The organism is Streptomyces sp. NPDC021100 (genome assembly GCF_044333095.1).
Lineage (GTDB): Bacteria > Actinomycetota > Actinomycetes > Streptomycetales > Streptomycetaceae > Streptomyces.
In genome coordinates, this window is sequence record NZ_JBIRQH010000007.1 from 1 (window position 1) to 105089 (window position 105089).

Annotated in this window: 105 protein-coding genes, 2 pseudogenes and 1 riboswitch; of the genes and pseudogenes, 50 read left to right on the plus strand and 57 right to left on the minus strand. The window is 73.3% G+C overall.

Annotated elements, in window-relative coordinates; translation table 11 throughout:
• Nucleotides 1-155: 155 nt before the first annotated feature.
• Nucleotides 156-2324: an MMPL family transporter gene (locus ACH4PU_RS15345; protein WP_398271572.1), complete on the minus strand. Its 2169-nt coding sequence runs from the start codon at nucleotides 2322-2324 to the stop codon at nucleotides 156-158.
• Between the two features lie 279 nt (nucleotides 2325-2603).
• Between ACH4PU_RS15345 and ACH4PU_RS15350 the strand changes: the two genes are divergently transcribed.
• Nucleotides 2604-3740, plus strand: a complete 1137-nt coding sequence (locus tag ACH4PU_RS15350; protein WP_398271574.1) for an aminopeptidase P family protein — start codon at nucleotides 2604-2606, stop codon at nucleotides 3738-3740.
• An 8-nt stretch (nucleotides 3741-3748) separates the two neighbouring features.
• Here ACH4PU_RS15350 and ACH4PU_RS15355 read toward each other — a convergent pair whose 3' ends face one another.
• The 3 genes from ACH4PU_RS15355 to ACH4PU_RS15365 form a co-directional block, all read right to left on the minus strand.
• Nucleotides 3749-5305 (minus strand): MFS transporter, encoded by a 1557-nt coding sequence (locus tag ACH4PU_RS15355; protein WP_398271576.1) that lies wholly within the window; start codon nucleotides 5303-5305, stop codon nucleotides 3749-3751.
• Nucleotides 5306-5518: 213 nt separating this feature from the next.
• On the minus strand, nucleotides 5519-6016 hold the full coding sequence (locus tag ACH4PU_RS15360) for a hypothetical protein (RefSeq protein ID WP_004944011.1): 498 nt from the start codon (nucleotides 6014-6016) through the stop codon (nucleotides 5519-5521).
• Nucleotides 6017-6106: 90 nt separating this feature from the next.
• Nucleotides 6107-7660, minus strand: coding sequence for a M4 family metallopeptidase (locus ACH4PU_RS15365; protein ID WP_398272143.1), 1554 nt, complete (start codon nucleotides 7658-7660; stop codon nucleotides 6107-6109).
• A gap of 413 nt (nucleotides 7661-8073) precedes the next feature.
• On the opposite strand from ACH4PU_RS15365, the gene ACH4PU_RS15370 reads away from it, so the two are divergent.
• On the plus strand, nucleotides 8074-8631 hold the full coding sequence (locus tag ACH4PU_RS15370) for a GNAT family N-acetyltransferase (protein WP_398271578.1): 558 nt from the start codon (nucleotides 8074-8076) through the stop codon (nucleotides 8629-8631).
• 308 nt (nucleotides 8632-8939) lie between these two features.
• Here ACH4PU_RS15370 and ACH4PU_RS15375 read toward each other — a convergent pair whose 3' ends face one another.
• The 3 genes from ACH4PU_RS15375 to ACH4PU_RS15385 all read right to left on the minus strand — a co-directional run bounded on the left by ACH4PU_RS15375 (nucleotide 8940) and on the right by ACH4PU_RS15385 (nucleotide 11205).
• Complete coding sequence (locus ACH4PU_RS15375) at nucleotides 8940-9128, minus strand: antitoxin (protein WP_398271580.1); 189 nt, start codon at nucleotides 9126-9128, stop codon at nucleotides 8940-8942.
• A 90-nt stretch (nucleotides 9129-9218) separates the two neighbouring features.
• On the minus strand, nucleotides 9219-9503 hold the full coding sequence (locus ACH4PU_RS15380) for a hypothetical protein (RefSeq protein ID WP_398271582.1): 285 nt from the start codon (nucleotides 9501-9503) through the stop codon (nucleotides 9219-9221).
• 970 nt (nucleotides 9504-10473) lie between these two features.
• Nucleotides 10474-11205, minus strand: a complete 732-nt coding sequence (locus tag ACH4PU_RS15385; protein WP_398272144.1) for an XRE family transcriptional regulator — start codon at nucleotides 11203-11205, stop codon at nucleotides 10474-10476.
• Nucleotides 11206-11430: 225 nt separating this feature from the next.
• On the opposite strand from ACH4PU_RS15385, the gene ACH4PU_RS15390 reads away from it, so the two are divergent.
• Both ACH4PU_RS15390 and ACH4PU_RS15395 read left to right on the plus strand, forming a co-directional pair.
• A complete protein-coding gene (locus tag ACH4PU_RS15390; protein WP_398271584.1) occupies nucleotides 11431-11877 on the plus strand; it encodes a glycine-rich domain-containing protein in 447 nt (148 codons plus the stop codon).
• Between the two features lie 62 nt (nucleotides 11878-11939).
• Complete coding sequence (locus ACH4PU_RS15395) at nucleotides 11940-12584, plus strand: class I SAM-dependent methyltransferase (RefSeq protein WP_398271586.1); 645 nt, start codon at nucleotides 11940-11942, stop codon at nucleotides 12582-12584.
• A 232-nt stretch (nucleotides 12585-12816) separates the two neighbouring features.
• Here ACH4PU_RS15395 and ACH4PU_RS15400 read toward each other — a convergent pair whose 3' ends face one another.
• Complete coding sequence (locus tag ACH4PU_RS15400; protein WP_398271588.1) at nucleotides 12817-13392, minus strand: TerD family protein; 576 nt, start codon at nucleotides 13390-13392, stop codon at nucleotides 12817-12819.
• A gap of 209 nt (nucleotides 13393-13601) precedes the next feature.
• Between ACH4PU_RS15400 and arfB the strand changes: the two genes are divergently transcribed.
• The gene (gene arfB, locus ACH4PU_RS15405; RefSeq protein WP_398271590.1) at nucleotides 13602-14039 is read left to right on the plus strand and encodes an alternative ribosome rescue aminoacyl-tRNA hydrolase ArfB; all 438 of its coding nucleotides are present in this window, start codon (nucleotides 13602-13604) and stop codon (nucleotides 14037-14039) included.
• A gap of 30 nt (nucleotides 14040-14069) precedes the next feature.
• On the opposite strand, the gene ACH4PU_RS15410 is transcribed toward arfB, so the two are convergent.
• Nucleotides 14070-14621: a flavin reductase family protein gene (locus ACH4PU_RS15410; RefSeq protein ID WP_398271592.1), complete on the minus strand. Its 552-nt coding sequence runs from the start codon at nucleotides 14619-14621 to the stop codon at nucleotides 14070-14072.
• 411 nt (nucleotides 14622-15032) lie between these two features.
• Here ACH4PU_RS15410 and cdgB point away from each other — a divergent pair.
• From cdgB to ACH4PU_RS15425, 3 genes and pseudogenes are all read left to right on the plus strand, one after another.
• Nucleotides 15033-16151: pseudogene (cdgB, locus tag ACH4PU_RS15415) on the plus strand (diguanylate cyclase CdgB); the annotation flags it as partial.
• Between the two features lie 135 nt (nucleotides 16152-16286).
• Nucleotides 16287-16916 (plus strand): annotated as a pseudogene (locus ACH4PU_RS15420) (GGDEF domain-containing protein); the annotation flags it as partial.
• Nucleotides 16917-17082: 166 nt separating this feature from the next.
• Entirely contained in the window at nucleotides 17083-18006 is a 924-nt protein-coding gene (locus tag ACH4PU_RS15425; RefSeq protein ID WP_398271594.1) for a carbohydrate-binding protein, read from the plus strand.
• A 45-nt stretch (nucleotides 18007-18051) separates the two neighbouring features.
• Here the strand turns inward: ACH4PU_RS15425 and ACH4PU_RS15430 are convergent, their stop codons facing one another.
• Nucleotides 18052-18897: a helix-turn-helix domain-containing protein gene (locus ACH4PU_RS15430; RefSeq protein ID WP_398272147.1), complete on the minus strand. Its 846-nt coding sequence runs from the start codon at nucleotides 18895-18897 to the stop codon at nucleotides 18052-18054.
• A 155-nt stretch (nucleotides 18898-19052) separates the two neighbouring features.
• Between ACH4PU_RS15430 and ACH4PU_RS15435 the strand changes: the two genes are divergently transcribed.
• Nucleotides 19053-19400, plus strand: coding sequence for a hypothetical protein (locus ACH4PU_RS15435; protein WP_398271596.1), 348 nt, complete (start codon nucleotides 19053-19055; stop codon nucleotides 19398-19400).
• A gap of 17 nt (nucleotides 19401-19417) precedes the next feature.
• A complete protein-coding gene (locus ACH4PU_RS15440) occupies nucleotides 19418-19669 on the plus strand; it encodes a DUF6255 family natural product biosynthesis protein (protein WP_398271598.1) in 252 nt (83 codons plus the stop codon).
• Between the two features lie 36 nt (nucleotides 19670-19705).
• Here ACH4PU_RS15440 and ACH4PU_RS15445 read toward each other — a convergent pair whose 3' ends face one another.
• Nucleotides 19706-19993 carry a hypothetical protein gene (locus tag ACH4PU_RS15445; protein WP_398271600.1) on the minus strand — a complete coding sequence of 96 codons (288 nt, stop codon included), beginning with the start codon at nucleotides 19991-19993 and terminating at the stop codon, nucleotides 19706-19708.
• Nucleotides 19994-20126: 133 nt separating this feature from the next.
• Here ACH4PU_RS15445 and ACH4PU_RS15450 point away from each other — a divergent pair, with 133 nt between their 5' ends.
• Nucleotides 20127-20420, plus strand: a complete 294-nt coding sequence (locus ACH4PU_RS15450; RefSeq protein ID WP_398271602.1) for a hypothetical protein — start codon at nucleotides 20127-20129, stop codon at nucleotides 20418-20420.
• 71 nt (nucleotides 20421-20491) lie between these two features.
• Here ACH4PU_RS15450 and ACH4PU_RS15455 read toward each other — a convergent pair whose 3' ends face one another.
• The gene (locus tag ACH4PU_RS15455; protein WP_398271603.1) at nucleotides 20492-20818 is read right to left on the minus strand and encodes a winged helix-turn-helix transcriptional regulator; all 327 of its coding nucleotides are present in this window, start codon (nucleotides 20816-20818) and stop codon (nucleotides 20492-20494) included.
• A 162-nt stretch (nucleotides 20819-20980) separates the two neighbouring features.
• Between ACH4PU_RS15455 and ACH4PU_RS15460 the strand changes: the two genes are divergently transcribed.
• A complete protein-coding gene (locus ACH4PU_RS15460) occupies nucleotides 20981-21838 on the plus strand; it encodes an MBL fold metallo-hydrolase (protein WP_398271605.1) in 858 nt (285 codons plus the stop codon).
• Between the two features lie 15 nt (nucleotides 21839-21853).
• Here the strand turns inward: ACH4PU_RS15460 and ACH4PU_RS15465 are convergent.
• Nucleotides 21854-22733, minus strand: a protein-coding gene (locus tag ACH4PU_RS15465) for an IS5 family transposase (protein WP_398271607.1) whose coding sequence is annotated in 2 segments (ribosomal slippage) — nucleotides 21854-22027 and nucleotides 22029-22733 — 879 coding nt in all. Because the reading frame shifts where the segments join, the coding sequence is not laid out codon by codon here.
• 66 nt (nucleotides 22734-22799) lie between these two features.
• Between ACH4PU_RS15465 and ACH4PU_RS15470 the strand changes: the two genes are divergently transcribed.
• Nucleotides 22800-23039 carry a hypothetical protein gene (locus tag ACH4PU_RS15470; RefSeq protein ID WP_398271609.1) on the plus strand — a complete coding sequence of 80 codons (240 nt, stop codon included), beginning with the start codon at nucleotides 22800-22802 and terminating at the stop codon, nucleotides 23037-23039.
• A gap of 346 nt (nucleotides 23040-23385) precedes the next feature.
• On the opposite strand, the gene ACH4PU_RS15475 is transcribed toward ACH4PU_RS15470, so the two are convergent.
• The 6 genes from ACH4PU_RS15475 to ACH4PU_RS15500 all read right to left on the minus strand — a co-directional run bounded on the left by ACH4PU_RS15475 (nucleotide 23386) and on the right by ACH4PU_RS15500 (nucleotide 29286).
• Nucleotides 23386-23844, minus strand: a complete 459-nt coding sequence (locus tag ACH4PU_RS15475; protein ID WP_398271610.1) for a DUF4279 domain-containing protein — start codon at nucleotides 23842-23844, stop codon at nucleotides 23386-23388.
• Nucleotides 23845-23886: 42 nt separating this feature from the next.
• The gene (locus tag ACH4PU_RS15480; RefSeq protein WP_398271612.1) at nucleotides 23887-24732 is read right to left on the minus strand and encodes a ketose-bisphosphate aldolase; all 846 of its coding nucleotides are present in this window, start codon (nucleotides 24730-24732) and stop codon (nucleotides 23887-23889) included.
• A 171-nt stretch (nucleotides 24733-24903) separates the two neighbouring features.
• Complete coding sequence (locus ACH4PU_RS15485) at nucleotides 24904-25836, minus strand: 1-phosphofructokinase family hexose kinase (protein WP_398271614.1); 933 nt, start codon at nucleotides 25834-25836, stop codon at nucleotides 24904-24906.
• A gap of 124 nt (nucleotides 25837-25960) precedes the next feature.
• Entirely contained in the window at nucleotides 25961-27115 is a 1155-nt protein-coding gene (nagA, locus tag ACH4PU_RS15490; RefSeq protein ID WP_398271616.1) for an N-acetylglucosamine-6-phosphate deacetylase, read from the minus strand.
• Nucleotides 27115-28092: an ROK family protein gene (locus ACH4PU_RS15495; protein ID WP_398271618.1), complete on the minus strand. Its 978-nt coding sequence runs from the start codon at nucleotides 28090-28092 to the stop codon at nucleotides 27115-27117. The genes nagA and ACH4PU_RS15495 overlap by 1 nt, the downstream gene beginning before the upstream one ends.
• Nucleotides 28093-28374: 282 nt before the next feature.
• Complete coding sequence (locus ACH4PU_RS15500) at nucleotides 28375-29286, minus strand: SIS domain-containing protein (protein WP_398271620.1); 912 nt, start codon at nucleotides 29284-29286, stop codon at nucleotides 28375-28377.
• Between the two features lie 296 nt (nucleotides 29287-29582).
• On the opposite strand from ACH4PU_RS15500, the gene ACH4PU_RS15505 reads away from it, so the two are divergent.
• The 3 genes from ACH4PU_RS15505 (at nucleotide 29583) to otsB (ending at nucleotide 32338) form a co-directional block, all read left to right on the plus strand.
• The gene (locus ACH4PU_RS15505; protein ID WP_398271622.1) at nucleotides 29583-30866 is read left to right on the plus strand and encodes an extracellular solute-binding protein; all 1284 of its coding nucleotides are present in this window, start codon (nucleotides 29583-29585) and stop codon (nucleotides 30864-30866) included.
• 152 nt (nucleotides 30867-31018) lie between these two features.
• Nucleotides 31019-31273, plus strand: a complete 255-nt coding sequence (locus ACH4PU_RS15510) for a DUF3263 domain-containing protein (RefSeq protein ID WP_398271624.1) — start codon at nucleotides 31019-31021, stop codon at nucleotides 31271-31273.
• Nucleotides 31274-31477: 204 nt separating this feature from the next.
• Nucleotides 31478-32338 (plus strand): trehalose-phosphatase, encoded by an 861-nt coding sequence (otsB, locus tag ACH4PU_RS15515; protein ID WP_398271626.1) that lies wholly within the window; start codon nucleotides 31478-31480, stop codon nucleotides 32336-32338.
• Nucleotides 32339-32481: 143 nt separating this feature from the next.
• On the opposite strand, the gene ACH4PU_RS15520 is transcribed toward otsB, so the two are convergent.
• From ACH4PU_RS15520 to ACH4PU_RS15530, 3 genes are all read right to left on the minus strand, one after another.
• A complete protein-coding gene (locus tag ACH4PU_RS15520) occupies nucleotides 32482-33255 on the minus strand; it encodes a hypothetical protein (RefSeq protein WP_398271628.1) in 774 nt (257 codons plus the stop codon).
• Nucleotides 33256-33407: 152 nt separating this feature from the next.
• Nucleotides 33408-34874 carry a trehalose-6-phosphate synthase gene (locus ACH4PU_RS15525; RefSeq protein WP_398271630.1) on the minus strand — a complete coding sequence of 489 codons (1467 nt, stop codon included), beginning with the start codon at nucleotides 34872-34874 and terminating at the stop codon, nucleotides 33408-33410.
• A 66-nt stretch (nucleotides 34875-34940) separates the two neighbouring features.
• On the minus strand, nucleotides 34941-35888 hold the full coding sequence (locus ACH4PU_RS15530) for a glucosyl-3-phosphoglycerate synthase (protein ID WP_398271632.1): 948 nt from the start codon (nucleotides 35886-35888) through the stop codon (nucleotides 34941-34943).
• A 164-nt stretch (nucleotides 35889-36052) separates the two neighbouring features.
• A riboswitch (SAM riboswitch) is annotated at nucleotides 36053-36187 on the plus strand.
• A 17-nt stretch (nucleotides 36188-36204) separates the two neighbouring features.
• Here ACH4PU_RS15530 and thrC point away from each other — a divergent pair.
• From thrC to groL, 4 genes are all read left to right on the plus strand, one after another.
• Nucleotides 36205-37485: a threonine synthase gene (gene thrC, locus ACH4PU_RS15535; RefSeq protein WP_398271634.1), complete on the plus strand. Its 1281-nt coding sequence runs from the start codon at nucleotides 36205-36207 to the stop codon at nucleotides 37483-37485.
• A gap of 307 nt (nucleotides 37486-37792) precedes the next feature.
• On the plus strand, nucleotides 37793-38068 hold the full coding sequence (locus tag ACH4PU_RS15540; protein WP_185941515.1) for a MoaD/ThiS family protein: 276 nt from the start codon (nucleotides 37793-37795) through the stop codon (nucleotides 38066-38068).
• A 479-nt stretch (nucleotides 38069-38547) separates the two neighbouring features.
• Complete coding sequence (locus ACH4PU_RS15545) at nucleotides 38548-38751, plus strand: cold-shock protein (RefSeq protein ID WP_004986573.1); 204 nt, start codon at nucleotides 38548-38550, stop codon at nucleotides 38749-38751.
• 435 nt (nucleotides 38752-39186) lie between these two features.
• Nucleotides 39187-40809, plus strand: a complete 1623-nt coding sequence (gene groL, locus ACH4PU_RS15550; RefSeq protein ID WP_004954155.1) for a chaperonin GroEL — start codon at nucleotides 39187-39189, stop codon at nucleotides 40807-40809.
• Nucleotides 40810-40857: 48 nt separating this feature from the next.
• Here the strand turns inward: groL and ACH4PU_RS15555 are convergent, their stop codons facing one another.
• From ACH4PU_RS15555 to ACH4PU_RS15565, 3 genes are all read right to left on the minus strand, one after another.
• Entirely contained in the window at nucleotides 40858-42192 is a 1335-nt protein-coding gene (locus ACH4PU_RS15555) for a PTS transporter subunit EIIC (RefSeq protein ID WP_398271636.1), read from the minus strand.
• A 183-nt stretch (nucleotides 42193-42375) separates the two neighbouring features.
• Nucleotides 42376-43314, minus strand: coding sequence for an N-acetylmuramic acid 6-phosphate etherase (murQ, locus tag ACH4PU_RS15560; protein ID WP_398271638.1), 939 nt, complete (start codon nucleotides 43312-43314; stop codon nucleotides 42376-42378).
• A 35-nt stretch (nucleotides 43315-43349) separates the two neighbouring features.
• Nucleotides 43350-44297: a MurR/RpiR family transcriptional regulator gene (locus tag ACH4PU_RS15565; RefSeq protein WP_398271640.1), complete on the minus strand. Its 948-nt coding sequence runs from the start codon at nucleotides 44295-44297 to the stop codon at nucleotides 43350-43352.
• Between the two features lie 62 nt (nucleotides 44298-44359).
• Between ACH4PU_RS15565 and ACH4PU_RS15570 the strand changes: the two genes are divergently transcribed.
• Nucleotides 44360-44722, plus strand: a complete 363-nt coding sequence (locus ACH4PU_RS15570; RefSeq protein WP_398271642.1) for a hypothetical protein — start codon at nucleotides 44360-44362, stop codon at nucleotides 44720-44722.
• 49 nt (nucleotides 44723-44771) lie between these two features.
• Nucleotides 44772-45047, plus strand: coding sequence for a DUF4031 domain-containing protein (locus ACH4PU_RS15575; RefSeq protein WP_398271644.1), 276 nt, complete (start codon nucleotides 44772-44774; stop codon nucleotides 45045-45047).
• A 27-nt stretch (nucleotides 45048-45074) separates the two neighbouring features.
• Here the strand turns inward: ACH4PU_RS15575 and ACH4PU_RS15580 are convergent, their stop codons facing one another.
• Nucleotides 45075-45785: a hypothetical protein gene (locus tag ACH4PU_RS15580; protein ID WP_398271646.1), complete on the minus strand. Its 711-nt coding sequence runs from the start codon at nucleotides 45783-45785 to the stop codon at nucleotides 45075-45077.
• A gap of 66 nt (nucleotides 45786-45851) precedes the next feature.
• On the opposite strand from ACH4PU_RS15580, the gene ACH4PU_RS15585 reads away from it, so the two are divergent.
• Nucleotides 45852-46550 (plus strand): copper homeostasis protein CutC, encoded by a 699-nt coding sequence (locus ACH4PU_RS15585; protein WP_398271648.1) that lies wholly within the window; start codon nucleotides 45852-45854, stop codon nucleotides 46548-46550.
• A gap of 110 nt (nucleotides 46551-46660) precedes the next feature.
• Here ACH4PU_RS15585 and ACH4PU_RS15590 read toward each other — a convergent pair whose 3' ends face one another.
• Nucleotides 46661-47869 carry an MFS transporter gene (locus tag ACH4PU_RS15590; protein ID WP_398271650.1) on the minus strand — a complete coding sequence of 403 codons (1209 nt, stop codon included), beginning with the start codon at nucleotides 47867-47869 and terminating at the stop codon, nucleotides 46661-46663.
• Between the two features lie 145 nt (nucleotides 47870-48014).
• Between ACH4PU_RS15590 and ACH4PU_RS15595 the strand changes: the two genes are divergently transcribed.
• Complete coding sequence (locus ACH4PU_RS15595; protein WP_398271652.1) at nucleotides 48015-48395, plus strand: ArsR/SmtB family transcription factor; 381 nt, start codon at nucleotides 48015-48017, stop codon at nucleotides 48393-48395.
• Between the two features lie 288 nt (nucleotides 48396-48683).
• Here ACH4PU_RS15595 and ACH4PU_RS15600 read toward each other — a convergent pair whose 3' ends face one another.
• Together ACH4PU_RS15600 and ACH4PU_RS15605 are read right to left on the minus strand one after the other, a co-directional pair.
• Complete coding sequence (locus tag ACH4PU_RS15600; protein ID WP_398271654.1) at nucleotides 48684-49811, minus strand: FAD-dependent oxidoreductase; 1128 nt, start codon at nucleotides 49809-49811, stop codon at nucleotides 48684-48686.
• Nucleotides 49812-50047: 236 nt separating this feature from the next.
• Nucleotides 50048-52123, minus strand: a complete 2076-nt coding sequence (locus tag ACH4PU_RS15605; RefSeq protein WP_398271657.1) for a HelD family protein — start codon at nucleotides 52121-52123, stop codon at nucleotides 50048-50050.
• A gap of 307 nt (nucleotides 52124-52430) precedes the next feature.
• Between ACH4PU_RS15605 and ACH4PU_RS15610 the strand changes: the two genes are divergently transcribed.
• Nucleotides 52431-52592, plus strand: coding sequence for a hypothetical protein (locus ACH4PU_RS15610; RefSeq protein ID WP_398271659.1), 162 nt, complete (start codon nucleotides 52431-52433; stop codon nucleotides 52590-52592).
• Here ACH4PU_RS15610 and ACH4PU_RS15615 read toward each other — a convergent pair.
• Entirely contained in the window at nucleotides 52582-52839 is a 258-nt protein-coding gene (locus tag ACH4PU_RS15615) for a hypothetical protein (protein WP_398271661.1), read from the minus strand. The genes ACH4PU_RS15610 and ACH4PU_RS15615 overlap by 11 nt on opposite strands.
• A gap of 195 nt (nucleotides 52840-53034) precedes the next feature.
• On the opposite strand from ACH4PU_RS15615, the gene ACH4PU_RS15620 reads away from it, so the two are divergent.
• Nucleotides 53035-53415, plus strand: a complete 381-nt coding sequence (locus ACH4PU_RS15620) for a hypothetical protein (RefSeq protein ID WP_398271664.1) — start codon at nucleotides 53035-53037, stop codon at nucleotides 53413-53415.
• Nucleotides 53416-53433: 18 nt separating this feature from the next.
• On the opposite strand, the gene ACH4PU_RS15625 is transcribed toward ACH4PU_RS15620, so the two are convergent.
• The gene (locus ACH4PU_RS15625; protein WP_398271666.1) at nucleotides 53434-55083 is read right to left on the minus strand and encodes a DNA repair helicase XPB; all 1650 of its coding nucleotides are present in this window, start codon (nucleotides 55081-55083) and stop codon (nucleotides 53434-53436) included.
• Nucleotides 55084-55416: 333 nt separating this feature from the next.
• On the opposite strand from ACH4PU_RS15625, the gene ACH4PU_RS15630 reads away from it, so the two are divergent.
• Together ACH4PU_RS15630 and ACH4PU_RS15635 are read left to right on the plus strand one after the other, a co-directional pair.
• Nucleotides 55417-55602: a ribbon-helix-helix protein, CopG family gene (locus ACH4PU_RS15630; RefSeq protein WP_398271669.1), complete on the plus strand. Its 186-nt coding sequence runs from the start codon at nucleotides 55417-55419 to the stop codon at nucleotides 55600-55602.
• Between the two features lie 355 nt (nucleotides 55603-55957).
• Nucleotides 55958-56815, plus strand: coding sequence for a class I SAM-dependent methyltransferase (locus ACH4PU_RS15635; RefSeq protein ID WP_398272149.1), 858 nt, complete (start codon nucleotides 55958-55960; stop codon nucleotides 56813-56815).
• Nucleotides 56816-56839: 24 nt separating this feature from the next.
• Here ACH4PU_RS15635 and ACH4PU_RS15640 read toward each other — a convergent pair whose 3' ends face one another.
• The gene (locus tag ACH4PU_RS15640) at nucleotides 56840-59476 is read right to left on the minus strand and encodes a helicase-associated domain-containing protein (RefSeq protein WP_398271671.1); all 2637 of its coding nucleotides are present in this window, start codon (nucleotides 59474-59476) and stop codon (nucleotides 56840-56842) included.
• 290 nt (nucleotides 59477-59766) lie between these two features.
• Here ACH4PU_RS15640 and ACH4PU_RS15645 point away from each other — a divergent pair, with 290 nt between their 5' ends.
• A complete protein-coding gene (locus ACH4PU_RS15645) occupies nucleotides 59767-60879 on the plus strand; it encodes a hypothetical protein (protein ID WP_398271673.1) in 1113 nt (370 codons plus the stop codon).
• A 73-nt stretch (nucleotides 60880-60952) separates the two neighbouring features.
• On the opposite strand, the gene ACH4PU_RS15650 is transcribed toward ACH4PU_RS15645, so the two are convergent.
• Nucleotides 60953-61390, minus strand: a complete 438-nt coding sequence (locus ACH4PU_RS15650; protein ID WP_398271675.1) for a MarR family winged helix-turn-helix transcriptional regulator — start codon at nucleotides 61388-61390, stop codon at nucleotides 60953-60955.
• A gap of 91 nt (nucleotides 61391-61481) precedes the next feature.
• On the opposite strand from ACH4PU_RS15650, the gene ACH4PU_RS15655 reads away from it, so the two are divergent.
• Complete coding sequence (locus tag ACH4PU_RS15655; RefSeq protein ID WP_398271678.1) at nucleotides 61482-62378, plus strand: alpha/beta hydrolase; 897 nt, start codon at nucleotides 61482-61484, stop codon at nucleotides 62376-62378.
• A 408-nt stretch (nucleotides 62379-62786) separates the two neighbouring features.
• Nucleotides 62787-63173, plus strand: a complete 387-nt coding sequence (locus ACH4PU_RS15660) for a hypothetical protein (RefSeq protein WP_398271681.1) — start codon at nucleotides 62787-62789, stop codon at nucleotides 63171-63173.
• Nucleotides 63174-63187: 14 nt separating this feature from the next.
• On the opposite strand, the gene ACH4PU_RS15665 is transcribed toward ACH4PU_RS15660, so the two are convergent.
• Both ACH4PU_RS15665 and ACH4PU_RS15670 read right to left on the minus strand, forming a co-directional pair.
• Nucleotides 63188-64126, minus strand: coding sequence for a helix-turn-helix domain-containing protein (locus tag ACH4PU_RS15665; protein WP_398271683.1), 939 nt, complete (start codon nucleotides 64124-64126; stop codon nucleotides 63188-63190).
• 369 nt (nucleotides 64127-64495) lie between these two features.
• Nucleotides 64496-65344 (minus strand): SDR family NAD(P)-dependent oxidoreductase, encoded by an 849-nt coding sequence (locus tag ACH4PU_RS15670; protein ID WP_398271686.1) that lies wholly within the window; start codon nucleotides 65342-65344, stop codon nucleotides 64496-64498.
• A 104-nt stretch (nucleotides 65345-65448) separates the two neighbouring features.
• Between ACH4PU_RS15670 and ACH4PU_RS15675 the strand changes: the two genes are divergently transcribed.
• On the plus strand, nucleotides 65449-65925 hold the full coding sequence (locus ACH4PU_RS15675; RefSeq protein WP_398271688.1) for a MarR family winged helix-turn-helix transcriptional regulator: 477 nt from the start codon (nucleotides 65449-65451) through the stop codon (nucleotides 65923-65925).
• Nucleotides 65926-66080: 155 nt separating this feature from the next.
• Nucleotides 66081-66896 carry a class I SAM-dependent methyltransferase gene (locus tag ACH4PU_RS15680; RefSeq protein WP_398271691.1) on the plus strand — a complete coding sequence of 272 codons (816 nt, stop codon included), beginning with the start codon at nucleotides 66081-66083 and terminating at the stop codon, nucleotides 66894-66896.
• Between the two features lie 11 nt (nucleotides 66897-66907).
• Here the strand turns inward: ACH4PU_RS15680 and ACH4PU_RS15685 are convergent, their stop codons facing one another.
• The 3 genes from ACH4PU_RS15685 to ACH4PU_RS15695 are packed head-to-tail and all read right to left on the minus strand — an operon-like array spanning nucleotide 66908 to nucleotide 69908.
• A complete protein-coding gene (locus ACH4PU_RS15685; protein ID WP_398272151.1) occupies nucleotides 66908-67750 on the minus strand; it encodes an ABC transporter ATP-binding protein in 843 nt (280 codons plus the stop codon).
• Between the two features lie 14 nt (nucleotides 67751-67764).
• On the minus strand, nucleotides 67765-68850 hold the full coding sequence (locus tag ACH4PU_RS15690; RefSeq protein ID WP_398271694.1) for a FecCD family ABC transporter permease: 1086 nt from the start codon (nucleotides 68848-68850) through the stop codon (nucleotides 67765-67767).
• Nucleotides 68847-69908, minus strand: a complete 1062-nt coding sequence (locus ACH4PU_RS15695; RefSeq protein WP_398271696.1) for a FecCD family ABC transporter permease — start codon at nucleotides 69906-69908, stop codon at nucleotides 68847-68849. The genes ACH4PU_RS15690 and ACH4PU_RS15695 overlap by 4 nt, the downstream gene beginning before the upstream one ends.
• Before the next feature lie 496 nt (nucleotides 69909-70404).
• Here ACH4PU_RS15695 and ACH4PU_RS15700 point away from each other — a divergent pair, with 496 nt between their 5' ends.
• Entirely contained in the window at nucleotides 70405-71082 is a 678-nt protein-coding gene (locus ACH4PU_RS15700; RefSeq protein WP_398271699.1) for an HAD family hydrolase, read from the plus strand.
• A 62-nt stretch (nucleotides 71083-71144) separates the two neighbouring features.
• Here ACH4PU_RS15700 and ACH4PU_RS15705 read toward each other — a convergent pair whose 3' ends face one another.
• Nucleotides 71145-71390, minus strand: coding sequence for a hypothetical protein (locus tag ACH4PU_RS15705; protein WP_185941480.1), 246 nt, complete (start codon nucleotides 71388-71390; stop codon nucleotides 71145-71147).
• A 345-nt stretch (nucleotides 71391-71735) separates the two neighbouring features.
• Between ACH4PU_RS15705 and ACH4PU_RS15710 the strand changes: the two genes are divergently transcribed.
• On the plus strand, nucleotides 71736-72119 hold the full coding sequence (locus ACH4PU_RS15710) for a cold-shock protein (RefSeq protein ID WP_185941479.1): 384 nt from the start codon (nucleotides 71736-71738) through the stop codon (nucleotides 72117-72119).
• 63 nt (nucleotides 72120-72182) lie between these two features.
• Here ACH4PU_RS15710 and ACH4PU_RS15715 read toward each other — a convergent pair whose 3' ends face one another.
• The 4 genes from ACH4PU_RS15715 to ACH4PU_RS15730 form a co-directional block, all read right to left on the minus strand.
• On the minus strand, nucleotides 72183-73052 hold the full coding sequence (locus tag ACH4PU_RS15715; RefSeq protein WP_398271704.1) for a 1,4-dihydroxy-6-naphthoate synthase: 870 nt from the start codon (nucleotides 73050-73052) through the stop codon (nucleotides 72183-72185).
• Nucleotides 73052-73888, minus strand: a complete 837-nt coding sequence (locus tag ACH4PU_RS15720) for a futalosine hydrolase (RefSeq protein WP_398271706.1) — start codon at nucleotides 73886-73888, stop codon at nucleotides 73052-73054. The genes ACH4PU_RS15715 and ACH4PU_RS15720 overlap by 1 nt, the downstream gene beginning before the upstream one ends.
• 2 nt (nucleotides 73889-73890) lie before the next feature.
• Nucleotides 73891-74346 (minus strand): DUF2771 domain-containing protein, encoded by a 456-nt coding sequence (locus tag ACH4PU_RS15725; protein WP_398271708.1) that lies wholly within the window; start codon nucleotides 74344-74346, stop codon nucleotides 73891-73893.
• A gap of 273 nt (nucleotides 74347-74619) precedes the next feature.
• Nucleotides 74620-76092, minus strand: a complete 1473-nt coding sequence (locus tag ACH4PU_RS15730; RefSeq protein WP_398271711.1) for an MFS transporter — start codon at nucleotides 76090-76092, stop codon at nucleotides 74620-74622.
• Between the two features lie 344 nt (nucleotides 76093-76436).
• Between ACH4PU_RS15730 and ACH4PU_RS15735 the strand changes: the two genes are divergently transcribed.
• Nucleotides 76437-77345 carry a DUF3027 domain-containing protein gene (locus ACH4PU_RS15735; RefSeq protein ID WP_398271713.1) on the plus strand — a complete coding sequence of 303 codons (909 nt, stop codon included), beginning with the start codon at nucleotides 76437-76439 and terminating at the stop codon, nucleotides 77343-77345.
• 217 nt (nucleotides 77346-77562) lie between these two features.
• On the opposite strand, the gene ACH4PU_RS15740 is transcribed toward ACH4PU_RS15735, so the two are convergent.
• Together ACH4PU_RS15740 and ACH4PU_RS15745 are read right to left on the minus strand one after the other, a co-directional pair.
• Nucleotides 77563-77817, minus strand: coding sequence for a hypothetical protein (locus ACH4PU_RS15740; RefSeq protein WP_398271715.1), 255 nt, complete (start codon nucleotides 77815-77817; stop codon nucleotides 77563-77565).
• 63 nt (nucleotides 77818-77880) lie between these two features.
• Nucleotides 77881-78126 carry a plastocyanin/azurin family copper-binding protein gene (locus ACH4PU_RS15745; RefSeq protein ID WP_398271718.1) on the minus strand — a complete coding sequence of 82 codons (246 nt, stop codon included), beginning with the start codon at nucleotides 78124-78126 and terminating at the stop codon, nucleotides 77881-77883.
• A 270-nt stretch (nucleotides 78127-78396) separates the two neighbouring features.
• On the opposite strand from ACH4PU_RS15745, the gene ACH4PU_RS15750 reads away from it, so the two are divergent.
• From ACH4PU_RS15750 to ACH4PU_RS15760, 3 genes are all read left to right on the plus strand, one after another.
• Nucleotides 78397-81513: a sacsin N-terminal ATP-binding-like domain-containing protein gene (locus ACH4PU_RS15750; protein ID WP_398271720.1), complete on the plus strand. Its 3117-nt coding sequence runs from the start codon at nucleotides 78397-78399 to the stop codon at nucleotides 81511-81513.
• 238 nt (nucleotides 81514-81751) lie between these two features.
• Nucleotides 81752-82432, plus strand: a complete 681-nt coding sequence (locus ACH4PU_RS15755; RefSeq protein WP_398271722.1) for a DUF6585 family protein — start codon at nucleotides 81752-81754, stop codon at nucleotides 82430-82432.
• Nucleotides 82433-82551: 119 nt separating this feature from the next.
• Nucleotides 82552-83466: a trypsin-like serine peptidase gene (locus ACH4PU_RS15760; RefSeq protein ID WP_398271725.1), complete on the plus strand. Its 915-nt coding sequence runs from the start codon at nucleotides 82552-82554 to the stop codon at nucleotides 83464-83466.
• Nucleotides 83467-83618: 152 nt separating this feature from the next.
• Here ACH4PU_RS15760 and ACH4PU_RS15765 read toward each other — a convergent pair whose 3' ends face one another.
• Nucleotides 83619-84497, minus strand: coding sequence for an ergot alkaloid biosynthesis protein (locus ACH4PU_RS15765; RefSeq protein WP_398271726.1), 879 nt, complete (start codon nucleotides 84495-84497; stop codon nucleotides 83619-83621).
• Nucleotides 84494-84946, minus strand: a complete 453-nt coding sequence (locus ACH4PU_RS15770) for a nuclear transport factor 2 family protein (protein ID WP_398271728.1) — start codon at nucleotides 84944-84946, stop codon at nucleotides 84494-84496. The genes ACH4PU_RS15765 and ACH4PU_RS15770 overlap by 4 nt, the downstream gene beginning before the upstream one ends.
• A 126-nt stretch (nucleotides 84947-85072) precedes the next feature.
• Between ACH4PU_RS15770 and ACH4PU_RS15775 the strand changes: the two genes are divergently transcribed.
• Both ACH4PU_RS15775 and ACH4PU_RS15780 read left to right on the plus strand, forming a co-directional pair.
• On the plus strand, nucleotides 85073-85675 hold the full coding sequence (locus ACH4PU_RS15775; RefSeq protein ID WP_398271730.1) for a TetR/AcrR family transcriptional regulator: 603 nt from the start codon (nucleotides 85073-85075) through the stop codon (nucleotides 85673-85675).
• Between the two features lie 68 nt (nucleotides 85676-85743).
• Nucleotides 85744-85935 (plus strand): DUF1059 domain-containing protein, encoded by a 192-nt coding sequence (locus ACH4PU_RS15780; RefSeq protein ID WP_185941468.1) that lies wholly within the window; start codon nucleotides 85744-85746, stop codon nucleotides 85933-85935.
• A gap of 113 nt (nucleotides 85936-86048) precedes the next feature.
• Here the strand turns inward: ACH4PU_RS15780 and ACH4PU_RS15785 are convergent, their stop codons facing one another.
• Both ACH4PU_RS15785 and ACH4PU_RS15790 read right to left on the minus strand, forming a co-directional pair.
• Nucleotides 86049-88499 carry an HAD-IC family P-type ATPase gene (locus tag ACH4PU_RS15785; RefSeq protein ID WP_398271732.1) on the minus strand — a complete coding sequence of 817 codons (2451 nt, stop codon included), beginning with the start codon at nucleotides 88497-88499 and terminating at the stop codon, nucleotides 86049-86051.
• A gap of 20 nt (nucleotides 88500-88519) precedes the next feature.
• Nucleotides 88520-88822, minus strand: coding sequence for a DUF2530 domain-containing protein (locus tag ACH4PU_RS15790; protein ID WP_398271734.1), 303 nt, complete (start codon nucleotides 88820-88822; stop codon nucleotides 88520-88522).
• Between the two features lie 223 nt (nucleotides 88823-89045).
• Here ACH4PU_RS15790 and ACH4PU_RS15795 point away from each other — a divergent pair, with 223 nt between their 5' ends.
• The 3 genes from ACH4PU_RS15795 (at nucleotide 89046) to ACH4PU_RS15805 (ending at nucleotide 92660) form a co-directional block, all read left to right on the plus strand.
• The gene (locus ACH4PU_RS15795; RefSeq protein ID WP_398272154.1) at nucleotides 89046-90512 is read left to right on the plus strand and encodes an NCS2 family permease; all 1467 of its coding nucleotides are present in this window, start codon (nucleotides 89046-89048) and stop codon (nucleotides 90510-90512) included.
• A gap of 233 nt (nucleotides 90513-90745) precedes the next feature.
• Complete coding sequence (locus ACH4PU_RS15800) at nucleotides 90746-91249, plus strand: MarR family winged helix-turn-helix transcriptional regulator (protein WP_398271736.1); 504 nt, start codon at nucleotides 90746-90748, stop codon at nucleotides 91247-91249.
• A gap of 25 nt (nucleotides 91250-91274) precedes the next feature.
• Entirely contained in the window at nucleotides 91275-92660 is a 1386-nt protein-coding gene (locus ACH4PU_RS15805) for an MFS transporter (RefSeq protein ID WP_398271738.1), read from the plus strand.
• A 36-nt stretch (nucleotides 92661-92696) separates the two neighbouring features.
• Here the strand turns inward: ACH4PU_RS15805 and ACH4PU_RS15810 are convergent, their stop codons facing one another.
• Nucleotides 92697-93251, minus strand: a complete 555-nt coding sequence (locus ACH4PU_RS15810; protein WP_398271740.1) for a GNAT family N-acetyltransferase — start codon at nucleotides 93249-93251, stop codon at nucleotides 92697-92699.
• On the opposite strand from ACH4PU_RS15810, the gene thpR reads away from it, so the two are divergent.
• Nucleotides 93250-93813 (plus strand): RNA 2',3'-cyclic phosphodiesterase, encoded by a 564-nt coding sequence (gene thpR / locus ACH4PU_RS15815; RefSeq protein ID WP_398271742.1) that lies wholly within the window; start codon nucleotides 93250-93252, stop codon nucleotides 93811-93813. The two genes, ACH4PU_RS15810 and thpR, sit on opposite strands and share 2 nt — an antisense overlap.
• Before the next feature lie 342 nt (nucleotides 93814-94155).
• Here the strand turns inward: thpR and ACH4PU_RS15820 are convergent, their stop codons facing one another.
• A complete protein-coding gene (locus ACH4PU_RS15820) occupies nucleotides 94156-95133 on the minus strand; it encodes an aldo/keto reductase (protein ID WP_398271744.1) in 978 nt (325 codons plus the stop codon).
• Nucleotides 95134-95198: 65 nt separating this feature from the next.
• On the minus strand, nucleotides 95199-96887 hold the full coding sequence (locus ACH4PU_RS15825; RefSeq protein ID WP_398271746.1) for an isocitrate lyase/phosphoenolpyruvate mutase family protein: 1689 nt from the start codon (nucleotides 96885-96887) through the stop codon (nucleotides 95199-95201).
• Nucleotides 96888-96951: 64 nt separating this feature from the next.
• Between ACH4PU_RS15825 and ACH4PU_RS15830 the strand changes: the two genes are divergently transcribed.
• On the plus strand, nucleotides 96952-97626 hold the full coding sequence (locus ACH4PU_RS15830) for an ArsR/SmtB family transcription factor (RefSeq protein ID WP_398271748.1): 675 nt from the start codon (nucleotides 96952-96954) through the stop codon (nucleotides 97624-97626).
• A gap of 57 nt (nucleotides 97627-97683) precedes the next feature.
• Here the strand turns inward: ACH4PU_RS15830 and ACH4PU_RS15835 are convergent, their stop codons facing one another.
• On the minus strand, nucleotides 97684-98376 hold the full coding sequence (locus ACH4PU_RS15835) for a hypothetical protein (RefSeq protein ID WP_398271750.1): 693 nt from the start codon (nucleotides 98374-98376) through the stop codon (nucleotides 97684-97686).
• Nucleotides 98377-98883: 507 nt separating this feature from the next.
• Between ACH4PU_RS15835 and ACH4PU_RS15840 the strand changes: the two genes are divergently transcribed.
• Nucleotides 98884-99900 carry a winged helix-turn-helix domain-containing protein gene (locus ACH4PU_RS15840; protein ID WP_398271752.1) on the plus strand — a complete coding sequence of 339 codons (1017 nt, stop codon included), beginning with the start codon at nucleotides 98884-98886 and terminating at the stop codon, nucleotides 99898-99900.
• Between the two features lie 70 nt (nucleotides 99901-99970).
• Here the strand turns inward: ACH4PU_RS15840 and ACH4PU_RS15845 are convergent, their stop codons facing one another.
• The 4 genes from ACH4PU_RS15845 to ACH4PU_RS15860 all read right to left on the minus strand — a co-directional run bounded on the left by ACH4PU_RS15845 (nucleotide 99971) and on the right by ACH4PU_RS15860 (nucleotide 102506).
• Nucleotides 99971-100294, minus strand: a complete 324-nt coding sequence (locus ACH4PU_RS15845; protein ID WP_398271754.1) for a cupin domain-containing protein — start codon at nucleotides 100292-100294, stop codon at nucleotides 99971-99973.
• 58 nt (nucleotides 100295-100352) lie between these two features.
• Nucleotides 100353-101234, minus strand: a complete 882-nt coding sequence (locus ACH4PU_RS15850; RefSeq protein WP_398271756.1) for a putative protein N(5)-glutamine methyltransferase — start codon at nucleotides 101232-101234, stop codon at nucleotides 100353-100355.
• Between the two features lie 229 nt (nucleotides 101235-101463).
• Nucleotides 101464-101802 carry a deoxyxylulose-5-phosphate synthase gene (locus ACH4PU_RS15855; RefSeq protein WP_398271757.1) on the minus strand — a complete coding sequence of 113 codons (339 nt, stop codon included), beginning with the start codon at nucleotides 101800-101802 and terminating at the stop codon, nucleotides 101464-101466.
• A gap of 77 nt (nucleotides 101803-101879) precedes the next feature.
• A complete protein-coding gene (locus tag ACH4PU_RS15860; protein WP_398271758.1) occupies nucleotides 101880-102506 on the minus strand; it encodes a MarR family winged helix-turn-helix transcriptional regulator in 627 nt (208 codons plus the stop codon).
• Nucleotides 102507-102588: 82 nt separating this feature from the next.
• Here ACH4PU_RS15860 and ACH4PU_RS15865 point away from each other — a divergent pair, with 82 nt between their 5' ends.
• From ACH4PU_RS15865 to ACH4PU_RS15875, 3 genes are all read left to right on the plus strand, one after another.
• Nucleotides 102589-102999, plus strand: a complete 411-nt coding sequence (locus tag ACH4PU_RS15865; protein ID WP_398271759.1) for a DMT family transporter — start codon at nucleotides 102589-102591, stop codon at nucleotides 102997-102999.
• Nucleotides 103000-103052: 53 nt separating this feature from the next.
• Nucleotides 103053-103373 carry a DMT family transporter gene (locus ACH4PU_RS15870; protein ID WP_398271760.1) on the plus strand — a complete coding sequence of 107 codons (321 nt, stop codon included), beginning with the start codon at nucleotides 103053-103055 and terminating at the stop codon, nucleotides 103371-103373.
• A 157-nt stretch (nucleotides 103374-103530) separates the two neighbouring features.
• The gene (locus ACH4PU_RS15875; protein WP_398271761.1) at nucleotides 103531-105024 is read left to right on the plus strand and encodes an amino acid permease; all 1494 of its coding nucleotides are present in this window, start codon (nucleotides 103531-103533) and stop codon (nucleotides 105022-105024) included.
• Nucleotides 105025-105089 lie beyond the last annotated feature (65 nt).

Genomic DNA, 105089 nt, shown 5'->3' on the forward strand with positions numbered 1-105089 from the left:
AAGCGCCCTGCGGGCGCTGTCCTCAAGCGCCGGACGGGCTGATTCAGCCCGTCCGGCGCTTGAGGACAAGGGGGTCTGGGGCGCAGCCCCAGGAATCGGCGAAGGGGCGGGACCGGGGCGCCCCCACCGCCGTAGGCGGCAGGGGCGTCACCTGCCTACCGCCGGCCGGAGTACGAGGCGTGGTCCTCGTACGAGTCCGTGCCGGCGTACGGGGCCGGATCCGCCTGGCGCGGAGCGTCCTGGTGGCCTGGCCACCACGCCTTGTGGCCCAGCAGCGACGTGACCGTCGGCACGAGCAGCATGGCCATCACGAACGCGGTGAGCAGGATGCCGAAGGCGACCGCGAAGCCCATCTGCTGGAGCATGGAGTTCTCGGCGAGCAGCAGCACACCGAACGTACCGGCGAGGATGATCGCCGCGGAGGCGACCGTCGGGGCCGACTGGGCGACCGCGGTGCGGATGGCCTCGCGTGGGGCCACGCCCTTGCGGACCTCCTCGCGGAGACGGGCGACCATGAGGATGTTGTAGTCCGTGCCGATCGCCACCACGAAGAGGTAGATGATGATCGGCAGCATGAACAGCATGCCGTCCTCGCCCTTGAGGTCCTGGAAGAGCCAGACCGTGGAGCCGAGGGTGGCGCCGAAGCCGAGGGCGACGGCGATCATCAGGTAGAGCGGGGCGACCAGGCTGCGCAGCAGCAGGCCGAGGATCAGCATGATCGCGAGGCCGGCGACCGGGAAGACGACCTTGTAGTCGTGCTGGACGGCGTTCTCGATGTCGGTGAGGACCGCCGAGGTGCCGCCCACCAGTGCCTCGCTGCCCTTGGGGGCCGCCTGGTGCGCCGTGTCGCGCAGTTCGCCGCCGACGAGCTTGATGGCCTCGTCGTGGTTGGGCTTGGCCTTGGTGACCACGCTGAACTGGGCGACGGATCCGTCCTTGCTGGGGAGGGCCGGGCTGACCGTGGCCACGCCCTTGACGGCCGCGAGCTTGCCGCGGAACGCGTCCAGTTCGCCCTTGTCGAGCCGCGCCCCGTCCTTGGCCTTGACGAACACCATGGCCGGGTCGGCCTGGCCGGCGGAGAAGCCCTTCTGGAGGTCCTTCATCGCCTGGACGGACTCCAGCTTGTCGGGCAGCTGGCTGTCCATGTCCCACTGCGACTTGAAGCCGAAGGCGCCGATCGCCAGGACGGCGAGCACCACGGTGGACAGCGCCGCCACGATGCCGGGGCGCCGGGAGACCAGGCCGCCGACCGCGTTGGCCGTGCGGTTCTTCGGGGTCTTCTTCCAGGCCTTGGAGGGCCAGAACGCCTTGGTGCCGAGCAGCGAGAAGACGGCGGGGACCAGCGTCAGGGCGGCGATCAGGGTCACGCCGACGGCGATCGCCAGGGACGGGCCCAGGGCCTTCATCATGCCCATCGTGGACAGCAGCAGGGCCAGGAAGGAGGCGATGACCGCGCCGGCGGCGGAGGCGATGGTCTCGCCCACCCGCGCGACGGCCTCGGCCAGGGCCGCCTTGGGCTCCTCACCCTTGCGCAGCAGCTCGCGGTAGCGGAACAGCAGGAAGAGGATGTAGTCGGTGCCCACGCCGAAGAGCACCACGATGAGGATCGGGGTGACGCTGGCGTCGGCCTTCAGCCCGCCGACGTCGGCCGCGGTGCCGATGAGGCCGTTGGCCACCGAGGTGACGAGCAGGATGATGAGGACCGGCAGGACGGCGATGAGCGGGCTGCGGAAGATGGCCAACAGCAGCACGATGATGAGGACCAGCGTGGCCATCATGATCATGCCGTCGGTGTCGCCGGACTGCTCCTTGGAGTCGAGGTTGGACGCCGCCGAGCCGGTGACGCCCAGCTGCAACTGGGTGCCCTTCAGCAGGGGTTTGGCGTCCTTGCGGAGGGACTTGACCGACTGCATGACGGTGTCGTCCGACCAGTTCTTCTCGCCGGAGTAGATGTTGGCCAGGGCTATCTCGCCGTTGGGCGAGACCGCTTCCGGCCCCGTCGTCACCTTGGTTATCTTCTTGTAGTGCTTGTCCTGGAGGGCGGCGGCGACCTTCGCCACGTCCCGCTTGTCCTGGGCGGTGAGCTTCCCCCCGTCGGACCGCTTGAAGACGCCTACGGCCGCGGCCTGTTCGTCCTGGGGGAACGCCTTCTCCTGGATCTTGCCCGCCTGCACGGACTCGTAGTGGGACGGAAGGAACTCCGCCTGGTCCGTGGTGGACTTCAGGCCCGGCGCCAGGACACCGAGGGCCACGGCTGCCACGACCCAGGCCAGGATCGTGAGCCAGGGCCGGTGGACGGCGAACCGTCCGACTCGTCGGAACATGGTGTGGAGCTCCCCCTTGGAATTACGTGGATCTACGGCAACACTGAGTGGATACTGAGTGGGCGGTGCAAGGATTCGGCGCGGCCCGGCGGAGGGTACAGATGTCCGAACGGGCATCCCTACGCTAGAGACGCTCTTTATCCGGGTCCAACGATTACTCGAGGATTAGGGGAAAATCGGTCCTGGGGTGGGGGCATCTCCTCCCCTCGGAGGAGAGACGTCTCAACCCTGGGGTAGAGATCACCTGCCGAACGTCTCCACCCGGATTACGCTGCACCCATGGCGATCACGTCGATGGAAGCGTCCTCCGGCCCGCTGGGACCGGAGCACTACGCGGCCCGGATGGAGCGCGCGGCCCGCTCCGCCGCCCAGGCCGGCATGGCCGGACTGATCATCGCGCCCGGCCCCGACCTGGCCTGGCTCTGCGGCTACCGGCCGCCCGTCACCGAACGCCTCACCGCGCTGATGGTGACCCCGGGCCGCAGGCCGCTGCTGCTCGTCCCCGAGCTGGAGCGGCCCGACGCCGAAAGGGCGCCCGGCGCCCAGGCATTGACCGTCGCCGGCTGGCGGGACGCCGAGAATCCGTACGACGCGCTCGCCGGGCACCTCGAACCGCAGGGCCGCTACGGGGTGTCCGACAACACCTGGGCGCTGCACCTGCTGGCCTTCCAGCGGCTGCGCCCCGGCGGGGCGCACGCCGCGCTGACCGAGGCGCTGCCGATGCTGCGCGCGGTCAAGGACGCGTACGAGGTCGAGCGGCTCGCGGCGGCGGGCGCGGCGGCCGACGCCACGTACGAGGAGATCGTCCGGCTGCCGTTCGCCGGGCGACGGGAGCGCGAGGTGGCCGCCGACCTGGACCGGCTGCTGCGCGAGCACGGCCATCAGCAGGTGGACTTCACCATCGTCGGCTCGGGGCCCAACGGCGCCAACCCGCACCACGAGGCGGGGGACCGGACGATCCGGGACGGCGACATGGTCGTCATGGACTTCGGCGGCCTGATGGACGGTTACGGCTCCGACACCACCCGTACGGTGCACGTCGGGGAGCCGGGCGCCGAGGAGCGCAAGGTCCACGACCTGGTCCGGGAGGCGCAGCAGGCCGCGTTCGAGGCCGTCCGGCCGGGGGCCGCCTGCCAGGACGTCGACCGGGCCGCCCGCCAGGTGATCGCGCGCAACGGGTACGGCGAGTACTTCGTCCACCGTACGGGTCACGGGATCGGCGTCACCACGCACGAGCCGCCGTACATGGTCGAGGGCGAGCACCTGACGCTGGTGCCGGGGATGTGCTTCTCGATCGAGCCCGGAATCTATCTGCCGGGCCGGTTCGGGGTGCGGATCGAGGACATCGTGGTCTGCACGGAGGACGGCGGGCGGCGGCTGAACACGACGGGCCGGGAGCTGCTCGTCGTGTCGTGACGGCGGTCCTACGGGCGGGTCCGGCGCGGCTCCCGTGCCGTCCGGGGCCCGCCGGGCTCGCCCTCCGACGTCCGGTCGCCGTGGCGCGGCGCCGGGGCCGTGATCACCACCCAGGCCACCGCCGAGGCGGCCAGCATGATCACCGAGGCCACGGCCAGCCCGACGTGGAAGCCGTGCACCACCCCGTCCTTGACGATCGCCGAGCGCGCCACCGGAGTCACCGGCCCGGTGGCCGCCGCCGACTTCAGATGCGCGGCGATGTACGTGCCGGCGGTGGAGGTGGCGATGGTGTTGAGCAGCGCGGTGCCGATCGAACCGCCCACCTGCTGACAGGTGTTGACGGTGGCGGAGGTGACGCCGGAGTCGTTCGGGTCGACGCCCTTCGTCGCGGTGTCCATCACCGCCACGAAGATCAGGCCCATGCCCAGGCCGAACAGGATCGTCGACGGCAGGACGTGCACCGCGTAGTCCGCCTTCACCGGCAGGAACGTCAGCAGGAACAGGGCGACGGCCGCCAGCAGCGTCCCCGGCGCGATCAGCAGCCGCGGCGGCAGCCGGTGCAGCAGCCGGGACGCGATCTGGGTGCTGGTGACGATGATCGTGGCGGACATCGGCAGGAACGCCAGACCGGCCTGGACCGGCCGGTAGCCGAGGACCAGCTGGAAGTAGTACGTCATGTACAGGAACATCCCGAACATGGCGATCACGGCCAGGCCCAGCGTCAGGAACGCGCCCGCCCGGTTGCGGTCGCGGACGATGCGCGGCGGCAGCAGCGGGCTGCCGGCCCGGGTCTGCCACCAGCCGAACAGCGCCAGCAGTGCCACGCCGACGACGAGCAGGGTGAGCACCCGGGGGCTGTCCCAGCCGCGCGGTTCGGCCTCGCTGCATCCGTAGACGACGGCGACCAGGCCCGTACAGGCCAGGACGACGCCGGGCAGGTCCAGCCGGGTGCGCCGCTCGGGGCGGTGGTCGTGCAGGGCCCACAGGCCGCCGGCGAAGGCGATGAGGGCGATCGGGGCGTTGACGTACATGCACCAGCGCCAGTCCAGGTACTCGGTGAGCAGACCGCCCGCGAGCAGTCCGACGGCCGAGCCCGCGCCCGCGATGCCGCTGTACACGCCGAACGCCTTGCCGCGCTCGCGCGGGTCCGTGAACGTCGTCGTCAGCAGGGAGAGTGCGGAGGGCGCCAGCAGGGCGGCGAACACGCCCTGCAGCGCCCGCGCGCCGAAGAGCTGCCAGTCCGTCCGCGCGGCGCCGCCCAGCGCCGAGGCGACGGCGAAGCCGATCAGGCCCGCGAGGAAGGTCCGCTTCCGGCCGACCAGGTCCGCGATCCGGCCGCCGAGCAGCAGCAGCCCGCCGAACGCCAGGGTGTACGCGGTGATCACCCACTGCCGGTTGGTGTCCGACATCGACAGGTCGCGCTGGGCGGACGGCAGGGCGATGTTCACGATCGTCGCGTCGAGGACGACCATCAGCTGGGCGAGGCCGATGAACACCAGTCCCCACCAGCGGCGGGGGTCGGCGGTGGTGGCGGTGGCGGGGGTCGGATCGGACGTGGGGCTCATCGCGGAACCTCGCAGCCATGGGGTGCAGAAGCTCTCGGATCAGCCTAGGCGTGATGGGTGACGGCCGCCTCTTGGGTCACATGAGCCCCAAGGGCTCCGGCGGTCGTCGGCTTCCCGGCGGTCGTCGGTCTCCGTCCGCCGTCGGGTTTCCGCTCGCCGTCGGGTTTCCGTCCGCCGTCGGGGCCCCGGCGGCAGTCGGCTCCACGGCGGTCCTCACACACGTGGGAAGCGGCTCTGCAGGGTCCAGACGACCGGGTTGTCCGCCAGGCCCTCGTGCATGTCGGAGAGGTCGGCGATCAGGTCGTGCAGGAAGTCCCGGGCCTCCCGGCGGAGCGCCCGGTGGTCGAGGACGAGCGGGGGTTCGTCGGCGGGGACCCAGTCCGCGGTGACCTCCACCCAGCCGAAGCGGCGCTCGAAGAGCAGGCGGTCGCTGGACTCGGTGAAGTCCAGCTCGGCGTACTGCGGGGCGGCCGACCGGGAGCCGCGCGGGTCGCGGTCCAGTTCCTCGACGATGTCGCACAGCGCCCAGGCGAAGTCCAGCACCGGCACCCATCCCCAGGCTGTGGACAGCTCCCGGTCTTCCTTGGTGTCGGCGAGGTAGACGTCGCCGCAGAAGAGGTCGTGCCGCAGGGCCCGGACGTCGGCGGTGCGGTAGTCCGTCTGCGGCGGGTCCGGGAAGCGGCGGGAGAGCGAGTAGCCGAGGTCGATCACGTCCCCGATGGTGTCACGACGCCCGTGCCCCCGGCGCGGCGGCCGGGGGCACGGGCTGCGGTCCCTGGGAGACCCTGCGAAGGGGCGGGGCTACTTGACGTTGATGGCGGACCAGGCCGCCGCCACCGCCTTGTACTCCGCGCTGTTGTTGCCGTAGAGCGACGCGGCGGCGTTCAGGGTGCCGGTGCGCGCCTTGGCGTAGTTGGTGTTCGAGGTGAACTGCGTGGTCAGCGCCTTGTACCAGATCTTCTGGGCCTTGTCCCGGCCGATGCCGGTGACCTTGGACCCGTCGGCGGTCGGGCTGTCGTAGTTCACGCCGTTGATCGTCTTCTTCCCGCTGCCCTCGGAGAGCAGGTAGAAGAAGTGGTTGGCCGGGCCGGACGAGTAGTGGACGTCCACGCCGCCGATGCCGGAGTACCAGCTGTCCTTGGACCGGCCGTCCTTGCTCGGCTTGTCCATGTAGCGCAGCGGCTTGCCGTCGCCGTTGATGTTGATCTTCTCGCCGATGAGGTAGTCGCCCACGTCGGTCTTGTTGTTGGCGTAGAACTCGACGGCGGTGCCGAAGATGTCGCTGGTCGCCTCGTTGAGGCCGCCGGACTCGCCGCTGTACACGAGCTTGGCCGTGGCGGCGGTGACGCCGTGGCTCATCTCGTGGGCCGCCACGTCGAGGGCGGTGAGCGGGTTCTTGTTGTTCTGGCCGTCGCCGTAGGTCATGCAGAAGCAGGAGTCGGACCAGAAGGCGTTCACATAGCTGTTGCCGTAGTGGACGCGGGAGTAGGCGGCCTTGCCGTCGTTGCGGATGCCGTTGCGGCCGAAGACGTTCTTGTAGAAGTCCCAGGTCACGGCCGCGCCGTAGTGCGCGTCGACGCCGGCCGTCTGCCGGCCGCCGCCCCAGGTGTCGGTGCTGTTGGTGAACAGCGAACCGGTGCCGGACGTCCCCTGGTTGAGGTCGTACGTCTTGTGGCCGCCGCGCGCGCCGTCGACGAGCTGGTACTGCGAGCCCGACTTGGTGGTGGTCAGCGGGACGGTGCCGCTGTAGGTGCTGGTGCCGGTGCCGGTCTCGATGGCCTCGTACTGGTACAGCTTCTTGCCGGACGCCGCGTCGGTGATCACGTGCAGCTCGCTCGGAGTGCCGTCCTTCTGCACGCCCGTGACCACGGTCTCGTACGCCAGGACCGGCTTGCCCTGCGCGGCCCAGACGACCTTGCGCGGGGCCTGGCCGGCCGTCTTGGCGGTCTTCTGGTCGGCGGCGGCGCTCAGCGCCGACTTCTTCGCCTCGGCCGGGGCCAGGGAGGGGCTGGTCGAGGGCACGGCTATGGCCGCGTCGTTCGCCTTGGTGACCTCGCGCCCGCCCTTCGCGCCCTTTCCTTCGTGGACGATCAAGTCCCCGCCGAGCACGGGCAGCCCGTCGTAGGTGCGCTCGTAGCGCGTGTGGACGGTGCCGTCGGCGTCCTTGACGACGTCGCGGACGATCAGTTTCTCCTTGCCGCCCAGGCCGATCTTGGCGGCGGTCGCCGACGCGCCGCTCTGGGCCTCCTGGAGGGCGGCGGTGCGCTGGCTCGCGGAGAGCGTCAGTGGCAGCCCTCCGCTGTCACGGTCACCCGAGGCGCTCGCGCTGCCCGTCTGCACGCCGACGACGACCATCGCCGCGGAGGCGACGAGGGCGGCGGCACGCAGGGCCGTGGTGCGGGGGGTGGCGGTGAGTCTCAACTCTGTCTCCTCTGAGGGGGGTTACGGGCGGCCCGGGGTCTGAGCGGCCCGCTGGTGATGAGAGGTGCAGGAGCGAATGGAGGAGAGCGTGCCAGCAACTGACCGTTTTTGACAGGGGCGCAACAAGGATGTGATCTGCTGTTATCTAAAAGGGGTCAGTTCCGGTCGGAGTTGAGGTTTCAGGTTTAGGAAAGCAGAGTTGGGGCTGTAGTGACGCGTGTGACAGTTGGGACGCGTAGCGAAGCCCTGTCAGGGCAGGGGAGTTCGAGGGGATTCGTCCCCCGGGGCGGACGGCGTCGCCGGGACGCCTCGCGCGGCGCCCGGGCATGCCGGACCGAGGAGGCGGAGTGCAGGTCAGGACCTACGCGGAGGGGTGTGTTCCGGCGGAGTTGGCCGCCCGGGCGGACGCGTTGCGCGCCCAGGTGTGGGCCGGCGGCGGCCCGCCCGACCCCGCGCTGCGCCCGGTCGCGATGCTCCTCGTCTCACCGGAGGGCGAGGTGGCGGCGGCGCTGGACGTGCTGACGAAGGAGATCGAGCACGCGGGCGCGCGCTACCGCGCCGCCGGGCTGAGCGCGGTCGTCACCGACCGGGCCCGGCGGGGCCGCGGCCACGGGCGGCGGCTGGTGGCCGCCGCGCGGGAGTGGATCGCCGCGGACGGGGCGGACGTCGGCCTGTTCACCTGCGACCGGCCCCTGCGGCCCTTCTACGAGAGCGCGGGCTGGGAGGCACTGGAGGGCACCGTCCTCGTCGGCGGGACACCGGGTGATCCGCTCCCGAGCGACGGTCCGGGATTCGACAAAGTCACCATGGCCGGATTCTTCTCCGCCCGGGCGCGACGGGCGGCGGGGTCGTTCCGGGGGTGCCGCGTCGGGCTCTACCCCGGGGAGATCGACCGGCTGTGGTGAGGGGTGCGCGGAGCGTGGCGCGGGGGCGTGCGCGGCGCCGGACGGGCCGGCACCGCCCGCCCGGCGCGACGGGACCCCGCGCGGCGGCGACGCCACGCGGGGTCTGAGGACGAGGGGCCGGGGATCGGGGGCCGGAGTACCGCTGGCGGCCGGCCGCCGGTGCCGCTTACGGCCGTAGGCCGTTCCCTGGACGATGCCGGTGGTCGGCGTCGTCCACGTCGGCCGGCCGGCGCGGCGTCACGGCTGCCGCCCGTGGCGCGTCACGGCCACGGGACGACGCCGCGGTACGGCCACGGGCCGACGCCGCGTCAGGGCTGCCCGTCAGTGGGCGGCCGGTTGCCGAGCTGCTCGTCGATCTTCCGCTGGGCGGCGTCGACCTGGCTCTGGTACTTGTTCCCGGTCCGTTCGTCGAAGGCGTCACCGGCCTTCTCGACACCCTGCCGGGCGGTGTCCTCGTGGCCCTTGAGCAGGCCCTTGAGCTTGTCGAGCATGGACATGGGCGTCCTCCTTACGCATGCCTGACCCACCCAGCATCACCGCATTCGTCCCGGTCCGCACTCCGGCGGCGGAGGTGTGTGCCGTACCGGTCAGCGCCCGCCCCAGGGCACGTCACCCGCCCGGTCCTCGGGTCCGATCGTCGGGTCGAGGAGCGAGTCGTACGACCCCGTCCCCCGGCAGTGCCGGCACTGGCCCGTGCGGTGCACGGTGTCGGCCGGGCCGCGGAACGGGTCGGGGCCGGGGTTGTGGGCCAGCACGCGGGGTACGAAGCCGGAGCCCTGGCACCAGTGGCAGACGGGGTGCGGACGGTGTTCGTCCGCGTCGCCGTCGCCGGGCTCGGGGGCGGGCTCCTGGGGTTCGTCGCTGTCGGCCATCGCTGACGATGATGCCGCCCGGCGGCCCGGCCGTCCCCGGAAAGGGACGGGCTTCATCCGTACGGGGCCGGGCCTTCCCGCGGGCTCTGGCCCCTTGTCGTCGTCCCGCCATCGGTGCGGACGGGACCGGCCGCAGTCGACCGCCCGGCACGCGAAGTGACGGAGTGTGTGCCGAACTCGCCCTCCCCGCAGCCCCATTGCTCCCCCAGGAGTACACCCCTCCGACGTGCGTCCCCGGGGAGTACGGCCGGTCGGCCCTGCGGCGGACGCGTCCGTCCGTGCGGCGCGGAAGTCTGATCGTGGCGGTGACCGGCACCGCGCGAGGCGCCCGGGCCGGGGCGGAAGGGGCGGGACGTGAGGGGACCGAAAGGGAGGAGCGGCGGGGACGGTGTGGAGCGGACGGGCGGGCGGAGGAAGTGGCTGCCCTGGGCCGTGATCGCCCTGTGGGCCGCGCTGCTCGCCGTCGCCGCGCCGTTCGAGGGGCGGCTGGGCGGGGTGACGCGGGACGCCGTCGTCGACTACCTGCCCGCCGGCGCGGAGGCGACGCGGGTGGAGGAGCCGGCCCGGCACCTGCCCCGGCGGCGGCACCGCCGACGCCCTCCTCGTCCTGTGCTGGGACGGCGGACTCACCTAGGCGGACGGGCGGTTCGAGCGCGAGCGGGTGCGGCGGATCGCCGAGCGGCGCCCGCTGCGGGACGCCCGTCCGCCGCGCGGCGAGTCCGAGGACCGCGCCACGTCCCTGACCGCCTTGGCGCTCACCGGACTGCCGGACACCGCCGAACAGGCCGACGCCGTCGACGACCTGCTGCGGACGGTGCGCGGGGCGCCCGCGGGCCTTGGCGCGCTGTCACCCCTCGGTCTGAGCGGGGAGCGCGTCCTCGACATCCGGCGGCGATGTTTTCCTCGGGATTTTTCCGGGAGCAGGAAACCCTGTCCATGGGGTTCCGGAGCGTTCCGCGGCTTTGTGGAGTCAGGGACGGCGGTTGTACTCGGCCATGGCGGTCTTCGAGGTGGACGTGTCCTTGAACGTCAGCTCCCACGGGCCGGTGTTCACATCGAAGTCCTTGCCGAAGCCGACCCACTTCCCGGTCATCTTCCGTCCGGTGGGTTCGATCAGTAGCTGCAACGCCCCGTGGTAGACCGCCCCGGCGTAGTAGCCGCTCTGGGCTGTCTCCTCCCGCCACGTCCCGGTGACGACATTGCCGTCTACGGTCAGGTCCATGGTCAGCGGGGAGTCGGGGTTGGATGAACCTTCCGGCAGTGAGCGTACGGTCAGCTTGTTGCCGTGCTGGAGGACGACGACGAAGTGCCGGCCGGTGAAGTCGGCCCCCCGGCCGGACGAGTGGTACTCGTATCGGGAGAGCCAGATACCCGACAGGGTCCCGTGGTTGCTTTGCCTGGGCATGGGGGCAGTGCCTTCCGGGGCTGTTGCGGCTCCCACCTCTACCACCTCTCCTTGCACCGGTCCGTGGCCATTCGTCACGGCCGGATGTTTTGATCGAGCGTTTGGCACCGGTAGGGCGAACCCCAGGGCTTCGATCGGCAATCCGGTCACTCGTTCCAGGGGCCTGACGTAGACCGGCCGGGGCATTCCGACCACTCCCGACTCCCACCGCTGAACGTTGCGCTTTGCGCACTCATTTGGTTGCCCGATCTCCTGACCGGCCTCACGTATGGCTCGGGCGAGATCATCTTGGGACATACGCAGGCTGACTCTGACAGCGCGAAGGATCGTGTTCGGTCCGGCCACGTTTCGACGGTAGGCCCGGAGGCGACAGCCCGTCACGGGTTTTGACCGAGGAATGACGCCGATATGACGCCTTGACGGTCGCCGCGCCACTACACGAGCCGCCGGTAGACCTGTCTCGGAGGGCGGCGACCGGGCCGCCGAGCGCAGTGCACCACTCCACAACAGGAGGACAGCACCATGCCAACAGCAGTGCGGACACGTGACCCACGAACGTTCATGGCCCCCGAGGTCTGGGAGCGCCAGGTACGGCTGATCATGCGTGACCACGGTGTGGAGCGCGGGCTCGCCGAGCGCACCCTCGGCCAGACCGTGGCCTTCCTCGTCACTTCTGCCGAAAGGCCGGAGGTGGAGATGGCCCCCGCGCCGCGCGTGGACCTTGGCGTCCACTCGTTCGTGCTGGACACGGTCAACTACACGGACTTCTGCCGCACGGCTGCGGGACGGTACGTTCACCACGTCCCCCGCCTGCCGGAAGGGGGGAGCGAGCCGCCCTCGCTGAAGGCCACCGTACGGGCCGTCAAGGCAGCGGGTTTCGCCGTCGACCACGAGTTGTGGAACGCCACGGAGGCCGATTGCTCGCAGTGCCACGCCGGGTGCACCGACAGCCCGGCCGGCGGCAAGTAGCAGCGAGGTTCGACGGGTGGCTTCTCCGGCTCGGAGGAGCCACCACGCGTGAAAGGAACGGCATGGAAGCAGCCACCGCGGCGTGGGAACGCTACGCGGCCGGCCGGACACCACGCAGGGACCGCAACGCCGCCGGAGCGACCACGTGGTTGAACTGGACCCAGTACGCCGACCACGGCCCCGATGAATCACTGATCGGCAGTGTCCGAGGGCGTCACGTGCTGGAACTCGGGAGCGGTACCGGCTGCAACCTCGCCCACCTGGCGACACTCGGTGCCCAATGCGTCGGCGTCGACATCGCCCCGACGCAACGCGTCAAAGCGGAGGCCCGATGGGGTCACCTTCCCCATCTCTCCTTCCGGACGGCGGAGGCGACGGACTTCCTGGCCGCCCATCCCGGCAGCTTCGACGTCGTTCTGTCGATCTTCGGCCCTGCCTGGTTCACCGAGCCGGCGACGCTTCTTCCGCTGGTGCGACGCACTCTGACCACTGGTGGAGTGTTCGTCTTCTCGCACAAGCCACCGCAACTCGATCCGCGACCGGGAGAACCTCTCCGAGAAGCGCGTGCGGTGTCGCGCTGGGACCTTTCCCCCCGCGAGTGGACGTCCTTGTTGGCGTCGGCCGGCTTCACCGACATCACCGCGGAGGTCGTCGATCCACCGGAGGGCAGGCGGGAAGGGACGTTGGTGGTGCGGGCCGAGGTGTGAGGGGAACGGCCTGCACGCCTGCCGGGCAAACCAATCCCCGGCCGGGAAAGGACGAAGCCCGAGTGACCGGGGAGAGATGGCGCAGGCCGCCTGGAGTGCCGCTGACCCGTGCAGGAAGGAGACCCCCCGAGAAAAGTCGGGGGGTCTCCTTGTCGACCAGGGTTCACCGTGCTGACCCCGTGCCGAGCCGGCACCGGTCGGCACTGCGTTTCCACAGGCCAGGCCGTCAGCCTCAGACGTTGACGCCGAAGTCCTGGGCGATGCCCTGGAGGCCGGACGCGTAACCCTGGCCGACCGCGCGGAACTTCCACTCGGCGCCGTTGCGGTAGAGCTCGCCGAAGACCATGGCCGTCTCGGTGGCCGCGTCCTCGCTCAGGTCGTAGCGGGCGATCTCGGCGCCGCCGGCCTGGTTGACGATGCGGATGTAGGCGTTGCGCACCTGGCCGAAGTTCTGCGAGCGCGCGGTGGCGTCGTAGATGGAGACCGGGAACACGATCTTGTCGACGTCGGCCGGGAGGGCGGCGAGGTTGACGTTGATCTGCTCGTCGTCGCCGTCGCCCTGACCGGTGGTGTTGTCACCGGTGTGCACGATGGTCTGGTCCGGCGTCTGCTTGTTGTTGAAGAAGACGAAGTGGGCGTCCGAGTAGACCTTGCCGCCGGGGTTCACCGCAATCGCGCTCGCGTCGAGGTCGAAGTCCGTGCCCGTGGTGGTGCGGACGTCCCAGCCGAGGCCGACGGTGACGGCGGTCAGGCCCGGGGCCTCCTTGGTGAGGGAGACGTTGCCGCCCTTGGACAGGCTTACAGGCATGGGGGTGATCCCTTTCTTGTCGACTCGCGGACCGGGTGCTGCTGCCACACGGTCCCGTCACCCGGGATAACGCCGACTATGGGGGGCGGGGTTCCATCCCTCTTTACTTTCTTTACCACTTTCTGATGGCCGGTCGGGGACGGCGGCCCCGCGGCCCCGGCGCGGAGTGGGGCATAACGAGGTGACGCGGGCGGACCGGACGGGGGACCATGGGGGGCATGTCCGGTCCCTACGTCATCCGCGGTGCCGTCAGCCTGCCCGAGGCGGAGCTCGTCTGGCGCTTCTCGCGCTCCTCCGGGCCGGGCGGGCAGCACGTCAACACCAGCGACAGCCAGGTGGAGCTGCGCTTCGACCTCGCCGCCACCGACTCGCTGCCCGCCGTGTGGAAGGAGCGCGCCCTGGAGCGGCTCGCGGGCCGGCTGGTGGGCGGGGTGGTGACCGTACGGGCGTCGGAGCACCGTTCGCAGTGGCGCAACCGGGAGGCGGCGGCCGTCCGGCTGGCCGCGCTGCTGGCCGAGGCCACCGCGCCGCCGCCGAAGCCGCGGAAGCCGACGCGCATACCGCGCGGCATCAACGAGCGGCGGCTGCGGGAGAAGAAGCAGCGCGCGGAGACGAAGCGGGGGCGCTCCGCGCGGGACTGGAACTGACGTCCGCGCCGGGTGCGACCCGGCGCGCGTTCACGACAGGTGCCGGTACCGCCCCTTGAAGTACGTCAGCGGGCCGCTCTCCGTCGTCGAGGCGGCGGCCTTCAGGACGCGGCCGATGAAGAGGGTGTGGTCGCCCGCGACAACTCGCTGTTCCGTCCGGCACTCCAGCACCGCGAGGGCGCCCCGGACGAGCGGGGAGCCGGAGAGCTCGCCGCGGTCGTGCGGGAGGTCCTCGAAGAGGAGCCGGTCGCTGACCCGTCCCTTCATCGCGAACCGTCCGGCGACCTGCCGCTGGCTCTCGGCGAGCAGGGAGACCGCCCAGAGGGGCTGCCGGGCGAGCAGATCCTCCATCCGGGAGTCGTTGCGAACGCTCACCATCACGAGGGGTGGATCCAGGGATACGGAGAGGAACGCCGTCGCCGTCATGCCGACGTCCTCGCCGCGGGGGCCGTCGTCGGGATCGTGCGCGGTCACCAGGACCACGCCCGCCGCCAGGCGGGCGAGGGCGGCGCGGAATTCCTCGGCGGTCACACCGTCAGCATGCGGTATGCGGGCCTCGGTGGGCGAAGTCGTCTGCAACACACGACGCACGCTAGCCGCCCGTGACGAACCGCTGCATCGGGCTGCGGTACCAGGACCGTCCTGGTATTGCGGACTAGGCCTTCGGGCGGCCCCGGGATGTCCCGGGCGGTTTTCCGTCCCGCCATTCGGTCGCCTGTTCGTACCGCCCCTGACCTCGCCGATCTCCTCGTAAAGTCCCGGAATAGCCGCCGAAAAACGCGGCAGGCTCTGCCTTATTTGCGGACCAGAACCGTAGGACGACTGCGAACACAAGGTAAGGGGCGTCGTTACGCACTGTGACATGAGTCACAGAAGGCCCTATTTGTTGACCCTGTGTACCGAGTTGTCAGCTCCCTGTGATTCAGTGGCCGTGTAATCGGACGACAAGAAAATCTGGAGAGTCGCTGTCGAGGTCTCGGGGGAGAGCGAGCTATGGACACCGAGTCGGAGCCGTATGTGCGTCTGACGACCCTGCGGCAGGTTCACCAGGCGGTGGCGAATCTGAACACCGCCCGCAGCCTCGCGGATACCTTGCAGACCGTCGCGGAGGGCGTGGTGAACGGGCTCGGCTACGAGCTCGCGGCGGTCAACCTGGTCCGCCCGGACGGTGACCTCGTGGTCGCCGCCGTCGCCGGGAGCGCGAGTGCCGAGGCGTTCCTGTCCGGCCGGGTCGGTTCGCGGGTGTCCTGGGAACGCCGGCTCAGCATGGGCGAGCGCTGGGGCGAGCTGCGCTTCATCCCGTACACCGAGGGCTGGGTCCTCGACGACGACGACGTCCCGCAATGGCGCACCACCGGCCCCGCCCCGCGCTTCCCCGACGAGTGGCACCCCATGGACCGCCTCCTCGCGCCCATGCACTCGGCCGGCTCGGGCGGCGGCGAGCTGCTCGGTGTGATCTCCGTCGACCGCCCGCGCAACGGCCGCCGCCCCGGCGCCTGGGGCCGGGAAGCACTCCAGATGTACGCGTTCCAGTCCGCGATCGCGATCAGCAACGCCAAGCTGCGCGCCAACATGCAGCGCGCCCTCGTCCGCCTGGAACGCGAGCAGCAGGCGCTCCGCGCCAGCGAGGAGAGCTTCCGGCAGGCGTTCGAGTACGCGCCCAGCGGGATGGCCATCGCCGAGCTCGGCGGCGACCAGCACGGGCGGCTCCACCGCGCCAACGACGCCCTCTGCCGGCTGCTCGGCCGGTCCGCCTCGCAGATGCGCCGCTACTCGTTCTCCGACCTGGTCCACCCCGAGGACATCGGCACCCTGCTGCGCACCTCCGCCGAGGGCGGCCGGGCCGAGCTGCGGCTGCGCCGCCGGGACGACACCTTCGTCTGGGTCTCGCTGCGCAACTCGGTGGTCGCCGACGCCGCCGAGGGCCCGCGCTACCTGCTCACCCACGTCGAGGACATCGAGGACCGCAAGCGGCACGAGCTCCAGCTCGCCCACCGCGCCAGCCACGACTCCCTCACCGGCCTCCCCAATAGCGCCGAGCTGCGCGCCCGGCTCAGCAGCCGGCTCTGCGCCCGCCCGCCCGGCAGCGAGCCGCAGCACGCCACGGCCGACCACGGCCCGTTCGGGCGGCTGGAGGGCTTCGACGAGGTCGTGGGCGTCGGGGACCCCTTCGGCGGCCCGTTCGGCGAGCCGCTGGGCATACCCGGCGGCATCCCGGGCGGCCCGGGAATCCCGGGCGGCATTCCGGGCAGCGACGGCGCGTACGGGCACGACCGCGCCCCGGACCCGCTCGCCGACGACCGGTCACCCGGCGGCTACCGCCCGGGCGACTACGCCGTGGGGGACTACGGCATGGCCGACTACCCGGCGGGGACGGGGGCGGGCGACTACGGAGCGGCCTACTCCGGCTCCGGCGGCTACGACCACCGCGACCACCACGTGCACACCGTCCCGCTCGACGAGGACAGCGACGAGAGCGAGAAGGGCCTCGCCGTCCTCTTCTGCGACCTGGACGGCTTCAAGTCGATCAACGACCGCTTCGGGCACCACACCGGCGACGCGGTCCTGATCGAGGTCGCCCGGCGGCTCAGCAGCGGCGTCCGCGACGGCGACACCGTGGCCCGGATGGGCGGCGACGAGTTCGTCGTCCTCGCCGACGGCCTCGGCCGCGCCGACGCGGAGGACCTGGCGGTCCGGCTGCGCAACGCGATCATCCCGCCCATCCGGGTCGACGGCCGGGCGGTGCGGGTGGGGGCGAGTTTCGGCATCGGCTGGGCGGGCTGCGGGATGTCCGCCGACGAGGTGCTGCGCTCCGCCGACCAGCGGATGTACGTCGAAAAGCGGTCCCGCGCCCGGACCGGCCGACGGGCCGGTTGACCGGCCGGTAGCCCCCGTGGCAGGGCGTGCCCCTTGCCGCACGGGGTAGGCTGCGCCGATGCGGCACCGCCGCCGGACCGTGGTGGCCGAACCGGCCTCGACAGCCGCGGATCCGGTTACACGAACGTGGGTGCCGGACGGCACATCACGTGGGGAGTGACAGGGGATGACGGCCGGTAACAACGGCAACGGAAAGCCGGAGGACGAGGATCCTTTCGGCTACCTGTACCGCTCGGAGGGCGGCGACCAGGGCACCGACGCGGCTGCGTCCGCACCGCAGCCCGGCGTCCCTCGTACGTCGTACAACCAGGTCCGGCCGGTCGGCTCACGCCAGTACACGCCACAGCAGGGCGGCGCTACGTACGGCGCGGGCATGCCCGCCCCCCAGCAGCACACCCCGCACTACGCCGCCCCGGAAACCCTCCCCGGCGGCGCCCCGCGCCAGCCGGGCCCCCCGCCGGGCGCCCCGGGCCCGCAGCGCCCGAAGCGGCGCGGCCTGCTCATAGCCGCGATAGCGGTGGTGGTCGTGGTCGCCGGCGGCATCGGCGCGGCGGTGTACGCGAACCAGGGCGACGGGGACGACGGCAAGAACAATTCGGCGCAGCAGACGCCGTCGGGGAAGCCGTCCGAGAAGCCGGAGAAGAAGGACCAGAAGGACGACGAGAAGAAGCCGTCGAGTAAGCCCGTCACGGACTGGAACCGGGACGCCGCGACGCTGCAGCTGGGCGGCGGGGCATCCACGGCGAAGGATGTGAAGGGCGCGCCTTCGGATCGCGGCCTCTATGTCGCCATGAAGCCGGGCGCTTCGATCGAGTGGAGCGGGGTGAACGTTCCCAGCGAGGGCCAGTACACGGTGTACATCAACTACGGTTCGCCGAATGGGGACGTGAGCGGTTCGCTCTGGATCAACGGCAAGAAGCTCGACACCACGGTGAAACTGAAGAGCTGGGGCAAGAACAGCTGGTCGTACACCTACAACTATGTCCAGCTCAACAGCGGCAAGAACGACATCAAGATCTCGTGTGAATCGGGCACCTGCGATGCCAATGTGGCCAAGGTCAAACTGATTCCGGGCCAGTACCACTCGTAGTCACTCGCCCCGGCGGTGCCCGTCGGGGCGTTTGTGCTTCGCGGATCAGGCTCCCTTGAGCAGACGGTTGATGAAGTCGCGGGAGGCGGCTATGTCGAGGGCTTGCTCGCGGAGGTGGCCGAAGGCCGCGTCGTAGCGGAGGGTGTCGGCGATCTCCTCCAGGTACAGGGACGCGGTCAGCGGCTCGATCGCCACGAGAGGCTCGCCCTCGTCGAAGTGGAAGACGGAGTAGGCGCCGTTGAGGGCGGTGTGCGCACCGGCGGCGAACGGGATGACGCGGATCTCCACGTTCGGCATGTGCGAGGCGTCCAGCAAGTGCTTGAGCTGGGCTTCGAGTACGCCGGGCGCGCCCACCTGGCGCCGTAGGCATGCCTCGTCGAGAACGCAGCGCATCATGAGCGGCGGCATGGGTACGTCGTTGAAGCTGCGATTCTCCAGAGCCTGTTGGCGCTTGATGCGTAGCTCGGCGAAGGCTCTTGCCTGGCGGGCGGTGTCCCATGCGCGGCTGCCCTCGGTGACCGCGCAGGCGTAATCCATGGTCTGGAGCAGGTCCGGAATAGCCAGTGCCGCATAAGTGTCGGTTTGGCTCGCCAGCTCTTCGATTTCGATGAGGTCGGCGAGCGAGTCGCGGATGACATCACCGTATTTGGTGAACAAGCCCCTTCGGCGGCCGGTCTCCGCAAGCTTCGCCAGCTTGCGGATCTCCGCGATCCGCACTTCGTCCGTGACGCCGTACACCGTGAGGCACTTGTCCAGATCGGCGCGCTGCTTGCCGTATTCCGCCTTACTCAAGCTTGGTGAGGAGGTATCGAGCAGCTTGGCGGCTTCCGTCAGGGTCATGCCTGCCCGGATGCGCATGGTCCGAAGTTCCGCCCCGAGGCGTCGGCGCATCAGGGTGGGCACAGCGTCCGCCAAGTGATCACCTACCTCATCCTCGGACGCCGACTCTACGACAAGCGTCAGCACGGGTACGCCAGTTACTTCCTTCGGGCGTAATGAGTACCGAAAATTTCGGCCACAACCCTGGAGGGCTTCAGACTCGTCGCATGGACGGATTTCGAGCCGCAGTGACGTACAGACCAGGCAGCTACGTGGTGGACGTCCGCGACAGTCGTCTCGCGCAGGTAGTGGAGGCCGCCGACGGCCTCGTCCACGTACGGAGCCCGAGCGGCGGTGGCGAGCCGTGGACCCTCCCGCCAGCTGCCCTCCGCCTCGCGACCCGCGAGGAGCGGCAGGCGGCCGGGCTGCGCCCGTACCAGACCGGCTGTGACGAGTGCGCCGCGCTCGAAGCGGTCAGGAGGGCGGCCGGGAGTGGGGACGCCACGGCCGCCGCGTACACGCACTGGATCGTGGCGCACTCCGCGTCCGCGATGGGGATGAGGGGCAGCAACTGATGCGATCCGTAGGGCGTTTGATCCACCATTGCGGGCACCGCTCCGGCTGGGAGCGGGCCGTCGGCGAGGAACGCTGCCGCGACTGCGGCGCCCGCCGCTTCACGGACTACGCGGCGCTGCTGATGCCGGAACGTCCGGTGGCGGCGGCCGCTCCGCCGCCCCGCGACCCGGCCCGGGCGGACCGCGCGGCCGCCGCCCTCATCGCGCGCGGGCTGCACCGCCTCAACCGCTGGGGTACCAGCACCCGCATGTGGCGGCTCGCTTCGTGAATCCACATGCTGGACTGCGGCGCCGGTAGTGCTGCTTCAAGGGGCCGGATTCCGGGCAGGGCAATCCCAGTCCGCCGCGTCGATCGCGTTACCGTCCGTGTCGCTGAGGTGGAAGCAGTTGCCGTTGACCCACACCGTGACCGCATCGGGTCGATGGTCGACCTGGAACGGCTCGTCCCTGCTCACTGTCCCCGACCAGGTGCCGTCTCCTGCGGGCGAGTGGGTCACCACGACACACGTCTGCTTCGGTGGCATCCGGTGGAGTTGTGCCCAGGGCTCCACGGCCAGCTCCAAAGGCTCCTCACCGCTGTTGCCGATCGACAATCGAGCTGTCCCTCCGGCGAACATCCCGGCCCCTCCTCCTTGCCCCTGCGGGCGATCCGTGCGCGTCCGCGGGTTCGGCAGGCGAAGCACGACTTCAGCCGCCGACGGCGTCCCCCCATACAGTGCCGAAGGCGTGACGGCACTTACATCCTTCACCTTCGTGCGCCACCTCGACGGGCTCCGCTACCGCTTCGAACGCGACGGCGAGCACAACGGCCGTCCGTCCTACCGCCGAACGGACGGGAATGTGTGGTGTTTCTGGTCGCCGACCGACGGTTGGCACTGCGAGCTCGCTGACGGCCTGGTCACCGCCCATCCCGTCAACAGCCACGCTGACGAACCCGAACCCCCAGCCACCGTCTGGCGCAGCTTCAAGGACGACCGCTCCTACCTCTACGACCTCCGGACTGCCTCCCCCGAAGCGTGATCCGCCGGACCGTGCCCGGTGCCGCGGCCGAACGCGTGGAACGGGCCGGGTGGACGCCGGTCACCGCGAGACTAGAGCGTGTCTGATGGCTCTGGCGATTGGTCACGGGTGTCCTGCCGTCGAGCGGTGCCCCACTCCCACATACTGCGGACCACTGGCTCTAGTGCCCGGCCCTGCGCGGTGAGGGTGTAGCGGACTCGCGGGGGCCAACCGGGGGTGCGGTGGCGCTCGATCACGCCCGCGCTGGTCAACTGGGTCAGCCGGTCGGAGAGGACCTTGTCCGAGAGGGTGGGCAGGGCGGCGGACAGTTCCGAGTACGTGGCCTGGCCACGGCGCAGGAACTCGCGGAGCACCAGGGGCGTCCATCGGCCGGCCAGCGTGGCGAGGGTGATGTCCACGGGGCAGTGCGGCTGATGGTCTGGTGGGACAAGGTCGCTGTCGGGACAGTCCGTTAGCGGGCCGCGGTCATCCGGCCGTGCGTGTCCAACCGTTTGGTGAGTCACGGCAGCCCTTCCTAACGTCCGGTGTGAACAGTCCGCCCGCTTCTCTCGGGGGTCCTCATGCGTATCCATCACCTGAACTGCGGTTCTCTCCGGGCGATTCCCCCGCTCGGCGCGGAACGCCTCACAGACGCCGCGAGCGGCCAACTGGCCACCGTGTGCCACTGCCTGCTCATCGAGACGGACTCGGACGGGCTGGTCCTGGTCGACACCGGTCTTGGTACTGCTGACCGGCGCGACCCCGAAGGGACACTGGGCGCGGACTGGGTGGCCTACGCCCAGCCCGCGCGGGACCCCGCGGAGAGTGCGCTGCGGCAGATCATCCGCCTCGGCTACGCACCGCGGGACGTGCGGCACATCGTGCTCACTCATCTGCACCGCGACCACACCGGAGGGCTGCCGGACTTCCCCCGCGCACGGGTGCACGTGCACCCTGCTGAGTACCGGGCCGTGACCGACCCGACAGACCCGCACCACCAGCACAGCCTCGACCGCTTCATGCCGGCGCACCGGGCGCACGGCCCGCTGCTGACGCCCGCCGTCGCGGAGGAGGGCGCGCAGTGGTTCGGCTTCCCGGGTGTGGCGCGCCCGCAGGGGCTGGCCTGCGAACTGCTGCTGGTGCCGCTGCCAGGACACTCCGCGGGCCACTCTGGCCTCGCCGTACGCGACGATGCCGGAAGGTGGCTCCTGCACGCGGGCGACGCGTACATGTACCACGGCGAGATCGAGCAGACCCCGCCGCTGTCCCACCCCGCCTTCGCCCCGATCCAAGACGGAGCCCAGACCGACATCCAGGCTCGCGTCGCTACCCGCGACCGGCTACATGCCCTGCGCCGCGACCACGGAGACCAGGTCACCGTCTTCAGCGCGCACGATCCCTGGGAACTCGCCCGTTTCGCCGCACTCACAGGAGCGTGATCCCCCGGCAGACCGTCAACGGAGCCACAGACGGATAGCGGCGAGGGTCACCGTGCCGTGGAAGACATATGGCCGCTTCTCGTACCGCGTGGCGACGGCCCGGAAGCCCTTGAGCGCCAGGAAAGTCCGCTCGACCTCGTTCCTGCGGGCATACCGATGGCAGTCAAAGCCGGTCGGCCTCCCCCCCGCTGCTTCCGCGACGACGACGGTTGGCCTGCTGGTTCTTCGACTCGGGGATGGTGTGCTTGATCTGGCGCCGACGCAGATAGCGCCGGTTCCTGCGAGAGGAGTACGCCCGGTCGCCACCCACGTGGTCAGGCCGGGTGCGGGGGTGGCCGCCGCCGAGGCGAGGAATGCGGATGCGGTCCAGGACCGGGATCATCTGAGGCGCGCCGCCCCACTGCCCCGGGGTGATGAGCAGAGAGAGCGGGCGGCAGCGCCCCTCGCCAGCCAGGTGGATCTTGGTTGTCGGGCCGCCCTTGGAGCGTCCCAGTGCCTCATCTCTCCGGTGCTGGACGGGTCGGGTCCGTTTGCCGGCGACCCGAGGCGGCTGACTCCGGGCACCGGCCGCGTGCTGATGAGCGCGGCGGATACTGGAATCCACGCTCACCATGGACCAGTCGACACGTCCCGCCGCGTCGGCAACAGCCTGGACGGCACGCAAGATCCTCTCCCAGGTGCCGTCCGCTGACCACGTGCGGTGCCGCGAGTAGAGCGTCTGCCACTTCCCGAACCGAGTCGGTAGATCCCGCCACGGGATGCCCGTCCTGATCCGGAACAGGATCCCGTTGATCACCCGGCGGTGACACTTCCATCTGCCGCCCCGCCCGATGTTCTTCGGGAGATGCGGCTGCAGACGCGCCCATTCTGTGTCCCTGAGATCGCCCCGCCCCATACGGCCGTAAACGATCCACGTATCGGACCGTCACCGACCCGTCAGACACACTCTAGGCTTCGAGGCATGATTTTCGGCCCCCAATACGCCCTGGAGAACCGGCTGGCCCGGGTGGAGCGCAAACTCGACCTGATCCTGGAGCACCTCGGTATCCAGGACGCCGACGCCCCGGACCTCGCGGAGGTCCGCGCACTCGTGCGTGAGGGCAAGACGATTCAGGCGATCAAGGCCCACCGCGAGGCCACCGGCGCGAGCCTCAAGGAGGCCAAAGACGTGGTCGACGCCATCAAGGAGGGGCGCCGCTGACGGACGGCCCGCGAGGTCGTCGGCAGGGTGAACACCGCTTGGTGCGGCACTGGCCTGCCGGGGCGCCCTACGATCGCGGCGCAGCGCTGTCGACGTGGCGGAAGGGGAGTGTGCGGGTGAGCGCACAGCCTGTTGAGGGTTCCTGCGGTCCGTCGGAGCCTCTGCGCACGCAGTGCTGCCTTGACCGAGTGAGCGCACGTCCTGGCCCTGTGGTCCGGTATCGCGATCGAGGCCGCCGACCCCTCCGGTGACGAGCAGGTCCGCCGGTTCCGGGAAGGGCGGTGGGAAGCGCACCCGCTGGAGTGGTACCAGCAACGCGACGGGCGTGGTCGGTGAGCCGCGCCGTCTACCCGGCGGGCTCGTCTCCGCCCATGTCGTACTCGTCGACGTCGAGTTCGGCGCCGGTGGCGGCGAGGAAGTCCAGGACGCCGCGGTCCAGGTGCCAGCCGAAGAGATTGGGAGAATCGGCGGCGACCGGCTGGGCCGGGTCGGTGTCGTCGAAATAGCGCACGACCTGGAGCACCGCTCCGCCGCCGGTCCCGGTCAGCTCCCGGGCGAGGGCGGAGACGCGGTGCGCGTGGGGCCGGAGCCTGTCGAGGACGCGGGCGATCTGCTCGTCGACGCGGAGGCCCGGATCCCGGCACACGACCTTCCACGAGTGGTCGACCGGGACGACCGCCGGCTCGGTGAACCGGCTGCCGCGAACGGTCACCTCGTCAGGTGCCATGCCCAGCCTGGCGGCCATGTCGTCCGCCGAGGTGTGCCGGCTGAACAGCGCGAAGTAGGTGTACTGGAGAAGTGGCATCTTGCGGAGGGTAGCCCGGGGGCCGGGTCGGCCGGTGGCGGGTCAGGGGGCGGGTGATGCCGCCGCGCCGATGACGGTCAGGAACCGCTCCACCGTCGCCGCCATCGCCTCCCGCGCCGGAGCGAGGTAGCGGCGCGGGTCCACCGTCGACGGGTGCGCCTCCAGGAAGGCGCGGACGGCGCCGGTGAAGGCGGTGTTGAGGGCCGTGCCGACGTTCACCTTCCGGATGCCCGCCGCCACCGCCCGGCGGAGTTCGGCGTCCGGGACGCCCGAGGAGCCGTGCAGGACGAGGGGGACGGGGACGGCGTCGCGGAGTTCCGCGATCAGGGGGTGGTCGAGGGTCGCCGTGCGGGTCGTCATCGCGTGGGTGCTGCCGACCGCCACCGCCAGGGCGTCCACGCCCGTGTCGGCGACGAACGCCGCCGCTTCCGTTGGGTCCGTGCGGACTCCCGGCGTGTGGGCGTCGCCCGGTTTGCCGCCGACGCGGCCCAGTTCGGCCTCCAGCCAGAGGCCGCGTGCGTGCGCCCAACGCGCGGCCGCCGCCGTCACCTTGACATTCTCGGCGTAGGGGAGCGCCGACGCGTCGTACATCACCGACGAGAAGTCGTGCGCGCTCGCCGTGTGCAGGAGGTCGACCGACTCGACGTGGTCGAGGTGGAGGGCCAGGGGGATGGTGGAGGCGCGGGCCACGGCTGCCGTGGCGGAGGCGATCGGGGCGAGGGCACCGCCGTGGAACTTCACGGCGTTCTCCGAGATCTGCAGGACGGCGGGGCGGCCCGCCGCCTCCGCGCCGGCGGCGATGGCCTCCGCATGCTCGACGGTGATGACGTTGAACGCGGCGACGGCCGCGCCGGAGGCGAGGAGGTCGGCGGTACGGGCCAGGGGCATCGGCTCAACTCCCGTGCGCGAGCGGGCGCGGGCCGCTGGGGCGCCCCGTCGTCCTGTCTGCTGGTGTGTGGGGCGCTGTTGATGGGGGCGGGGGCGCGTGGTCCGCCCGGGGCGCCGGAAACGTCGCTCGGGCGCCGGCACCTCGGACGGCCGCCCCGTCGCGACGGGCCCTCACACCGCCACCACCTTCACCAGCGGCAGCGCCGCCTCGTACGCCTCCGCGTCGAACTCGCCCGCCACCGGCGCCCGTACCGTCGCCGCCGAGACGGCGATCGCGCGGCGGAGGCGGTCGGGCCAGGGGAGGTCGTCCAGCCATGCCGACAGCAGGCCGGCCACGGCCGAGTCGCCGGCGCCCGTCGGGTTGCCCTTGAGGCGGGCGGGCGGGGTGGCGCGCCAGGTGCCGTCGGGGGTGATGGCGAGCATGCCGTCGGTGCCGAGGGAGGCGGCGACGGCGTGGGCGCCGCGGCGGCGGGCGTCGAGGGCCGCGCGGACGGGGTCGGTGGAGCCGGTGAGGGCGGCGAGTTCGGCGGCGTTCGGCTTGACGACGTCGGGGCGGGCGGCGACGCCGCGTCGCAGGGGTTCCCCGGAGGTGTCCAGGAGGACCGGGATGTCGCGGGTGCGTGCCTGGCGGATCAACTGGGCGTAGGCGCCCACCGGGACGCCCGGCGGGAGGCTGCCGCAGAGGGCCACCGCCCGCGCGGCGTGCAGGAGTTGCGCGTAACGGGCGGTGAAGGCCGCCCATTCCGCCGCGGTGATCGCCGGGCCCGTCTCGTTGAGCTGGGTGGTGTCGCCGGTGCTCGCGTCGACGACGCCGACCGTGCGGCGGGTGACGCCGGCGATCGGGACGAGGGCGTCGGTCAGGCGGCCCGGTGTGTCCGAGGCCGTCGTGGCCAGGAGCGCGCGGAGTGTCTCGCCCGTCGGGCCGCCCGCGAAGCCGGTGACGGTGGTGTCGTACCCGAGGCGGGCCAGCACCCGGGAGACGTTCAGGCCCTTGCCGCCCGGCCGTTCGACCGCCTCGGCGACGCGGTGCGAGGTGTGGGGACGGAGCCGGGGGACTCGGTAGGTCAGGTCGAGCGCGGCGTTGAGCGTGACCGTGAGGATCATCGGCGCCTCTCTCGGACCGGTCCACGGGGACCCAGGGGGACACGATTGCGGGAGCGATCATGCCAAAACAGCGGCGGCAGGCCCAGTCCCCGGACCTGCCGCCGTTCCCCAAGGAGAGGACGAATCAGCGCACTTCGGGGCGGACCAGCCATGCGCCCTTGCGCATCACGCCGACGAGTTCGAACGCGCCGTCGAGGACGACCAGGTCGGCGTCCTTGCCCGGTTCCAGCGAGCCGACGCGGTCGGCGACGCCCAGCAGCCGGGCCGGGTTGGCGGACAGGGCGGCGACCGCGTCCTCGACCGGCAGCCGGTCGACGGTCACCGCACGGCGGAACGCCGTGTCCAGGGTGAGGGTCGAGCCGGCGATCGAACCGGCCGTGGGGCCGTCCGCGATGCGCGCGACCGCGTCCTTGACCTCCACCCGCATCGGGCCCAGCGCGTACATGCCGTCGCTCATGCCCGCCGCGCCCATCGCGTCCGTCACGAACGCGACCCGGTCGGCGCCCGCGCGGGCGAACGCCAGCTCCAGGACGGCCGGGTGCAGGTGCGTCCCGTCGTTGATCAGCTCGACGGTGACCCGCTCGTCCTCCAGCAGCGCCGCGATCGGCCCGGGCGCGCGGTGCAGCAGGGTGGGCATGGCGTTGAAGAGGTGGGTGGCCACCGTGGCACCGGCCTCGATGGCGTCCAGCGTCGCCTCGTACGTCGAGTCCGTGTGGCCTACGGCCGCGACCACGCCCAGGTCGGCGAGCATGCGGACGGATTCCAGGCCGCCGGGCAGCTCGGGGGCGAGCGTCATCATCCGGGCCGTGCCGTGCGCCGCGTCGACGAGCTTGCGGACGTCGGCCGGGTCCGGGTCGCGCAGCAGCTCCGGCTGGTGGGCGCCGCAGCGGTGCGGGGAGATGAACGGGCCCTCGAAGTGGACGCCGGCCAGATCGCCCTGCTGGGTGAGCTCCGCGAGGACGGCCGCCTGCCGGGCGAGGTCGTCCAGGTCGCCGGTGACGGTGGAGGCGACCATCGTCGTCGTGCCGTGCGCGCGGTGCGCGCGGACCGCCGTCAGGGCCTCCTCCGGGTCGCCGGACGAGAAGGAGGCCCCGCCGCCGCCGTGGACGTGCATGTCCACGAAGCCGGGGACGATCCAGTGGCCGGTCAGGTCCCAGGTCGGCGTCTCCCCGGCGGCGTCCGCGACGACGCGGGTGCCTTCCACGGTGACGCGGCCGTGCTCCACCACCCCGGTCGGCAGCACGACACGGGCGCCGTCGAGAACCGTTCGTTCGACCATCAGGCGGATACCTCCGTGGATTCCGTGGCTGCTGTGGCTGGCGTGGATTCCCGGGCGGCCAGCAGGTCCCGGGCGAGCAGACCCGCGCCCAGGCAGCCGGCGGTGGCCCCGAGGGCCGCCGGGACGATGAGGGGGAGTTTCTGGAAGGTGAGGCGCTCCGCGACGGCGGCGCGCAGCGGGCCGAACAGCGTTTCGCCCGATTCGGCCAGCCCGCCGCCGACGATCAGCGTACGGGGGTCGAGCAGTGTCAGCCCGACGACGAGGCCGTCGGCGAGGGCGTCCACCGCCTCCTGCCAGACGCGGCGCGCGCGGGCGTCACCGGCCTCGACGGCGCGGGCGCAGGCGGCGGCGTCGGCCGCCGGGTCGCCGCTCGCCGCGGCCCAGGCGCGGCCGACGGCGGCGGCCGACGCGAGCGTCTCCAGGCAGCCGCGGCCGCCGCAGCCGCACTCCGGGGCGTCCGGGCCGCGGCGTACGGCGATGTGGCCGATCTCGCCGGCCGAGCCGTTCGCGCCCTCTTCGACGCGGCCTTCGATGCCGATCGCGCCCGCGATGCCGGTGCCGAGCGCCACGAACAGGAAGCGGTCCGCTCCCTGGCCGGCGCCCAGGCGGCCTTCGGCCAGGCCGCCCGTCCTGACGTCGTGGCCGAGGGCCACGGGGGTGCCGCCGAGGCGGCGGCTCAGGAGGTCGCGGAGGGGGAGGTCGTGCCAGCCCAGGTTGGCGGCGTAGACGGCTGTGCCGGTGCTCGCGTCCACCACTCCCGGTACGGCTATGCCTGCGGCTGCCGGGGGTTCGCCGAACTCCTTCTCGGCGCGGTCGCGGAGTTCCTCGGCGAGGTCGAGGATGCGGGCGACCACGGCGTCGGGGCCTTGTGCGCGGTCTGTGGGGCGGAGGGTTTCGTGGACGAGGGTGGTGTCCGCGCCCATGAGGGCGGCTTTTATCCCGGTGCCGCCCACGTCGAGGGCGATGACATGTTTCACCGGGACAGTTTCGCGCGTGGGGTGGGAAAGGTCTAGTCCACTGTCCAGGGGGTGGGGCGATGGGGTGCGCCTGCGGCGGGCTGTGCCCCGGTCCCGCCCCTTCGCCGATTCCTGGGGTGCGCCCCAGACCCCCTTTTCGCGGCTTCGCCGCTCGTCCTCAAACGCCGGACGGGCTATATCAGCCCGTCCGGCGTTTGAGGACAACCGCGCGGAGCGCGGTTTCGGGGGCGCGGGGGCGGAGCCCCTGCAAGAAACGGTGAAAGGGAGGGACCGGGGCAACCCTCAGGCGCCGAGCACCACGCTCCGCGCCAGCCCCCGCGGCCGATCCGGATCCCGATCCCGCCCTTCCGCCACCGCCACAGCGACCCGCTGCGCCCGCACCAGCTCCGCCAGCGGATCCCGCGCGGCATGGACGAACGTGCCGCCGGCCGCCCCGACCGCCTCCTCCAGACCGTCCGGCACCGGTCCGAAAGCCCACGTCACCCGCCCCGCCCCCGCGATGGCCACCGGCCCGTGCCGGTACTCCATGGCCGGATACGACTCCGTCCACGCCCCCGCCGCCTCGCGCATCTTCAGGGCCGCCTCCTGGGCCAGGCCATAGGCCCAGCCGCGGCCGAGGAACGTCCACTGCGAAGCGGAGAGCAGCGCGGCCGGCAGCGGCTCGGTGACCACGGAAGCCGCCTCGGCGGCGGCCCGCCGCACGGCGTCGGCACCTCCGGGGAGAGCGGCCCGCAGCAGGGCCAGGGCCGTCGTCGCGAACCGCGTCTGGACGACGGACTCCTCGTCCGCCCAGTCCAGTACCGCCAGCGCGTCGGCCGCGTCCCGTACCGGGGTGGCGGGGTCGGCGGTGAGCGCCAGCAGCGGCGCGGTGCCGCGGAGGGCGGCCAGCAGGTCCAGGACCTCCGTCGTGGTGCCGGAGCGGGTGATCGCCACCACCCGGTCGTAGCGGCGCGCCGTGGGGAACTCGGACGCGGCGAACGCGTCCGTCTCGCCCTCGCCCGCCGTCTCGCGCAGGGCCGCGTACGCCTGCGCCATGAACCAGGACGTGCCGCAGCCGGTGACGGCGACGCGCTCGCCGGTCCTGGGCAGTCCGTCCGTGGCCGGGGCGGCGTCCGCGGCCCGGTGCCAGCAGGCGGGCTGGGTGGCGAGTTCGGCGGCGGTGCGGGAGGGGGACTCAGGGGGTGGTACGGCCATGACCTGGGCTCCTTGCGGTCTGCGTGAGCGATCCACGAGTGATCCATCAGTGATCCGGCAGTGATCCGTCCGTGCCCCACCGTGGATAGCAGCCCGCCACCGGGAGGGGGAAGGGCGAGGCCGGAGCGAGCCCTTGTTCGAAGAGCCTTTAAGGTGGCGCGGGAGAACATGCGGAGCCCGCGGCTCCCGCGGTCCCCACCGGGCAGGTCGTCCGCATCACGGCCGGGGGCGCGCGCACGGGCACGGCACGGGCACGGCACGGTCACACGGGTCACAATCACAAGGGCGGAAAGCAAGTGCAGCGGCGGCGGTTCTTGAGTCTCTCGGCGGCGGGTGCCGCGACGGCGGCGATGGTGCCCGCTCTCTCGGCGTGCGGGAGCGGTGGCCCCGGCGGCGGCAAGACGCTGAAGCTGGTCGCCGCCGAGTACGGCGACGGCAAGCCGGAGAACAGCTCGAAGAAGTACTGGGACTCGGTCGCCCGGACCTTCATGGGCGACCACAAGGGCGTCAAGGTCGAGGTCGAGGTCTACAGCTGGACCGAGGTCGACAAGAAGGTCGCCGACATGGTCGCCCAGGGCAACGCCCCGGACATCGCGCAGATCGGCGCGTACGCCGACTTCGCCGCGGCCGGCAAGCTCTACAGCGCCGACCAGCTGCTCTCCATATCCACCCAGGCCGACTTCATCGCCTCGATCTCCCGCGCGGGCGAGGTGCACCGGACGCAGTACGGCCTGCCGTTCGTCTCCTCCACCCGACTGCTGTTCTGCAACGAGACGCTGTTCCGCAAGGCCGGGATCATCAAGCACCCCGAGAGCTGGGCCGAGGTCCAGACCGCCGCCACGAAGCTGAAGGCCGCCGGGGTGAAGATCCCGTTCGGGCTGCCGCTGGGCCCCGAGGAGGCACCCGCCGAGACCATGCTGTGGATGCTGGGCGGCGGCGGTGGCTACACCGACAAGAACGGCAGCTACACCATCCGTTCGCAGGCCAACGTCCGGACGTTCGAGTGGCTGCGGGACGAGCTCGTCGGCAAGGAACTCACCGGTCCCGGCAACCCCGGCCGTACCAACCGTCAGGACCTCTTCGACGCCTTCTGCAAGGGTGAGGTCGGCATGCTCCACGGCCACCCCAGCCTGATGCAGCAGGCGGAGGCGGCCCAGATCAAGTACGACATGGTGCCGCTGCCCGGCATCGACGGCAAGGCCAAGTCGACGATGGGTGTCGCCGACTGGGTCATGGCCTTCAAGACCGCCCCCCGCAAGGAGACCGGCCTCTTCCTGGACTTCCTCTACGGCACCCAGACCGTGCTCGACTTCACCGGCAAGTACGACCTGCTGCCGGTGACCACGTCCGCCTCGAAGGAAATGTTCAAGGACGACTCGCGGCGGTCGAAGAAGCTGCGGCCGTTCCTGAAGCCGCTGCCGGAAGCCGAGTTCTACCCCGCCGACAAGACCTCCTGGGCCAAGGTCAGCAAGACCATCAAGGAGAAGATCGGCGGCGTCGTGCAGAAGGGCGCCGACGTGGCCGGCATCCTCGACGAGATCCAGCGCGAGGCGGACTCCACGGACGGCGTGGCGCGCTAGGCACGGAGGCGCGGCGGGCCCGGATCCTCCCGGGCCCGGATCCTCCCGGGCCCGGGCCCTCCCCGGCCCGGATCTTCCCCGGGCCCGGGCCGTCCCCGGCCCGGATCTTCCCCGGGCCCGGGCCCTCCCCGCCGTCGCCTACGCTGGACCGCATGGACGACAGGCCCCTCTCCGGGAGCGACCGGCCCCTCTCCGAGCGGGACCTGGCCGTGCTCGCCCTCGAACGGCGGTCGTGGCCCGGCCCCGGCGCCAAGGAACGGGTCGTGCGGGAACGGCTCGGCATCACGCCCACCCGCTACTACCAGCTCCTCAACGCCCTGCTGGACGACCCCCGGGCCCTGGCCCACGACCCCGTCACGGTCAACCGGCTGCGCCGGCTGCGCGAGGCCCGGCGGGCCCGCCGCTGAGCGGGTGGCGAGCGCCCGCCGCGGTGGTCCTTTCCGGTGCGCGCAACGCCCGGTCCCTTCCGGCGTACGGAAACGCCGTGGTCTTCTTCCGGCGCACGAAACGCGCCGGTCCCTCCCGGCGCACGGGAACACGCTCCGAAACCCCGCCCCACGAAATCCGGAAGCCCCCGACTCGACGGCGCGCGCCTGGGTAGGGTCGACGACATGGCCAGCCACCCCCTTCCGGAACCCGTGACATCCGCCGGGCGCGAGGGCCTCGCCGCGCTCCTCGCCCGGCCCGGCCGCGCGATCGTCGCGCTGGACTTCGACGGGACGCTCGCCGAGATCGTCCCCGACCCCGAACGCGCCCGGGCACACCCCGCGGCCGTCCCCGCCCTCGCCCGGCTCGCGCCGCACCTGGACTCGGTGGCGGTGATCACCGGCCGGCCCGCCGGGGTCGCCGTCCGCTACGGCGGCTTCGCCGGGGTGCCGGGCCTCGAACGCCTGGCGGTGCTCGGGCACTACGGCGCCGAACGCTGGGACGCGGCCACCGGCACCGTCCGCTCGCCGGCCCCGCACCCGGGCATCGCCGCCGTCCAGGCCGAACTGCCCGGTGTGCTCGACGCGTCCGGCGCCTGGCACGGCACCTGGGTCGAGACCGCGCCCATCGAGAACAAGGGCGGCCGGGCCGTCGCCGTCCACACCCGCCGCGCGCCCGATCCCCAGGGGGCCTTCCGCGCGCTGGAGAAGCCGCTGGCCGAACTCGCCGCCCGGCACGGACTGATCGTCGAGCCGGGACGGCTGGTGCTGGAGCTGCGCCCGCCGGGCATGGACAAGGGCGTCGCCCTCGCCGACCACGTCCGCGCCACCGGCGCCGACTGCGTCCTCTACGCCGGCGACGACCTCGGCGACCTGGCCGCCTTCGACGCGGTGGAGCGGCTGCGCGCCGACGGGCTGACCGGTGTCCTGGTGTGCAGCGGCAGCACGGAGGTCACCGAACTGGCCGAGCGGGCTGACCTGGTGGTGGACGGCCCGAAGGGCGTGGTGGGGCTGCTGGAGGCGCTGGCGGACGGGGTGACGGAGTGACGCGGTGACAGGTGATGCGGTGACGGGCGGGGCATCGGAAGGCCGGCGCGTCCCCGGTTCTTCCCGTAGCCGCCCTTCCCGTCCCCTCCTCGTCCCCTGACGCCCCTGTTCCGCGCCCCCGTCCCGCCCCCGTCCCGTTCCTCTCACTCTCCGTCCGCGTCGGCCCCCTCCCGGCGCGCCTTCCCGTCGTCCTTGACGCCGACCGCCGCCAGCGCGGTCGTCCAGTCCCGGGCGATGGCCTGCTGTGCCTTCCGCAGGTCCGCCTTGCCCGAGCAGATCGCGTTCTTCAGCTTCGTCTCGACGACGTCCTTGGGGTTGTTGGGGCCCGCGCCGTCCTTGTGGCCGGGGGAGGGCGGCTCTACCCACAGGTTGCGCGCGTCGTTGGGGTCGCCGCCGAGCTGGAGGCTGATGAGATGGTCGTATTCGGCGTCGCGCAGCGACTTCTTGTAGCCGTAGGAAGCCGCGTTGGCGGTCTTCTCGCGATTCGTGATGTTCACGGGCGGCCTGATGTCCTTGGTGTAGCCGCCGCGGCAGATGGTCGTCTTGAGCGTGTCCGGGGTGACCTTGGGGTTGGTCGCCCCGGGGGTGCACTTGGGGTCGGGCAGCGGCTCCTTGGCCGTCGTATAGCGGTAGGTGCACGTACCGGGAGCGGGCTGCTTCTGCACGGTGTACGAGGACTGGGGGCCCGGCCCGGCCGGCACCGACCCGTCGCCGGAATCCGGGCCGGATCCGGCGGACGAGGACGGCCCCTTGGCCGCGTCGGGCCCGGAGGGCGAGGCCGTACCGGTGGCCGAGGCCCCCTTGCCGGCCTTGGCGTCCGACTTCCCGTCATCGGAATCCGACGAACAACCGGCAGTGGTCACGGCGAGGACGGCGGCCGTGGCGGCAACGGCCACCCAGCGAGGTGCGATCGACATGCCCCATGACTACCCGTCCGCACCGCCCGTCAGTCGGGCGGCCGAAGCACACCGGCGCGCACGGCAGCCCGCCACACGCCCCGATGCCCCTCCCGCCCCGTGACCTCCGGTTCCGTCCCTCGGCCTCGGGGCCCGTCCCCTGCCCTCCCGCGCTACAACGCCCGCAGCGCGTCCAGCTGTTCGACGAACCAGCGCGCCGGCGGCAGCGCCGTCGCCGCCGCGGCCAGCCGCTTCGACCGGTCGGCGCGCTGCCCGGGGTCCATCAGCAGCGCCTCGTGCAGGGCGCGGGCCGTGGCCTCGACGTCGTACGGGTTGACGACGATCGCGTCCGCGCCCAGCTCCGCGGCGGCCCCCGCCTCCCGCGAGAGCACCAGCGCGCAGCCGTCGTCGGAGACGACCGGCACCTCCTTGGCGACCAGGTTCATCCCGTCGCGGATCGGGTTGACCAGGGCGACGTCCGCCATCCGGTAGGCCGCGAGGGAGCGCGCGAAGTCGTCCTTGACGTGCAGGGCGACCGGCTGCCACCCGGGCGTCCCGAACTCCTCGTTGATCAGGCCGGCGACGCGCTCGACCTCCGCCGTGTAGTCGCGGTAGACGGTCAGGTCCTGCCGCGACGGGTACGCGAACGCGATGTGCACGACGCGCTCGTGCCACTGCGGGTGGTCCTCCAGGAGCCGCCGGAAGGCGTGCAGGCCGCGGACGATGTTCTTCGACAGCTCGGTGCGGTCCACGCGGACGATCGTCCGGCGGCCGGCCCCGACCTGCTCGCGCAGCGCGGCCATCCGCTCCTCGACGTCCGGCCGGTGGGCGCGCTCGCGCAGGAAGGCGGCGTCCGCGCCCAGGCCGTGGACGCCGAGCAGGGTCGTCCGGCCGCCGAGGCGCACGGCCGTCGCCGTCCCGTCGTTCGCGCGGACGACCTCCGCGCCGAGGACGTCGGCGCAGCAGGCGGCGAACGCGTCGGCCCAGCGGCGGGTGAGGAACGCCGCGCGGTCGCCGCCCAGGATGCCGCGGAGCACCTGCGCGGCCACGTCGTCGGGGAGCATCCGGTAGTAGTCCGGCGGCGCCCAGGGGGTGTGCGAGAAGTGGCTGATGCGCAGGTCGGGGCGGCGCTCGCGGAGCAGGCCCGGGACCAGCGTCAGGTGGTAGTCCTGGACGAGCACCGCCGCGCCCTCGGCGGCCTCCTCGGCGAGCGCGTCCGCGAAAGCGGCGTTGTACGTCTCGTACGCGGCCCACCGCTCGCGGAACCCGGCGTCGAAGACGGGCTCCAGCGGCGTCTGGTAGAGCAGGTGGTGGACGAACCACAGCACCGAGTTGGCGATCCCGTTGTACGCGGCGGCGAAGGTCTCGGCCGGGACGTCGAGCATCCGCACTCCGTACCCGCCGGTGTCGGCCGGGTCGAGCCGGCGGCCCGCGCGGCGGGCGGCGAGCCGGTCGCCCTCGCCGAGCGCGGCGCAGACCCACACCGCGCCGGAGTCCGTACCGATGGCGCTGAGGCCGGAGACCAGGCCACCGCCGCCCCGGCCGGAGGTCAGGGATCCGTCCTCGGCGACCCGGTAGGAGACCGGGCCGCGGTTGGATGCCACGACGATGGGGGCGTTCTGCACGTGCTCAGCGACCATGACGCGAGCCTTGCCACGCCGCCATCCGCTCAAACGTACGCCTCCCCCTCTTGCCCGCTCCCCTGCCTACGCCGCGCGGTGCCGCGCGTACTCGGGGATCTGGGCCATCGGCGGGCGTTCCTCGGTGTCCACCGGGTACGTCCGCGGGACGAAACCCTCCGCCGTGCGCTCGAACTGGGTCAGTTCCGGGCGCACCAGCGGCTCGCGGCCCAGCCGCAGCTGGGCGGTGCGGTAGATGGCGGCGGCCATCCGGCCCAGCGCCCGCCCGTCCTGGTGGCGGTGCTTGCGCACCCCGACGTCGACCTGGGCCAGCGCGTCCAGGCCCACCGTGTGCAGCGCGTCGACGAGCAGGCCGAGCTCCACGCCGTAGCCGACGGGGAACGGCAGCCGCTCCAGCAGCGAGCGCCGGGCCGCGTACTCGCCGCCCAGCGGCTGTACGAAACCGGCCAGCCGCGGCCAGTGCAGGTTGAGCAGCGGGCGGGCGACCAGCTCCGTCACCCGGCCGCCCTGGCCCGCCGCCTCGCCCAGCGGGCGGTCGTACATCGCCTTGACGAAGTCCACGTCCGGGTCGGTCAGCAGCGGGCCGACGATCCCGGAGACGAAGGCGGACGAGAAGTCGCGCAGGTCGGCGTCGATGAAGCAGACGACGTCGCCGGAGGTCACCAGCAGGGACCGCCACAGCACCTCGCCCTTGCCGGGGACGGCGGGCAGGCCGGGGAGCACGGCGTCCCGGTGCTCGACCCGGGCCCCGGCCGCCGCGGCGACCCGGGCCGTGCCGTCCGTCGAACCGGAGTCGAGGACCACCAGCTCGTCGACGAGCGGCACCTCGTCCGTCATGAGGTCGCGGCGGATCGCGGCGGCGATGTCCCCGACCGTGGCCTCCTCGTTCAGCGCGGGCAGGACGACGCTGACCGTGGTGCCCGTCGCGCGCTTCGCGGCGAGCAGCCGGTCGAGCGGGCGGTCCGCCGCGGTCCAGGACCGCCGGGACAGCCAGCGCTCCACCTCTTCCAGCACGTGAACGACTCCTCGCTTGTGAACGGTGTGGGGGTCTGTCTCGCGGTGCGGGACGGCCCTCTCGCCGCGCCGCACCTTCCGATACAGTCTTGAACAACGCGGAGCGCGCCCGTATGTCGGGGGTGCCGCGCGCACAAACGCCTGGGCCCCGCCCAGTGCCATACCGCTCATCCAGAGGGGCAGAGGGACACGGCCCGTTGAAGCCCCGGCAACCCTCCAGCCGGTCTCCTCGTGAGGCTCCCGGCGGGGAAGGTGCCAATTCCGTCTCGTGGCGAGGTTCGCCACGGGGAAGATGAGGAGAAAGGGCCTCGCCTCCATGGCTGTGCAAGCCGTCGAAAGCGTCACTTCCGCCGCTGCTTCCTTTGGTCCCGCCGTCGCGCTGTCCTGCCGCGAGTGCGGCGAGCGCGTCCCCCTCGGGCCGGTCTTCGCCTGCACCTCCTGCTTCGGCCCGCTGGAGGTCGCCTACGAGCTGCCGCTCGGCGACCCCGAGGGCCTGCGGCGGCGCATCGAGTCCGGTCCCGCGAACATCTGGCGGTACGCGCCGCTGCTGCCCGTCCCCGCCGACGTCGCCTCCCGGCCCAACCTCCGGCCCGGCTTCACCCAGCTCGTCCGTGCCGACAACCTGGCCGGGGAACTGGGCGTCACCGGCGAGCTGTACGTCAAGGACGACTCGGGCAACCCCACGCACTCCTTCAAGGACCGCGTCGTCGCGGTCGCGGTGGAGGCGGCGCGCGCCTTCGGGTTCACCACGCTGTCCTGCTCCTCGACCGGCAACCTGGCCGGCGCGGTGGGCGCGGCGGCCGCCCGCGCCGGGCTCCGGTCCTGCGTCTTCATCCCGCACGACCTGGAGGCCGGCAAGGTCGTCATGGCCGCCGTCTACGGCGGCGACCTCGTCGGCATCGAGGGGACGTACGACGACGTCAACCGCTTCTGCTCCGAACTCATCGGCGACCCGCTGGGCGAGGGCTGGGGCTTCGTCAACGTCAACCTCCGCCCCTACTACGGCGAGGGCTCCAAGACCCTCGCCTACGAGATCTGCGAACAGCTCGGCTGGCGGCTGCCCGACCAGCTCGTCATCCCCATCGCCTCCGGCTCCCAGCTCACGAAGATCGACAAGGGGCTGCGGGAGCTGATCGCCCTCGGGCTGGTCGAAGACCGCCCGTACCGCGTCTTCGGCGCCCAGGCCGAGGGCTGCTCCCCGGTCTCCCGCGCCTTCAAGGACGGCCAGGACGTGGTCCGCCCGGTCAAGCCCGACACGATCGCCAAGTCCCTGGCCATCGGGAACCCGGCCGACGGGCCGTACGTGCTCGACATCGCACGGCGTACGGGCGGTGCCGTCGAGGACGTCACGGACCCGGAGATCGTGGACGCGATCCGGCTGCTCGCCCGCACGGAGGGGATCTTCGCGGAGACGGCGGGGGGCGTGACGGTGGGCGTCACGCGGAAGCTGCTGGAGTCGGGGGTGCTGGATCCTTCGCTGACGACCGTGGTGCTGAACACGGGGGACGGGCTGAAGACGCTGGACGCGGTGGCGGCGGGGCCGTCGGTGACGATCAGGCCGAGCCTGGGGGCGTTCCGGGAGGCGGGGCTGGGGTAGGGGGGCCGGCCCCGGTCCCACCCTTTCGCCGTTTCCTGGGGCTGCCGCCCCAGACCCCGCTTGTCGCGGCTTCGCCGCTCGTCCTCAAACGCCGGACGGGCTGACTGTCCAGCCCGTCCGGCGTTTGAGGACAACCGCGCGGAGCGCGGTTTCAGGGGGTGCGGGGGCTTGCCCCCGCAAGAAACCGGGGGCACCTCCCAGCGGTAGCTGGGGGAGAAAGGGCGGGACTGGGGCACCCCACCCGCGGCCGCAACCCCTCTCTCCGCGCACGCACACGCGCCACACCACTCACAAGAAAGGGCACCCCATGAGCGTCACCGTCCGCATCCCCACCATCCTCCGCACCTACACCGACGGCCGCGCCGAAGTCCCGGCCCAGGGATCCACCCTCTCCGAGGTGATCGGCGACCTGGAGAAGAACCACCCGGGCATCGCCGCCCGCCTCCTCGACGACGCCGGCAAACTGCGCCGCTTCGTCAACGTCTACGTCAACGACGACGACGTCCGCTTCGAAGGCGGTCTGGCCGCGGCGACCCCGGACGGCGCGGGCGTGTCGATCATCCCGGCGGTGGCGGGCGGCTGAGCGCCCGCGACGCTGAGCGCCCACGACTCCGGGCGCTCGGCTGCAACGAGAGACGCATCCGGCAACGGGAACCACACGCGAACCACACGCGAACCGTGAATCGCCCCGACCGCTAAGCGGACGGGGCGATTCCGTCTGTTGAAGCGCGATACAGTTGGGACGTTCCCCCTCCGGTGTCAGAGCCGAACGCATATGAGAACCCGTCAAGTTGCGCAGGAATTAGGTGCGCGAATTGTCGGGTTGGCTGGCGTATGTCCGGCCCGACTTGCCCTGGAACATCCCCTGTTGGGCAGATATCGCCGCTCGGCGACGCCGGTATTTCTCGTCCGTCTGACCTGTTGCAGACGGCATCCGTGCAGATACATTCAGCCGCGGTCGACGCGTTCCGGCGCACACCCCTCGGTGTCACAAGGGGTGAGGTCTGACCCGGGTCCGCGAAGTGCGGTCCTGCGCAAGGGCCAGTAATAGGGGAGTTAGGCATGGCTCAGGGCACCGTCAAGTGGTTCAACGCGGAGAAGGGGTACGGCTTCATCGCGGTCGACGGTGGTGCGGATGTTTTCGTCCACTACAGCGCGATTCAGATGGACGGCTACCGCACCCTGGAAGAGGGGCAGCGAGTCGAGTTCGAGATCTCGCAGGGCCAGAAGGGACCTCAGGCCGACATGGTGAGGGTGACCGCCTGACCGCGGCGCATCGACCACCGATCGCTCAGTCTGCCGAAGGGGTCCGCACCGGGAGGTGCGGACCCCTTTGTCATGTCCGTTCATCTGTTCGGTGGTCGGCCTGTTCGGCCGTCCGGGTCGGCGGCGCGGGGGAGTGCGTCGGCCTTGGGCTGGGAAGGGTCTCCGGGGCGCCCCCGGGATCCGTTCGAAACGAGGTCCGGAACCCCTCCGGGACGGTGTCCGGGATGACCCCGGTCTTCGGAAGGACGCTTGCACTCGGAGGTGCCGAGTGCTAATCATTGGCTTAGCACTCTCCCAGTGAGAGTGACAGACTTGGACCGTCGGTGAGGTCCACGGGCCCGGCGGGGCAAGGAACCGCCGAGCATGTGGGCCGTCCGTCGCGGGCGCCTGTGCGGTCCGGAGCAATCCACCCCCAGTCCGGGAGGACCACTTCACATGGCCAAGATCATCGCGTTCGACGAGGAGGCGCGGCGCGGCCTTGAGCGCGGTATGAACCAGCTCGCCGACGCCGTCAAGGTCACCCTCGGCCCCAAGGGCCGCAACGTCGTCCTTGAGAAGAAGTGGGGCGCCCCCACGATCACCAACGATGGTGTCTCCATCGCCAAGGAGATCGAGCTGGAGGACCCGTACGAGAAGATCGGCGCCGAGCTGGTCAAGGAGGTCGCGAAGAAGACGGACGACGTCGCCGGTGACGGCACGACGACCGCGACCGTCCTCGCCCAGGCGCTGGTCCGCGAGGGTCTGCGCAACGTGGCCGCCGGTGCCAACCCCATGGCCCTGAAGCGCGGTATCGAGAAGGCCGTCGAGGCCGTCTCCGCCGCCCTCCTGGAGCAGGCGAAGGACGTGGAGACCAAGGAGCAGATCGCCTCCACGGCCTCCATCTCCGCCGCCGACACCCAGATCGGCGAGCTCATCGCCGAGGCGATGGACAAGGTCGGCAAGGAAGGCGTCATCACCGTCGAGGAGTCCCAGACCTTCGGTCTGGAGCTGGAGCTCACCGAGGGTATGCGCTTCGACAAGGGCTACATCTCGGCGTACTTCGCCACCGACATGGAGCGTATGGAGGCGTCCCTCGACGACCCGTACATCCTGATCGTCAACTCGAAGATCAGCTCGGTCAAGGACCTGCTGCCGCTCCTCGAGAAGGTCATGCAGTCCGGCAAGCCGCTGCTGATCATCGCCGAGGACGTCGAGGGCGAGGCCCTGTCGACCCTGGTCGTCAACAAGATCCGCGGCACCTTCAAGTCCGTCGCCGTCAAGGCCCCGGGCTTCGGCGACCGCCGCAAGGCCATGCTCGGCGACATCGCCATCCTCACCGGTGGCACGGTCATCTCCGAGGAGGTCGGCCTCAAGCTGGAGAACGCCGGTCTCGACCTGCTCGGCCGCGCCCGCAAGGTCGTCATCACCAAGGACGAGACGACCATCGTCGACGGTGCCGGTGACAGCGACCAGGTCCAGGGCCGCGTCAACCAGATCCGCGCCGAGATCGAGAACAGCGACTCGGACTACGACCGCGAGAAGCTCCAGGAGCGCCTCGCGAAGCTGGCCGGCGGCGTGGCCGTCATCAAGGCCGGTGCCGCGACCGAGGTCGAGCTCAAGGAGCGCAAGCACCGCATCGAGGACGCCGTTCGCAACGCGAAGGCGGCCGTCGAGGAGGGCATCGTCGCCGGTGGTGGCGTGGCCCTGCTCCAGGCCTCCCAGGTGTTCGAGAAGCTGGAGCTCGAGGGCGACGAGGCCACCGGTGCCAACGCCGTCAAGCTGGCCCTGGAGGCCCCGCTCAAGCAGATCGCCGTCAACGGTGGTCTCGAGGGCGGCGTCGTCGTGGAGAAGGTCCGCAACCTGACCGTCGGCCACGGCCTCAACGCCGCGACCGGCGAGTACGTCGACATGATCGCCGAGGGCATCATCGACCCGGCGAAGGTCACCCGCTCCGCCCTGCAGAACGCCGCCTCCATCGCGGCGCTCTTCCTCACCACCGAGGCCGTCATCGCCGACAAGCCGGAGAAGGCCGCCGCGGCCGCTCCGGGCGGCATGCCCGGTGGCGAGATGGACTTCTGAGCCGACCCGGCTCGCCAGTCCTGAAGCAGACCGAGGGCGGCATCCCCATCACGGGGATGCCGCCCTCGGGCGTTTCCGGGGAAAGCCGAAGAAGTACGTGGCGAGGAAGCCGGCCGCGTACCCGACCAGCAGCCCCGCCGCATACACCGCCACCGCCTCGACCGCCCCGTGATCCCCTCTGAGCAGCGGGAACAACGCCCAGCCGGACGGCCCGATCGCCGTCGCCCCCACGCTGCCGCTCCCGCCCTGTGCCATGAACCCCACGAACCCGCCGCCGAAGGCGCCTCCCACACAGGCCGTCGCGAAGGGCCGCCCCAGCGGCAGCGACACCCCGTAGACCAACGGCTCGCCGACGCCCAGCAGTCCCGCCGGGAGGGCCGAACGCACCGTCCGCCGCACCGGGATGTCGTCCGGCAGCCGCAGGTAGACGGCGACCGCCGCCCCCACCTGGCCCGCGCCCGCCATGGCGAGGATCGGCAGCAGGACCGTGCTGCCCCGCTCGGCGATCAGCGTGGCGTGCACCGGGATCAGGGCCTGATGCAGCCCCAGCATCACCAGCGGCAGGAACAGCCCGCCGAGCACGAATCCGGCCACGGCGCCCCCGTGCGACATCAGCCAGTCCGCGAACCGCCCCACCGCGCTTGACGCTTCACCCGCCGCCCACATCAGCCCGTACAGCGTCGCCAGCCCCGGCAGCAGCACCGTGAGCGCCGGAGTGACCAGGACGTCCAGCGCCTCGGGCACGACGCGCCGGCACGCCCGCTCCACGGCCACGGCCAGCAGCGCCGCGGCGAGGGCCCCGAGAACCCCGCCCTGTCCGGGCGTCAACCCTCGGCCGTAGGCGTCGACTTGTGTTACTCCGGGCCAGACGGCCACCGCCGCGACGGCTCCGCCGAGGACCGGCGTCCCGCCGAACTCCTTCGCCGTCTGGTACCCGACGAAGACGCCGATCAGCGCCATGAACCCGGACGCGACGGCGTTCAGCGCCGGCACGAGGGCGGGCACCCACCGGAGATTGGCGAGCAGGCCGGCGAGGCCGGCGATGATGCCGCAGCCGATCAGGGCGGGGATGAGGGGGACGAAGATCTGGGCTACGCGGCGGAGGGCTTGTTTGGTGGGGGCGGTGGTGCGCGCCCGGCGCTCGGCGCGGAGGGCGGCGGCCACCCGGGTGACCGTCCCCGGCCCCAGGACGACCTGTACGGCCGAGCCGTCCATGATCACGCCGAGGACGCCGGGGATGGCCCGGAGGTCCGCCGTCCGGACGAGGGCGGGGTCCGCCACGTCTGCGCGGAGGCGGGTCATGCAGTGGGTGAGGGTGCGGAGGTTGGTGGGGCCTCCGAGGAGGGGGAGGAGGGTGGTGGCGAGGTGCTGCTCGGTGGGCATGGAGGATGTGTCCCACGCGGGGGCGCCGTTTGTAACGGTGGGGTGCCCCGGTCCCGCCCTTTCTCCCCCAGCTACCGCTGGGAGGTGCCCCCTCTGGGGGAGTTTGAGGACAACCGCGCGGAGCGCGGTTTCAGGGGGCGCGGGGCCCTCCCCGCAGAAACGGTGAAAGGGCGGGACCGGGGCTCACCTCCCCCGCGCTGCCTCCAACGCCACCCGCAGGTGCCCGCCGGCCTCCTCCAGCAACCGGCCGGCGGCGGCAGCGTCCACGCCGCCCAGGAGGACCAGGATCGCGTCCTTGACCTCACCCCCCGTGGCCGTCAGGGCCGCCTCGATCTCGGCGTCGTCCGCCCCCGTCGCGAGCGCGACGATATGCCGCGACCGAGCCCGCAGCTTCGCGTTCGAGGCGCGGAGGTCGACCATCAGATTCCCGTACGTCTTGCCGAGGCGGATCATGGTGATGGTCGAGATCATGTTGAGGACCAGCTTCTGGGCGGTGCCGGCCTTGAGGCGGGTGGAGCCGGTGAGGAGTTCGGGGCCGACGACGATCTCGATGGGGTGGTCGGCGGCGGCGCCGAGGGCGGAGTGCTCGTTGCAGGAGAGGCCGATGGTGAGGGCGCCGGCCGCGCGGGCCCGGGTGACGGCGGCGACCGCGTACGGGGTGCGGCCGGAGGCGGAGACGCCGACGACCGTGTCGTCGGGGGTGAGGGCCAGCGCGGCGAGGTCGGCCGCGGCGGCGGCCGCGTCGTCCTCCGCGCCTTCGACGGCCGTCACCAGCGCCTCCGGGCCGCCCGCGACCAGGCCGACCACCCGGCCGGGCTCGGTGGCGAACGTCGGCGGGCACTCGCTGGCGTCCAGCACCCCGAGCCGTCCCGCCGTCCCCGCGCCCGCGTAGACCAGCCGGCCGCCGCGTGCCATCCGTTCGGCGGTGGCGTCGATGGCGGCGGCGATGGCGGGCAGCCGGCCGGCGACGGCGGTGGCGACCGTCGCGTCGTCGGCGTTCATGACGGTCGCGATGTCCAGGGTCGGCAGCCGGTCGATGTCCGCCAGTTCGGGGCGGAACGCCTCCGTGGTGAGGTGGGCGAGCTGGGCGCGGAGGGCGGCGTGGGCGGGGGACGACGACATGGTGGCCTCGCTCGGTCTCGGGTCAGCGTCTCGGGTCAGCGCGGGTCGGGGCGCGCGGCGTGGCGGTGGGCGAGCGCCTCGTAGGAGGCGGAGAGGGCGGGCGCGGCCCGCTCGTACGTCCGCTGCGCGACGCCGATGAACAGGCAGTCCACGACCAGCAGTTGGCTGGTCCGGCTGGACATGGCGGCCGGGCGGAGCTCGCTCTCCCGGGCCGTGGACGTGGCGAGGACGTGGTCCGCGTACTGGCCGATGCCGCCCGCCGGGTCGCCGGTGACGGCGACGGTGGTGGCGCCGTGCTCGAAGGCGACCCGCAGGGGTTCGATGACGTCGGTCGTCCGGCCCGAGTGGGTGATGGCGATGGCGACGTCGCCGGAGCGCAGCTGGACGGCGTTGGTGACGGCGAGGTGGGGGTCGGCGGGGGCGTGCGCGACCACGCCGATGCGCAGGAGCTTCTGGACGAGGTCCTGGCCGACGAGGTTGGACGCGCCGATGCCGTAGACGTCGACGCGCCGGGCGGCGGCGAGCGCGGCCACCGCCGCCTCCAGGGCGGTGGTGTCGAGCCCGGCCGCCGTGTCGGCGAGGCACTGCGCCTCGTCGTGCGCGAGCTTGGCGACCACGCTCGGCAGCGGGTCGTCCACGGCGATGTCCGCCGTGACGGCCGGTGCCCGGCCCGCCGCCCGTTCCGCGGCCAGCGCGGCGAGCGCGAGGCGCAGCTGGCGGTAGCCGGGGTAGCCGAGCACGCGGGCGGTGCGGACGACGGTGGCCTCGCTGGTGCCGGTGCGCTGGGCGAGCCCGGTGACGGTCAGGGCGGCGGAGCCCGCCGGGTCGGCGACGAGGGCGTCGGCGACGCGCCGCATGGAGCGGGTCATGGTCGGCGCGAGCGTGCGGACCTTGGCGGCGAGCACGCCGGGAGCGGGCGGGGCGACGGGCCTGCGCAGCGGTGGGAGACGGCGTTCGGCGATTTCCTTCGGATCGCTGCTCACCCGATGAAAGGTATTTTCAGCCGGATGTGCCGTCAACCATTCGCGTCCCGGACAATGGGGCAATGGAGCTCGAACAAGCACTGCACGCGGCCCGGGCGCTCGTCCTCGCCGACCTGACCGCCGGGGGCGTGGCCGACCCGGACGTGGTCTCGCTGGTGGAGGACGCGGTGGCCGGCCGGCGGTGGTGGGTCGAGCAGTGGCCGGAGGGCGTGGCCTTCGTCGCCGGGCTGATCGCCCAGGACGTCCAGGACGCGCTGCTGGAGCGGCACGGCCGCTGGCCGCTGTGCCCGGTCTGCACGGACTCGGGCGACCCGCACGCCCTGGAGGTCGAGCCGGAGCTGGGCCCGGACCCGCACTGGGCCTGTACGAAGCAGGCGGTGATCGTGGCGCCCGTCGGGCATCTGTCGTCGGCCCTGCGCGGCTGACGGAGCGGTCGGCGGAGCGGGTGACGAGCGTGGAATCGAAGGCGATCGAGTGACCCTCTACATCGACCCGCCGCAGTGGCCGGGGCACGGCCGCATGTGGTCGCACCTGGTGAGCGACGTGAGCTTCGACGAGTTGCACGCGTTCGCCGCCCGCATGGGCCTGCCCGGGCGGGCCTTCGACGGCGACCACTACGACGTGGCGGCGTCCTCCTACGCGGACGCGGTGCGGCTCGGCGCGGTGGAGGTGCGCAGCCGGGACGTGGTGCGGCTGCTGTGGGCGGCGGGGCTGCGGAGGCGGAAGCGGCCGGGGGCGCGGCCGGCCTGAGCGCGGCGGCCCTTTGCCGGGTCCGCGCTACGTGGTGAGCAGCGCGAGCTCCGTCGTGAGGTTGTGCCGGGCGGCGCGCTCCCACCGTTCGTACCCGCGCGGGGTGCGGAACAGCCGGGGCAGGCCGAGCAGTTGGCGCAGGACGGCCGCGCGGCCGGCCCGGAACGCCTCGTCGGGCACGAAGCCGTACTCCTGGCGCACTTCTGCCGCGTACGTCGCGTACGCCTCGGGGGTCCCGCCGAGAACGGCGAGGTCGGCGTCGCACAGCAGCTCGCCGTTGCGGTCGCCGGGGGCCGGGTCGTGGCCGACGGTCAGCAGGACGAGCCGGACGACCTCGGCGGTGACGTCCTCGGGCACCCCGAGCTCCGCCAGGGCGCGGCCCGCGAGGCGGGCGCTGCGCTCCTCGTTGGTCGAGCGTTCGGGCAGGTAGACCGCGTCGTGGAACCAGGCGGCGAGGCGGACGGCGGCGAGGTCGCGGGCGGATCGCGCGTGCTCGGCGAGTTCGTCGACGCGGTCGAGGACGGCGGTGAGGTGGGCGGTGGTGTGGTAGCGGCGCTGCGGCTCCGACCAGCGGGAGAGGAGGTCGGCGGCGTAGCGGGCGAGGTCAGGGGGGCCGACGTCCGGGTCGTCGGTGTCCGGGGCGTCGGGGCCCGGGCCCCGGGCCGTGCGGACGGCGTCGGCCCAGCGGGCTTCGAGGGGCTGCTCTGGCTGCTCTGGCTGCTCGGCGGGGGTGGCCATGGGGCCATTGTGGTGCAACCGAGGGGCGTGCTTCCTCGGCGGGCGCCGGTGTGGCACCCTTGTTACATGTCTAGACCAATTCTCGAAGTGATCGCGCTGGACGCGGCGGACGCGGTGGCGGCGCGGGCCGGCGGGGCGGACCGGCTGGAACTGGTCAGCGACATGGCGGCCGACGGCCTGACCCCCTCGCTGGAGACCTTCGCGCGGGTGCGGGAGGCCGTCGACATCCCCGTCCGCGTGATGCTGCGGTCCTCCGACGGTTTCGGCGCCGGCGGCGCGGCGGAACTCGACGCGCTGTGCGCCGCGGCGGGCGCGCTGCGGGCGGCGGGCGCCGAGGAGTTCGTCCTCGGGTTCCTCGGGGAGGACGGGCGCGCGGACCTCGCCGCCGTCGACGCGCTGTGCGACGTGCTCGGGCCCGGTGCCCGGTGGACGTTCCACCGGGCGATCGACCGGGCGGCCGATCGCGATGCCCTGCGGAAGCAGCTGGCCGACCGGCCTGGCCTCGACACGTACCTCACGGCCGGCTCGGCGTCCGGGGTGGACGACGGGCTTTCCGTGCTGCTGGCGGAGGCGGCGCGGGGGGACGAGCCCGGGTATGAGCCGCGGATTCTTGTGGGCGGGGGGCTGAAGTTGAAGCATGTGCCGGTGTTGTTGGAGGCCGGTATCGATGGGTTCCATATCGGGGGGGCGTCGCGGCCGGGGGGCTGGGACGCGGCGGTGGATGTGGCGGCGGTCCGGGCTTGGCGTGAGGTGTTGGGGGAGTAGGGGGTTCGGGGTGCCCCGGACCCGCCCTTTCACCGTTTCTCGCGGGGGCTCGGCCCCCGCACCCCCGAAGCGCCCTGCGGGCTCCTCCCAGTCCTCACACGCCGGACGGGCTATTCGGCGGGCGCAACCTCAGGAAGCGGCGAAGGGGTGGGATCGAGGTGTGCCTCCGCGGCCCGCGGCCGGGGTGACCGCCGGACCGTCATCAGCGTGACGGCCACCGCGCCCGCCATCGCCACCACCGACACCATCGGGAACCACCGCCCCCCGAGCACGTCGATCGCCGTGCTCCCCACGACCCCCGCCGCCGCCAGCCCGAGGTAGAGCGCGCTGCTGTTCAGCGACATCAGCAGGGGCGCGCTCGGCGGGTCGACGGAGACCAGGCGGTGCGGCAGGGCGACGGCCATCGACCAGCCCACGAGCGGGCTGACGACGGCGTAGCAGAGCGCCCCGGGCATCGAGCCGGAGAGCAGCGGCAGGGATCCGTACGCGAGGGCCCCGAGGACGCCGCCGGTGAGCAGGACCGCGCGGACGCCCAGCCGGTCGACGAGCCGGCCGCCCAGCCAGTTGCCCGCCATCGACGCGAGGCCGGAGACCAGCAGGATCAGGGAGAGCCGGTCCTGGTCGCCGCCCGTCGCCGGGCGGACCGCCGTCGCCAGGTAGATGTAGATGGAGTTGACGGCGACGAAGACGAGGAACGTCGTGAACGTCCCCGCGATCACCTGGCGGTTGCGCAGCGGCGCCAGGCGTTCCCGTATGCCGGGTGCGCCCGTGAGGGTGGGCAGGTCGCGCAGCAGCGCGGCGAGGCCCGTGAGCGCGGCGGCGCCCAGGGCGGTGACCAGCCACATCGTCCAGCGCCAGTCGGCGCGTCCGAGGTAGGCGCCCAAGGGGACGCCCAGCACGGTGGCCACGGTCATGCCGCCGAGCACGGTCGCGATGGCGCGCCCGCGCCGCTCCGGCGGGACGAGGGTGGTGGCGACGGCGTTGGCCGTCGGGGTGTAGAGCGCGGCGCCGGCGGCGGCGAGGATCCGGGTGGCGAGGAGCGTTCCGTAGCCCGGGGCGAGCGCGCTGAGGGCGTTCGCGAGCGTGAACACCGCGAGCGCGGTGAAGAGCACCCGCCGCCGGTCCCAGCGGGCGGTCACCGTGGCGAGGACGGGCGCGAGCAGCGCGTACGCCAGGCCGAAGACGGTGACGAGCTGTCCGGCGGCGGCGAGGGAGGTACCGAGGTCGTCGGCGATGCCGTCGAGGATGCCGGTCATGACCATGGAGTCGGTGCCGACGGCGAACGCGCCGAGGGCGAGCAGGAACAGGCGGAGACGCACGGGAGTCCTTCCGGGCAGTTCCGGGCAGGTAAGGTTGGACGTGCGTCAAACAATAGAGATTGTTGGATCCCTGTCAAACAAAAATGCGGGCCTCCGTCATGTCCTCGACTCCGGTGGTCCGGCGCTCCCGTGACGGAAGGTGGGAATGGTGACGACCGTGGAGGGAGAGCTGCTGCCGCAGCCCGATGTCGAGGACATCCGGCTGGAGAAGGTCCTCGGCGCGCTGGGTGACCCGGTCCGCCTGCACCTGTTCCGCGTCATGAGCACGGACGAGCAGTGCGACTGCGACTCCGTCCGGCTCGGCGTCGGCCACCTGCACAAGTCGACGGTCTCGCACCACATGCGGGTCCTGCGCGAGGCCGGCGTCACGTCCACCCGCGCGGTCGGCCGCAACCGTCGCGTCACCGTCCGCCGCGCCGACCTCGACGCGCGCTTCCCGGGGCTGGTCGACGCGCTGCTGACGGCCAGTGGGGAGGCCGGCGAGGTGACCGGTGCGGGGGTGGCCGGGGGCGACGGAGCCGTGTGACGGCGGGTCGCCGGGCCCGCGCCCGGGCTGCGTGCGGCCGGCCGGGCGGCTCGGGCGGCCCGGGCTCGCGGATGCGCGGACGCGCGGATGCGTTGATGTGCGGACGCGCCGGGGTGACGGGCGGGCCGTACGCGCCGAGGCGACGGGCGGGCCGTACGCGCGGAGTGACGGCGCGTGGCGCGTCGCCCGGCCCCAGGTGCCCGCCGCCGCCCGGGCGCCCGATGTTTCCCGGGCCCCGGGCGCCCGACCTCGTCGGACCCGGTCGGCCGCGGTCGGACCCCGGACGCCCTACCGGGACTGCCCGTCCCCGCCGGCGGCGGCGAGCAGACCCTGGATCGGGTCCTCGTCCCCGTCCTCGCCGAACGCGGCGGCCTCGGCGCTGCGCGGGAACATGGCCTGCTCGTACGCCGTGAACGCGGCCTCGGCGTCGCCGGGGTGCGCCGCGAGCGCCTGGCCGAGCTCGGCGCCGTCGAGCATCGCCAGGTTGGCGCCCTCGCCGTTCGGGACCGCGAGGTGGGCGGCGTCGCCGAGCAGGGTCACCCCCGGCACCCGCTCCCACCGGTGCCCGGGCGGCAGGGCGTAGAGGGGCCGCAGGACCGGCGTGACGTCGCTGTCCGTGATCAGCGCGGTGAGCTCGGGCGCCCAGCCGTCGAACTCCCGCGCGATCCGCGCGGTGGCCGCGGGAGCCGTGGCGGCGTCGGTGAAGTCGATGCCGGCGAACCACTCCAGCGGCTCGACCACGCCCACGTAGCCGTGCAGCGTGTCGCCCTTCTCCCGGTGCGCGAAGATCTCCCGGCCCGGCTTGGCCGCGATCATCGACCCGCCGCCGACCGCCTTCGCGACGGCGGGGTGCCGGGTACCGGCGTCGTACAGGTAGGTCTCGACGACCGACCTGCCGCTGTACTCCGGTTCGACGGCGGTGAGCAGCGGACGGACCCGCGACCACGCGCCGTCCGCGCCGACCAGCAGGTTCGTCACGACGGTGCCGCCGCCGGCGAACGTCACCTCGTGCCGGCCGTCCCCGAGCGTGCGGGCGCCGGTGACCTTGTGCCCCCACCGGACGGTGCCGGCCGGGAGCGAGTCGAGCAGGATCTGCCGCAACTCGGCGCGCTGCACCTCGGGCCGGCCCCCTGTGCCGTCGTCGCTCTTGTCGAACAGCACGCTCCCGTCCGGCGCGAGTACCCGCATGGCCTGGCGGCCCTCCAGGATGATCCCTCGGAACTCGTCCATCAACCCGGCCGCCGCGAGCGCGATTTGGCCGTTGTAGTCGTGGATGTCGAACATCCCGCCCTGTGAACGCGCGGCCGGGGAGGACTCCGCCTCGTAGACAGCCGCCGGTATGCCGTGGACGTGCAGGACGCGGGCGAGCACGAGCCCGCCGAGACCGGCGCCGATGATCGTCACTTCGGTGGTCATGGGACTGCCTTCCTGATCGTGGCCCGTCGGGCGGCTTCCGCGGCGGATCAACGCCGGGAGCGCCGCCCCGGTGGGCCGGGACACTGCGATGCCGATGGCCGGTACCGGTGACGACCGGCCCCGACCTGCTTCAATGTCCCGCCGCTCGCCGACAGATCACCGACAGTCCGCCGACCGCCGTCGACACCCCCCGACAACCGGCCGATACCGGTGTCCGTGCCGATGTCGCGGCGACCTCACCCCAAAGCCGTCGGCAGCGGCTCCGCGTGCAGCACCGTCAGGCCGGACACCGCTCGGGTGAGGGCCACGTACAGCCGCCGCAGGCCGGTGCGTTCGTCCGGTTCGCCGGCGACGACGGCTGCGGGCTCGTCGAGGACGACGTGGTCGTACTCCAGGCCCTTGGCCAGGGAGGCCGGGACGAGGGTGAGGCGGGCGTCGGCGGACGTCTCCTCGCCCGGGGCGAGGTGGGGGAGTCCGGCCCCGGCGAGGGCCGCCGCGAGGGTGGGAATGCGGGCGTCCGCGGCGATCAGGCCGATGGAACCTTCGCGGCGGAGCGCGGAGCGGCAGGCGGCGACCACCGCGTCGTCCAGCGCGGCGGGTTCGTCGACGGCCCGGACCGCGAAGTCGCCGGCGGCCTCGCGCACCGACGTCGCCTCGGACAGTCCGGGGGCGATGGCGGGCAGCAGCCGTGACGCGTAGGCGATCACCTCGCGGGGGACGCGGAAGCCCTGCGTCAGCTCCTCGACGGCCGCGTCCGGCTTGCCCAGGTGGGCGAGCGCCTCGCGCCAACTCGCCGTCGCCCAGGGCGTGGTGCCCTGCGCGATGTCGCCGAGTACGGTCGCGGAACCGGTGGTGCAGCGGCGGCCGACCGCGCGGTACTGCATCGGGGACAGGTCCTGCGCCTCGTCCAGCACCACGTGCCCGAGCGAGGGCGTCCGCTGGACGAGGTCGGTCGCCTCGTCGATCAGCACCGCGTCCGCCGCCGACCACTTGGCCGTCCGCACGCTCCGCGCGGGCTTCGCCCACAGCACGGCCCGCTGCTCGTCCTCCGTCAGCAGGCCCGCCGCGTGCTCGGCCAGGAACTCCGGCTCCGACAGCAGCCGCAGCACCAGCTTCGCCGGGTCGACGGCCGGCCAGACGGCCTTGACCGCCGCCTTCACGGCGGGGTTGCGGGCCACCGCGTCCTGCACGCGGTCGTCCGGCGCCTCGCCGGCCTGCTCCATCCGGACGAGCACGGCGTGCGCGATGCGCTGCGGCAGGGCCTCGCGGGCGGCGCCGTAGCGGATGTCGCGGGCGAGGAGCTCGCGGACGATCTCCTCCACCTCGTACGCCGGGACGCGCCAGCGCCGCGAGCCGCGCACGACGACCACCGGGTCCACCGGCATCGTCACGCCCGCCCTGACCGCGCGCCGCAGCACCTCCGCCATCCGTGCGTCGCCCTTGACCGTCGCCGCCCCGGCGGAGTCCGTCCCGCGTACTTCTACATGCGCGACCAGGTCGTCCACCGTGGCCTGTGCCACGTTCAACTCACCGAGGGCGGGCAGGACTTGCTCGATATAGCGGAGGAAGGACCGGTTCGGCCCGATAACCAGCGTGCCGGTGCGGGCGAGCCGCTCCCGGTGGGCGTAGAGCAGGTACGCGACGCGGTGCAGGCCCACCGCCGTCTTCCCGGTGCCGGGCGCTCCCTGGACGCACACCGTGCCGCCGATCCCGGCGCGAACGATCTCGTCCTGCTCCGGCTGGATCGTCGCGACGATGTCCCGCATCGGGCCGACGCGCGGGCGCTCGATCTCCGCCTGGAGCAGCGCGCTCGCCCGCTCGGCGCCCGACGGGTCCGTCAGGTCCTCGTCCTCGTACGCCGTCAACTCGCCGCCGGTGTACCCGAAGCGGCGGCGCCGGCCGACCCCCTGCGGCTCCTTCTTCGACGCCCGGTAGAACGGCTGCGAGACGGGTGCGCGCCAGTCGACGACCATGGGGTCGCCGTGCGCGTCGTGCACGTGCCGCCGCCCGATGTAGAACCGCTCCTCGCCGCCGCCTTCCCCCGTCGCGTCGGCCGGCGCCTCCTCGTAGTCCAGCCGCCCGAAGAAGAGGGGGGCGTGCGCGAGATCGGCGAGCGCCGTGATGCGCTCCTCGATCTGGCGGTTGAGGACCTCCGCGTTGACCCAGTTGGCCGTGACGTCCTTGATGTCGAGCGCCTCGACGTCCTCCCGCATCGCGCGCAACGCGGCGCGGGAGGCGGCGAGATGGGCGCGCTCGCGGGTGAGCGGGTCGAGTGCGGTCGTTTCGTGCTGGTCGGGGGCGTGCGCGGGCACGGCATGGCCTCCAGGGCGGCTGGCTGCGGGCTACGTACGAGCGGGGGCCGGCCGGTTTCCGTCCGGGCGGCGGCGCTCCCGGGACACGCGGCGGGAGGCGGAAGTGCGCGATTCTACGGACGGGGGCGGGGTGGCGCCAATGATTTCCCGCGCGCCCCTCTCGTGGCCTTCCCGCCCCTGGGTGGCTCTCAGGGTTGAGGTCCATCTCCCGTAGGGGTAGGCATGATCCCTGAGTCGTACGGCGGGGCTCCCGCGGTTACACCGCGAGGGCGATGTCCGGCGGCCCCGTGGCTCGCATCATGGATACATGACCACCGCAGGGATCACCTCAGCCGCCCAGGGCGCCGAGCACGGCGCCGCCACCGCCCTCTCCCACGCCTTCCACGCCCTCAAGGTGTTCGCCGGCACGGCCGTCAGCGTCGTCCTCCTCGGCCGCTTCGAGGGGGAGGAAGCGCTGGTCAAGCGCTGACGACAAGGCTGTGCCAGTCCTCCACCAGGAGGATGTCCGCGTCGTCGAAGATCCGCAGCACGACCAGCAGCAGCCGTCCCCGGGACACCGTGTACTCCGCCACGATCTGCGAGGTGAGCCGGATCTCCCGGCCCTGCCCACCGACCCCGACGGGACGGGACAGCTCGGTGTAGGGGTCCCTCGCCAGGAGCTCCACGGCCTTCTCGAAGGAGGCCCTGCGCGCCGGGCCGAGGGCGGTCACGTCCACGCGCCGCCGGTTCGGTGTAGAGCACCTCGTGGACGTCCTGGTGGGGCACTGTCCCCTCGGCGCCGTGGCCGATGCTCCGGACAGGCTACCGAGCGGAGCTGTTTCCTCCGGCCCACCTACTTGAGTACCCCTACTCCCGCGGACTGAGTACCCGCCCCGATCCGCCCGCCGTCGCCCGGGCGATGGGATGGCGGCATGGCCACTCAGACCACGAGAAAGTCCGCCACCGCCACCCCGCCCGGGGGGTTCCGCCGACTGTGCCGCGGGATCGACCGGCGTCTGGGGCCCGCCGACGAGCGCTGGGCGAAACCGCCCGCCGTCGCGTCCCTCCTCTGCGTACCCGCGCTGCTCTTCTACGCGCTCAGCATCGACGAGTTCGGCCTCGACGACCGGCGCTCCGGCGTGGCGACGATGGCGTTCGCGGGCCTCGTCGCCCTGGCGCTGGCCTGGCTGCTGCCGCACCGGGAGAGTGCGCGGTTCGGCCGCGTCACGTTCGCGGTGACCGGGGCCGCCCTGCTGCTCCTGCCGGCCCTGCTCTTCGCCTCCGTCATGATCGCGTGGATCTGCGTCGTCTGACGGGGGCCGCGAACACCCTCAGGCGTCGTCCCCCGCCAGCAGCTCGTCCGCGTCCACGATCCGGTACGCGTACCCCTGCTCCGCCAGGAACCGCTGCCGGTGGGCCGCGAAGTCCTGGTCGATGGTGTCGCGGGCGACGACCGAGTAGAAGCGCGCCTCGTGGCCGTCCGCCTTCGGACGGAGGACGCGGCCGAGCCGCTGGGCCTCCTCCTGGCGGGAGCCGAACGTGCCGGAGACCTGGATGGCGACCGTCGCCTCCGGCAGGTCGATGGAGAAGTTCGCGACCTTCGAGACGACGAGCACCGAGATCTCGCCCTGCCGGAACGCGTCGAAGAGCTTCTCGCGCTGCGCGTTGCTCGTCTCGCCCTTGATGACGGGCGCGTTCAGGTGCTCGCCCAGCTCGTCGAGCTGGTCGATGTACTGGCCGATGACCAGCGTCTGCTCACCCGCGTGCCGCCGCACCAGCGCCTCGGTGACCTTCCGCTTCGTGGCCGTCGTCGCGCAGAAGCGGTACTTCTCCTCCGCCTCGGCCGTCGCGTACGCCAGCCGCTCCCCGTCCGTGAGGTTGACGCGGACCTCGACGCAGTCGGCGGGCGCGATGTAGCCCTGCGCCTCGATCTCCTTCCACGGCGCGTCGAACCGCTTCGGCCCGATCAGCGAGAACACGTCCGACTCCCGCCCGTCCTCCCGGACGAGCGTCGCCGTCAGCCCGAGCCGCCGCCGGGCCTGGAGGTCGGCGGTGAACTTGAAGACCGGCGCGGGCAGCAGGTGCACCTCGTCGTAGACGACCAGACCCCAGTCACGGGAGTCGAACAGCTCCAGGTGGGGATAGATCCCCTTCCGCTTGGTCGTCAGCACCTGGTACGTGGCGATGGTGACCGGACGGATCTCCTTCCGCGTCCCGCTGTACTCGCCGATCTCGTCCTCGGTGAGCGACGTCCGCTTCACCAGCTCGTGCTTCCACTGCCGCGCCGAGACCGTGTTCGTGACGAGGATCAGCGTCGTCGCCTTGGCCTCGGCCATCGCCCCCGCCCCGACCAGCGTCTTCCCCGCCCCGCAGGGCAGCACGACGACGCCGGAGCCACCGTGCCAGAAGCCGTCGACGGCCTGCCGCTGGTACGGGCGCAGCGCCCAGCCGTCCTCGCGCAGCTCGATCGGGTGCGCCTCGCCGTCCACGTACCCGGCCAGGTCCTCGGCGGGCCAGCCGAGCTTGAGCAGCGCCTGCTTGATCTGGCCGCGCTCGGACGGGTGCACGGCGACGGTGTCGGGGTCGATCCGCTCGCCCACCAGCGGCTTGATCTTCTTCGACCGCAGGATCTCCTCCAGCACCGGCCGGTCCGTGGTCTCCAGGACCAGCCCGTGCACCGGGTGCTTCAGCAGCCGCAGCCGCCCGTACCGCGCCATCGTCTCGGCGATGTCCACGAGCAGCGCGTGCGGCACCGGGTACCGGGAGTGGGTGACGAGCGCGTCGACGACCTGCTCGGCGTCGTGCCCGGCCGCCCGCGCGTTCCACAGGCCGAGCGGCGTCACCCGGTACGTGTGCACGTGCTCGGGGGCGCGCTCCAGCTCGGCGAAGGGCGCGATCGCCCGGCGGCAGGCCTCGGCCTGGTCGTGGTCGACCTCCAGGAGGAGCGTCTTGTCCGACTGGACGATCAGCGGTCCGTTCACGTACGTCCGTCCTTCCGTGGGGCCAAACGTCCAGTGTGCCGCATGCGGCGGGGACGCCGCGGGTGAGCGGGGATGGAGTGCCCCGGTCCCGCCCTTTCTCCGTTTCTTGCGGGGAGGGCCCCGGACCCCCTGAAACCGCGCTTCGCGCGGTTGTCCTCAAGCGCCGGACGGGCTGAATCGTGCGTCCGGGCGCAAAATCCAGCCCCGTCCGGCGCTTGAGGACGAGCGGCGAAGCCGCGACAAGGGGGTCTGGGGCGCAGCCCCAGGAAGCGGCGAAGGGGCGGGTCCGGGGCGCCCTTCCCACCCCCACCCTAGATTGCTAGCATCCTAGCCATGCCCGCCGACCGCCAGGTGAAGCAGTTCAACGTCTACCTGCCCACCGACCTCATCCGAGAGGTCAAACACCACGCCGTCGACACCGAACGATCGCTCTCCTCGATCGTCGAGACGGCCCTGACCGAGTACTTCCGGCGCCTCGCGGACGAGGACGCCGGGGAGGGGACTGCGCATGACGACTGACGGCATCCGGGGATTCCTGGTCGAGACCCGCAACTACGGGGCGACGGCGGCGTTCTGGAAATCGCTGGGCTACGAGAGCGTGCTGGAGACCGACCACGGCTCCGGCCAGTGGCAGCACCCGGCCGGCGGACCGTATGTGTTCATCGTCGAGCAGCACGAACGGGAGCTCGTGACGAGGCCCGTGCTCACCGTCGCGGACGCCGACGCGTTCGCGCCCGCTCGCGCGCTGGAGTTCGCCGAGCCGTTCACGCCGACGCACTGGGGCGTGCGGCAGGCGCTGGTCCTCGACCCCGACGGCCGGGCCGTCGCCCTCGAAGCGCCGCTCCCCGAGGGAACGACGGAGGGGAGCACCACCATGGCTGACCCGCGGCGCACCGTCCCCGATCCCACCGCCGTCCGCGTCGCCCTCTGGCGCGCCCTGCACGTTCAGGCCGACGCGCCGCCGCACGTGCTCAGTGACGAGATCGGGCTGGAGCTCGCCGGTCCCGGCCCGGGCTGGCGCAAGCGCGGGGACATGACCATGCCGGGCGTCGACGGCGTCCGGGCGTCCATGGTCGCCCGTGCCCGGTTCGTCGAGGACCTGGTCGCGGAACGCGCCGACGCCGGGGTGACGCAGTACGTCATCCTCGGCGCCGGCCTGGACACCTTCGCCCAGCGCCGGCCCGAACTCGGGGCGCGGGTCGGGGTGTTCGAGGTGGACCAGCCGGGTACCCAGGCGTGGAAGCGCGAGCGCCTGGCCGAGCTCGGCCACGGGATCCCGTCCTGGCTGACCTTCGTCCCCGTCGACTTCGAGGCCGGCGACTCGTGGTGGGAGCGGCTGAACGCCGCCGGGTTCGACCCGGACCGGCCCGCCGTCGTCGCGTCGACCGGTGTCAGCATGTACCTCAGCCACGAGGCCAACACCGCGATGCTCCGGCAGGCCGCCGCGCTCGCGCCCGGCTCCGTGCTCGCGTCGACGTTCCTCCAGCCGCTCGACCTGCTCGAACCGGACCAGCGGCGGGCCCAGGAGACGATCATGCGCGACGCCGCCGCGTCGGGCACCCCGTTCGTCAGCCTCTACGCGCCCGAGGAGATGCGGCGGGCGGCGCTGGAGGCCGGGTTCGCGAAGGCCGCGCACGTCTCGCCGGACGAGCTGGCCGAACGGTACTTCGCCGGCCGCCCCGACGGCCTGCGCCCGCCCCGGGCCGAGCAGTTCCTCGTCGCGGAGGTGTAGTCACCAGTCCCCGTAGTCCCCTGCTCAGGAGACGTGTTCCTCCGCCAGCTCCGCCACCCCCGTGACCCGGTGCAGCGCGAACGTCCGCACCTCGTCCGTCGTGTGGTCGTACGCCGTGACGTAACCGCCCTCCACCCGCACCGGCGCGATCACGCGCTGGCTCGCCGCGCCCTCCGCGTTGACGTAGCCCATCCACACGGCGGCGCCGGTCAGGACGGCCGCCTGCATGGTGGCCAGGGTTTCGGCGGGCGTGGTGCGGGGCAGGGCGGCGGCGCCCGTCGCGGCCGGGGCCTGGGCCTCGGCGGCGGGGGACGGCTTGCGTTCTGCGGTCGCGGCGCGGTCGCCGGCCCGGACGGCCCGGACGGCGGCGGCGAGCAGCGTGTCGTCGGGCGCGGGCGGGCCGTCGGGGACGGGCGCGGGGGGCGTACGCGGCGGAGTGCGGTGCGCGTCGGCGCGCGTGACCACGACGTCGCCCTCCGCCGACTCCGCCGCCGGCGCGTACCCCATCGCGCGCAACCCCTCCAGCAGCGCGTCCGGCGCGGCCTGGGCCGCGAGGACGGTCGGTGCGAGGCGGCGCAGCCGCAGGGCGGCCGAGCGGCGGTCGGCGAGGATTTCGGCGAGCGTCGCCTCGTCGTCGCAGCGCAGGTACGACGAGGCCGCACCGACACGCAGCCGGCCGTGGCGGCGGGCCACGTCCTCGACGAGGTAGACGAGCGGCTGGGGCAGCGGGGTACGGGAGTGCTCGGTGAGGAAGGCGAGGACGTCGGACGCCGCCTGCCCGGCGTCCAGCGCCCGCCGCACCGAGTCCGGTGTGAAGCGGTACACCGTGGCGCCGCCCTTGGACTCGATGTCCGCGAGCACGGCGAGCCGCTGGGCGAGCGGGCGGTGCAGCGGGCCGGGCGCGACGGCGGTGAGGTCGGCCTGGACGAGGACGTGGTCGAGCGGCTCGGGCAGCAGCGGCGCCAGGACGGAGGCGGCAGCGGCCTCCGCGCGCGGGGTGCGGCCGGGGGCGGTGTTCGACGGCGAGGTGCGTTCGGCGACCGGGTGGGAGGTGTGCGCTGTGTGAGCCGTGTGTGCCGTGTGGGTGAGCAGGGCGCGGCCGGGGGCCGAGAGGGCACCGCGGCCGGTGACGCCGAGGAGTTCGGCCTCCGTGAGCGCCCAGCGGGCGAGGCGGGACCGGAGGTCCTCGCTGGTGGTGCCGGTGGTGCCGGCCGGTCCTGACGAGCCCGGAGTGCCTGCCGAGGCCCCCGCCGGCCCCGCCGCCCCCACCCCCGCGAACCGCGGCGGCCGCTCCCACGCCAGGCGCGCGAGCAGCGCGTCGGCGGGGACGGCCGCCCCCGCCGGAAGCCCGGCGAGCAGTGTGAGGACGCGGCGCCGGACCTCCGGCGCGGGTGACCGGTCGAGGTCCGGTCCGAGTGCGGACAGCGTGCGGCCCCTGGCGTCCCGGGTGCCCGCGAGGCCGGGGGTACGGGTGGTGGCGAGCCAGGCGCCGGCCAGCCACGCCCAGCGCTCGGCGGCGGGGAGGTCGAGCCACTCGTCGTACGCCGGCGTGGGGACGTACCGCTCGTCCACGTCCCCGTCCGACGCCAACAGGCCCGCCGCATAAGAGAGTTCGGTCCAGAACGCGGCGACGGCACCGGGTACGTCGAGGACGGTCGCGGCCCGCTTGAGGTCGCGGACGCTCACCCCGCCCGCGCGCAGCACCAGCGGGCCGGCGGTCTCCCAGTCCGACAGCAGCTCCTCGACGGCGGCCAGCGCCGTGAGCGCCTGCCCGGCCGCCGTCGCGTCCACCGACTCCGGCGCGTACGCGGTGACGGGCGCCGGCGTGGGCGCCTCCGGCTCGGGCGCGCGGTGCGCACGCCCGCCGCGCAGGTGCAGCGCCGCCTCCCGGGGCAGGACGACGCCGCCGGGTCCGGTCGGCAGCAGCAGCCCCCGGTCCAGCAGCCAGCGCAGGTGAGGGGCCGGTTCGGCGGTCACCGTGCCGTACGGCGGTCCCCAGGCGAGGCGTTCGAGCACGGCGACCGCGCCTTCTGGCGCCCGCGCCAGCAGCGCCGCCATCCGGGCGCGGTCCTCGAACAGCTCCGTCAGCGCGGCGACCGCCGTCACCGGATCGTGGGTGGCGGGCAGCCCGGCCGCCTCGATGATCTTTTGCAGCCGTCCGGGTGACATCCCGGCCGTGGCCTCGGCGACGGTCGGGCCCAGCCCGGTGGCGGACGGCCGGTTCGCGGACGGCGCCAGCAGCTCGCGGGCCGTACGGACCAGGCGGAGCCGGTCGTCCCCGCCCCACACCAGCGCCTGCCGCCGCAGCTCCGCGACGGCGCGGGGCAGCTCGGCCGCGACGCGCGGATCCGCCGGTTCGTCGCCCGTCATCAGCCCGGCCAGCCGTTCGTAGGGGCATGGGTCCGGTGCCACGGCCAGCGCCTCCGCGACCTGGAGGACGAACCGGTCCAGCCGGTCCAGCGCCCGCACCACGGACGCGCGCGTCGCCGCCCGGGTGGCCAGCTGGGTGAGGTCCCCCGGCACCGGGTTCACCAGGTCGGGCCGCGCCCGCAACAGCCCCGCCAGCGCCTCGTCGGGCCGCGCCCGCAGCTCCTCGGCGAGCGTGCGCGGCCCTCCGCCGGCCCTGCCGCCGCCGCTGCCGGTCTCCCGAGAAGTGGTCATTCTGTTAACGGTACCGGGTGGAGGGGACGGGGGCGGTGGGGCCGCGGCCCGCGCTTCGGCGGGCGGGCGGACGTCTTGCACGGCTTCCACGGCCATCGCCGTCGGGGAGTGGGCGGAGCGGCCCTTTCCCGCCGGTCCCGCGCCTCGAACGTCCCGTTGGCCCCGTTCATCCCCGCCGTTCGCCCTCCCGGGCGCCCCCGGCCGTTCTCGCGGACAGCCGGGGGACGACCGGGTACCGTCGGATTCGGGCGGCGGCGAGGCGTCGGAGGCCATCGGGGAGCTTGGGGGACGTGGTGGGGATCGAGAGCGATCAGCTCGTCTACGACTACCTCAGCAAGGTGGGCGACATAGCCCAGCGGCGGTCCCTCACGTCCGGGGACCGGATGCGCCTGGTCACCCGGCTGCGTACGGAGATCGAACGGCGGCGGGCGGTCGAGGGCGCCGACACGCCTGCCGCCGTGCGCCGCATCCTCGACGGGCTGGGCACGCCGGACGAGGCGGTGACCGGCGCGGGTGGCGCCGGTGGGACGGGTGGTGCCGGCGGGGCGGACGGGGCTGGGGCGGGGAGCGCGGGCCGCGTCCCCGCGCAGCGCGGCGAGCCGGGCTCGCTCGACGAGGCCGGCGCCGGGGCGCACGCGGCCGCCGGAACGGGCGCCGTGCGCTTCCCCGACGCGGGCGCGCCCCCGCACCTCGCCACGGAGGAGGAACTGCGCGGCCCGTCCGCTCCCGCCGGGGCGGCGGACGAGTGGTGGCGGGTGGAGCGGACGTCCTTCGACGCGGGCGGCGGGACCGGGACGACGCACGGCTTCACGGGCGGGATTGAGATCCCGGACATGCTCAGGCCCCCGCCCGGCCCGGAGGAACTCGCCCGGCGGCAGGCGGACGCGGCGGCCGGCGAGCGTTCCGGCGGCCCCCTCCAGCCGGCGGCCGGCGTCGGCGAGCAGGCGCCGGCCGGGGCGGGGCCGGGGCCGGGCGCCGCGGGGCCCCGCCGCCGTTTCCCGTTCCGCCGCGCGGGAGGTGCGGGCGGTCCAGGAGGTACGGCGGGCGTGGAAGGCGCCGCGGGCACCATCCCCATCAGCCCGATGCTCGCCCTCGTGGCGATCCTGCTCGTCGCCGGCGCGATGCTCGGGCAATTGCTCGTCATGGCCGCCGGCTGGGCCCTCGCCTACATCACGCGCAGGCTCACCCAGGCCGAGTCCAAGTGGGCCGTGATGGGCGTCCCCGGCGTCGCGGCGGGCGCCGCCCTGGTCTGGCTCTGGGGGCGCCTCGAACACCGCTGGGGCGACCCGATAGCCCAGGGCGAACTGGGCGCCGCCCTGGTCGACACCTTCCCGGTCGTCGTCCGGGTGGCCGCCGTCGGCTCGGCCCTGTTCGTCCTGTGGCGGGCGCGCCGCCCGGGGTGACACGGGACGGGAGGAGCGGCGAACCGCGAACCGCGAACGGCGTCCGGTCGCCGTACGCCCCCTCCGCCACCCTCTAGCCGACGGGCGTGCCGATCCCGTCGTGTTCGAGCGCGGTGCGGAGTTGCCGCAACGCCTGTGCCGTGGCCTGCAACTGTTCGGGATCGATGGCTGCTTGGACGAGTTCGTTGACGGCCGCGAACGTGTTCTCCGCGTCGTTGACGAGCTCGGCACCGGCATCGGTGAGTTCGAGCAGCGAGGAGCGGCGGTCCGCGGGATTGGGGACGCGTCGGACCCAGCCACGCGCTTCGAGGCGGTCCATCCCCTTGCTGGTCGCTCCGACGCCGATGGCGAAGAACCCCGCGAGGTCCCCGACGCGGGCGCCCGGGTGGTCGCGCAGATAGCGGAGGAACTCGAACTGCGAGGCCGCGATCCCGTGGTGACGGCGTAGCTGATCGTTGAGCGCGTTGTACAGACGCGTCTCGCACCGCACGAGATCGCTGAAGAAATCCACGGTCGCCGGCCCGGTCCCTTTAGATGCCGCGGCATATGCATTACCTTCCACGGCATACAGTTTAGCGACGCGCCTCTGGAGGGGTTCACCTATGAGCAAGGCACAGCGCGCGACGGTCGACGCCATGCTGCGGCGGGGCTCACAGGGCTTCCGGCCCCTGCCCGTCGAGCGGATGCGCGCCGACTTCGCGGCACTGATGGCGCTGTTCCCGGTCCCGGAAGTCCGCACGTCCCAGAGCGTGCTCGGCGAGCGGCCCGCGGTACTGGTCGAACCGGAGGGCGAGGCCCGTCCTGGCATCATCCTCTACTTCCACGGCGGCTCGTTCTCCCTGGGATCACCACAAACAGCGATGGGACTGACCGCCGGCCTGGTGACCCGTACCGGGTTCCGTGCGCTGTCGCTCGACTACCGGCTCGCGCCGGAACACCCGTTCCCCGCCGCGATCGAAGACTGCGTCGCCGCGTACCGGGCGCTGCTCGACGACGGGGCCGACCCGGAATCCGTCGCGTTCGCCGGTGACTCGGCCGGCGGGGGTCTGACCGTGACGACCACGCTCGCCGCCAGGAAGGCCGGGTTGCCCGTGCCCGGTGCCATCGTCGCGTTCTCCCCCGGCCTCGACCACACCCGTACGGGCGCCAGCATGGACACCAAAGCCGGCGTCGACCCCTTCTTCACCCGCGAGGGCATGGCTCACACCGGCGACTGGTACCTCGGCGGACAGGACCCGAACCAGGAACTGCTCGCGCCGGCCGTCCTGGCCGACCTCACCGGCTTCCCGCCGCTGCTGCTGCAAGTCGGCACGAACGAACTCCTGCTGGACGACTCGGTGCGCCTCGCCGAACGAGCCCGGGACGCCGAGGTCGACGTCATCCTGGACGTCACGGCCGGGGTACCGCACGTGTTCCAGTCCTTCATCGGCCAACTCGACGAAGCCGGCCACGCGCTCGACCGCGCCGCCCTGTTCCTCACCCAGCACCTCAGCGCCTGAGGGAGCACGGACATCGGCTCCGGCACGGCCGGCGGCGGATCCGGTCCCCGTGATCGCCGGCCGCGACGATGCGCCGGGTGAAGGGGGAGCCGGTGAACGCGCGGGTGGGAGTTCGGACGGACGAAGGCACGTCCCCCGAGGCGGTGGGGCGTACGGGGTGGGTGGGCCCGGTGTGGTGTGCCATGTCGGAGGAACGGCCGGGAAGCGACGGGCGGGTCCCGTGAAGTGAGGGTTTCCGGCGGCCCGTTCTCCGCTTGGGGCGCGACGGTGGCGCGCGGACGTGACGGATGTCCGACGGGGCCGGGTCCGGTACCGGCCAACTCCCGTGCGGCACTGGGTGACCGCCGCGCCGGCGACTAGCGTCGGCCGGCGCAACGACCAACCCGGCATCCAGACAAGGGAGGAACCATGAAGATCCGCCCCCGTGTCGCGGTCGTCACCGCCTCACTGGCCCTCGCGGGCGGAGGGGTGGCAGGGTTCGCGGCACCCGCGTCCGCGTCGGTCGTGGAGGCCGCCGCGACGCCCGCCGCGTCCGCCCCCTCCGCCGCCTCCGTCACCTCCGTCACCTCCGGATCGGCCTTCACCTGCGGCACCTGGCGGTACCTGCGGGGCGACAACGGCCACGGCGCGTCGATCACGTGCTACGGGCAGCCGTTCACCTCGTACATCGTCTGTCACCGCGCCGACGGCATCGACTACCTCCGCTTCGGCGACCGCGTCCGCTCCGGCCGTACGTCGACCGCGTGGTGCGACCTGAACGGTGAGGTCATCGACGCCGGGGCGATCCCCGGCTGACACGCGCCGCGCGTTCACACACCGCCGTCCACCCCACCGGCCTCTCCGTCGGCTCCGACGAGCACGGCACTCTCCCGGCAGTCGCGGCAGAGCGCACCGGGGTGGGCGGCCCGGACGGCGCGCTCGCAGCCGTCGCAGGTGCGGAGGGGGAGGGGAGCGGGCGGGGCGGGCGGCTGGGCGTGCGGGGACCCGAAGCCCGGAGCGTCCCAGGGGGCGAGCCCCGGCGGCACGTCCCCGGGCGCCCCCAGGGGCTCCAGCGGCCCGGTGGGCAGAGCGGGCGGCAGCCAGTGGGTGAGCCGGTGACGCAGGAGGCGCGCGGGCCGGGAAATGCGGCCGACGGGGAGTTCGGCGGTCAGCGTGCGGATGATCTGCCGGGGCCCGACGCCCCGTTCGAGCCAGGCCCGGACGGCGGGTGAGAGCTGCCGTACGTCCTTCTCTGAGAGCAGCAGCCGGGGATCGTGGCGGCGGAGCCCGGCGAGGAGGTCGGCGGCGGGCCCGTCGGGCGGGGGAAGCGGCTCGGGTGCCGGAGGCTGCTCGGGCTGTGACGGACCGGGTTGCGAGGGCTGGGGCCGCGGCCGTTCCGGCTCCGTCCGCTGCCGCTGCCGCCGGACGAGATCGACGGGAGGTGCGGCCTCCCCGGAGCGCCTGACTTCCGTCCGCGCCCCCGGCCGTTCATGCCAGCGCGTGAGGGTGACGACGCGTCCCTCCTCCGTCCGCACACGCTCCCGCCGCAGGTAACCGGCCTGCTCCAGCTCGCGCAGCCCGCGCGCGATGGTGATCTCGCCCTCCCGGAACCGCCTGGTCAGATCCTTGATCCCGACGTTCGCGCCATCCGGCAGCGACTGGACGTACACACCGATGCCGATCGCGACCAGGGACAACTCCCGGTGCTGCGCGAGGTGATTGCCGACGACGGTGAAGTGCGAGGTGTGGCGATGCCGTACGTGCGTCACTCCGGCGAGTGGCACGGCGGCTCGCGGCGACCCGGCACACGTGCCCGCGTGCGCGCTAAACTGCGTCTCAGTCATGGGGAAGGTCTTCGCTTCCTTGATGATCAGGCCCTCGCCCGGGATTGCCGTCCCGGCGGGGGCCGTCGTCGTTTTCACGACATCTGGTGGTGTGAGCGCGACGCTACCGCGCCGATCGCGGCGCTTTCCACCGTGTCACCTGATGGGGTGACACGGGTGGGTTGGGAGGGTGAAAGTTCCTTCCCCCATGTCTTCAAGTGGACGTCCCCCCTGCCGGGTTCGCGGCCACCCGCGACCCGTGGAACCGGATCCCGGAACCCTCGATCCGGAGGCCCCGGCGCCACCGGCCGGCGATCAGCGCAGCAGTCCGCCGGCGGCCGCTTGGACGGCCGACCCGTCGAGGTCGGCGAGCTTGGCGCCGACGATGTCGCGGGCGCGCGCGGAGGTCTGGACGCGGAAGGCGGGGCGGTCGCAGGTCAGGGCCTCGGTGATCGGGGCGGCGGCTTCGGCGGGGGACTGGGCGGCGGTGGCGAAGACGCCGTCGATGCGCTCGAAGTACGTCCGCAGGGCCGGGGCGTAGGGTCCGGCGCCGGCGAGCGCGGCTCCCCGGTCGATGCCCATGCTGGTGACGAACTCGGTGGCGACGGCGCCCGGTTCGACGACGGTGACGTCGACGCCGACGGTGGCGGCGACGGGCGCCAGGGACTCCATGAAGCCCTCGACGGCGAACTTGGCCGCGCAGTAGGGCTCGTTGAAGGGCTGGCCGGCGACGCCGCCCACGCTGGTCACGGTGATCACCCGGCCCCGCGAGGCGCGCAGATGGGGCATCGCGGCCCGGGTGGTGGCCACCACCCCGAAGAAGTTGACTTCCATGGCGGCACGGAAGTCGTCGAGCCCGACGAGTTCGACGGTGCCAACCGACCCGGCGCCCGCGTTGTTGACCAGCGCGTCGAGGCGCCCGTGCTCGGCGACCACCTCGTCCAGGCAGGCGGTGATCGTCTCGGGCTCGACGACGTCCAGGCGCTTCACCTGAACGCGGCCGTCGACACCCTGCTCGGCGGCGGCCGCGCGCAGGGCGTCGGCCTTGCCGGTGTCGCGCATGGTCGCGACGACGTTCCAGCCGGCCCGGGCGGCGCCGAGGGCGGCCGCGAGGCCGATGCCGGAAGAGGTACCGGTGATCAGGACGGTCTTCGGAGAGGTCATCAGGGGGCGTACTCCGTTCGCGAACGAAACTGAACAGCAATTGCGTGTGTGCACACACATCTTGCCGATGTGTGCGCACACACGCAACCGCCTAAAATGACGGCATGCCAGCAGCCGATGCGAACCCCGACCCCTCCGCCCCCGAGGAGCGCACCCCCCGCGACCGCGCGTTCTACGGCCTGATCTGGGCCTGCACAACGCTCACCGCACACGCCGACGCGGCCCTGGTCCGCCGGCACGGCCTCCCGCTGACGTGGTTCGAGGTCATGCTCTGGCTCCACGGCGAGACCGAACCGGTGGCGGTGTCCGACCTGGGCGCCAAGGCCCTGCTGAGCCGCAGCCAGGTCTCCCGCGTCGTCGACGCCCTAGAGGACCGCGGCTTGGTCGAACGCAGCCCGTCCCCCTACGACGCCCGCTCCGTCCGCGTCACCCTCACCCCGGCCGGCCGCACCACCTTCACCGCCGCGAACGCCACCCGCCGCGAATCCCTGGCCGAGGTCTTCGACGACCTCCTCGACGACGCCGACATCGCGGCCCTGGAAACCGTCTGGAACAAACTCAAGGGCCGCTCGGTCTGCTGAAGCGACGCCCCCAGCCGCGGGGAACCTCTCAGCGCCTTGTGTGCCTCGGTGATGCGCTGGCGCAGCGAGTCGGCGATCCGTTCGCACTTCGGTACCGGCGTACCTCTGGCTCCGATCCTGGACAGGTTGACCGGTCAAGGGACAGCATGCTGCCCATGACGCAGCCGCCCGTGGTCGCCCCCGAGATCATCGCGTTCTACACCGAGGGGTACGACGAGGCGACGCGGCTGACGGCGTCCGCCGACGGCAGACTCGAACTCGTCCGTACGCAGGAGCTGCTGCGCCGGCACCTTCCGCCCGCGCCCGCGGCGGTCCTGGACGTCGGGGGCGGCCCCGGGGTGCATGCTCGGTGGCTGGCCGACGACGGGTACGACGTGCGTCTGATCGACCCTGTGCCGCGTCACGTCGAGGCCGCGCGGGGGGCCGGTTGCCGGGCCGAGACCGGGGACGCGCGGTGCCTTGCGGTGGTCGATCAGTCCTGCGATGTCGTGCTGCTTCTCGGGCCTCTCTACCACCTGCTGGAACAGGGAGACCGGCTGCGGGCTCTGTCCGAGGCCCGCCGGGTGCTCAGGCCCGGCGGCCTGATCGCCGCCGCGGCGATCAGCCGTTACGCCTCCCTGCTCGAGCACACGGCCACCACCTGGCTCGATCGCGGAGGCGTGCGCGACGCGGTCGTGGACATCCTGGCCACCGGGCGGCATGAAGCCGGGCGCAAGGGCTTCACCGCCGCCTACTTCCACACCGCCGACGAGCTGACGGATGAACTGGGCCGGGCCGGGTTCCGTGACGTGAGCCTGTATGGCGTCGAGGGGCCCGCCTGGGGACTGTTGAAGGCCGTTGAGCAGCACACGGGTGAGGGGCTCGGCGGATCGGCCATGTTCCGCGCGGCACTTGAGGCGGCGCGGATGGCCGAGGGGTATCCGGACCTGCTGGCCGCCGGCTCGCACCTGCTGGCCTTTGGGCGGGCCTGAGGACGCCCGCCTCAGGCGGTGGTGGCGCGGCCCGGTGCCGGGGGGCCCGGGACGATCAGGGGGCCGCCCGTGACCGGGTCCGGGACGACCACCGACTCCAGGCCGAAGACGTCGCGGACGAGGTCCGCCGTCACCACGTCCCCCGGGCGGCCCTGGGCGACGACGCGGCCGTCCTTCATGGCGACCAGGTGATCGGCGTAGCGGGCGGCCTGGTTGAGGTCGTGGAGGACGGCGACGACCGTGCGGCCGCGGTCGGTGTTGAGGCGGCGGACGAGGTCGAGGACCTCGACCTGGTGGGCGATGTCGAGGTACGTCGTCGGCTCGTCGAGGAGGAGCAGGTCGGTCTCCTGGGCGAGGGCCATGGCGATCCAGACGCGCTGCCGCTGGCCGCCGGAGAGTTCGTCGACCGGGCGGCCGGCCAGCGCCGCCACGTCCGTACGCCGCATCGCCTCGGCGACCGCCCGCTCGTCCGCCTCCGACCACTGCTGCCACCAGCGCTGGTGCGGCTGCCGGCCGCGGGCGACGAGGTCGGCGACCGTGATCGCCTCGGGGGCCACCGGAGTCTGCGGCAACAGGCCCAGGCGGGTGGCCAGTTGCCGGGTGGGGACGCGGCTCAGCTGCTCGCCGTCGAGGAGGACGGCACCGGACACCGGCTTCAACAGCCGCCCCAGGGCGCGCAGGAGCGTCGACTTGCCGCAGGCGTTCGGGCCGATGATCACGGTCACCTCGCCGTCCGGCACGTCGAGGTCGAGGCCGTCCACGACCGTCCGCTGCTCGTAGGCGAGGGTGAGGGAGCGGGCGCGCAGCCGTGCGGACCCCGCACGAGTCGCCATGGGGGCCGTTTGCTGCGTCATGCCGACTTCCTGGGTCATGCCGACTTTCCTCCCGTGCGGCCGCGGATGATCAGCCGGATCAGGTACGGCGCGCCGACCGCGGCCGTGAGGACGCCCACCGGGAGCTGGGTGGGTTCGAAGAGCTTGCGGGCCAGCAGGTCCGCCAGGACGACGATCAGGGCGCCCGTCAGCGCGGAGCAGACGAGCGGGATCCGGTCCGTGCGCGTCGTACGGCGGGCGATCTGCGGGGCGAGCAGCGCGACGAAGTCCACCGGGCCCGCCGCGCCCGTCGCCACGGAGGCGAGGACGACGCCGAGCAGGACGAGCCCCGCCCGCACCCGGTTGAGGCGGACGCCCAGCGCGGTGGCCGTGGCGTCGTCCATCGCGACCGCGCGCTGTGCCCGCGCGGCCCAGCACAGCGGGACGGCGAGCACCAGCAGCGTCCACGCCACCGGCGCCGCCGCGTCCCAGCCGGCGCCGTTGAGCGAACCGGTCATCCACACCTTCGCCTGCTGGGCGACCAGGTAGTCACCCTTGGTCAGGAACAGCTGGGTGATCGCCCGCAGCGCGATGGCGAAGCCGATGCCGATGAGCACGAACCGGCCCGCGTGCAGCCCGCCGCGCCACGCGAAGAGGTAGACGAGGGCGGCGGCGAGCAGCCCGCCCGCCGTCGAGACGTAGGGGAGCGTCGCGGACGAGGTGACGCCGAACGTCATCGCGCCGACCGTCAGCGCCCCCGCGCCCTGCGATACTCCGATGATGTCGGGGCTGGCGAGCGGGTTGCGGGCCACGGTCTGGATGAGCGCCCCCGCCATGCCGAACGCGGCCCCCACCAGCAGGCCGACGGTCATGCGCGGCAGCCGGAAGGTGCCGACGACCAGTTCGTCGGGGGACGGCCGGCCGAGGAGGACGTCCAGAACCGCGCCCGGCGCGACGAAGGTGTCGCCCACGCACAGGTACGCCAGGCAGGCCGCGGCCAGCGCCACCGCCAGGCAGAGGGCGACGGCCGCGCTGCGGCGGTGGAGGAGGAAGGAGGCCCGGCCGGGCCGGCGGGTGCGGAGGACCGTGTAACCGGTGGGGCGGAGGAGGACGGTCTCGTCCGCCCGCCGCGGCGCCGTCATGCCGCCACCTTCCTGCGACGGGCGAGCCCGACGAGGAACGGGAGGCCGATGAGGGCCGTCATCACACCCGCCGGAACCTCGTTGTCGGCGTAGATGACCCGGCCGACGACGTCGGAGAGCAGCAGCACGACCGGCCCGAGCAGCGCCGCCATCGGCAGCAGCCGGCGGTGGTCGCCGCCGACGAGTGCCCGGGCGATGTGCGGCACGGCCAGGCCGACGAACGCGATCGGGCCGGCGGCCGCGACCCCCACACCGGTGAGCACGGTGGCCCCCGTGCCGGCCGCGATCCGCACGGCCGCGACGTTGCGGCCGAGGCCGCGCGCCACGTCCTCGCCGAGCGCGAGCGCGTCCAGACCGCGCGCCACGGACAGCACCAGCACCGTCCCCACCAGCAGGAACGGCCACATCTGGCCCACGATCGCCTGGTCCCGGCCGGCCAGCGAGCCGATCTGCCAGAACCGGAACTCCTCCAGCGCCGACGCCCGGGTGGTCAGCACCCCGGAGATCACCGAGACCAGCAGCGCGTTGATCGCCGCCCCGGCGAGCGCCAGCTTGACGGGCGACGCGCCGTCGCGGCCGCGCGAGGCGATCGCGTACACCGCGACGGACGCCACCGCCGCTCCCGCGAACGCGAACCACACCTGCCCCGTGAGCGTGTGCACCCCGGCGGCGGCGATGGCGAGGACGACGCCCAGCGAGGCGCCCTGGCTCACGCCGAGGATGCCCGGATCGGCGATCGGATTGCGGGTGACGCCCTGCATCACCACCCCGGCCATGGCGAGGGCGGCCCCCGTCATCAGACCGATCAGCGTGCGCGGCAGCCGCAGCGAGCGGACGACGCCGGCCGTCGCGTCGTCCCCGCCGTGCAGCAGGGCGTCGAGGACGCGGTCCGGCGGGATCGTCCGGCTGCCCACGGCCAGGCTGAGCACGACCGCCGCCAGCAGCGCCACGACGGCGGCGGCCGTCCAGCCGGCGCGACGGCGGACGGGCACGGTGGCGGGCGGTGGTGGCGGGGCGGGGGAGCCGACCGGGTCGGGCGGGGCGGGTATGGCTTCCACGGCGCGGATTCCGGCGGCTCTCTCGGTGGGGGCGGACGGGGCGATGGGGCGGGAGTGGGGTGGGGCGCTGGGGCGTCGGACGGGTGGGGCGGGTGAGGCAGGTGGGGTATGGGGGCGTACGCGAGGGCTCGTGCGCGGGTGCCACGCGGGCGCGACGGCGCACACGGCCGCTCTGACCGAAAGGCCCGAGTTAGGTCAGGCTAAGTCTACGGTGGGGGCCGGGGCGGCGAGGAGGGGCGTGCGTGCGGGGACCGCACGCGGGCGCGCGGAGTTCTTCCGGCCGGGGGCCGCCGCGCTCGGTCGCCGACTCGTCGTACGGTCGCCGTCCGCCGTCCGCCGTCCGCCGCCGTACGGATCCGCCACCGTACGGCCCTGCCGCCGTCGCGCCGTCGCGCCGCCCGTGAACCCTGCCCCGTATCCGCCCCGCCCGTCGCCCCAGCGCCCCACCCCACCCCGCCCGCGCGGGAATCCGTCCCCCACGCGCACAATGAGCCCCATGACCACGCAGCCCCGCGCCGCCGTACCGGCAGCCCCCTTCACCGTCGGCTTCGACCTGGACATGACCCTGATCGACTCCCGGCCGGGGATCCGGACGACCTACGAGGCCCTGGCCGCCGAGACCGGGGTGTTCATCGACGCGGAGCTGGCGGTCAGCCGGCTCGGGCCGCCGCTGTTCCAGGAGCTGCGGGAGTGGTTCCCGGAGGCGGACGTGCCGCAGGTGGCCGACCGATACCGCGCCCTGTACCGGGAGCTCGCGATCACCGGCTCGCTCGCGATGCCCGGCGCCCGGGAGGCCCTCGCCGCCGTACGGGAACTGGGCGGCCGGTCGATCGTCGTCACCGCCAAGCACGGCGGGAACGCCCGGCTCCACCTCGACCACCTGGCCCTGGAGCCGGACGCGCTGATCGGCGACCTGTGGGCCGAACAGAAGGCGGTCGCCCTGCGCGAGCACGCTGCCGGCGTCTACGTGGGCGACCACACCGGTGACGTCCGGGGCGCCCACGCGGCCGGCGCCCTGTCGGTGGCCGTCGCCACCGGCCCCTGCCCGGCCGGCGAACTGAGCGCCGCCGGCGCGGACGTCGTCCTCGACGGGCTCGCGGACTTCCCCCGCTGGCTCCGCGCGCACCGGGCGGAGGTGGCGGAGGCGGCAGCGGAAGCCGCGGCTTCGGCCTGACGCCTGAACGCCTGACGCCTGAACGCCTGACCGGCCGTCCGGTCCCTGCCCGGCGCCCGAGGTCAGCGCGCCGCCGTCGCCTCCCGTGCGCGCCGCCGCTGGTCGGCGGCGGTGCGCAGGACGCCGGCCGCGGCGATCAGGAAGCCGACGCCCATGAGCATGCACACGAAGTAGGCGGCCGACGGCAGTGGGTCGGCGCCCAGGAAGAGCGGGGCGACGGTGGCCATGGTGGCCACTGCGCCCACGAGGAAGACGATCGCGCCAGCGCGCACCAGCAGATCCCCGGCCCGGGGCGTTTCGTTGCTCACCCGAGCAGGGTAGTTGCCTTGTGGCGGGCGTGCGCCCGCGGCTGCCCGGCAGGGCTGTGACCAGGAGCGGCGCGGAGGGACCGCCCGACGGCGGGGCGGGAGCGGACATCACCGGAGGCGCGCCGGACGCGCAGAGGTACGACCTGAGGACGTCTTGTCACCGGGCCCGGGACCATTAGCCTTGGTTCTGGCTTCGGTTCAGCGGGTTTCGCGACCCGCTGCCGTGCTGTCCAGAGCCGTTTTTACTTGCTTTCAGATGTTTCGATAACTTCCCACACTTACCGACCGTTTCCGATACATTCCGACCGTTTCCGATTTCCGACGAGTACGAGGACGAGGACAGACGTGCCTACCGGCAAGGTCAAGTGGTTCAACAGCGAGAAGGGCTTCGGCTTTCTCTCCCGTGACGACGGCGGAGACGTCTTCGTACACTCCTCGGTGCTCCCGGACGGGGTCGACGCCCTCAAGCCAGGCCAGCGCGTGGAGTTCGGCGTCGTCGCCGGGCAGCGCGGTGACCAGGCCCTCTCCGTGACGCTCCTGGACCCCACCCCCTCCGTGGCCGCGGCGCAGCGCCGCAAGCCCGACGAGCTGGCCTCGATCGTCCAGGACCTGACCACCCTCCTGGAGAACGTCACCCAGCAGCTGGAGCGCGGCCGTTACCCCGACAAGGCGTCGGGATCCAAGATCGCCAACATGCTGCGGGCGGTGGCGGACCAGCTGGACGTCTGACCGATCGGCACGGCCGCCGGACGCCCGTCGGCCGGACCGGACCGGACGGATCCCGGGCGCGCGTCAGACGAAGCTGAGCGCGTCCGGCCCCACGGCCGGTACCAGACCCTCCGCCGCCGCCCGGGTCAGCAGGCCGCGGACCGCCGCGTAGCCGCTCTCCCCGAGGCCGGCGGTGAACTCGTTGACGTACAGCCCGATGTGCTGGTCGGCGACGGCCGGATCCATCTCCTGGGCGTGCTCCATGACGTACGGACGCGACGCCTCCGGGTCGTCCCAGGCCATCCGCACGGACGTCCGGGCCGCCTCGGCCAGCCGCCGCAGCGTCTCCGCGCCCAGCGAGCGCTTCGCGATGATCGCGCCCAGCGGGATGGGCAGGCCGGTGGTGGCCTCCCAGTGCTCGCCCATGTCGGCGAGGCGGGTGAGCCCGTAGTTCGCGTACGTGAACCGGGCCTCGTGGATGACCAGACCGGCGTCCACCTTGCCGTCCCGCACCGCCGGCATGATCTCGTGGAACGGCAGGACGACGATCTCGCCCACGCCGCCCGGCACCTCGGCCGCCGCCCACAGGCGGAACAGCAGATAGGCGGTCGAGCGCTCGCTCGGCACCGCGACCGTCCGGCCGGTCAGCTCCGCCGGGTCGGTGATCCCGCCGGCGGTCAGCACCAGCGGCCCGCAACCGCGCCCCAGCGCGCCGCCGCAGGGCAGCAGCGTGTACTCCTCCAGCACCCACGGCAGCACCGCGTACGACACCTTGAGCACGTCGAGCTCGCCGCGCTCCGCCATGCCGTTGGTGACGTCGATGTCCGCGAACGTCACGTCGAGGGGCGGCGCGCCGGGGACGCGGCCGTGCGCCCAGGCGTCGAAGACGAACGTGTCGTTGGGGCAGGGGGAGTAGGCGATGCGGATCGGCTGGTCCACGGTCGGCTGGTCCATCAGTCTCGGCGGCCTTCCTCGGTGATGTCCTCTGGAGTGACGGCGGAAGTGACGGCGGAAGTGGCAGCGGATGTGACGGCGGAGGCTTCGTCAGGTCGTACCGCTTCCGACGCCGCCGGCGTCCGTTCCGTCAGCGCCGGCCCCATCGCCCGGAACGCCTCCGTCAGCGCGGCGAGGGCGTCCCCGATGCGCCAGGCGGCCCGGTCGCGCGGGCCGACCGCGTTGGAGACGGCCCGCAGTTCCAGCACCGGCACACCGTGCGCCGCCGCGGCCTCGGCCACGCCGAAGCCCTCCATGGCCTCGGCCAGGGCGTCCGGGTACCGGCCGGCCAGTTCGGCGGCGCGGGCCGCCGTGCCGGTCACGGTGGAGACGGTCAGTACGGCCCCGGGCCGGGCGCCCGTCGCCGCGCCGACCGCGTGGACGAGCGCGTCGTCCACCGGGTGCGCGTCCACGCCGAAGCCCAGTTCGGTGACGGGCAGGAAGCCGTCCGCCGTGGCCGCGCCCAGGTCGGCGGCGACGATCCGGCGCGCGACGACGAGACCGCCGAGCGGCGCCCCGGGGGCGAAGCCGCCGCCGATGCCCGCCGAGACCGCCAGGTCGTACGGGGCGCCGGCGAGCGCCGCCGCCGTGAGGGCCGTGGCCGTGCCGGCCGCCGCCGCGGCGGGACCCACCCCGGCCGCCAGCACGTCGTACGTCACGCCGGCCGCCGGTATCCGGTGCAGGACGGCGCCGCCGGGCAGCGCGACCTCTTCGGGCCCCTCCGGCTCCGCCGGACCGGCGGCGGCCGTCACGGACGACCGCTCGGCGGCGACGGCGGTGACGACGAGGACGCGCATCGTCAGCTGTCGTTCTTCAGCGTGTAGTTCCAGACGCCGTACGTCTTCTTGTCGCCGACCATGAAGATGCTGATCTTGGCCTCGTCCGTGCCCTGGAGGAAGGACGAGGCGGACAGGGTGCGGTACGTCCGCGTGGAGACGTCGCTCCGCTGGGTCCCGGAGACGATGAACCAGCCCTTCTTGGCGACCTTGGGGTCGACGCCGAGGTGCAGGAGGCCGTCGGCGGGCACCTTGAGGGTCTTGCCGCCCTTGGCCAGGCAGTCGGCGATGTCCGACTGCTCGATGCCCCCCTTGCCGTCGTAGCAGGCGGCCTCGGAGTGGACCTCGGACTTGTCGGCGGTCAGCGTCGTCAGCGGAGTCGGCTTGTCGCAGGCGGAGAGGGCGACGACACCGAAGGTCACGGCCCCGAGTGCGGCAGCGGCGCGGCGGCTTCTGCCCCGGAAAAACGCAGCGGTCATGCGGGCAGGCTATCTGGCCACGTCAATCCCGTGTCGCGCGGGTGCGGCGAGCCGCGTCGGACCGCCGGGGATCGGGCGGCGTACGGGGGCGGGGAGGGGCCCTGGGGCACGCGGCGCGCGGGTGCGTCGGGCTGCGGCCGGGCGGTCGTGGGTCACCGTGTCGCGGGGGTGTGGCGAGCCGTGTCAGACGGTCGTGGGTCGCCGTGTCACCGCGTCCCGCCTGTACGGCGAGCCGCACCGGCCCGTCGCCCGGCGTCAGCCGCCCTGCACGCGTCACGCCACCCGCGGATGCGGCGTCCCCCGCCGTGCGGCCGTCAGCAGGCCCCGGACGGCCGTGGCCACGCCCAGTGCCAGGAACCCGGCGGCCACGGCCATGCCGAGGACGCCGTTGAGCGGCAGCAGGATGCCGATGCCGCCGCCGAGCACCCACGACATCTGGAGCAGCGTCTCCGACCGGGCGAACGCGGACGTCCGGACCTCCTCAGGGACATCGCGCTGGATCAGCGAGTCCAGCGACTGCTTGCCCAGCGCCTGCGAGATGCCCGCGACCGCCGCGACGAGGACGATGAAGAACGCGTTGGTCAGCACCGCCGCGACGACCGTCGAGGCCAGCGCCGCGGTGAGGACGACGGCGATCGTCTTCTCCGGGCCGCGGGACCGCAGCAGCGCGCCGATCGCGGTGCCGAGGGCGTTCCCCCCGCCGGCCGCCACCGCGACCATGCCGAGCGAGAACGCCGGGCTCAGCCCGCTCAGCGGGTGGACGCGGAGCAGGAACGCCAGGAAAAAGGTGAGGAAACCGGACAGCATGCGGAGCGCGCTGTTCGCCTGGAGCGCGTGCAGCACCGAGCGGCCGACGGTACGCAGCCCGGGCTTGGGGCGGCGTTCCCGGAGCGCCCGCCGCTCCCGCCACGCCCGCCACGGGCCGGGGCCGCGCCCGCTCGGGGCGGACCGTCGCGGCAGGGCGGGAGGCCGGCTGCGTCCGGGCAGGTGGGGCCGGTGACGCCGGTGTTCGTCCGACGCGAGGCGGGCGCGGGCCTCGCCCTTCGCCGAGTCGACCACGTGCGGCAGGGACAGCGACAGGTAGGCGCCCAGCAGGAAGACGACACACGCGCCGTACAGCGGCCAGGCCGGCCCCAGGTGGTGCAGCCCCGCTCCGAGCGGGGCCGCCACTCCCGTGGCCAGCAGTCCCCCCAGCGTCACCCGGGAATTCGCCTTCACCAGCGAGATCCGCGGTGGCAGCAGCCGTGGCACGACGGCCGACCGCACCACCCCGTACGCCTTGGACGCCACCAGCACCCCGAGGGCCGCCGGATAGAGCTCCAGGCCGCCGGTGGCGACCGCGCCCGTCATGGTCAGGGCCAGGACCACCCGGGTGATCATCGCCGCGGCCATGGCGGCCCGGCGCCCGTGCGGGAGCCGGTCCAGCAGCGGGCCGATCACCGGGGCCAGAAGGGTGAACGGGGCCATGGTGATCGCCAGGTAGAGCGCCACCCGGCCGCGGGCCTGGTCGGTGGGGACGGAGAAGAAGACGGTCGAGGCCAGCGCGATCGTGATGAGCATGTCGCCCGCGGAGTGCACCGCGTGCAGCTCGATCAGCTTGGCCAGGCCCGACTCGCCCGCGCCGTGCGCGTGCGTCGCCTTGCGGATACCGCGCGCGGCGAACGCGACGGGCGCGCGCAGGGCACGGCCGACGCTCCGGCCGCCCCGGCGGAGCGGACCGCCATGTGCTGACCGGATGACACCCACGACGTCATCTTGCCCCACCTGGAGCGGAGTACGGCACACTCGGCGTGGTCGCTTCGGCCGGGGGCTCCCGGGGGCGTACCGGAGCGACCCGGGGAGCTCACCGAAACCCGGGTATCCCCCGGGTGGTCACCCGAGGTAGCGTGCCCCACGCGCCACCAGCGGTCGTTCTTGGCCGCGCGCCGAGTCTCGATCCCGCAGAATGGACATGACCAGGTGCGCCCGAGGCCGTTCGGGCGCGGACGTCGACGCGGTCCTCCGGTCCGCTCCGTCCGCCGGCCCGGCCGCTCGGCTGGCGCACTCGTGAGACGGCGTGGAAGAGAGAATCGATTCTTGTGAGTGCTGCGATGCGAAGCCGTACCCCGGACCGCCTGTGCGCCGAGGCGGTCGAACTGGCCCGTACGGCGGCCGAGGAGGCCGCGCACCCCGGGCAGGTCGGTGACCACGTCGAGGTCACCGCCGACGGGGACCGCGTCGTCACGCACTACTTCCGCTGCCTCGACCCCGGCTACCGCGGCTGGCGCTGGGCCGTCACCGTCGCCCGCGCCTCCCGCGCCAAGAACGTCACGCTCGACGAGACGGTCCTGCTGCCCGGCCCCGACGCCCTCCTGGCCCCCGAATGGGTGCCCTGGAGCGAGCGGCTGCGCCCCGGCGACCTCGGCCCCGGCGACCTGCTGCCCACCGAGTCCGACGACCTGCGGCTGGAGCCCGGCTGGACGGGCGCGGAGGAGCCGCCGCCGAACTCCGTCGTCGCCCCCGCGGCGCTCTCCCACGAGCTGGCCGACCTCGCCGACGCGGAGGACGCCGAGGTGGCGCCCGGCCCGCCCGCCGCCCAGCCGACCGCCCCCGCGCGCGGCTCCCTCACCTCGCTCGCCGAAGAGCTCGGCATGCGCCGCGCCCGCGTCCTGTCCCGCTACGGCCTGCACATCGCCGCCGACCGCTGGGACGAGTCGCACGGCGCCAAGACGCCCATGGCCCAGGCCGCCCCCGCCCCCTGCGTCAGCTGCGGCTTCCTCATCCCGATCGGCGGCTCCCTCGGCCAGGCCTTCGGCGTCTGCGGCAACGAGTTCGGCGCCGCCGACGGCCACGTCGTCTCCCTCTCCTACGGCTGCGGCGGCCACTCCGAGGCCGCCGTCATGCCCAAGCCGCCGCGCCCGGCGCCACCCGTCATCGACGAGACGGTCGTCGACGTGCTGCCGATGGGGGACACGGCGCGGGGGTCCGACGAGGCGGACGATGACCTGGGGCACGCGTAGCCGCTCGCGCGGGGTGTGGCGAAGGCGGGAGGGTCCGGCCGGCGGCGGCGCGCCCGTGACCGTCCCGCCCGCGAGCCGGCCGCCGGACGGACGCGGTGGCCTTCCGGTCGGCCGGGGGCCGGCGGAGTGCTGCCGGTCTCCACGTACAGGCCGGTGAAGAACGGACCGGCCCGGTACCGGGCGGCCGAGCGGTGTGATCCGGTACGGCCGGTGAGGCTCACGCGGTGCCGGTGCCCTGGTGCGCGCGGATCGCGGCCCAGGCGTCCCGGCCGGCTCGCCGCACCGGCTCGGTGTGCTCGATGCCGAGCTCGCGGGCGGCCTCCCGGGCGCGCTGCTCCCGTTCCGCCGCGGCGTGTTCGCGCGCCGCGGGGTCCCTCGGCAACTCGGTGACGGCCGTGCCGCGTTCCGCCGCGAGAACCCGCGGGCGGTCGCGGACCTCTTCCGTGGTCTTGATGCTTGCCGGCTTGCCCATACGGCGATTCCGACGCCGGTGGGATCGCCGCGCGCGGGGCGACGCAGAGACGCGGGCCGGTCCTCAGCCGGCCGTGACCGTCCCCCGCATCTCCGGGTGGATCTCGCAGTGGTACGGGAACGTCCCGCTCTGGGCGAAGGTGTGGGCGAAGGTGCCGCCCGGGCCGAAGGGGCCCGAGTCGAAGGAGCCGTCGTCGGCCGTCACCGTGTGGTCGGTGCCGTCGTCGTTGGTCCAGGTGACCGTGTCACCGGCGGTGACCGTCAACTGGCCGGGGATGAAGGAGAAATCGCGGATGGAGACCGTGGCCATGAGGTTCCCCTTTCGTCTCGGGGGTGTGACCCGCCGGACGGGGGGACCTGCCCCGCCGCCGCCCGCCCCAACCGGCCTGTCACCCTTACGAGTCCGGCGGAGACACCCCGGAGTCTTCCCGGGACGCCCGTGGGTGACGGGGGCCGGCGGCGAGGGCTCCTGACGTCCCGGCCCTCCCACCCCGCCGCCCCCGCGAACACCCGCACGGTACGTTCACCCTTGCAAGGCCCACCCCGTGGGCAAAGCTCCACGCAGAGGAGACGAGACGACGTGAGCGGCACAGCGACGGACCCGTTCGGTACCGGCCGCCTCCGCCGGGGGGTGCTGGACGCCTGGGCGGCGTCGGCGGCCCGGTTCCGGGAGGACGCCAACGCCGAGGAGGACCTGGCGCTCGGCGGCTACCGAGACCGTCTCGTCGTCGAGCTGGCGCAGAACGCCGCCGACGCCGCCGCCCGCGCGGGCGTCCCCGGCCGGCTGCGGCTGACGCTGCACCCGGCGCACGCCGACGGCCCGGCCGTCCTCGCGGCCGCGAACACCGGCGCGCCGCTGGACGCGGCGGGAGTGGAGTCGCTGGCGACGCTGCGGGCGTCGGCCAAGCGGGAGGAGACGGGCGCGGCGGGCCGCTTCGGCGTCGGCTTCGCGGCCGTCCTGGCCGTCAGCGACGAGCCCGCCGTCCTCAGCCGTTCGGGTGGTGTCCGCTGGTCGTTGGCGGAGGCGCGCGGCCTCGCGGAGCAGACCGCGGCCGGCGCGCCCGCACTCGGCGACGAGCTGCGCCGCCGCGAGGGCCACGTCCCGCTGCTCCGGCTGCCGCTGCCCGCCGAGGGCGCGGCGCCCGAGGGCTACGACACCGTCGTGGTGCTGCCGCTGCGCGACGGCGCCGCGCAGGATCTCGCCGAGCGGCTGCTCGCGGGCGTGGACGACGCCCTGCTGCTCGCCCTCCCCGGGCTGCGGGAACTCGTCGTCGAGCTGCCGGGCGCGGCACCCCGCACCCTGACGACGCATCAGGAGGCCGGGCACGTCGTCGTCGAGGACAGCGCGGGGGAGACCACCCGCTGGCGCGTCGAGCGGGCCGGCGGGCGGCTGGACCCGGCGCTGCTCGCCGACCGCCCGGTCGAGGAGCGGCTGCGCCCGAACTGGGCGCTGACCTGGGCCGTCCCCGTGGGCCCGGACGGCGCCCCGGCCCGCCCGCGGACCGCGCCGGTGCTGCACGCCCCGACGCCCACCGACGAGCCGCTGGGCCTGCCCGCCCTGCTGATCGCCACGTTCCCGATGGACCCGACGCGCCGGCACGCCGCGCCCGGCCCGCTGACCGACTTCCTGGTGGGCCGCGCCGCCGAGGCGTACACCGCGCTGCTGCGCGACTGGCGGCCCGTGTCGGTCGGCATCCTCGACCTCGTCCCGTCGCCGCTGGCGCAGAGCCCGCTCGACGCGGAGCTGCGCAGCCTGGTGCTGGAGCGGCTGCCGAGGGTGGCGTTCCTGCCGAGCGCGTCCGCCGCGCCGGATGGTGAAGAACCGTACGCGCTGCGGCCTGCCGAGGCGGAGATCGTGGAGGGCGCGAGCGCGGCCACCGTCGCCGTGCTCGGCGAGCTGTTCCGCAGCCTGCTGCCGGCGGGGCTGGAGCGCCGCCAGGAGCTGCGTGCGCTCGGTGTGGCGCGGGTGTCGCTGGGGGAGACCATCGACCGGCTCGCGGGCGTCGAGCGGACGGCGGAGTGGTGGTGGCGGCTGTACGACAGCCTCGCCGGGGTGGACCCGGACCGGCTCAGCGGCCTGCCCGTCCCCCTCGCCGACGGCAGCCGCACCGCGATCGGCCCCCGCCAGGTGCTGCTGCCGCCCGCCGACGCCGAGGCGGCGTCCGGCGCGGAGCGGCTGTCCCGGCTCGGCCTGAAGATCGCCCACCCGGCGGCGGCCCACCCGCTGCTGGAGAAGCTGGGCGCCACGCCGTCCTCGCCCCGCGCGGTGCTCACCACCCCGCAGGTCCGCGCCGCGGTGGCGCACTCGCTCGACGCGGCGGAGGCGTGGGACGAGGACGCCCTCGACCCCGACGAGCTCGCCGACACCGTCCTCGCGCTCGTCCGCGACGCCAACCTCGCGCCCGGCGACGAGCCGTGGCTCGCCGCGCTCGCCCTCCCCGACGAGGACGGCGAACTCGCCCCGGCCGGCGAACTCGTCCTCCCCGGCAGCCCGTTCGAGCAGGTCATCCGCCCCGGCGAACTCGCCGCCTGCGACGCCGCGCTCGCCGAGCGCTGGGGTGCGCGGCCGCTCACCGCCGTCGGCGTCCTGGCGGACTTCGCCCTCGTCCGGGCGGCCGACGTCGTCCTCGACCCGGACGAACTGGAGCCGCGCGACGGAGACTTCCCCGAGCCCGACGACGCCGGGCTGCTGGACGCCGTCGACGTGTGGTGCGAGGACGTCCTCGACGGGCTCCCCGAAACGCCCGTGCCGCCCGTGGCGACGGAGCTCACCGCCGTCCGCGACCTCGACCTGGTCGCCGACGACGCCTGGCCGCAGGCCCTCGCCCTGCTGTCCCGGCCGCCGCTGCGCGACGCGCTCACCGCGCCCGTCCGCGTCCTGCTGCCGGACGGCACGACGGAGAGCGTCCGCCCGTACACCGCCTGGTGGCTGCGCGGCCACCCGGTCCTCGACGGCCGCCGCCCCGCCGGGCTGCGCGCCGCCGGCGGCGACCCGCTGCTGGAGGGCCTGTACGAGGAGGCGGACGCGACCGGGTTCGCCGACGAGCAGGTGCTGCGCGCCCTCGGCATCCGTACCACCGCTGCGGCCCTGCTCGACGAACCGGGCGGTGCCGCCGAGCTGCTGGCCCGCCTCGCCGACCCGGACCGCCCGGTGCGCGCCGACCGGCTGCACGCCCTCTACGGCCTGCTGGCCGCGCTCGACCCCGAGGACGTGACCCTCCCCGACGACCTGCGGGCCGTCGTCGACGGCGAGGTGCGGGTCGTCGACGCGGCGGACGCGCTGGTCGCCGACGCGCCCGACCTCCTCCCGCTGGCCGCCGGCCTGCCGCTGCTGCCCGTCCGCCCGGACCGCGCCGCCGACCTCGCGGAGCTGTTGCAGGTGCGACGGCTGAGCGAGGCGGTACCCGCGGTGGTGGAGGCGAGCGCAGGAGAACTCCGCGAGGTGCCCGACGGCGTCCGCGTCCTGCTGCCGGACGCGCCGACCACGTACGTCGAGCACGAGGAACTCCACGTCGGCGGCGTGGAGCTGGACTGGCGGCTCGGCTCCGACGGCGTCCTGCACGCCACCACCCTGGAGGGTGTGGCCGCCGGTCTCGCCTGGGCGGCCGGCCACTGGTCCCGCCGCTTCGAGGCCGCGGCGCTGCTGGAGGACCCGTCGCGGACGGCGGAACTCGCGCGGGACCGGTGGTTCGACTGACGCCCGTGCGCAACGGCGCCGTGGCGACGGGCTCTTACGGCGGATGAGGCCGTACGCGGTGGTGCGGCGGGGCGCCCTCCGCCCCCACCGCGTACGGCGCCGTGCCGAACCGGGCGACGGCCCGGGCGCGCTCTCCTGACGCGCACGCCCGGGTGGTGCGGAACCGGAGCGGGCGGGACGCGCACGCCCCTCCGGCGCTACGCTGCCCGGTATCCGATCGGACGCACGGGGGTGCCGCATGCCGGAAATTCTGCTGGCCAGAGAAGGCGACTGGCGCGTCTTCACGCCGGAGGCGCGGGAGGCCGCCGAACGCCGTGACCTCGGGGAACTGCTCGAGGTGTACGCGCTGACGAACGGCTTCTCGCGCAAAAAGCCCAACAGGGTCTACGAGTTCGCGCGGGGCGTCGTCCGCCACGACCACGGGAAGCCGGCGCTGGCGTTCCACCTCGCCGACATGACCGAGGTGACGGCGAAGGTCACCGAGCGCACGTACAACGGCCGGTACGACGCGACGTACTTCACCTTCACCATCGCCTGCGCGAACGGCGGTTCGCTGAAACTCGACGCCTACTACAAGCGTCAGGGCGACCACGGACACCGGTATTACGGGCTGGGCGAGGCGCTCCGCAAACACGTCGCCTCCCGACGCCTGCCGGCCGCCCGGGAACGGCTCCGCCAGGGAGGTGAGGTCTCCTTCGGGGACTTCGGCCTCAGCCCCGGCGGCCTGATCTGGAAGGGGAAGAAGCCGGTGCCCTGGGAGCTCGTCGGGCCGGCGCGGGTGAAGGAGGGCTGGGTGACGGTGGAACTGGCCGGCGGCTGGACGAAGAAGTGCGCCCGGGAGCTGGGGGTCGTGCCGGACTACGAGGTGTTCCTGGCGCTCTTCGCCGAGCTGCGGGAGCCGCTGCCGCGCATAGGCTGAGCCGGGGGCGGGGCGGGGATGACGCCGTGGAGGCGCGCCCGAGGAACCGCGCGGCCTCCGCCCTCGTCTCCCCGCCTGACACAGCCGCCCCTCACGTCCCGTCAGGAGACACCGTCCCCATGCGCGCTCCCCGTCCCGCCCGCCGCGGGCTCGCCGCCGCCGTTCTGACCGTCACCGTTGCGGCCGTTGCCGCTCCCGCCTCCGCCTCGGCCACCTCCTCCGGTGGCACGGGCCGGAGCGCCGCCGCGCCGGCCGTCGCCGAGGTGGCGTACACGGCGAAGGAGCGCGCGGAGGCGCTCGCCTACTGGACGCCGGAGCGGATGCGGAAGACCGGCCTGGCCGTGGACCTGGGGAAGACCGGGCCGCTGGCGAAGCCCTGGAAGGGCACGCCGATGAAGACCGTCGGGCGGCTGTTCTTCGTCAACGCCAACGGCGACGACACCTGGTGCACGGCCACCGCCGTCCGCGGCGGCAACCGTTCCGTGGTGATGGCGGCCGGGCACTGCGTCCGCCGGCCGGCCTCGCCCGTCAACACGTACACGGACCTCGTGTTCGTACCGGGCTACGACAAGGGGAAGCGCCCGTACGGCGTCTTCCCGGTCGCGAGGACCGTGACGCCCGCCTCCTGGGCTCAGGATGCCGTCGGCGACGTCGCCGCGCTCACCGTCGATCCGCTCAAGGGCCGGAAGCTGACGGACGTGGTCGGCGGCCAGTCGATCGCGTTCGACCGGAAGCCGGGCGAGAAGGTGACGTCCTTCGGCTACCCGGCGTCCCGCCCGCAGCGCGGCGAGGAGTTGCTGACCTGCACGGGGACGACCAAGGCGGGACCCGACGACGAGGTGGTCATCCCCTGCGACATGGCGGGCGGGTCGAGCGGCGGCCCTTGGCTGGCCGGTTTCGACGCCAAGTCCGGTCTGGGGACGCTGGTGTCGGTCAACAGCCACGGCGACTCCCCGGACGGCAGCCGGACGATGTCCGGCCCCCGCTTCGGCGCGGTCGCGAAGGCCGTCTACGAGCGGGCGCAGCGCGGCTGAGCCGGGCTGACGTGGGCGCGTCCCCTGGGGGAGGCCCGGGGGCGTCTCCCCGGGCCTCCCGTCTACCCCTTCTCCGAGGCGTCCGTCCGGAGCGAGGGAGGCGTCCGTCGGAGCGAGGCGTCCGCGGAGCGCCCGGCCGCGGCGTGCCCGCACTATGCGGAGGCCCGCGCGCTCACCCCGCCCGGCACGCCCGACGCGCCCCGCGCGAACGCCTCCGCCGCGAACACGCGGAAGTCGCGCGGCTCGCGCCCCGTCATCCGTCGCACCTCGTCCGTCACCCGGTCCTCCGCCCCCGCCGCGATGTCCTCGTCCAGCTGCGTGAGCAGGGCGGCGAACGGCCCGGGCAAGCCGTCCGCGACCAGCCGTGCCCGCAACTCGGCGGCGGGAACGGGCCGGTGGCGGGCGGGACGGCCGGTGACGTCCGCGACGACGGCCGCCGCCTCGGCGTAGCTCAGGGCGCGCGGGCCGGTGAGGACGAGGTCGCGGCAGGGGGCCGCCGGGTCCGTGAGGGCGCGGGCGGCGACGGCCGCGATGTCGTCCGCGTCGATGAAGGCGACGCGTCCGTCGCCGGTCGCCGTCACCAGTTCCCCGTGCTCGCGGAGGCTCCGGGCGTGCGCGTGGCCGCCGCCGAAGTTCTGCATGAACCAGGACGGGCGGAGCACCGCCCACTCCGGGAACACGCCGTCGGCCAGCGCCGCGTGGACCTTTCCCGCGCCCGGCCCGCCGGCGGGGAGCGCGGACGAGCTGAGCAGCACGGCGCGCCGCACGCCCGCCGCGCGGGCGCGTCCGAGGAACGGCAGCATCACGGCGGCGGGGTCGGACGCGGCGACGGGCGGGACGAGGTAGAGGCGGTCGACGCCGCGCAGGGCGGCCTCGTGGCCGGAGGGGTCGTACCAGTCGAAGCCGGGCGACCCGTCCGCGGGCGTCCGGGACGCCGCCCGCACCGGCTGCCCGAGCGCGGTGAGCCGGGCGGCGAGCCGGCTGCCGGTGGTTCCCGTGGCGCCGGTGACGAGGATTGTCCCGGCGGTCATGCCGCGTCCGCCGGGACGGACTTGGCGTCGCGGGTGGAGCCGGGCAGCGCGAGCGGGTTCCAGTAGTCCCGGTAGCGGACGAAGCGGCCGTCCCGGACGGTCACGACGGCGATGTAGTCCATGACGTACGGCTCGCCGGTGGCGACCGTCCGGCCGGTGGCCCGCATCTCGACGATCACGGTCTCCGGCGCGGTCGTCCGGTGGATCCCGACGGTGGGGAACGCGTGCAGGTCGATGTGGTCCGTGTAGTCGGCCACGTACGCCTCGACGGCCGCCCGGCCGTCCAGCCGGCGCGGGTAGCCGGGCGGGGCGAAGGGGAACTCGACGACCGCGTCGTCGTGGCAGAGGGCCGCCCAGCCGCCCATGTCCTTCGCCAGCAGCAGGTCCAGGCCGCGCCGGACGACGGCGGCCGCGTCCGGGGGCGCGTCCGTGAGGTGGGGTGGGGTCATGGCGGTGTCCTCCTTAGGATGGGGAACCGAAAGATGCGGACCAGCGGTCCGTTTCAACGTAACGGACCGACGGTCCGCTTAGCAAGCGTTCCGTGCCCGGGCACGGAGACAGGAGCCGGGAGACCCATGACCGCACGCGAGGCCCCACGCAGCCCCCGCGCGGACGCCGTCCGCAACCGCGAGGCCGTCCTGGCCGCCGCCGACGCCCTCTTCGCCCGTTCCGAGAGCCCCCGGAGCGTCTCGATGGACGACGTCGCCGCGGCGGCGGGGGTGGGCAAGGGCACCCTCTTCCGGCGGTTCGGCGACCGCACGGGCCTGATCAGGGCCGTCGTCGAGGCCCGTACCGGCTCCCTGCGGGAGGCGGTGGAGTCCGGCCCGCCGCCGCTCGGTCCGGACACCCCGCCGCGCGAACGCGTCACCGCCCTGCTCGACGCCGTGCTCCGGTTCAAGCTGGACCACCGCCACCTCGCCCTCGCGCTGGAGGAGGCGGGCGCCGGCAGCCCCTACGCGGCGGGCCACTACGGGTGGTGGCACGACGTGCTCACGGACGCGCTGCGCCGGCTGCCGGGCGGGGACGGGGACGGCGACGACGCGTCCTTCACCGCCCACGCGCTGCTGGCGGCCGTCCGCGCCGACCTCGTCGAGCACCTCGTCGGCGAGTGCGGCCAGGACCCGGAACGGCTGCGTGCGGCGCTGGCCGCGCACGTCCGGCGGGTGCTCGGCGGCTGAGGTGTGCCTCGGCCGCGTCCTACGCTGGGAAGTACCGATCCGGTGCGTTCGGGACCCGGGAGGCCGAGATGACCAGGAAAGTGGCGGACTGCCGCAAGTACCCCAGCGAGTCGCACTGCACGCTCACCATCTCCGGCGAGGAGGACGAGGTCCTGCGGGCCGCGGCCGAGCACGCCGTCTCCGTGCATCAGCACGAGGACACACCGGAGCTGCGCGAGAAGCTGCGGGACTTCCTGGAGGACGAGCAGCCGTCCGCGTGAGATCACTGCCGACCGTCAGCGCGGCGGGCACCGGTCCCGGTCGCCCGCCGCGTCACTCCCGCTCATGCGCGTCGCTCATGCGCGTCACTCCCGCTCATGCGCGTCACTCCCGCTCACGCCGGAAACCGCCGCCCCACCCACCTCCAGGCCACCTCCAGCACCACCGCCGCCACCGCCGCGATGCCCACCGCCGCCCACGGCAGCGTCGCCCCCACCAGCTTCAGCGCGAAGAACCGCTGCAGCCACGGCACCCCCAGGACCACCAGGAACGCCACCCCCATCGCGACGACCAGCAGCACCCGCCACCACGTGTACGGCCGGGCGATGATCGCCAGCACCCACATCGAGATGAGGAACAGGGTGAGCGTCGCCGCGCTGGTCTCCGCGTCGAGGGAGCCGGCGCCCGTGTAGTAGTGGCGGGCCAGCAGGTAGGTGGCGAAGGTCGCGACGCCCGCGATCAGCCCGGCCGGGACGGAGTAGCGCATCACGCGCCGGACGAAGTGCGGCTTGGCGCGCTCCTTGTTGGGCGCCAGGGCCAGGAAGAAGGCGGGGACGCCGATCGTCAGGGTGGACAGCAGCGTCAGGTGCCGGGGCAGGAACGGGTACGGGACGCGGGTGCAGACGACGAGGATGGCGAGCAGCACCGAGTAGACGGTTTTGGTCAGGAACAGCGTGGCCACCCGCGTGATGTTGCCGATGACCCTGCGCCCCTCGGCGACCACCGAGGGCAGTGAGGCGAAGCTGTTGTTGAGGAGCACGATCTGGGCGACGGCCCGCGTGGCCTCCGAGCCGGCGCCCATGGCGACGCCGATGTCCGCGTCCTTCAAGGCCAGCACGTCGTTGACGCCGTCGCCGGTCATCGCGACGGTGTGCCCGCGCGCCTGGAGCGCCCCGACCATGTCCCGCTTCTGCTGCGGTGTGACGCGGCCGAAAACCGACCCCTCGTCGAGCGCCTTGCCCATGTCCTCGCGCTCGGCGGGCAGCTTGCGCGCGTCGACGGGCGACTCCGCGCGCGGCAGCCCGAGCTTGGCGGCGACCGCGCCGACGGAGACCGCGTTGTCGCCGGAGATGACCTTCGCGGCGACCTTCTGCTCGTCGAAGTAGCGCAGGGTGTCGGCCGCGTCGGGCCGCAGCCGCTGTTCGAGGACGACGAGGGCGGCCGGGCTGACGTCCTCGGCGACGCGCGGGTCGTCCAGGTCGCGGCCGGCGCGGGCGAGCAGCAGGACGCGCAGACCCTGGGAGTTGAGCTCCTCGACCTCGTCGAGCGCCCGGTCGCCCTCCCGGAGGAGCACGTCGGGCGCGCCCAGCAGCCAGGTGGCGACCTCGCCGTCGGGGGAGTGGAGTTCGGCGCCGCTGTACTTGCGGGCGGAGGAGAACGGGAGCGCCTCGGCGCAGCGCCAGCCCTCGCCGTCGGGGTAGGCGTCGACGATCGCCTGGAGGCTGGCGTTGGGGCGCGGGTCGGAGTCGCCGAGGGCGCCGAGCACCCGGCGGACGTACGCCTCCTCCGCGTCGGCGAGCAGCCGGAGGTCGGAGACGTCCATGCCGCCCTCGGTGAGGGTGCCGGTCTTGTCGAGGCAGACGACGTCGACGCGGGCGAGGCCCTCGATCGCGGGCAGCTCCTGAACCAGGCACTGCTTGTTGCCGAGCCGGATGACGCCGATCGCGAAGGCGACGGACGTCAGCAGCACCAGCCCCTCGGGGACCATGGGCACGATCCCGGCGATCATCCGCCGGACCGCCTCCCGCCAGTCGTGGTCCTGCACCACGAGCTGGCTGATGATCAGGCCGACGGCGGTGGGGACCATCATCCACGTGACGTATTTGAGGATCTGGCTGATGCCCGTGCGGAGCTCGGAGTGGACGAGGGTGAAGCGGGACGCCTCCTCGGCGAGCTGCGCCGCGTACGCCTCGCGGCCCACCTTGGTGGCGGCGAACGCGCCGCCGCCCGCGACCACGAACGAGCCCGACATGATCTTGTCGCCCGGCTTCTTCAGCACCGGGTCGGCCTCGCCGGTCAGCAGCGATTCGTCGATCTCCAGCCCGTCGCTCTCCAGCACCTCGCCGTCGACGACGCACTTGTCGCCGGGCCCGAGTTCGATCACGTCGTCGAGGACGATCTCGCCGGTGGCGAGGGGGACGGGCGTGCCGTCGCGGCGGACGGTGGGCTTGGACTCGCCGACGACGGCGAGCGAGTCGAGGGTCTTCTTGGCGCGCAGCTCCTGGAGGATGCCGATCGCGGTGTTGGCGACGATGACGAAGCCGAAGAGGCCGTCCTGGAGCGGGCCGACGACCAGGATGATCAGGAAGAGGACGCCGATGATCGCGTTGAAGCGGGTGAAGACGTTGGCCCGGACGATCTCCCCCACGGACCGGGAGGAGCGCACCGGGACGTCGTTGACCTCGCCCCGGGAGACGCGCTCGGCGACCTCCGCGGCGGTCAGCCCGGGGTGCCGGGGCGACGGCCGGCCGGGAGCGTCGCGCGCGGCTCCGTCCGTGGCCCCGCCCGTAGCCCCGTCCGTGGCCCCTTCCGCGGCCTCGCCCGCGGTCTGCGCCGGATCGCTCATGCATCCGACGGTACGGGCGTTCAGCCCGTTTCACCTTCCGAAGGGACGCTTTCGGCCGCCTTGCGCTCGTTCTCCCGCGCCGCCGCGTGCCGCTTGATCGCGGCGTCCCGCTTCCGTACGTACCAGACGCCGACGAGGCCGAGCCCGCCGCCGGCCAGGCAGGTCCACAGCCACCACAGGTGGCCGCCGTCGGAGAGCCGGCCGTAGAAGGGCAGCTGCACGACGAAGAGGACGAACCACACGATCGTGCCGCCGGTGATGGTGGCGACGACATTGCCCTCCAGGGGCTCCGGCGCCTCGTGCCTGGGTGTCCACTTCGTCATGGCCGCCAGCCTAGTCCGTCCGGAGCCGACGATCTTGGCCGGATCCCCGGGGCCTATAGGGGTCTACGCGCGGAGATAGCAATTCGAGGCTTGTTTATTCATACTGAAACGAGTCGGATCTGATCGGTTGCTTTTGTATGAACATCCAGCCGTGTCCGATCCCGCCCTCCCCGCCAACCGCTCCGTGGGCCTCGGCCCCCGTCCCGTACGTCTGAGGTCCCGCATGCCCTCCTCGGCCACCGCACCGGTCGACGCCCAGCAGCCGTCCCCGACGCCGTCCGGCGGTCCGCTCGACCGCTACTTCCGGATCAGCGAGCGGGGCTCGTCCGTCGCCCGCGAACTGCGCGGCGGTCTCGCCACGTTCTTTGCGATGGCGTACATCATCATCCTGAACCCGATCATCCTCGGGGCCGGCCAGGACAAGTTCGGGCACCAGCTCGACAACGCCCAACTGGTCACCGCCACCGCGCTGATGGCCGGCCTCAGCACCGTCCTCATGGGCGCCATCGGCAACGTCCCCATCGCCTGCGCCGCCGGCCTCGGCATCAACGCCGTCGTCTCGCTCCAGCTCGCCCCCAAGATGAGCTGGCCGGACGCGATGGGCATGGTCGTCCTGGCCGGCCTGGTGCTGATGCTCCTGGTCGCCTCCGGCCTGCGGCAGCGCGTCATGGACGCCATCCCCAACGGCCTCCGGCGCGCCATCGCCATCGGCATCGGCCTGTTCATCTCGCTGATTGGGCTCGTCGACTCGGGCTTCGTCACCCGCAACCCGGACGCCGCCCACACCACCGTTCCGATGGGCCTCGGCCAGGGCGGCCAGCTGCACGGCTGGCCGGTGCTGGTCTTTGCCGCCGGGCTGGCGCTGACGTTCATCCTGGTCGTCCGCAAGGCGCCCGGGGCGATCCTGATCGGCATCGTCGTGATGACCTTCGTGGCGATCCTGATCAACGAACTGGCCGTGATCCCGGACGTCAACTGGGGCCTCAGCGTCCCCCGCATCCCCGACAGCGTCGTCGCCACCCCCGACTTCGGCCTGGTCGGCAACATCAGCCTCTTCGGCGGCTTCCACGAGGTCGGCCTGCTCACCGGCTGCCTGTTCGTCTTCACCGTGCTGCTGTCCGGGTTCTTCGACGCGATGGGCACGATCATCGGCGTCGGCGAGGAGGCCGGGCTCACCGACGAGAACGGCCAGCTGCCCAACATGGGCAAGATCCTGATGGTGGACGGCGTCGCCGTCGCCGCCGGCGGCCTCGGCTCGGCCTCCGCCAACACCTGCTTCGTCGAGTCCACCGCCGGCGTCGGCGAGGGCGCCCGCACCGGCCTCGCCAACCTCATGACCGGCGGCCTCTTCCTCCTCGCCCTGATCTTCACCCCGCTGGCGACCGTCGTCCCCTCCCAGGCCGCGACCCCGGCCCTGCTCGTCGTCGGCTTCCTGATCATGGCGGCCAACGTCAAGGAGATCGACTGGAGCGACTTCACGATCGCGATCCCCGCGTTCCTGACGATCGTCTCGATGCCGTTCACCTACTCCATCACCAACGGCATCGGCATCGGCGTCCTCGCCTTCATCCTCCTCCGCGTCGCCGACCGCCGCGCCCGCGAGATTCCCTGGCTCCTCAACGTGGTGGGCGCCTGCTTCCTCGTCTACTTCATGCTCGACCCGATCGAGCGCGCGCTCGGCGTGAAGTAGCCCGGCGTGACGTAGTCGCCCCCCGCTCACGGCCACGACGACGGCCGGGACAGCCGCACGACGGCCGTTCCGGCCGTCGCGTCGTCGGGCGCGTCGGTGGTCAAGCGGGCGGAGGTGGGGCGCGCGCTCGGCGGCGCGCTCCCCCTTGGGGCCCGTCCCTGGGACCCCGCCGCTCCCGTGCGCCCGTCCGTGCACACTTTCCTTAGGTGAAATAATGAGTTAATCTAATGAACATGCCGGACCTGTCCCGCACCTCTTCCCCTGAGGTCCCCGATCCCGCACAGCAGCCCTCGGACACCGCCGCCGACAGCGGCGCCGACCCCGACACGGACGCCGTCGACGCGTTGCGTTCGGGTGTCATGCGGCTGTCCCGGAGGCTCAAGCACCAGCGGGTCGACGAATCGCTCAGCCCGGCCGAGATGTCCGTCCTGGGCACCCTGGCCCGGTGCGGTTCGGCCACCCCGGGGGAGCTGGCCCGCAAGGAGCACGTCCAGCCGCCGTCGATGACCCGCATCGTCGCGCTGCTGGAGAGCAAGGACCTGGTCAGGCTGGAACCGCACCCCGAGGACCGCCGGCAGAAGGTGGTCACACAGACCGAGCGGGCCGAGGCCATGCTCGAAGAGAGCCGGCGCAAGCGCAACGCCTGGCTGGCCGAGCTGGCCGGGCGACTGGACGAGGACGAGTGGGCGACGCTGCGCGCCGCCGCACCGGTACTGGAGAAACTCGCGCACTTGTAGCCCGAGCAAAGGAGGCGAACCCACTTTGAGTACGGGACCCGGAGCAGACTCCGCACCCGCACCGAACCGCCACGACGACGCACGCACCACCCCCCTGACCCGCAAGGGGGGCATGTTCAGCTCACTCAGGATCCGCAACTACCGGCTCTTCGCCGCCGGCCAGGTCGTGTCGAACACCGGCACCTGGATGCAGCGAATAGCCCAGGACTGGCTGGTCCTCGGCCTCACGGGTTCCTCCGCCGCGGTGGGCATCACCACCGCCCTGCAGTTCCTGCCGATGCTGTTCCTCGGTCTGTACGGCGGCGTCATCGCCGACCGGTGCCCCAAGCGCCTCCTGCTCCTCGTCACCCAGGCGGCGAGCGGGCTGACGGGCCTCGCACTCGCGGCCCTCACCCTCTCGGGCCACGTCCAGGTGTGGCACGTCTACCTCACCGCCCTGGCCCTCGGCCTCGTCACCGTCGTCGACAACCCCGCCCGGCAGGCGTTCGTCCACGAGATGGTCGGCCCCGCCGACCTGGGCAACGCCGTCAGCCTCAACTCCGCCAACTTCCAGACCGCGCGGCTCGTCGGACCCGCCGTCGCCGGTGTCATGATCACCGCCGTCGGCAGCGGCGCCGCCTTCCTCTTCAACGGGCTCTCCTACATCGCCCCCATCGCCGGTCTGCTGATGATGCGCACCGGGGAGCTGCACAAGGCCGAGACCGCCCCGCGCGGCAAGGGCCAGCTCCGCGAAGGGCTGCGGCACGTCCGCGAGCAGCCCGACCTGCTCTGGCCGATCATCCTCATCGGCTTCGTCGGCACCTTCGGCTACAACTTCCCCATCTGGCTCACGGCGTTCGTCAACGACGTCCACCACGCCGGAGCCGGCACCTACGGCCTGCTCAACACCCTGATGGCGGCCGGCTCCCTGGCCGGCGCCCTGCTCTCCGCCCGGCGCGGCAGCTCGCGGCGGCGCGTCATGGTCGGCGCGGCCCTCGTCTTCGGACTGCTGGAGGTCGCCGCCGCCCTGTCGCCCACGTTCTGGCTGTTCGCCGTGCTCCTGGTGCCCATCGGGATGTTCGGCCTGACGATCAACGTCACCGCCAACTCCAGCGTGCAGCTGGCCGTCGCCCCCGCCATGCGCGGCCGGGTGCTCAGCCTCTACATGATGGTCTTCATGGGCGGCACCCCGATCGGCGCGCCCCTCGTCGGCTGGATCACCGACGCCTACGGCGCCCGCGTCGGCTTCGCGGCCGGCGGTGTGATCTCCGTCCTCGCGGCGGCCGGCATCGGCCTCGGCCTGGCCCGCGCCGCCGGCCTGCGGCTCCAGGTCGACCTGCGGCGCGGCCGCCGGCCCGTGCGCTTCGTGCCGCGCTCGCCGGCGCCGGCGGAGGAGCGGCAGGAGGCGGGGGCGCTGACGACGGCGGCGTGAGGTGAGGTGAGGCCGCGGGGGACGCGGGCCCCCGCCTCACCCCACCCGGCGCTCCAGCACCTGCCCCGGCCAGTCGCCCACGCGGAACGTCTCCGCCGGGACGAACCCCTGGCCCCGGTAGTACGCGACCAGCCGCCCGTCGTCGCCCGCGTAGCAGTCCACCCGGAGAAGGTCCGCGCCCTGCCGCCGGGTCTCCCGCACCGCGTGCGCGAGGAGCGCCGCGCCGACGCCCCGGCCCGCGCGGCGGCGGTCGGTGACGAGCAGGCGGATGAACACCTCCGGTTCCCCGGCCGGTTCGACGTACTCGGACGGCCGGGGAGCCGGCGTCAGCGTGCCGACGGGTATCCCGTCGCACTCGGCGATCCAGGCGGTGGCCGACGCCAGGTTGTCGCGGATCCTGTCGACGCTCGCCGGCCGCGTCGAGAACGGCTCGGTGCCCCACTGGCCCGGACGGCCCCGGGCCGTCAGCCACGCGACGGCACTGCCGAGCATCGCGAGGACCGCGGGGAGGTCCTCGACCCCGCCCTCCCTGATGACCAGCCGGTCGTCTTCCCGCTGCGTGATCTCCATCCGCGCGACACTGATCGGCATGCGCCTCTTTGTCGCCGTCATTCCCCCGCCGCCCGCCCTGTCCCAACTCGGCGCGGCCGTGGCAGGGTTGCACGCCCTCTCCGACAGCGGACGGCTGCGCTGGGCCGACCCCGCGACCTGGCACTTCACCCTCGCCTTCCTGGGCGAGGTGGACGAGGCGGTGCTGCCGGACCTCACCGAGCGCCTGGGCCGGGCGGCCCACCGCCACCCCGCGCACGAGCTCCGGCTTGCGGGCGGCGGCCGGTTCGGCGACCGCGTCCTGTGGACCGGCGCGGACGGCGACGTCGCCACCCTCCGCGCCCTCGCCCGCTCCACCGGCGCGGCCGCCCGCCGCGCGGGCGTCCCCGTGGACGAGTCCCGCCCCTTCCACGCCCACCTCACACTCGCCCGCGCCGGCGGCGGCGTCGCCCTCCGGCCGTACGCGGAAGCGCTCGGGGACTTCCAGGGCTCGCCCTGGACCGCCGAGCGGCTGGAACTGGTCCGCAGCCGGCTGCCCGGCTCGGGGGTGCCGGGGGAGCGGCCACGGTACGAGACGGTGCGGTCCTGGGGGCTGGGGTGCTGAGGGGGTGCTGAGGGGGTTCGTTACCCTTCCAAGGTGGACCCGAAGACCAGAAACCGGATCATGACCGGGGCGCTTGCCCTGATGCTCGTCATCGTGGCCGTGGTGGCGGCTGTGCGCTGATCTCCGCCTGCGGCGGGCTGTGCCCCGGTCCCACCCTTCACCGTTTCTTGCGGGGGCTCCGCCCCCGCACCCCCGAAGCACCCTGCGGGCGCTGTCCTCAAACGCCGGACGGGCTGAATATCAGCCCGTCCGGCGTTTGAGGACAAGGGGGTCTGGGGGCGCAGCCCCCAGGAATCGGCGAAGGGGCGGGACCGGGGCACAGCCCGCCGCAGGCGCCCCCGCCTACCAGGCGAAAGCCTCCGGCGTCTCCCCCGGCCCCGGAAAGATCTCGTCGAGCGAGACCAAGAGCTCCTCCGGCAACTCCAGCTCCACAGCCTTAAGGGCGGAGCCCAACTGCTCCACCGTCCGCGGCCCCACGATCGGCCCCGTCACCCCCGGCCGCGTCAGAAGCCACGCGAGGGCCACCTCGCCGGGCACGAGCCCCTGCGCGTCGACGGCGTCCTCGTACGCCTGGATGCGGCCCCGCACCGCCGTGTTCGCGAGCGCCTCCGCCGAACGACCCGTCTCGGCCGCGCGGCGGATCGCCCCGCCCAGCAACCCGCCGCCCAGGGGGGACCAAGGGATGATCCCGAGCCCGTACGCCCGCGCCGCCGGGATGACCTCCATCTCGGCCCGCCGCTCGACCAGGTTGTACAGGCACTGCTCGCTGACCAGCCCGTACGAGCCGAGCCTGCGGGCGGTCTCGTTGGCCTGGGCGATGTGCCAGCCGGCGTGGTTGGACGAACCGGCGTAGAGGATCTTGCCCTGCTGGACCAGGACGTCGACCGCCTGCCAGATCTCCTCCCAGGGCGTCTCCCGGTCCACGTGGTGGAACTGGTAGAGGTCGATGTGGTCGGTGCGGAGCCGCCGGAGGCTGGCCTCCACGGACCGCCGGATGTTCAGCGCCGACAGCCGCGACCGGTTGGGCCACTCTCCCTCGGCCCCCGGTTCCGTCGCGCCGTACCCCTTGGTGGCCAGCACCACCTTGTCCCGGCGGCCGCCGCCCTTGGCGAACCAGTCGCCGATGATGATCTCGGTCCGGCCGCGGTCGTCGCGGGAACCGTAGGTGTTGGCCGTGTCGAAGAAGTTGACGCCCGCGGTGAGGGCGGCGTCCATGATCGCGTGGCTGTCGGCCTCGTCGGTCCGCGGTCCGAAGTTCATCGTCCCGAGAACGATCCTGCTGACACTGAGTCCCGTGCGCCCGAGTTGCGTGTACTCCATGCGCCCAGCCAACGCCCTGGGCCGGGCGGGAATCAAGGGTGACTCTTTCGAGGGCGCGGCGGTGATCACCGCACGGGAGCCGCCAGCGTCTGCACCTCCGCGTAGGAGGGCGCCGGAAGGCGGCGGTCCGCGGACCGGCCGTCGCGTACGGCGGTCGCGACGGCCACGGCCGCCGCCAGGGCCGTCCGGTAGGGAAGCGAACCGAGGCTCACCCGGCGCACGCCCAGGGCCGCGAGCTCGGCGAGGGTGGGACCGTCCGGTGCGTGCAGGACGTTCAGCGGGACGAGCAGACCGGCGACCAGGGCGGCGATGCCGTCCGGGTCCGTGAGCCCCGGCACGAACACGCCGTCGGCGCCCGCCTGTTCGTAGCGCGCCAGGCGTGCCGCCGTCTCCTCCCGGCGGACGCCGAGCCAGTGGGTGTCGGTGCGGGCGTTCACGAACAGGTCCGGTACGGCGGCCTTCACGGCGGCGATCTTCGCGGCGTGCAGGCCGGCGGGGGCGAGGGTGCCGTCCGGACGGCCGTCCTCCAGGTTGATGCCGACGGCTCCGGCCGCGCGAAGCTCCCGGGCCAGCCGGGCCACCTCCTCCGGGTCGTCGCTGAACCCGCCTTCGGCGTCGACGCTGAGGAGGAACGGACCGCGCCCGAGCCGGCGGGCCAGCGCGAGCGTCTCCCCGGCGGTGGCGGCGGCCCCGTCCGGGAGCCCGGCCGCGGCGGCGACGCCCAGGCTCGTCGTGCCGACCGCCGGGAACCCTTCCGCGGCGAGCGCGGCGGCGGAGGCGTGGTCCCAGGCGTTCGGCAGCAGGAGCGGCGCGGCGCGGTGGTGCAGCCGGGCGAAGGGAGTCGACGGGCGCCCCAGCAGGCCCTCGGCCAGGGCGAGGGCGTGTGCCCGGCCGGGGCACGGGCGGGGCCGCGCCCCGAAGGTGAGCGGTACGGGGTGGGTGCGGTGGGCGGCGGCGATGTCCAGGACGACCACGTCGCCTGCGGCGACTTCGCGTCCGGCGAGGCGGGTGGGGCGGGTGGCCACTCGCCGCATGCTGCGCAGGGGTGTGTCCTCCCGTATGACGTGCGCCAACGGTTTCTCGCTGCCGGTCGCCGCCTCCACCAGCGCGCCGGTGGCGCAGGCTTGCACGAGGAGGCCGATGCGGTTGGCGACCTCTTCCGTGGCGGGAGTGTGCCCCGGCCCCTCCCCCAGAGGGGGCACCTCCGCCGGGCTGCATTCAGCCCGTCCGGCGTTCGAGGACAGCGCGCGCAGCGCGCTTCGGGCGTGCGGGGGCTCGCCCCCGCAGGAAACCGGGGGCACCTCCCAGCGGTAGCCGGGGGAGAAGGGGCGGGACCGGGGCACCCCCAGCAACGCCACCAGCCGCCCCACCGCCTCATCCGCCGCCGGATCCTCCCCGCTGAAGTAGACCCCGGCCACCAGGACCACGTCGTCGGCGACCTGCCGAGGCTCCGGCATCCCCAGAGCCTCGGCCAGCGCGCGCACCACGCGAACCCGCACGTCCCCTCCGCTCCCCTCCGCCACCGCCCGCCGCAAGGCGTCGGGGTCCACGCGGGCCAGTTCCGCCTCCACCAGGGCACGCCGCCGGCGGTGCGTCTCGCCGGAGGAGAAGCGGGCCACGGTGGCCCGCAGCCACGCGACGCTCGCCCCGGCGGCGCCCGGGGCGCCGGCCGGGCGTTCGGGCACGAGGGCGGGGTCGGCGAGGGCGGCCCGGATGTCGGCGGAAGAGTCGAGGACGTGCGTGTGCGTCGTCATGCCCCGACGCTACGGCCGGAACGTTTCGGCGCCCGCCGAACCGTTCCCGCGCCATGATGGCGTCATGTCACCTCTCGCCGAGACCGCGGCGCTGCTCGCCGACCGGACCCGGGCCGCCTTCTGCCAGGCCCTGCTCGACGGCCGAGCCTGGACGGCGGGCGAGCTGGCCCGCCACGCGGGGGTGCGGCCGTCCACCGCCAGCGAACAGCTCTCCCGCCTCGTCGAGGGCGGCCTGCTGACCGAGGAACGCCAAGGGCGGCACCGGTACGTCAGGCTGGCGGGCCCGGAGGCGGCCGGGCTGATCGAGGCCCTCGCCTCGTACGCGCCCGGCACGCCGCGTCCGGACGGCCTGCGCGCGTCCGTCCGGCTCGGCGCCGAGGCCCGGGCCCGTACCTGTTACGACCACCTGGCCGGCCGGCTGGGCGTGGCCCTGGCCGACGCGATGCTCGCCCGGGGCCTGGTGACCGCCGACGCCGGACTCGCCGTCACCCCGGCGGGCCGTGCCTGGCTGGTCGACGCCCTCGCCTTCGAACACCCCGCGGGCAACCGCCGCCCCCTGGTACGGAGCTGCCTCGACTGGACCGAACGCCGCCACCACCTCGCCGGTGCCCTGGGCGCCGCCCTCTGCGCCACGGCGCTCGACCGCGCCTGGGTACGCCGCGTCGGATCCGGACGGGCGGTGAAGGTCACGCCGGACGGGGCGGAGGCGTTCCGCGAGCTGTTGGGGGTGGACGCGTAGGCCGCCCCGGCGTCCGCGGGCCACCCTGGATGTCACAGGCGGCGGCGCCGCCCGCTGTCACTCCCGCGGCCGCCCGTCCCACCGCCACCGCGTGACCCGTTCCCGGCCCGGGAGCTCGCCGCGGCCGGTGGCCCACAGTAGGGTGGCCCACGGGTCGGTGTCCGCCGGCGCGTCGGGGAACAGCCGGGCGCGTACGCGGGCGCACACGTCGGCGGGCGGGTCCCAGGCCAGGCCGAGGCCGGCCGCGAGGTCGTGGGTGTGCAGGAGCGCCTCGACGGTGCCCATGGCGGCGAAGCCGGCCGGGTCGGACGCGCCGAAGACGTGGTGCGCCCGGACGTCCGGGGGCGTCGTCCGGACCACGGTGACCAGCAGCGCGCCGCACGCCTCCAGCACCTGGAGGAGTCCGTCGGGGCCCGCCGCGCGGTCCGCGTGGACGACGTTCGCCGGCCCGCCCGGACGCCGGCTCTCCCATACGAACGGGACCTCGCCGTCCTGCGGGGGCCGCCGCGGGCCCAACTGGGCGGCGTAGGCGAAGAAATCGTCACTCAGGTGCTCGACGGTCTCCCAGCACGTCCACTCCAGGCCGCCCGCCGGGCGGTCCCAGGCGGCCGGTTCGGCCTGCCGGAGGGTGTCCGACGCGAGCCGTACGACGAGGGCCAGGTCATCGGCGGATGCGGAGGCGGAGGCGGCGGAATCGGAAGCGGAAGCGCCGGAAGAGGACGTACGGCCGGGAGGCGGAGGAATCACCATGCGGGGAACGTACTGTGCGCCCCGACGCCGCCGACAGCACGTTTCACACGCGGGGGCGCGTACCGCACCGCCCTGAGGGCACCCGGGAAAGGGGAGGGCGCCGCCCCGCCCCCACGCGGGACGGTGCCCTTCCGCTTCGTCCAGGCATGCCCCCCAGCGAACCCCGCCGTCCCCCCAAGAGTCGGCAGGGCCACCTGGACCGCGCCGCGTCGGCGGCGCCCGGGCCGATGTGGAGGCGGCCCGCCCGGGGAGTGTGGGACAGGCGGGACCGCGCCCGCAAAGCCCTTCGGTCCTGGCCGAATACCGGAAGGGGCGGGGGGCCGGAGGGGCGCGTCCGGGCGCGCTTAACATAAGCGGACGAACGAGCCCCTTCGTCCCGTACGTACCCATGCGTTCCCATGCGTTCCCTGCGTTCCGCTATGGGGCGGTCGTGCGTCCAGCCGCGGGACGGCCGAAGGGCCCGCTCGTGCCCGTGTTTCCCGCGCAGCGACCGGAAGGAGGTCGGCCATGACCCTGCGTCTGCACTTCGAGGCGGAGGACCTCGCCCGGGTCCGCGTCACGCCGGTACCCGACCCGCTCGCGGAGGCCACGTTCAGCCTGCCGCTGCTGCAGAGCCCCGGCCTGGGCGCGACCGCGTTCGACGGCTGGCGGGAGCGGTCGCTGCGGCGGCTGACCGCGGCCGTCCGGCCGCTGCTGGAGCTGGCGCCGGCGGGCCTGGACGAGTACGTGCCCGAGGCGTTCATCCGGGTCCGGGGCTCGGCCTCGCTGGAGGACAGCCTCCGGGCCACCTGGAGCATGCCGCGCCGGATCTGGACGGCCGACCTGGCCGTCACCGAGGAGTGGCGGTCCGCCGTCCCCCGCTGGATCGGCGACCTGCACACCGGCGACCGCGAGGCCGCCCGGCTCGTCGACCGCGGCTTCCGCGCCTACTACGACGCCGCCATCGCGCCCTACTGGCCCCAGCTCGCCGCCGCCGCCCACGCGGACCGGACCCATCGCGCCCGCGTCCTCGCCGACCACGGCGTCGAGCGGCTGCTCGCCGACCTCCACCCCACCCTGCGCTGGGAGTCGCCGGTCCTGCACGCCCCCTGCACGCTCGACATCGACCTGAGCCTCGGTGGCCGGGGCGTGCTGCTCACCCCCACCTTCTTCCTCACCGCGCCGGTGCTCCGCCTGGACAGCGCCGACCCCGACGCGCCGCTGGAGATCCGCTACCCGATCGCCCGCGAACCGGCCGCCCACCTCTCCGTCCTCACACCGCCCGCCGGCACCAGGCGGCCCGGCGAACTCGCGCACCTGGAGGCCCTGATGGGCCGCACCCGGGCCCGCGTCCTCGCCGCCGCCGCGACCGGCGGCAGCACCGCGGAACTCGCCCGGTCCGCCGGCGTCTCCCCGGCCTCCGCCAGCGAACACGCCACCGTGCTGCGGACGGCGGGCCTCATCACGACGCGCCGCGCCGGCCCGTCGGTGCGGCACACGCTGACGCCGCTGGGCCGGGCGCTGCTGGAGAACGGGCCGGGGTGAACGGCGCCGGGGTAAACGGGCCGGGGTGAGCGGGCTGAGGTGAACGGGCGCGCCGGGTAAGGGCGTCGGGTCAGTCCGCCGCCCGCTCGACGATCACCAGCGTGCCGTGGCTCCCCGGCAGCACCGCGTGCGGAGTGCCCGCCGGGACCGTGTACAGCGCACCCGGCCCGACGTCCACCGGGCGCCCGCCGACGGCCAGCCGGAGCAGGCCGTCGAGGACGAGCAGCGCCTCGGCCGTCTCATGCCGCTCTTCCGGCACCGGACGCCCGTCCATCCGCAGCACTTTGATCTGCGCGGCCTCCACCCGCCCGACGACCACCGAACTCCAGGCTTCGGGCAGCCGGGCGGACATTCCGGTCACATCGGTCGAACTCGTCGCTCTCGTCGCACACATGGGCACACGTCTCCTCCGCGGCCGGCAGGTGTGGACACGCCGGCCGCCGCCGTGGTGATCAGGGATGACGGGAGCGTATGCGCACCGGACCGTCGGTGGGTCGACCGTTCGGCAAAGACCGGGACGAGGGGCGGACGCCGCCACGCCCCGGCCGGGTCCCGACGACGACCGTGGCATCCCGTTCGTCGCAGACCGCCAGGCGCGGCACCAGTCCCACGCCGGCGAACAGGGCCATCGACCGCACCGCCTGCCGCTCGCTCGTCTCCATCAGCAGCCGGCCGCCCGGCGCCAGCCACCGGACCGCCTCCGCGGCCACGCGGCGCTGCACGTCTAGGCCGTCCGCACCGCCGTCCAGCGTCACCAGGGGTTCGTGGTCGCGCGCCTCGGGGGGCAGCAGGGGGATCTCGCCGGTGGGGACGTACGGGGCGTTGGCCACCAGGACGTCCACCCGGCCCCGGAGGCGCGCGGGAAGCGGGGCGTAGAGGTCGCCCTCGTACACCCTGGCCGCCGGTCCGAGGTTGCGCCGGGCGTAGTGGACGGCGGCCGGTTCGACGTCGGCGGCGTGCAGTTCGATGGTGCCCAGGGCCGCGGCCACCGCCGCGCCCACCGCGCCGGAGCCGCAGCACAGGTCGAGGACGACCGCGCCGGGACGGGCCGCCGCGACGGCCTGCTCGACCAGGAACTCGGTACGGCGGCGGGGGACGAAGACCCCGGGGCCCACGGCGACGCGCAGCCCGGCGAACTCGGCCCAGCCCACAACGTGTTCCAGGGGGACGCCGGAGACGCGCCGCTCCACGAGGGCCTCGAGGGCCGTGTCCGAGTTCGCCGCGGAGTGGAGCAACTCGGCTTCCTCCTCGGCGAAGACGCATCCCGCGGCCCGCAGCCTGGTGACGGTCGAGGAAAGGGAGGGAAGGGGGGAAAGAGAGGATGGTGTCGACATGAGAGCCTTCCGGGGAATCAGAAGGGCACTCCCGTACGCCGTGTCGCCTACGCGGCGACCGCACTCTTCCGGAGGGGGAGCACCCGACCTGCCACTGCGGTGATCGGTCCCACCTCCTCGGGTCGTACGCGGTCCTGGTCGGCGTCACTGTACCTGACCCGCCGTCCGGTGACCGGTCGGGGCCGAGCGCCCTGCCCGGAGGCCGGAACGCCCTCGTCCGCCGGTCCGTTCACGGCAGTTCGCGCCGGACGAGCGCCCGCGCGAAGGGCTCGCCGGTCCGGCGGGCGTACGTCATGCGCTCGCGGACCTCGAAGAGGGTCCGCGGACGGTAGCCGGGGCCCTCGTCGCAGCAGTCCGTGTGGAAGCGGATGCCCGCGTTCAGGAGGACGGAGAGGGTCCGCCAGCCCGCCGCGTCCCGGCGGCGCGGCGGCTGGAACGCGGCCCCCGCCTCGGTCATCGGCTCCGCGCAGCCCGGACAGCGCCGCGCCGGCTCCCCCGGCCCGAGCCGCGCCAACTTGAAGGAGGACCGGCAGGGGAGGCAGACGTGTGAGGTCTTCGCGGGAGGCATGGCGAGAAGGGTAGGCGGGGTCGCGCGGCAGGGGCGAACGCTTTCGTGTCCGGGGGATGTGGGGGTACCGGTGGAGGTCAGCCCAGGCTGCTCCGCAGGGCCGCGACCGTCGCCCCCGCGCCGCTGTCGTTCTCGGCCGCCTCCTCCAGCGCGGCGGTGAGGGTGGCCTCGTACGTGGCGGTGGCGGCGGCGTGCCGTGTGCGGCCGGCGTCCTCGATGACGGTGTAGACGCCGCGCTTGTCGTCCGGGCAGACGTCGCGGTATGTGAAGCCGGCCGCGTTCAGCCGGCCGACCAGGCGGGTCACGGAGCTCTGGTTGAGCCCCAGCCGGTCGGCCAGTTCCTGCATGCGGAGTTCGCTCCGGGGTGCGGCGGCCAGGAAACCCAGCGCCCGGTACTCGGAGAGGCCGAGGCCGTGGTGGCGCTGGAGCGCGGTGCTCAGCCGGTGCTCGACGTGGGCGTGGAGAGCGAGGAAGCGGTGCCACATCCGGACGTCCGCCGAGGGCGCGGGGGGTGGTGCGGGGTCCGTCGGGCGGGCGGACTCGGAAGGCTCGGCGGATCCGGAAGGCTGGGCGGGCTCTGCGGACTCGGCGGGCTTGGCGGTCGGTGCGGGCATCTGCGGCTCCGGAGGGGTGGCGGCGGTGACGGTGGTGATGGCGGGGGCGGTGGCCGGGCGGCGTTGACACAAGATTACTTGCACGTGCATGCTTCTTCCTGTCCCCAAAAGCATGCACGTACATGCAACTACGCGCGTCAGTCATCCGCCAACGCCCGGAGGAGCCGGAACCATGGCCTGGATCTACCTGCTCATCGCGTCCGTCTTCGAGGTCGTCTTCGCCCTCGCCACCAACGCCACCGAAGGCTTCACCCGGTTGGGGCCCTCGCTGCTGACCGCCGGGGCCGCCGCGGGCGGCATCTTCTTCCTGAGCCTGGCGCTCCGGACGCTCGACGTCGGCGTGGGCTACACCGTCTGGACGGGCATCGGGTCCGTCGGCACGGTCGTCCTCGGCTCGGTGATCTTCGACGAGCCGGTCAACGCCTGGAAGGTGCTCGCCTTCGTCCTGATCATCGGCGGGGTGCTCGGACTCAAGCTCGCCGACGGGTTCGGCGGCGCCGGGGAAGCGGGCGCGGGCGACGAAGCGGACGCGGGCGGCGAGGACGCGTCCGCCGGCCGGCGTCGCACCCCCGCCTCCGCCTGAACCGTCCGCCCCTCACCACCACCCCTCTTGCCCCCCTGTAAAGGAGCGCCGTCATGGCCTGGGTCTACCTCGCCGTCGCCATCGTCTTCGAGATCGCCTTCGCGCTGGGCACCAACGCCACCAAGGGCTTCACCCGGCTCTGGCCGTCCGTCTTCACCCTCCTCGCCGCCGCCGGCGGCATCTTCACCCTCAGCCAGGCGCTCAGGACCCTCGACGTGGGCGTCGGCTACACGATCTGGACGGGCATCGGCTCCATCGGCACCGTCGTCTTCGGCGCCGTCCTCTACAAGGAGAAGATCACGCTGCCGAAGCTGCTCTCCTTCGCCGCGATCATCGCCGGGGCCGTCACGCTCAAGCTGGCGGCCGGCGCCTGAGCCCCGGCGTACGGGGTGTGACCTGCGCCCCTGTGCTGTATGAAGATCTCGAAAACACTTGTCGATGGCCGAAAAGCGTACCTAGGGTCGCGGAACCGAGCTCCGTGCCGAAGAGGCGGCACGGCTCGTCGGCACGGATCGAGAAGGGTTCTGTTGCATGCAGCCACCGACAACGGGCGGGACGACGCCCGCCGAGCCCCTGGACGCCGTTCCCGGCAAGGGGAGCGCGGGGATCGCGGAGCAGGCCGGGCCGGCCGGGCACGGGGGAGGGGCCGACGGGGCCGCGACCGCCGAGGGTTACCAGCGCGGACTCGGCACCCGGCAGATCCAGATGATCGCCATCGGCGGCACCATCGGCACGGGCCTGTTCCTGGGCGCCGGAACGGCCATATCCCAGGCCGGACCGAGCCTGATCATCTGGTACGCGGCGGCCGGCGCCGTCCTGTTCCTGGTGATGCGCGCGCTCGGCGAACTCCTCACCCACCGCCCGGTGTCCGGCAGCTTCGCCGAGTACGCCCGGGAGTTCCTCGGCCCGTTCTGGGGGTACGCGACCGCCTGGACCTACTGGATCATGTGGGTCACCACCGGCATGGCCGAGATCACGGCGGCCGGGCAGTACGTCAAGTACTGGTTTCCGGGCGTGGCCCAGTGGCAGACGGCCCTGGTGTCGCTGGTGGTGCTGCTGGCCGTGAACATGATCTCGGTGAAGGCGTTCGGCGAGCTGGAGTTCTGGTTCGCGCTCGTCAAGGTCGTGGCCATCGTCGCCATGATCCTCGTCGGCGTCGCCGTTCTGGTGGTCGGTTTCGGCGACGTCGGTGACACCGCCTCGGTGACCCACCTGTGGAAGGACGGCGGCATCGCGCCGCACGGCATCCACGACTCGCTGATGACGCTCCAGATCGTCCTCTTCGCCTACCTCGGCGTCGAACTCGTCGGCGTCACCGCCGGCGAGGCGGAGGACCCGCAGAAGAACATCCCCCGGGCCATCAACAGCCTCCCGGTGCGCTTCGGCCTCTTCTACATCGGCACCCTCGTCGTCATCCTCTCCGTCGTCAGCTGGGCCGAGTTCAGCCCGGGCGTCAGCCCCTTCGTCGCCGCCTTCGCCAAGATCGGCATCCCGGCCGCGGCGGGCATCGTCAACTTCATCGTGCTCACCTCCGCGCTGTCCTCCTGCAACGCGGGCGGCCTCTACTCGACGGCCCGCATGCTGCGCACCGCCTCCGTCAACGGCCACGCCCCCAAGGCCCTCTCCCGGCTCACCGGCCGCGGCGTCCCCGCCCCCGCCCTCTGGGTGTCGGCGGTCGTCATGGGACTCGGCGTCCTCATCAACGCCCTCGACCCGGAGCACGCGTTCGCCTACATCACCTCCGTCTCGACGGGCGGCGCCATCCTCGTCTGGAGCGTCATCCTCGTCACCCACCTCCGCTACCGCCGCGCGGTGGCGAGGGGAGCGGCGGAACCCTCCCCGTACCGCCTCCCCGGCGCGCCCTACACCAACATCCTGGCGCTGGCCTTCTTCGCGTTCGTGACCGTTCTCATCGCCTGGAGCGCGGACACCCGGATCGCCTTGTACGTGATGGGCGTCTGGGTCGTCCTGCTGCTCCTGGGCTGGGCGGTCCTGCGGCGGCGGGGGACACCGGCCCAGGCCTGACGGGGAGCCTGACGGGGGGACCGGAGGGCGCCCCGGCATCCGTGCCATGGCGCACGGCGTTGTCG

Excerpts from the sequence above, each read along its gene's own strand:
- ACH4PU_RS15345 (WP_398271572.1), bottom strand. The coding sequence starts at position 2,324 with ATGTTCCGACGAGTCGGACGGTTCGCCGTCCACCGGCCCTGGCTCACG.
- ACH4PU_RS15350 (WP_398271574.1), top strand. The coding sequence starts at position 2,604 with ATGGCGATCACGTCGATGGAAGCGTCCTCCGGCCCGCTGGGACCGGAG.
- ACH4PU_RS15355 (WP_398271576.1), bottom strand. The coding sequence starts at position 5,305 with ATGAGCCCCACGTCCGATCCGACCCCCGCCACCGCCACCACCGCCGAC.
- ACH4PU_RS15365 (WP_398272143.1), bottom strand. The coding sequence starts at position 7,660 with ATGGTCGTCGTCGGCGTGCAGACGGGCAGCGCGAGCGCCTCGGGTGAC.
- ACH4PU_RS15375 (WP_398271580.1), bottom strand. The coding sequence starts at position 9,128 with ATGTCCATGCTCGACAAGCTCAAGGGCCTGCTCAAGGGCCACGAGGAC.
- ACH4PU_RS15380 (WP_398271582.1), bottom strand. The coding sequence starts at position 9,503 with ATGGCCGACAGCGACGAACCCCAGGAGCCCGCCCCCGAGCCCGGCGAC.
- ACH4PU_RS15385 (WP_398272144.1), bottom strand. The coding sequence starts at position 11,205 with ATGTCCCAAGATGATCTCGCCCGAGCCATACGTGAGGCCGGTCAGGAG.
- ACH4PU_RS15390 (WP_398271584.1), top strand. The coding sequence starts at position 11,431 with ATGCCAACAGCAGTGCGGACACGTGACCCACGAACGTTCATGGCCCCC.
- ACH4PU_RS15395 (WP_398271586.1), top strand. The coding sequence starts at position 11,940 with ATGGAAGCAGCCACCGCGGCGTGGGAACGCTACGCGGCCGGCCGGACA.
- ACH4PU_RS15400 (WP_398271588.1), bottom strand. The coding sequence starts at position 13,392 with ATGCCTGTAAGCCTGTCCAAGGGCGGCAACGTCTCCCTCACCAAGGAG.
- arfB (WP_398271590.1), top strand. The coding sequence starts at position 13,602 with ATGGGGGGCATGTCCGGTCCCTACGTCATCCGCGGTGCCGTCAGCCTG.
- ACH4PU_RS15425 (WP_398271594.1), top strand. The coding sequence starts at position 17,083 with ATGACGGCCGGTAACAACGGCAACGGAAAGCCGGAGGACGAGGATCCT.
- ACH4PU_RS15430 (WP_398272147.1), bottom strand. The coding sequence starts at position 18,897 with ATGCGCCGACGCCTCGGGGCGGAACTTCGGACCATGCGCATCCGGGCA.
- ACH4PU_RS15435 (WP_398271596.1), top strand. The coding sequence starts at position 19,053 with ATGGACGGATTTCGAGCCGCAGTGACGTACAGACCAGGCAGCTACGTG.
- ACH4PU_RS15460 (WP_398271605.1), top strand. The coding sequence starts at position 20,981 with ATGCGTATCCATCACCTGAACTGCGGTTCTCTCCGGGCGATTCCCCCG.
- ACH4PU_RS15470 (WP_398271609.1), top strand. The coding sequence starts at position 22,800 with ATGATTTTCGGCCCCCAATACGCCCTGGAGAACCGGCTGGCCCGGGTG.
- ACH4PU_RS15475 (WP_398271610.1), bottom strand. The coding sequence starts at position 23,844 with ATGCCACTTCTCCAGTACACCTACTTCGCGCTGTTCAGCCGGCACACC.
- ACH4PU_RS15480 (WP_398271612.1), bottom strand. The coding sequence starts at position 24,732 with ATGCCCCTGGCCCGTACCGCCGACCTCCTCGCCTCCGGCGCGGCCGTC.
- ACH4PU_RS15485 (WP_398271614.1), bottom strand. The coding sequence starts at position 25,836 with ATGATCCTCACGGTCACGCTCAACGCCGCGCTCGACCTGACCTACCGA.
- nagA (WP_398271616.1), bottom strand. The coding sequence starts at position 27,115 with ATGGTCGAACGAACGGTTCTCGACGGCGCCCGTGTCGTGCTGCCGACC.
- ACH4PU_RS15500 (WP_398271620.1), bottom strand. The coding sequence starts at position 29,286 with ATGGCCGTACCACCCCCTGAGTCCCCCTCCCGCACCGCCGCCGAACTC.
- ACH4PU_RS15510 (WP_398271624.1), top strand. The coding sequence starts at position 31,019 with ATGGACGACAGGCCCCTCTCCGGGAGCGACCGGCCCCTCTCCGAGCGG.
- otsB (WP_398271626.1), top strand. The coding sequence starts at position 31,478 with ATGGCCAGCCACCCCCTTCCGGAACCCGTGACATCCGCCGGGCGCGAG.
- ACH4PU_RS15520 (WP_398271628.1), bottom strand. The coding sequence starts at position 33,255 with ATGTCGATCGCACCTCGCTGGGTGGCCGTTGCCGCCACGGCCGCCGTC.
- ACH4PU_RS15525 (WP_398271630.1), bottom strand. The coding sequence starts at position 34,874 with ATGGTCGCTGAGCACGTGCAGAACGCCCCCATCGTCGTGGCATCCAAC.
- thrC (WP_398271634.1), top strand. The coding sequence starts at position 36,205 with ATGGCTGTGCAAGCCGTCGAAAGCGTCACTTCCGCCGCTGCTTCCTTT.
- ACH4PU_RS15540 (WP_185941515.1), top strand. The coding sequence starts at position 37,793 with ATGAGCGTCACCGTCCGCATCCCCACCATCCTCCGCACCTACACCGAC.
- ACH4PU_RS15545 (WP_004986573.1), top strand. The coding sequence starts at position 38,548 with ATGGCTCAGGGCACCGTCAAGTGGTTCAACGCGGAGAAGGGGTACGGC.
- groL (WP_004954155.1), top strand. The coding sequence starts at position 39,187 with ATGGCCAAGATCATCGCGTTCGACGAGGAGGCGCGGCGCGGCCTTGAG.
- ACH4PU_RS15555 (WP_398271636.1), bottom strand. The coding sequence starts at position 42,192 with ATGCCCACCGAGCAGCACCTCGCCACCACCCTCCTCCCCCTCCTCGGA.
- murQ (WP_398271638.1), bottom strand. The coding sequence starts at position 43,314 with ATGTCGTCGTCCCCCGCCCACGCCGCCCTCCGCGCCCAGCTCGCCCAC.
- ACH4PU_RS15570 (WP_398271642.1), top strand. The coding sequence starts at position 44,360 with ATGGAGCTCGAACAAGCACTGCACGCGGCCCGGGCGCTCGTCCTCGCC.
- ACH4PU_RS15580 (WP_398271646.1), bottom strand. The coding sequence starts at position 45,785 with ATGGCCACCCCCGCCGAGCAGCCAGAGCAGCCAGAGCAGCCCCTCGAA.
- ACH4PU_RS15585 (WP_398271648.1), top strand. The coding sequence starts at position 45,852 with ATGTCTAGACCAATTCTCGAAGTGATCGCGCTGGACGCGGCGGACGCG.
- ACH4PU_RS15595 (WP_398271652.1), top strand. The coding sequence starts at position 48,015 with ATGGTGACGACCGTGGAGGGAGAGCTGCTGCCGCAGCCCGATGTCGAG.
- ACH4PU_RS15600 (WP_398271654.1), bottom strand. The coding sequence starts at position 49,811 with ATGACCACCGAAGTGACGATCATCGGCGCCGGTCTCGGCGGGCTCGTG.
- ACH4PU_RS15610 (WP_398271659.1), top strand. The coding sequence starts at position 52,431 with ATGACCACCGCAGGGATCACCTCAGCCGCCCAGGGCGCCGAGCACGGC.
- ACH4PU_RS15620 (WP_398271664.1), top strand. The coding sequence starts at position 53,035 with ATGGCCACTCAGACCACGAGAAAGTCCGCCACCGCCACCCCGCCCGGG.
- ACH4PU_RS15630 (WP_398271669.1), top strand. The coding sequence starts at position 55,417 with ATGCCCGCCGACCGCCAGGTGAAGCAGTTCAACGTCTACCTGCCCACC.
- ACH4PU_RS15635 (WP_398272149.1), top strand. The coding sequence starts at position 55,958 with ATGGCTGACCCGCGGCGCACCGTCCCCGATCCCACCGCCGTCCGCGTC.
- ACH4PU_RS15640 (WP_398271671.1), bottom strand. The coding sequence starts at position 59,476 with ATGACCACTTCTCGGGAGACCGGCAGCGGCGGCGGCAGGGCCGGCGGA.
- ACH4PU_RS15655 (WP_398271678.1), top strand. The coding sequence starts at position 61,482 with ATGAGCAAGGCACAGCGCGCGACGGTCGACGCCATGCTGCGGCGGGGC.
- ACH4PU_RS15660 (WP_398271681.1), top strand. The coding sequence starts at position 62,787 with ATGAAGATCCGCCCCCGTGTCGCGGTCGTCACCGCCTCACTGGCCCTC.
- ACH4PU_RS15670 (WP_398271686.1), bottom strand. The coding sequence starts at position 65,344 with ATGACCTCTCCGAAGACCGTCCTGATCACCGGTACCTCTTCCGGCATC.
- ACH4PU_RS15675 (WP_398271688.1), top strand. The coding sequence starts at position 65,449 with ATGCCAGCAGCCGATGCGAACCCCGACCCCTCCGCCCCCGAGGAGCGC.
- ACH4PU_RS15680 (WP_398271691.1), top strand. The coding sequence starts at position 66,081 with ATGACGCAGCCGCCCGTGGTCGCCCCCGAGATCATCGCGTTCTACACC.
- ACH4PU_RS15685 (WP_398272151.1), bottom strand. The coding sequence starts at position 67,750 with ATGACGCAGCAAACGGCCCCCATGGCGACTCGTGCGGGGTCCGCACGG.
- ACH4PU_RS15690 (WP_398271694.1), bottom strand. The coding sequence starts at position 68,850 with ATGACGGCGCCGCGGCGGGCGGACGAGACCGTCCTCCTCCGCCCCACC.
- ACH4PU_RS15700 (WP_398271699.1), top strand. The coding sequence starts at position 70,405 with ATGACCACGCAGCCCCGCGCCGCCGTACCGGCAGCCCCCTTCACCGTC.
- ACH4PU_RS15715 (WP_398271704.1), bottom strand. The coding sequence starts at position 73,052 with ATGGACCAGCCGACCGTGGACCAGCCGATCCGCATCGCCTACTCCCCC.
- ACH4PU_RS15720 (WP_398271706.1), bottom strand. The coding sequence starts at position 73,888 with ATGCGCGTCCTCGTCGTCACCGCCGTCGCCGCCGAGCGGTCGTCCGTG.
- ACH4PU_RS15725 (WP_398271708.1), bottom strand. The coding sequence starts at position 74,346 with ATGACCGCTGCGTTTTTCCGGGGCAGAAGCCGCCGCGCCGCTGCCGCA.
- ACH4PU_RS15735 (WP_398271713.1), top strand. The coding sequence starts at position 76,437 with ATGCGAAGCCGTACCCCGGACCGCCTGTGCGCCGAGGCGGTCGAACTG.
- ACH4PU_RS15740 (WP_398271715.1), bottom strand. The coding sequence starts at position 77,817 with ATGGGCAAGCCGGCAAGCATCAAGACCACGGAAGAGGTCCGCGACCGC.
- ACH4PU_RS15745 (WP_398271718.1), bottom strand. The coding sequence starts at position 78,126 with ATGGCCACGGTCTCCATCCGCGATTTCTCCTTCATCCCCGGCCAGTTG.
- ACH4PU_RS15755 (WP_398271722.1), top strand. The coding sequence starts at position 81,752 with ATGCCGGAAATTCTGCTGGCCAGAGAAGGCGACTGGCGCGTCTTCACG.
- ACH4PU_RS15760 (WP_398271725.1), top strand. The coding sequence starts at position 82,552 with ATGCGCGCTCCCCGTCCCGCCCGCCGCGGGCTCGCCGCCGCCGTTCTG.
- ACH4PU_RS15765 (WP_398271726.1), bottom strand. The coding sequence starts at position 84,497 with ATGACCGCCGGGACAATCCTCGTCACCGGCGCCACGGGAACCACCGGC.
- ACH4PU_RS15770 (WP_398271728.1), bottom strand. The coding sequence starts at position 84,946 with ATGACCCCACCCCACCTCACGGACGCGCCCCCGGACGCGGCCGCCGTC.
- ACH4PU_RS15775 (WP_398271730.1), top strand. The coding sequence starts at position 85,073 with ATGACCGCACGCGAGGCCCCACGCAGCCCCCGCGCGGACGCCGTCCGC.
- ACH4PU_RS15780 (WP_185941468.1), top strand. The coding sequence starts at position 85,744 with ATGACCAGGAAAGTGGCGGACTGCCGCAAGTACCCCAGCGAGTCGCAC.
- ACH4PU_RS15785 (WP_398271732.1), bottom strand. The coding sequence starts at position 88,499 with ATGAGCGATCCGGCGCAGACCGCGGGCGAGGCCGCGGAAGGGGCCACG.
- ACH4PU_RS15790 (WP_398271734.1), bottom strand. The coding sequence starts at position 88,822 with ATGACGAAGTGGACACCCAGGCACGAGGCGCCGGAGCCCCTGGAGGGC.
- ACH4PU_RS15795 (WP_398272154.1), top strand. The coding sequence starts at position 89,046 with ATGCCCTCCTCGGCCACCGCACCGGTCGACGCCCAGCAGCCGTCCCCG.
- ACH4PU_RS15800 (WP_398271736.1), top strand. The coding sequence starts at position 90,746 with ATGCCGGACCTGTCCCGCACCTCTTCCCCTGAGGTCCCCGATCCCGCA.
- thpR (WP_398271742.1), top strand. The coding sequence starts at position 93,250 with ATGCGCCTCTTTGTCGCCGTCATTCCCCCGCCGCCCGCCCTGTCCCAA.
- ACH4PU_RS15810 (WP_398271740.1), bottom strand. The coding sequence starts at position 93,251 with ATGCCGATCAGTGTCGCGCGGATGGAGATCACGCAGCGGGAAGACGAC.
- ACH4PU_RS15820 (WP_398271744.1), bottom strand. The coding sequence starts at position 95,133 with ATGGAGTACACGCAACTCGGGCGCACGGGACTCAGTGTCAGCAGGATC.
- ACH4PU_RS15825 (WP_398271746.1), bottom strand. The coding sequence starts at position 96,887 with ATGACGACGCACACGCACGTCCTCGACTCTTCCGCCGACATCCGGGCC.
- ACH4PU_RS15830 (WP_398271748.1), top strand. The coding sequence starts at position 96,952 with ATGTCACCTCTCGCCGAGACCGCGGCGCTGCTCGCCGACCGGACCCGG.
- ACH4PU_RS15835 (WP_398271750.1), bottom strand. The coding sequence starts at position 98,376 with ATGGTGATTCCTCCGCCTCCCGGCCGTACGTCCTCTTCCGGCGCTTCC.
- ACH4PU_RS15840 (WP_398271752.1), top strand. The coding sequence starts at position 98,884 with ATGACCCTGCGTCTGCACTTCGAGGCGGAGGACCTCGCCCGGGTCCGC.
- ACH4PU_RS15845 (WP_398271754.1), bottom strand. The coding sequence starts at position 100,294 with ATGTGTGCGACGAGAGCGACGAGTTCGACCGATGTGACCGGAATGTCC.
- ACH4PU_RS15850 (WP_398271756.1), bottom strand. The coding sequence starts at position 101,234 with ATGTCGACACCATCCTCTCTTTCCCCCCTTCCCTCCCTTTCCTCGACC.
- ACH4PU_RS15855 (WP_398271757.1), bottom strand. The coding sequence starts at position 101,802 with ATGCCTCCCGCGAAGACCTCACACGTCTGCCTCCCCTGCCGGTCCTCC.
- ACH4PU_RS15860 (WP_398271758.1), bottom strand. The coding sequence starts at position 102,506 with ATGCACGTGCAAGTAATCTTGTGTCAACGCCGCCCGGCCACCGCCCCC.
- ACH4PU_RS15865 (WP_398271759.1), top strand. The coding sequence starts at position 102,589 with ATGGCCTGGATCTACCTGCTCATCGCGTCCGTCTTCGAGGTCGTCTTC.
- ACH4PU_RS15870 (WP_398271760.1), top strand. The coding sequence starts at position 103,053 with ATGGCCTGGGTCTACCTCGCCGTCGCCATCGTCTTCGAGATCGCCTTC.
- ACH4PU_RS15875 (WP_398271761.1), top strand. The coding sequence starts at position 103,531 with ATGCAGCCACCGACAACGGGCGGGACGACGCCCGCCGAGCCCCTGGAC.